An 82,265-nucleotide genomic window follows, 5' to 3' on the forward strand; every position below is an offset into this window, starting at 1 on the left:
GGCCGCCGGCGGATAGATCCCGCGTACATCGCCCGTGCCCATCAGGAACCAGTCGTTGGCCTCCAGCCCTGCGAACGTCTTCGGTGCGGCCTCGATCCGCCCGGCCTGCTCCTGGAAGACCTGCCGAACGCTTTTCGCCACGTAGTCTTCCGCGATTCCGGTGCAGGTCTTGTAGAGGCGCGACAGGGCCTCGTTGCCCCATTGCGTGCCGACGAGCCGGTCGCATTGCGAGCGAGCCTCGTTGAGGGGGAGGCTCTTGAGGCTCTCGCCGTCGAACGCCTCCCGAAGCTCCCGAGCGGCGGCCTGCTCCATCTCGATGCGACGGGGGTCGAGCGGGGCTCCGAGGAAGCGGTCATGGGCCATTCGCGTCACGCCGTTTCGGCGGAGTTCGTCCCCGCCGAGCTGCAACCCGTTCGTCTCACGGAACGACGTCAGAGTCAGGGGAAGGGCGAGGAAGCGCTCCCGCTCCTCGCGCAGCCAGAGGGCGGCCTTCCGGCGCTTCTCGATGTCGGGATAGGATTGAGACAGCAGCCGGACGACGGTCCTGCCGTCCTTGCAGGACTGGGCTTTCCGGAGGAGGTCCTCCGTGAAGGGACGGTCCCAGTATTCGACCGGCAGACCGACCGCCCATTCCAGCCGCTCGATGTCGAGATAGCCGAACGTCGCGATTCGCTCGCACACGGTATCCCCCGGCAGGGCCTCGAGCGGTTGCCCGCTCGCCGCGAGGCGGTCGGCGACGATGCGCAGGAACTCCAGGGCAGCCTGGCGGGCTGCCCCGTTGCGGTCGAGCGACCCATCGGGCGCCAGAGCGGGGCTGGTCGCCGCGCGCATCTCTTCGACGACCTGAGCGCGGGCGGCCGGCGGATCGACGGGAAGCTCCGCGAGCCGCTTGCGCTCGGCATCGTAGAAGCGCCTCCAGAAGGTCGGCGCAGCCTCGGCGTAGCGTTGACGATAGGCTTGCTGGTCGAGGTCCGGCAGCAGGTCGAAGGGGGGAAGCGTCTGCTGCTCCCCGGCGACGGACCGCGCCGTTTCGACGGAGGGACGGGCCTCGCCGAGCAGGCCGAAGAGGCGATCGATCCGTGCCTTCACGCTCTCGCTCCGAGCGAGCGTGAACGGCTCGCAATCGGCCTGCGGCTTGCCCTGGCCGGTGAGCCAGCGACCCTGGAGGCTGTCGCCGTTCTGCCCGAATCGCACCGCCACCCAAGGTCGGCCGCGTCTGTCCACCAGGATGAGACCACCCTCCGTTTCCTGAGCGAGCAATTCCAGCTTTTGGAAAGAAGACGCGTTCGTCTTGCGAAAGAAGACGTCGAAAGCCGAGCCTTCGGGTCTGAATTCCCAATCGTCCAGCGTCGACACGCCGTCGCAAACGTGGCTCCCCTTGAAGAAGCCGGCATCGAATGCTTTGGCCTCCCCCGATACCGTTGCGGACATTGCGAGGACGACGAGGGCTTTCAGGCTAAATGTCATGGATCGACCTGGGTCTCCGCAATGATCGTGCATCCATTTCCCCATATTCAGGGGTCGAACGGTGCCTTTGACAAGCAGAGTTTACGTCGAGCCTGCGGCGCACTCAACGTTTGTCCGTCTGCGACAGCGGCCGACCGGAATGAGCCGGCTCGGTACGGTCGTTCCCCACTGGACGGGTCGTGTCCCTGGACGTGGCGCGGATGCGAGGCGTTCGAACCGGCTGACGGAGCTGTCCGATCCGGATGATCTCCGGTTCGGCGGGCGGTCGTGGCGGACGGTCAGGCGGTGGAAGCGGTCGAACCGGGCGCGGAGAAGACGCCCTCGGCGACGTCGAACCGGATGGCCGAGGCCGAATGGGAATGGGATGGTTCAATGCGGGGGACGCGCCCGCCACGCGCGCATCGTCGCGGACTTATGGCTGGCGTCGTCGTCGAAGACCGCGCGTCCGGTCCGGCAAGGCGGGATGGGATCGAAGCGGTCGCCGGGAGGTCCGACGAGCTCCGCCCCGGATCGAACGGGGCGGTCCGGTACCCTACTCGGCGGGCTTGGCCGCCGGCTTCGGTGCCGGCGCGGCCGGTTTCGTGGAGGGCGCGGCAGGGGCACCGGTCCCCGTGGCGGCCGGCGTGGGCTTGGGCGCCCATTCCGGATCGGAGCGGGGACCGCCCGGGCCGTTGGTCGGTCCGGTGATCTGTCCCGGCGCCGTATCGGTGACCTTGGTCCAGGCCTGCGACATGCACATGAAGCGCAGCATGCAGCCGCGCACGGTGAGTTCGCCGGGCTTCTCGCTCCAGATCGTCACGTCGTAGAACGACCCGTCCTCGGCGTTGTAGATCTTGCCTTCGTAATGGTTCTCGGCGTTGGGCTTGATGCCCATGACGAGCTGGTGGCCGAGCGAAGGGCGGGCCTGCTTCTTCGGGTCGGGGTTCTTGAAGTCGATCCGGGGCTGGCCCTTGTCGTTCAGCGGCACCTTCAGCCAGACGACGTAGCCGCACAGGTGATCGTTCTTCGCGCCGCATTTCTCGAGACGGACGCGAGCCCGACCGTCCTCGGTGAGCCAGGTTCCGCTCGGATCGTTCGGAGCAGCCATGGCGAGGCCGGACATCGCGCTGAGCGCAAGACCGGCCACCGGCGCCAGGAGGCGCCCGGCCACGGCCGAAATGGGTCGATACGTCATCAAGAACATCCTTAACCCGCCCCGAAACGCCGCTGTCCGCGCCCATGCCGTCCGCCCGTCCGGGGCGCGTGGTCGAGCGCGCGGTGGCGGGAGCCGCCCCTCGTCTGAAGGCCCCGGCTTCGGATGCGAACGTGACCGGATCATGACCGGCTCACGGCGTCCTAACGGATTTCGCGCAAGCCGCGAGAGAATTCTTCGTGAGGGTCGGCGTGTCTCGCCGAAGAAGATGCCGCATGAAAAAGGGCCGGTGCTCACGCACCGGCCCCGATCCCGCCACCGACGAGGAAGGCTGGCTTACTCGGCCGCCGTCATGTCGGAGGTGAAGTGACCGCACCAATCCTTGGACGCCACCACCGGCCACAGGCCCGGCGACTTCGGCTCGGGCTGGCTCACCGGCGGGTTATAGCGGCAGAGACCTTCGTCGCCGGCCGACTGACCGCCATTGATCTTGTGATCGTCGAAGAAGCGGCAGCTCTCGCAGGCCGCGCTGGTGATGTGTGCCATGTGTCTCTCCCAATGATCCGGTTCAGGGGGCAGGAGGCCTACCGAGCCCCGCCATCCGCGTGGTTCTTAATTAGAATAACTCCAGACTGAGGTCAAGGGCTTCGCGCGGCTCGATCCGGCGGCTCGGCGCGTGGGACAGGACCGCGAGGCGTGTGTCGCGACCATTTAAGTTCGGGGATTTCACCCAACAACTCTGCGTGTGCTGCGACCCCGCGTGCGTAGTCGTGGCACAGCCGGGAAGAACCTGTCCCATAACGCCTCCCGATGTACGGCAGCCTCAGCTAAATTGATGCCACCACACTGCGGGACTGCACACCTAAGCCGAGAGAACGCCGAACTGCGCGAGCGTATGGCGATCCTTTCCAGCGATATGGAGGCTCTAGATAGGGTGCTAGACGCCTGCGGGTATCGGGGCGAACTAGTAGGCTCCACGCCCCGCGCGGCCCGCATCGTGTTGTTCTACCGCAACGAACTGCGGGACTACCTCTTGGCAGAGATACGGAAGGCGGACAGGCCTCTGACGGCCCGCAAGCTAGCGGTTCTCGTCTGCCAGACAGAGGGCAAGGACGGTCGGGATCGGCGGCTATTGGCGGACGTAGCCCGCCGCGTCGGCTGCGCGCTCAGACAGATGCGCGCGAGTCGCATGGTCGAGGGGGCGGACCAAGGACGGGCAGGTGTGGAGAGCCAGCGGACGATAATGGAAGAGCGCAGACGGCCTCCATTCTATGGCCTTTGAGATCTAACGGACCATCTGCCACACGACGTATGACAATTTTTCGTGTTTGAATCTGTGGGCGTGCTTTGGTATTTTTCGCTTTCGAATGAATGCCTTGAGCCTTGAAGAACTTTGGTCCAAGGACCAGACCGTGACCTGGAAGCTTCAGTCGAAGCACTCCTCGTATGAAACTTTCGACTGAGGGTTTCGTTTAAGAACCGCTTGACATACAGTCGAGCGGCGATGCACACGCACATCGCATCGGAATTAAATTGCAGCCGCTGGGTACCAGCTCGGGCGGCTTTGCTGTATCTGGGAGAGTAGAATGTCTGAGCAAGCGAGACGGCCTGAGGTGGGCAATCGTCCCGCCGTGTTCATTGAAGGGTGCCTCGATACCCGAATCAAGGCGGGCTTGCGGCCGCGATACGGGTATCCTAAGAACCACCTCCCAGATGCGGGCGATCGTCAGATGGTTGTAGTGACTGGCTTTATTGGCGGTCGCAAGACTCAATAATTTGGTCAGCCGGCCCGCGCATTTCGCAAATAATAAAACGGTCAGTGAGATGCTTATCAATGCGGGTCGGCTGCAAGCCATGCAGAGCGACGTTGGTGAATTTACGCAGTTTGTTGCGGAATATTCAGAAGAAATTTTGAGCGCGGCCTATCTGATTCCGCAGCTATCGCGTGCGCGGCTCGACGAAGTTCATGGTGCATGGACTAAGGATTTAGAGCGCGTTGAAGAGAATGAAAATCAACTTGAAGAGGGGTTGGACCATTTTAAGCGGGCTGGCCATTTGGCTTTCTGGCTTCGCCGCATGGGACCAGTCGTCGACTTCATTGATTATTCCGTCAACATAGCTGACGGAATAGAGTACAATCTTTCAGAAAAAGAGGCTGATTTTCGCGACCTTATGTTTGGTCACGCGAATGAGTACATCGCTTTTGATATCGGGCTCCAGTATTGCAAATTCTATGAACCTCAGACTTCACTTCGGGCTCAGGGCATAACCCTATCTGATGACTATACCAGGACCACTTGCCACTTTCTGAAGTACAAGCAGGTTTCTCCCCATTCTCTTTTTATGATCTACAAGTCCTTATTCTATACTGGATCTTAGATATCGACGACAACAGCATCGTTTAAGCACGATTTATGCGGCGATGCCTGTTCTCTTTCAAGCTTTTAGGCTTCGTGTCGCTGCTAATATCCCTTCCGAGCGCGGCTGACGGGCGATGCCATCGTCAGCCGGATCGTCGGAGCGAAGGCCATGCCGTTCGGAAGGCGGCGGTTGCCCACCTTCCAAGCAGCTTCGGCGACGTACTGGTGAAGGTAGCGGGCGGTGACGAAGTGGTGCTGACCCGACACCATGCCGCGCAGGCGGGCGAAGATGCTCTCGGCTTGGTTGGTGTTGATACCGTCAGCCGAATGGGCTTAGAAGTGGTTGATCCGGCCAGCGTCGGGGAACTTGGCCTCTAGCTCTAAACAGTGGGCCGCCTCGTCGGCATAGACCTTGGAGCCCTTGGTGACGTGCTGTTCGGCCAGGGCCACGCCATCCGCTTAGCGACGAACGTCAGGGTCCGGACCGTGCGCTGGCACATGACGATCACGACGCGGCGCTGTCCCTGCGCGGCGACGGCGTCAGGTCGTGGCCGGGCTGCCGCCGGAAGTGGATCTTCGAGCGCCGGCCATGTTTGGCGAGATGAGCTTCGTTGGTCTTTGAACGGTAGGCGGTATCCACCCAGGCGTTGCTCGCCGTGTTGGCCGGATCGAGAACGTTCGCCAGTTGCACCCCGTCGTGGGCGGCCGCGCTGGTGACGGTGAAGCGGCGGACGAACCCGTGCTTGCGGTCGATCAAGACGTGGGTTTTGTAGCCGGACATCGGAACGGCAATCTCGACCTTGGCCTTCGTCCCGTCTGCCTTCGCCGAACGCGCTTTGGCCCGTTTCAGGGTCCGGCGGGCATCCCTGTCTTTTTGCGCGAGCTTCTTCGGTTGGGCCACCCACGCGTCCGGGATCCGGCTTTCCTTCAGAGCCACCTTCTCCGCATCGGTGTTGCACTGGCGCGGAGCCGCGATGATCGAGGCGTCAATGATCTGGCCCGACATTGCCAGATAGCCCTTGCCCTTCAGCCAAGCGTCGAAGGCGGCAAACAACGCGTTGATCGCGCCGGCCCAGGTCAGGTGCTCGCGGAACAGCCAAACCGTCTTGGCATCAGGCACGGCGTCCTCGAAGCCAAGACGGAGGAAGTGTATGAACGACAGCCTAGCCCGGATTTGGAATTCCGTGGCGTCGTCCGACAGCGTGTAGAGCGTCTGCAGAACCAGGATTTTGAGCATCAGCACCGGGTCGTAGGGCGGGCGGCTACCCTTCGACCCATCGGATCATCGCTGCAGTACGGTCGCCAGCTTCGGCCGGAACGCCTCGAAGTCGACCAGGGCCGCGAGCTTCACCAACGGGTCGCCGTTCTCTGACATACGCCGATAGCGCTCATCCAGATCAAAGAACCTTGGCTGACCCGTCCAAGCCTCCCAAACGCCGACATCATCAGGGAATCACGACACCGCTCCGCCCGGAATGGAGGTATATCGGGGTGTCCGGTCGTCTGGGCGATCTTCTTGATCGGCATGCCCTGTCGCGACAGAGCCAGGATCACCTTGCCCGTCGCTTCCCTCCGAAGATAGCCGTCGTACTGAAGGCGCTCCGCGCAGGTCAGCCGTTCGGAATCGAACGTCGTGGCTCCCACGGCGATGCGGATGGTGGCCATCGACTTCCGCACGGCGTTGAGGAAGGCGGCGCTGGCATTCTTCATCAGATGCCAGCGATCGGCGACTTCAAGGGCATGGAGTAGAGCCCGCGCGGTCGCTTCCCCATAACCGCCGCCGCAGTCATGGGCGACGATGGTGATCTCGGGGTGAACAGCGAGCTATGTCTCGACCGTGCCACTCTCCCAATCCGGTAGCAGGACGATGACACGTCGCCATTCCGAGTCGCAGACCAGCATGCCGAGCGCTGTCCCCGACGGAAGGCCCAGTCGTCGATGCCGATCGCGCTCGGACGCTCCACCGGACGTACGGCGTGGGGCACACGGTCCTCAGCATCGTATCCCGACTGGCAGGAACCTCGAGCCGACGCGCGAAGCAGGCAGCGGGTCTGCCGCCGAGGGCAAGACCGAGTTGATGAAAATCACACGACCTTCCTTAAGGATGGTCATGTGATTTGTCTCGAAACGCCGCTTCGCCTGTCGGAACTGAAGCGAAGCTCAGCCACAATCGGCATGATCCTAACTCGCTACGTTATAACGAGTGTTAACGGCCAGACCCGCTTCTCGGATTTATCCAAACCGTAGGAGGAAGCATCCAAGCGGGAGGCACGTCCGCCTGAGGGGCATGATCTGCATATATTCGAGCTTCAGGCATGACGACCGGCGCATGCCCTATCACCGCATACGACGGGGTACGTTCAACGTCCTCTATCTGCGACGGCGCAGGTAGCGCGAGCTTCCTCGCATAGAGCTCCAGCACGTATTTTTCAGCGATTTTCTCAATCGTGAAACTGTCGTATTTTTCATTTGCATCAGCTTGAAACTCGCATGGCGGCTTTACGTGCAGCGACCAAGGGTTCGCGCTGGCCAAGATCCGCAAAACGTCCCCTGGATCTTTAGCTAGCTCACGGGCTTTGCCGACTTCGTCTCGCATCAGCTGGATACGGCTGTCGGCTAGTTCGCGCGCCAATGGGTCCATTGCTGCCAAGAGGCTTTTTGGAAACTCGGATCGCATCGCAAGCCCGACCACCCATGCATCCGACCGCACGAATTCGATGACGAGCCCAAGCGGGACAGCACCGTCTGCACGGGCTGGGTTAGGCCGGTACTCGACATATGAGAAGTGGACCGTGTCCTTTGCAGGCATGATGTTTCTCCTTACAGACCTAAAGAACTGCGTAGCTGGCCGCGTCTCGAAACGAGGTTTGCCAGAGTGCTCTCTCGGCGCTGCTCTTCCATGAATGCGTCGGGGATCCGACGCACAATTTCTTCGATCGTGGTTGACGGCAATTTTTCGATTGCGTCCACGGTCTCGCCAAGAAATGTGCCATCGACAGCGACATTCTCAGGGTATGGGCCTATGCGCTGAGAGATGGGGTTTGCTGGCGCACATCCCCAGTCGTGCGACAATGAGAATGCGTAATCGATATAAGCGCACCCAAAACCACGAGGCAGCGCGAGGGATACGATCATGTTACCCCCGTTGATTCGATCGACATTTCCGACCCAACTATCGAAGGCCACCATTGCGGAAGCGGCCTGCGTCAGCTCGGGCATCATCCTGGCAACGGAGCTAGGTGCTTGGCACGCCTGTTCCCACTTGAACGCACCATTGAATGGGATCCGAGAGACGGCCCGACGAGCAGTTCCATCGTTCCATAGCACCAGTGGTGGGACCGGGAGACCCAGGTCGGAGGCTAGGTCCGAAGCAATCTTCTCATGGGCGGCCCGGAAGGCATTCCCTGAGTCTTTAGCATATCCGTCAACGGATCCGCATTGCACAAAGAACCCTTCGGCTTCGCCGCCAGCCGCCCCAGCTTGCCCGACTTGTTGCCATGCATCCGGGGTCACGAGTGTCGCGCGCCATTCGGCGGAGCAAGCCCGCACCTCATCAGAGAACCAACGGATATCCATGGGGAAGTTATAGAGAGCAAAATTGACGAACGGCAATATGCTTCTTCGGATTAGAGGCGACCGTGTCTCTGGCCGCTCGCGTGGCCGATACCGCGCTCGAACTTTGCCGCTTGTGTATACGAAAAACCCACAATCTTGATGCTGAACCGATCAGGGTCGCGGCGAAACCGAGAGAGCAGACCATTGGGTCTCAGCGCGCGTCTTCGGTGAGGGCCGCGGTTGTGGTTCTGACGGAGTGTCAGGCGGCGATCTGATGGAGCCGAGACGGGGTCCAGTTCCACGGCAGCAGATCGTTGATGCGCCGGGCGGGATGGTCGGGTAGCCGCGCGAGCACGTCGGCGAGCCAGACCTGCGGGTCGATACCATTGAGCTTGACGGTTTCGATCAGCGTGTAGAGGGTAGCAGTGCGATGGTCGCCCGCATCAGAGCCGGCGAAGATCCAGTTTCAGGGGCCCAACGGATGGGACGGATGCCGCGCTCGGCGGCATTGTTCGACAGGCAGATCCGTCCGTCGTTGAGGAACCGGGTGAAGGCGGTCCAGCGCTTGAGCAGGTAATCGATCGCCGCGGCTGTGGGAGCCTTGGCCGAGAGCTTGGCACGGTTCTCTCGCAGCCAAGCCTCTAGGTCGGCGACGAGGGCAGCCGAGCGGGCTTGGCGGTGCGCGCAGCGTTCATCGGGGGCAAGACCGTTGGCGGCGAGCTCGATGGCGAAGATCGCATCGATCCGCGTCACCGCCTCGATGGCGATCGGAGCTTGTCTCAGATCGGCCAGCTCAAAGAACTTGCGTCTTGCATGGGCCCAGCACGCTGCCTCGCGGATAGGACCCGGCTTGCGGCCGGGCTCGTACAGCCGGCCGAACCCCGAGAAGGCGTCCGCCTGCACGATGCCGTGGAAGTCGCCTAGTGGTCTGAGTTAGAAGTTYGGTTTCAGATTGTGAGTTTGCACCTACGTGTGGGGGATGTCCGCACGGAGGTGCCCGATGGCCCGTGGTCCAAAACCTGCTCCTCTCCATCTGACTGAGGACAGATCGGAAGAGGGGTTTCAGATTGTGAGTTTGCACCTACGTGTGGGGGATGTCCGCACGGAGGTGCCCGATGGCCCGTGGTCCAAAACCTGCTCCTCTCCATCTGACTGAGGACGAGCGCACGCGCCTGGCGGGGCTCGTCCGCCGTCGCAATGTCGGCCAAGCCTTGGCTCAGCGCGCGCGGATCGTGCTGGCCTGCGCTGAGCCGGGATCGACCAACAGTGGTGTTGCCCGTGATCTCGGCGTCAGCCGGATGAGCGTCACGACGTGGCGCGCCCGTTTCCTCGCCCATCGCCTCGACGGCCTCGTCGACCTGCCCCGCTCCGGTGCGCCACGTGCCGTCACGGACACGGCCATCGAAGGGATGGTCACCCTCACGCTGGAGAGCCAGCCAGAGAACGCCACCCACTGGTCGACCCGCGCCATGGCCCGGCGGGTCGGCATGAGCCAGAGCATGGTCTCGCGGGTCTGGCGTGCCTTCGGGCTGCAGCCGCACAAGACCGACACCTTCAAGCTTTCGACCGATCCCGCCTTCGTCGACAAGGTCCGGGAYGTGGTCGGCCTCTACATGGCTCCGCCGCATCGTGCCGTGGTGCTGTGCGTCGACGAGAAGCCGCAGATCCAAGCCCTGACGGGCACGSCCCCCGTGCTGCCGATGCGGCCCGGCCAGCCGGAGCGCCGAACTCAYGATTATCGTCGCCAGGGTACGACCGACCTGTTCGCCGCCCTCGACGTCCAGGCCGGGACGGTGATCGGCCATTGCACAGGCCGGCATCGTTCGATCGAGTTCCGCGACTTCCTCGATCAGATCGAGGCGGCCGTCCCAGGCGATCTCGACGTGCACCTCGTGCTCGACAACGCGGCCACCCACAAAACCAAGCTGATCCACGACTGGCTGGTGAAGCGTCCGCGTTGGCACCTTCATTTCACGCCGACGTCCGCATCATGGCTCAATCTCGTCGAGGGTTGGTTYGCCCTTCTCACCCGTCGACGCCTGCAGCGTGGTGCCTTCCAACAGACCAGCGATCTCGAAGCTCCGATCCACGCCTACATCGACCAAACCAACGCCGATCCAAAGCCCTTCGTCTGGACCAAACCCGCTGATGCGATCCTCGCAAGCGTCGGACGCTTCTGTCAGAGAACTTCTAACTCAGACCACTAGTAACGCCGATCCAAAGCCCTTCGTCTGGACCAAACCCGCTGATGCGATCCTCGCAAGCGTCGGACGCTTCTGTCAGAGAACTTCTAACTCAGACCACTAGAGCAGCGTTCCCCGCAGGATCAGCATTGCCACCGAGAAGTAGATGACCAGTCCGGTGACATCGACGAGAGTGGCGACGAAGGGGGCCGAGGCGGTGGCGGGATCGAATTTGAGGCGCTGGAGCAGGAAGGGCAGCATTGAGCCGGTGAGCGAACCGAACGTCACGATCCCGACCAGGGCTGCCCCCACGGTGGCGGCCACCAGCATCCAGTGCTCGCCGTAATCGTAGAGCCCCGCCTTCTGCCAGATGACGATCCGCACGATGCCGATGCTGCCCAGGATGGCACCGAGCACCAGGCCGGTGGGCAATTCGCGCAAGGCGACCCGCCACCAGTCTCTCAGGCGAATCTCGTGAAGCGCCAGGGCGCGGATCAGCAGAGAGGTCGCCTGACTGCCCGAATTGCCGCCCGAACTCATGATGAGCGGGATGAACAGGGTCAGCACGATGGCCTTCTCAAGTTCGCCCTCGAAACCCTGCATGGCGGTGGCTGTCATCATTTCGCCGAGGAACAGGGCGCAGAGCCAGCCGGCGCGCTTCCGGATCATCGTGCCGAAGCCGATATCCATGTAGGGCTCCGGCAGGACTTCCATGCCGCCGAAGCGCTGCACCTCCTGTGTCTGCTTCTCCACCATGGCGTCGATCATGTCGTCGACGGTGACGATGCCGATCAGATGCCCCACCGCGTCGATGACGGGGAGCGCCAGAAGGTCATATTTCGAGATCAGCCGCGCTGCTTCCTCGCGCCTGGCCGTGGGCGACACGGTGAGCGGGCGTCGTCCGGGGGCTACCGAGAGGACGTTGTCCTCTGGATTCCCCGAGATCAGGCGGCGCAGTGGTACGGCCTTGGTGAGGGCCCGCGTGCGCGGATCGAGGACGAAGATCGCGTAGATCGTCTCCCGCGTCTCCTCCACCTGACGGATGTGGTCGAGGGTCTGCTGGATCGTCCAGTTGCCCGGCACGGCGACGAATTCCGTCGTCATCAGCGAGCCGACCGTCTCCTCGCCGTAGGCGCTCAGATGATCGATGGCGCCGCGCGTCTCCGCATCGAGCCGCGCACGAAGGTCGGAGCGTCCCGGCTCCTCGATCTCGCGGAAGATGTCGGTGATGCGGTCGGCCGACATGCCCGACAGGAAGGAGGCCACCCGGTCACGCGGCAGCATCTCGACGATGTCGGCGGCACAGTCGAGTTCGGGCTGGTCGAGGACTTCGATCGCTCGCTCATGCGGCAGACCCAGCAGGATCGCGGCGGCGGCCTCGGGCGCTTCCCTGTTCAGGGCCTCGACGATGTCGGGGGACCGCTCATCTGACAGCCGGGCGGCGAGCACGGCCGGATCGATACCGGTCGGGAAAGGAGCGATCTCGTTCATGGGCTTCACTCGAAGTGGCGGCGCGATCCAGCCGTGGGTGGACTGGTCCGCACCGCCCCCCGAGTGAAGCCCTGAGAGCTTCAGCGTCGTGGGACGGACAGGAAACCAGTAGCGCACGGCGTGGGCGATCGTACGGGACTGTCGCTGGGCATGGAGTTCGTTGGGAGGGGGCCGAGACAGGTGCGGCGTGATGAATCACGAGCCCGCACCGCCCCCGGCGGCGCGTGAGTGCGCCCTGGCCCTGCAGTGCGTCAAGAGTGAAACCCGTACTGAAGGCGCGCGCGATTGACGATTTAGAGGTTGCGTAACATGCCACTGCACGAGGCGAATCTTGGATAGCCGGAGCCCTGCACCATACCTCTGGATTGAAGCCGGCTACCTAGGGTCTGAACCGGACCAAGATATTGCTGCGGCTGCAGTTTTGTGATTCACGGTCGCGGTTTTCAGCATGGAGGCGGTGATGGCGGACCTGTTCTGGCTCTCGGATGATCAGTGGGCGGTGATCGAGCCGTTCATGCCGGTCAACCAGCCCGGCCCCGAGCGCAAGGACGACCGGAAGATCATCTCGGGCATCCTGCATGTGCTCACCTCGGGCTGCCGCTGGCGGGATTGCCCGGCGGAGTACGGTCCACGCACCACGGTCTACAATCGCTTCAACCGGTGGTCTCGGCGCGGGTTCTGGCGGGCGATGCTGGCCGCCTTAGCCAAGGCCGGGTGGTCGGGCGAAGCGGCAGCCATCGACAGCACTTACGTCAAAGCGCACAGCTCTGCCCGCGGCGGTAAAGGGGGGGCAAAGCGCAGGCCATCGGCCCGTCGCGTGGTGGCCAGACGATCAAAATCCACGCCCTCACCGATGTGCTCGGCCGTCCCGGCGTCCTCCTGCTGACATCCGGCAACGCCAGCGACGTCCGTACAGCCCCGGACGTGCTGGCCAAGGCCCCAGGCCGTATCCGCCGCCTGACCACCGACAAGGGCTACGACGCCGACTGGCTGCGCGCCGATCTGCGGGAAAAGGCATCACCCCCATCATTCCCGGTAAACGCAGCCGCAAACGCAAGATCCACCACGACAAGCGCCGCTATCGCGAGCGCTGGCACGTCGAGGCCACCTTCTGCCGCCTCAAAGACTTCCGTCGTCTCGCCACCCGCTACGACAAACTCGCCCGCAACTATGCCTCTGCCGTCGCGCTCGCCGCTGTCATCGCCTCCTGGTGCTGATCGAGTCCAGACCCTAGGCAGGCACGGTCTCCGCTGCCGCGGGTCCGGCAGTGGAGTTATGGAGGGGCGTCCATCATTTCAGGTAGGTCCGTAGGACGTCGATGAGTTCGGCCGCTCCCTTGGCCCGATTGGCATCCGGCTCGGAGTCCGGGTTCACGACATGATGGCGGATTTGGTCTTCCAATAGCTCGACGGTGAGACCGTTGATGGCTCCGCGCATCGAGGCCACCAGCATGAGAACTTCCGCGCAACCGAGCTCAGTCTCCAAAGCCCGCTCGACGGCTTCCGCCTGTCCCTTGATCCGACGCACTCGCGCGACGAGCTTCGACTTGTCTCTGATCGCGTGCGCCATGGGTGGCCTCTCAATGTACCTTGTAATATAGGGGGCTACCCTATCGTCTGTCGAGAACTGGGTCTCACGGCAAAATAGAGACGCCGACCATGAAGAATGATCCGTGCATCGGTCTCTGCCAGTTCGAGGGAAAGACCGGCTGGTGTCTAGGCTGCGGTCGAACACTTCCCGAGGTAAAGGCTTGGCGTAAAATGACGCCGTACCGTCGTACGGCCCTCGGTCGCGAGCTTTCGCGCCGGATGCAGCAGGCGACCGATGTTGCATATGCAGTCGAGCCAAATCGGAAGAGAGCCCGCGCCCCTTAGTTCAAGCTGTGACGATTGCACGGATCACCACTGTATAGTCCGGGAATGGGTGGGCCGTTATGTGCCTCCAGCATGAATGAGCGTACTAATACTACTTTGGCACAAAGGTATTTTGACCTAAGCGCGCGCAAAAAGGACGAAAGTTTCTTCTGCGCCCGCTGCAATCTCAAATGTCTCAAGTCAGTGAAGTCTGATGATTTTTACCTGAAGGATAGGCCATCAGTGCTCTTTAGACCGGACTGCCAAATTAGTGCTAACTTGTGAGAACAAATTCATGCGGTTTCGAAGTACGAAGACCTATGGTCATGACATCGGGCTGTCATGTTGTTTTCGGCAATGGCGAGCGGAGACTCATTGCCGTTTCCTTCATGGATATGCGCTTGCGGTCCACTTCGAATTCGAGGCCGACGACTTGGATGCTCGAAACTGGGTCATGGATTTTGGCAGCCTAAAGCCCGTCCGGGAGTGGCTAGAGCAAACCTTCGATCACAAGACGCTAGTGGCAGCCGACGATCCGTTGCTATTGCAAATACGCGCCATGGAGGAGCTTGGACTCCTTGCACTGGTTGTTCTTCCCCGTGTGAGTTGCGAAGCCTTCGCCGAGCATATCTTTACCTGGGTCAGCGATTGGCTGATGACTAAAGGCCTGAGCCCTCGCATCCGTCTAGCAGAGGTTCATGTCCGCGAGCACGGCGCGAATGCAGCTAAGGCTTTGGCTTGAAGGCAGGCCACTCTGGCGGAGCGGCAGCCGATCAGGGGCCGGATCAACGACGGTAGCTGGATGTGAAGCTGCCTCTGGGCGCACTGTCGGGCTCATCTGGACACCCGGCGATAAGTTTATGCAAAACCCAATCGTGGCGCATACTCGAAGCCTCAAAGGATGCCACATGCCGGTCATCGAAATTCGACGTACGCCGTGTTCGCTGGCAGCGCGGGCGGCCATCATCGGAACGATCCGTGCGTTGGAGATGGCGTTCCCGGTCATGATGGAGGAGGCGATTCTGGACCGTCTCGGAAAGGCGATGGCGGCACTGGTTAAGGTTGAGGTTGGGGCAGAACTCGAAGGGGCCGTTGTGGTGGTCTAAATTCCAGGACGCCTGCTTTACAAACGATCCGCTTGATGCGGGCGAGCAGGCTGAAGGAAGCGCTTTGGCCTTAAGCACGGTCTCCGTTTGAAATTTGATCCCGAACGGTTGAGCCTCGCATCCCCATTTCGAGCCATCGCACCAGACCTCCGACAAGCGTATGCTTAGCGCCACCCAGGAGGATCATGTGATCCAGTTTAAACTTATACACGTTCCCCAAGGCTCGCCTTTTGGCGGCACGGTTTCGCTTCACCATGATACGGCAAATCCCGGACTATTTATCCAGAATATGATTGCTCGCTGGCGGCTGCTCGATGCGTCCTTGCCGACAATTGTACGCGTTACCGGGCTGAAGTCGCCGATTGAGTGCGACGTAAGGAATCTACGAAGCCACTGCCATCTTTTTGGGGGGCCCGCTCAGAAACGATAGCCGAGACCGGCGCCGACGATTAGCATGTTCATCTCGGCCTCCACTTTCACCCCTGCGACCGCATAAGATTGCCGTGGCAAGAAGACGTACTTCACCGCCGTGTTCGCGAACCAATTGCCGGTGAGGTGGTAGTCGAGGCCGGCCTGGATCACGAAGCTGGCCTGAGACTTGAGCTTGAAGTCCGGGATACCCGCGGCCGGTTCGATAGCCAGAGGCGTATTCGCGGCGACGCCGACCCCCAGATAGGGATTGAGGCGCGCGTTCGGCAGAATATGATACTGTACGGTTCCCATCGCCGCCGCGCTCCAGATCGATCCGATCGCGATGTCGCCGAAGAGCGAGTTCCGGATGACCGGACGAGTTCGCACCGCGCCCGCTTGGGCCTCGACGGCGATGTGATCCGTCAGGAAATATGAGACGTCGAAATCTGGAAGGATGGCGGTGGGCGTATCGATCTGCCCGCCAATGAATTCGATGCGCGAGCTTCGTTGCATCGGGATTGTTCCGGCGAGCCGACCGCGCACGAGCCAGTCACCCGCCTGCAAGCCCGCCGCATCGAAAGGCGCGGACCACGCTCCTGCAGGATCGGACGGCTCCGCCGCCCATGTGGACTTCGCATCGAGCCCGACCAGTAGCAAAGCGAGGGGGATGGCAAATGAAGACACGGAAATGTTTCCAGATATCAAAGCTACACACCGATTTTGGAAATCGAACGTCTTAGAGAGGCGCGATTCAAAGAGGATCCAGCGCATTCTAGCAGTCAGATAACTAAAAGTTTGATAATAAGATGGTTCAATTATATAATACGCTGATTAATCGGCACCTTAATTGACACGGTCGTCTCCAATTAATGGTTTATTTTTAGATTATGTGACATTTCATTGCTTGCGTACATTTTTATTCCAATAGAAAATAAAATTGAGAAAATCTACTCACACACTTCTTAATGCTACCCTGAATATGGTGCGGGCGTTGCTATCGTCTAACCAAGCTCGTGGTATTGAGTGAAAAATTATGACCCTCGACCTTAATACGCTTCACTTTGCCAGCGCAGCCAGCCGGTGCGCCTACGTCGTCGTGTTCCTCGTGGTCGCCCTCAGTCAGCGTCGACAGACTTATCTCTGGCAATGGATGGGTGCCATGGGGACGTCGATGGCGGGGTCACTCATCATGATGAGCGTTCCGCCGGATGCTTTGCCGTCAATTCCGGTCACCATGGTCACCTATTGGCTGTACAGCGCCAGCCTGGTTCTCTCCTGGACGGGACTCCGCACCTTCTTCGGCCGGCCTGTGAAGGTCGGCCTCAGTGCCTGTCTCATCGCTTTCCCAGGCGTCCTCTATCCGCTGCTGCTCGGCGCCGGCCTCACCGTCCGGCTGTCGCTCGCAGCGATCTTCGCCTGCTGCCTTGTGATGGTGCTCCTCGCAACGTGCGAAACCGTCCGTGCCTCGGCCGTGGTCGAACGACTCTGGTCCCAGTACATCGTGTCGGTGGCATTCGGATCCTACGCGCTCAGCTTCTTACTCTCAATCGGGATGCTCGTCTGCACCGACCTACCGATCGCCTCGGCCGAGAGCGCTCGCATCTCTATGATCATCGATCAGGTCCTCGGGGTCTTCGTATACTTCGGATACGTCGCGATGACCGCCGAGCGCGCCAATCAGGTCCTACTGCGTCTCGCCGAGACGGATCCGCTGACGGGCCTCTCCAATCGTCGTGGTCTGCAGACGATGCTGGGCCATAGCTCCCCGCTCTCGAACGGCCATTCAGCCGGTGGTGTACTGATTCTGGATATCGACCACTTCAAGTCCATCAACGACCGTTGCGGACACGCGAGCGGCGACCTCGTCCTTTCGGCGTTCGCAGCCCGGATAAAGGCCGCGCTCCGTCCAAAGGATGTGGTCGCCCGCTGGGGTGGTGAGGAATTCATCGTAGTGCTTCCGGGCGCGGATCCGCAGGAACTCCGAGAGGTCGCCGAACGATTGCGGGCGACGATCGCGGATCAGCCGTTTTCCCTTCCGACAGAGGCCCTGGCGGTGACCGTCAGCATCGGGGCCGCCCTGACGGGCCCGACGGGCGCAAGCTTCGAGGACGCGACGCAACACGCCGATGCGGCGCTCTACGAGGCGAAGGCCAAGGGGCGAAATCGCGTCTGCCTCGGGCCGATCACGGCGTCTCCGCGCGACGCACAGGTTCAGGCGGTGGACGTGCCGCTTGGCGAGTTTCGTCTCGCGAGATTAAATTGAGGGCGTCCGCGCTTCCGTTTTTCCAGCCATCGCTGAGCATGACTCACATGGGGTAGCGGGTCGTGTCCCGAGCGGTGGTGTAGCTGGCGGGTGCTCATCGGCGATTGCCGGGTAGTGTCGGGTTGCGAGCACCAACCCCGAACCCGAGAGACCCCCGATGACCGTCGAGATGATGGCCCTGCGCGGGCTAATGGAGAAGAGCGCTGACGCCGATTTGCTGCGCGAGATGATCGGCTTTGCGGCCGAACGGCTGATGGAGTTGCAGGTGGGCGGCCTAACCGGGACGGCCCACGGCGAGAAGAGCGTCAAGCGGCTAGTCAACCCGCCTCATCGGAGCGATCCTGCTCGAACAAATGACGAATGGGCCGTCCAGCGGTCCCGCAACATGACGCTCGAAAGCATCGCCCCGATCGGCGATGATCCCCTTATCGGTCTGCTAACCCTGGGAGCTAATCAGGCTGGCCAAGTCGGTAACCGTGGCGGCTCCCTCAAGCTACACCACAATAGGAGATACGACCATGTCTCCTCATGCTGATCCTAGACGAAAGAACGTGTCGGATGACTGGCCAGCGAACATGACGGCAACGCGCAGGACCGGCCACGCGGAGGGAGGGCCGGATCCGACATCCCCGGGCATTGAACAGATCAGGGGTGGCGGAGAGACCGATCTCCTCGCCGTAAATGCCGATTTGAGGGAGCAGGTCCGGCTGTTTGAGGCCGCGCTACAGAACATGAACCAGGGTTTGTGCATGTTTGACACGGAATCCCGGCTCGTCGTGACGAACCGACGCTATCACGAGATCTTCGACATCCCGGCTGACGCAATCGCCCGCGGCATGACCCAACACGATATCTGCGCGATGCTAATTGCCCAGGGCTGCTACCCGCCCTCCGAGACACTGGAATGGATCGAGGAGGCTACCCGCGCCGCTCTTCAGTCCGACAACGGCCTGCCCATCTTGCGCGAACTCGCTGATGGACGCGTCCTATCCGTCCTCTATCGCGTGATACAGGGTGGCGGCTGGGTCTCGACCTTCGAGGACATCACGGAACAGCAGAGGAGTGCTGCGCGCATCGCCCATCTCGCCCACCACGACGTGTTGACGGACTTGGCCAACACCCGTGCAATGCGGCTGAAATATCTCGACCTCATCGAAGCCACCGATCCCGAACGGCCGCTCCTGGCCATGTGCTATATCGACCTTGATCGCTTCAAGTTCGTCAACGACACCTACGGGTACGCAACCGGAGACGAACTTCTGCAGGCGGTAGCCGTGCGCCTGCGCCGGAACACCCGCCGTGAAGATATCGTGGCGCGTCTCGGCGGGGACGAATTCGCCGTGATACATCGGATCACCGACGAGACGGATGCGCCGGCCATGGCGCAACGCCTCGTCGACGCACTGTCTCGGCCATACGAGATCTCCGGCAGTCTCATCGAAATCGGTGCCAGCGTTGGCGTCACCACGCGCCCGTTGCATGACGTCGACATCGATCCGTTGCTGCATGATGCGGACCTCGCACTGCGCCATGCCAAGGCCGAGGGCCGTGGCACCTTCAGCGTCTTCGACGTCGGCATGTCGGAGGCGGCCCGCGCCCGCCGCCTCATCGAGACCGAGCTGCAGGTGGCCCTGGCGGAGGAGCAGTTCGAGCTTCACTATCAGACCCTTGTAGACGCCGACGGAGGTCGGATTATCGGCGTCGAGGCGTTAGTTCGCTGGCGCCACCCCGAGCGTGGCCTCATCCCTCCGTTGTCCTTCATCCCCATCATGGAGGAGACAGGTCTCTTACTTCCGCTCGGAAACTGGATCCTTGAGCGTGCTTGCCGGGATGCCATGCTCTGGCCAGATCACATCATGGTTGCGGTCAACGTGTCGAGCGAGCAGATGCGCCAGCGGAGTTTTGGCGACACCGTGCTGGCGGTGCTGGCGAAGACCGGCCTCCCGGCACGCCGGCTGGAGATCGAGATCACCGAGAGTTCCTTGCTGGAGGAGAGCGAGGTTCCGCAGTCGAACCTCGCCGTGATCCACGATGCCGGCATCAGCATCGCAATGGATGATTTCGGCACCGGCTACTCGTCGTTGAGCTATCTGCGCCGGTTTCCGATCAATAAAATCAAGATCGATCGCTCCTTCATGAAGGATGCGGAGACGAGCGCTGACGCGCGTGCCATCATCCGGGCCGTCTCTGCCCTGGGAACAAGCATGGGGCTGACCACGCTGATCGAGGGTGTAGAAACCGTCCAGCAACTCGAATTCGCGCGATTGGAGGGCGTGGGCCAGCTCCAGGGCTACTTGTTCAGCCGCCCACAGCCTGAATCCGTCGTCACGAAGCTCCTCTATGACGACCGGCTACAAGCCGCATCGGAGCAATGAACCCCCGACTACAATGAGCGCGATCCGGGCACGTGAAGAGCCCATTCGAAATTCGCTGCTCTTCGAGGACGGCTGCAACCAACGGACGCCGCTTTCGCACTCCCCCGACGAGCGTCGCCTGCTTGAGCCGGATACGGTGCTCGCGATTGGTGAAACAATACCGATGCGAAGCCCGAGCTCTTCCTGGAAGCAGGCTTGTCGCGCGTCGGCCAGGCGGTCGTAGGGGGCGTGCGAGCCGACGACGGCAATGCAGTATCTACGCATCGCGCAGACGGAAGGGCCCCAACACCACGACGACAGTCGCTGGTCAATTCGCCGGGGTTATCTATGGAATCTCGGGCGGACAAGCGGAAGCCGTGGCGGGAAGCTCCTCCGCGAAATGCTGCGATCAACAATCCGAATGATGTGACAGCAAGACAGTATGCCGTCTTGCTGTCTGCAGGTTCATATGCGCCGAGATGGGCGGTCTCGGCGAGACCCGGATCGCAGGCTCAGTGCATGCGCTGGGAGTTGGGGCTCGATTGGCGCTCACGAGGGCGCCCCGGCATCGATGCCAATCGCTCACGTCGCATCACCCCCGCCGGGTATCACCGACTTAACAGTTTGCTGTCATGACAGCATGCCATCACTGATCGTGAGCATGCGATTGTGTCTGTAACCGACGGCCCTTCGACCAGAGCCCCGCCCTCGGGAAATCGCAAGGTCATGATCTACGTCCCGCCGGAGCTTCACCGGGCCATGCGGCAGGTTGCACTCGACGAAAATCGAACGGCAAGCGACGTCTACGGCGAAGCCGCCCAGACGTTTCTGACGGCGCGGGGTGTCCCGCCCATGCGCGCGCCCGCTCGAACCGCTGGAGCCAATCCCCAGAGCTCGACGATGGCCGACCTCGTGAAAGCGATCGAGCATCAAGGGCGGCGGATCGACGAGGTCCACGCATCGATTGCCGCCACCCGAACCGCCGGGAACGGCTCTGCGCCGGCAGGGACGAAAGCGGCCGGCGCCATGAAGCTCCTGCTCGGCATCCTGAAGGAGGCAGGCGCCGCCGGCCTCGGCCGCCGCGACTTGGCTGCGGCGATGTACAAGGCTGGGGTGAAGTCGGGCACCACCGAGGCCGCCCAAGCAGTCCTGCGCGGTGCCGGCGTGGTGCGTACCGAGCGCGGGCGCTGGTTCATCGACGGGGTCTGAGGAGGTGCCGGGCGGGGGCTAACCGGCCAAAAACCGTCCCGAGGGTTTCCCGAAAGTTGGATTGGACGCCCAGGGACGGGACCCGTCCGGGATTGATCGAAACGCACGAAATTCGTTCGTTCCCGAGGGGAATGAACCACCGAGATTCTAACTAGACAACCCCTAATGCGGAGGGCCGGAACCCAGGGCCCGGTGGATTCCCGAAGGTTTCCCCGTTCTGCCGCTCATCGGAGGAGCGTGACGGGACCGACGATGCCCGGCGTCGCGTAGATCTGACAGCCCGCCTCGATCCGGACGGAGCACCGGAGCCGGACGATCAACAGCGCGGCGAAGGTTATGTCGCGCTCCCCCGTCACGAGGTCGATCATCGATGTCACGTCCTCCGCGCTCGGCACCACGGGGAAGCTTGGATGGGAGTGCCACTCGCCGAGGTAGTTGAAGCGCCGGTAGTCTGCCCCCGTTCTCCGGAAGAACGCATCAAGGGCCGCACGGTGATACTCAGGGCTGCGCACGAAATGGGCCGCCGTGCCGCTGGTCTCGTCCACGGTGAACTCGACTACGCGGAAGCTATCATGCTCCAGTTGCTCGCCCATGAGGATCCCGCCGATCTCGCGCCGTCCGGCCCGGCGCAGATGGCGCCCGAGCTTGGCGCGCTGGTCAGGCGGCAGGCTGATCGTCGTCATCGGCCACCGCGGGCATCAGTTCCCGGATGAGGGTCAAGCTCTCTTCGATCGACGCGGCAGTCGTCTCGGGCGCCCATTCCGTCGCCCCCTGAAGGTCGATGGGCCATGTTTCGAAGGGCGCGGTGAACATCCAACCCGCCCGCAACGCGATGACGTAGGCCGGCGACGGAAAGATCGTGTCCGCGGCACGCGCAAGCGCATCCGTCGCGAGCCGTGCAAGGTGTGCGGCGACGACGCTGACTTCTGCATCGTCGGCCACCCAAGTCCCACACGGGCCGCCACCATACGGGTCAGCGTCGGGGTCGGCCTGCGCAGGAATGCCACGGGTCTCGAACCATGCCGCGATCTGGCTCCTGGCGGCCTGTGGTTCCGGTTCAAGGTCCGGCCTCACGCGCGCGACGAGGCCGCCAATCCCGCCGGCGAATACCTCGCCCCAGACCAACGGCCGGCGGTTCCGCAGAGCGACCGCTGCACAGAAATTAAACGCATGCGGGTCGGCCGTGGCATCGACGATCACGTCGCATCCAGCGAGCTCCGACATCACAGATTCGGTTGTGCCGGAGCTTTCCTGGCCGCCGAGGGGCACACGCCGCTTGGTCACCTCGACCTTGCCTCGGACGGCCGTCAGCCGGTCCGCGAGGGCGTCGACCTTGTGGACGCCGATTGCCGCCAGCCCGAGCTCGTTCCGAACGAGGTTGCCCGGCAGGAGGACGTCATCGTCGATCAGCACGAACCTCCCGATACCGGTCCGAGCAAGCATCACGGTGACCTTCGAACCCAGGGAGCCTGCGCCGACGATGCCCACTGTCTTGCCGATGAGGGCGTCGTATGCCTCGGGCAGTCGACGGCCCTGGTCCGTGATCGGCAGGGTCCGGTACTCGGCGCCGTTGCGCACGCCATCGTGGTCGTAAACGTGATAGGCGACCCAGTCACCCGGCGAGGCCAGGACGACGAAGACACCATCGCCTGGCGTTCGTACGCTCCTTCCATCCTCTTCGAGGCCGACCCTTCCGAGCATCGTCGCGAGTTGATCGACCGTCAGTCCGCGTTTCGCCGTATCAGGATTCAAGGACACGACGCGGGCCGGGTACTGGCTGGATCCGACGGTGCCCAGCTCCCACGCACCGACGACCGCTTCGCCGTCCATCGCCACGAGGGTCGATACGAAGGTGCGGGACCGCATCTTCTCGGACATGAGCGCCTCGACCGACGTTCCTTCCGGGATGGACGCGAGCCGCTGCTCCGCCTGTGGCATGAGGACGAACCGAAACGGTTGCCCCCGCGTCCTCTGCCCAAGCGTCGTGTGATGAGCCGACGGGACCCGTCGATTGCCCTCGCCCCGTTCCCCGGCAATCAGGCGGTGCGTGCTCTCGACTAGCATTGCGCCCGTGATGTCCGGCACCCAGTTGTCGGACCGGTATTCCAGGCACATCTGCCCGTCGGCGTACTGATGCCCAGAGAGGCGCCCGCCATCTCGGGGAACGACACGCGGCGGGGCATGGGGATGCAGCGCCGAGTAGGTCATCGTCATCGAGAACTTCTCGGCTCCATGTGAGACGTCGAAGTCGACACACAGGGCCAAGCCGTCTCCGACGTACCAACGAATACCGCTCAACCACCCCGCGCCTTCGGCGAGTTCGGCTATGGCGGCCTGCTCGAACCTGGCGCGGCCCGGATCGGTTATCCACCAGGCCATTACGGCTCACCGAACCCCTGCGGCTTCGATGGCGCCCGCTCCTTGTCCGGAAACGAGAAGCCGATGCCCGCTGGTGCCACCGAGGCCGTCTTCAGTAGCGGCGATCCGACCGGAGACTGCCGGCGTTGTCGTGCGCGCTCCGCGACCGCCTTGCCGACACCCTGACCAACTGCCTCGGCGATGACGATGCGATCACTGGCGCGCGCCGCCTGCTGGAAGTCATGGCGCGCCCGGGCGAGCCATTCGAAGAACGCATCGGCCCGCTCAGGGTGCTTTTCCCACTTGTCCGCAAAGTTCTCCAAGGGATCGGTCGGGTTCGCGATCCAATGCCGCCCACCCACAACAGCAATGTGTTCATCCATGCCGTTCAGGATAGAGACGAGGGCCCGGCCGGTCGTTTCCTCGCCGTTATAAGCATGCGCGGCGAGGGTCGTGATAATCACCGAGATCGGCTTGACCGCCGGACGATCCCGGAACGTCTCGTCGCGATGCCGTTTCAGGATCATCACAGCGGCCTGGAGAGGGGTCCGTACCTTGTAATCCGGGATTTCTTCGACGCTCGCATGAATACGCTCGGCAAGCTTGCGTTTCCGGCGTTCCAGGATCACCACCGTCCGGCTCCTGAACCAATCGCTGTACCCTTTTGGGTTGGAATGCGGCCAATGATCGGTAACGAACGGGTATGTCGGCACTTCATTATCGGTGATAGCGATCGCCGTTCCAGTCCAGCGCGCATCATGTCCGCTTTGTTCGAGGAAAAGGCGGACCGATTGGGCGTTCGGCAATGCCGGAACGATATCCATGTGGAACTGAGCACCGTCGGCGTATTCGAGGACCCAGCAGCGTCGTCCCTCGCCGACCGGTTTGATCATATTCTGAGCGTCGTGATAGGACTTGATTTCCTTCCCGAGCAGCTCCTTTAAATCTTTTTGACTGAGATGTGACTTAGAGATCTTCTTCAGTTCGCAGACGGAGTCGATGTCGTAATTCTCCGCCTCCGTCAACGGTCGGATAGTGGTTCCTAACCGGAACGAGCCCTGCACGTAGACCTGCGGTCCATACTCGCGGACTGTGGATGCATCCCTATGCAGCCATTCACCAAGAGACTTATAGCTACGCTCGGCCTGCTCATAGCGGCTTACGGGCACGCTCAACTCTTCGGCGAGGTCTTCCAGGAAGTCCTCGCTCTCACGCGTCAATGTCGCCAAGAAAACCTCCCGAATGCCTCGCCGACCCCAGGGCCCGCTTGAAGAATAAACCGTGAACATCTTATAGTCCGTCCCTGGAGGAACGCCATGGCAAAAACTAATATTCCCCATAAGACTCAGATCGAACTATGGTCGCGAAGCGCCGGGCGCTGCGAGTATCGGGGATGCAATCGTGATCTGGTAGGAGACCTGATCTCTGGGCGGGAGGACGGCACCTTCGGGTTTGTCGCCCATATCGTCGCAGACAGTCCCGAGGGGCCGCGCGGCGACCCGATTCGCTCACTTCAACTGGCGAAGGACAATAAAAACCTGATGCTGCTGTGCGCCACGCATCACAAGGGCATTGATGTCGACTACCTCGCTGACCATCCGGAGGATGTCCTTCTCGCGATGAAGGCGGAGCATGAGGATCGTATCGCCATCGTTGCCGGCATCGACGAAGACCGGGCTTCCTACGTAATCCGTTTCGCTGCCAGCATCGGCTCAAACAGCGCACTTGTCGATACGCGAGCGATTTTCATGGCGATGCCGCCTGATCGCCATCCAGCTGAGGGCAAAACCATCGATCTGGAATTGTCCGGATGCGACTACCAGGACCACGAGGAGCGATATTGGACGTTCCAGCGCGACAATCTGCGCCGCCTGTTCGCGCGCAAGGTCAAGGAGCGCATCGAGCAAGGTGAGGTTCGTCACCTCAGCGTTTTTGCGCTCGCACCGCAACCTCTGCTGATCGAGCTCGGGTGTTTGCTCGGGGACATAGTGCCGACGACAGTACACCAGCGCCATCGGGAACCTCCGACTTGGCGTTGGCAGGCCAGCCAGCCGACTATCACCTTCGAGACTACGGATCCGGGAAATCGCCCTGATGCGACGGTCGCGCTTAAGTTAGCGCTCAGCGCCACGATCAATGATGAGCGCATCCACGCCGCCCTGGGGCCCGATGTCGCGATTTGGTCGCTCACTGCAGAGAACGCTCACAACGATATCCTACGCCGCGCGGAGGATCAGTCTGCGTTCAAGGTGCAACTGAGGCAGCTCCTGAACCGCATCAAGACGGTGCATGGTGAGGAGGCGATCATCAACGTGTTCCCCGCCCTGCCGAACTCCGCAGCCGTCGAGGTCGGACGTGTGTGGATGCCCAAGGCAGATCTGCCGATGGTGATCTATGACCAGAACCGATCGGCCGGCGGCTTCATCAGGACGATCGAGATCCGGCCCTGACGCTGAACGGCGGGATGCGGCGGGTCGATCGGTCCGACCAAGCACTCCGGCAAGTCTGCTTCAAACGAAAATACCTGGGCCGTTGGTAGACGGCCCGCGAAGCGAGGTCCCCGGCAGCGGCCTTGCCACTGCCGGGTAAAGTTGTGGTCCCTGACCTATGCGATGGCTATCGCCGGCCTCCGCGGAACCGGGTCACCCCCGATGCGAGTACGGCCCCCAAGATCAGCCCGGATCCGCTCGCGCCGCCGCCGTTCGACTTGGCCAGGGTGCTCCCGCGCCGGCAGGCCACAGGGCACGACCACCTCAATGGTCGATGGGACCGCGATAGCGAAGGAGTGAGCTGCCTTCACCCCGTGCGACCACGCCAGCGCGTCAGCCGCCGCGTCCTGCCCTTCGAGGGTCCACTGGCCGTAGATCTTCACGGCCGTCTGCACCGACATGCCGAGGAGATCGGCCGCCGCCCTGACATCGACGCGGGCGATCCGCAGCCAGGTGGCCGCCGTATGCCGCAGCGTGTGACGCACCACCTCCTTGTCGAGACCGGCGTCGGCCACGACCGCCTCCCAGATCCAAACCGGAGTGGACGCGTAGGGCTCGCCGTCCAGCCTGTGCACCACCGCGGAGATGCCGGCCGCGAGATCCGACTTCCGCCAGCGCCCGAGCGTCGAGGCGACCTTGAGGGCTATCCGCGAACTCATGCGTGGTTTGCCCTTGGTCGGGTCCTGCCCGAAGCCGCGCCGGTGAATGAATCGTCCCTCCACGTCGATGCAGCCACCGTTCGCAGTGCACTCCCAGCGCAGGTCCCGGATCGCCTCGTCCCGAGTGCCGGTGTACAGCCCGATCATGAGGTACCTCCGCAACGGATTCCGGTTGGCGATGGTCTGCGGATCCCGGTAGACGTAGCGCGTCACCATCCTACCGCGTGGGCCCATGACCCGCTCACGCTTCCAGTCGCCGGTCTCGGCATCCCAGATGCGACCGCGGATGGCCCAGTACATCCGGGCCACCTCGGATCGCCGCAACCACCGCGTCCGTCCCTGCCCGGGCTCTGGCACCTTCACGTCGGGATGCCACGCGAGAGCGTGCTCCCCGGCGTAAAGCTTGACGGCCTTGCGTAGGAAATAGATGTCCTCCCTCGCGCTCGCCGGGCTGGCGTTCGGCGCGTCGGGATCGTCATCCCGATAGCGGGCGTCCCGCTGGCTAGACCTCCACTCGATGTACGCGTTGACCTCGGTCGTGGTGAGATCCTTAAGCGGCGCATTGGCGAAGAAGGCCGCGAGCGACGCTACGCGCGTTGCCAGCTTGCGATGCTTCTTCCACCGCCGAGCCTTCTCCTTGGCGGCGGTGGAGCGTAGGGACGTCTTGCGCGGGATCGGCGGCTTGCCGGGTGGCCGGTGGGCGTCGAGGAAGTAGTTGAGCGTCGCCGCGACCGGGACCATCCTCGGGGCGACGATGCCCCGCTCCCGCGCCTCCTTCTGGAGCTTGTAGAGATCCAGCGCCCTGCTCGCCTCCTTCCGCTCGGCCAGCGGCCGGCGCGTCGATTCCTCGTGCTTGCCGTCCCGAATGTACCATGTGAGCTTGGTGGGGTCCGTCTTGGAACGGCGCGTGATCAGGTGCGGCCCCTGCGAAGCTGGCCCTCGCGCGCAGTCCGGCTCCGGTATCGCCGCGGCCGAGGTCATCAACACGACACGCACGTCATCCTCGGCGCGCGCGAACGCGCTCCGTTGCATTTTCTCTCGCTTCATCGTACAAAAAGCCTACCTAAGCCGGCACGCGTGCCGGTGTTACGGAAGGCGGACGCGGGGCGATCTACCGCGAAGTTGAAGCGCCCCGTGTCCGCCGCTTACTGTCCCCCCACACCGATTGCGGTGGTCGAGACAGATCCTCTGGCAGCGCGTCTCGAACGCGCGCGCCCTCCGCCGAGCCTCTGAGCCTCGGCGATCTTCATCTGCAGTGTTGTAGTCACGGACGTCTCGTCCGGCTTACGCTGCTTAGGCTTCTCCCCGGCCTCATCGAGGCCCATCCGGCGGATCGCCATCGGAGTGGTGAAGAACTTCCCGGCCACCTTCGTGATGGTCAGGGTTCCATCGCGACCGGCTGTCCTCAGGGTGTTCGTGGTGATCGGGCCGTCCGGCCAGAACAGGGCTGCGGCCTCGGGCAGGGTCAGTAACTCATCGTCGCTCCATTCCATCGGGTTGGGCCTTGCGGCTATCCTGGCCGGAGCCCGGGGCCGCCGCTCGACCACGACGCCAGACGATCTCTTTTCGGCCAGGGTGTCAACCGCCTCAAGCGTGGCCATTTCCGCGCTTTCGCTTTTTGGATCAAGCACTTCCAAGAACGAGCCATCCAATCCTTGAAGGATAGGCTGCGCTTGGTTTGGACCCCGTGAAGAGACGTTTTCCGCGGGTGATGTCGGCCCGTTTGCGCTCTGGGGCGGGCTGCCGGAGAACTCTTCCGGCGAGCCTAATTCCTGCGTGATTGGAGGCTGGGCCTCCGCCAATTCGGAGGACGGATGGAAAGGACTGGCCGATTGATCCTTGCCTGTCTCGGACTGCGAAAAAAAAATGTCGCAGGGGCCTCCCTGGCCGACGGCTGCGCGCGAATCCTCATACAGCCCAGCTTTCTCAACAGGGCTCGCTGACCGAGTCCGCCCCTCCGATGCGGTCGTCGAAGGCGATGCGTGAGGCGTGTTCACCGGGTCCACGGGCGGGAGCCCTGGGGATGCCGCCGCAGGCGGCATTCTCTGGACGGCATCCCTTGGGATGACGGCCATGGCTGGCTTACCCCTGACTTCGAGCTTTCCATTGTCATGCCGCTGCCGTGCATCAGGTTTGGAGCCGCTGCCGGACGGCACAGTCTTCAGTTTGCCTCCTGGCACGCGCCCGCTTTTGGCTATCGGAGGCGGAAGTAGGCCGATCCGTTGCAGTGATCGTGTCAATCGGGAAAACATGAGCGTGCCTCGACCTCAGGTGGGTGGAAGCTCAAGTATCCCCGTACAATCCGGTTTGTCCAAATCTCGCATGTCATTTGCCGTGTGAGACGGCAGCACAAGCCATGGAGGTAATCCCTATACCGTGCTCATATCGTGTGTTTACGACAGCCAATGAAACGAATCGCTGCCAAATTCCTGTTCTGTACGCCGACCGACCAACGGTCCAATCTCGACTTGAGACCTGCGGCAATAGGCGGAACTGATAGGGGTAGGATTACAAGTACAGCAATGAACTATAGTTCTTACAATTTTATGCAAATATGCAAAACTACCCCGACTTGTCATCCCAACCTAAGAATGATTGGCATCCCACTGGGAATATGCGCGCGCAGTGCTTCAATTTCGCTCGATCGGGTCTAGGCCGATTCGCAGCGAAGGGCACACATCCATGTTTCGATGGTTTTTCCGGCGCTCACGGTCAACGGAGCCTGACAGGCCGGACGGCGGATCGCCCAATCCTGAAAAGCCCTCCGGCCAGCGCCCTCGACAGGCATCAGCCCCGTTCCTGCTCCCCTCCCTGGCATCGGCGACGCGGCAATACGCGCTCGACGTGGAAGAGGGCACCCTATCCCGGGTCCACCCCCGCGACCTCGCCCGCCTCTCCATGGCGATGGGGGCCGACCTCTGGGCCTGGCAGAGGGCTCGCCTCCTAACCGGTCAGCCGCCATGGCGAGCGAGCCCTGGTCACGCAGATGGAGACGAGCGCATCCGGGCGGCCGAGCAAATGCTCGACGACATCCCGACCTGGGAGCGGGCGATGATGGAGCTCGATGCCGATACGCGGCGGGCCGCGATCTATGGCAAGCCCGCGCCGCCGCCTCTGGCTGTGCCGGAACAGGTGATGCAGCGGATCGAGGCCCGGCGCGCCGCGGCGCTCGAATACGCCACCCGGAATCGACGCCGGCAGCGTTCCGACCAGGGCGACGGCAGTCTGCAACCCCAGCCGGAGGATGCCGCCCAGAACCCGCCGGCACCACCACCACAGCCGCTCTGACAGCGACGCACCACAACCATTCAAGAAACGACCCGCGATAAGATCATGAACGACATCAACTCAAAGCTGGGCCATGCTGCCGGCTCTCCCTCCTTGCTCGCCGTTCGTCTCAAGGGGCCGCGCAGACCGATAAAGCGAAAGGGCCTTTACGTCCGCTTCGTGACGCGAATGAGCGGCGAACTCAGCGAGGCGGTTGCGGCGGCGGCCCGCCGCGACGGACAAACCGCCGGTGCCTACGTGCGGCGCATGCTCCTCGATCACGTTGGCATGCACTCCCCGCAGGATGCGCGTAGCGGTCGCCCGGTCAGGAAGCCGGACGAGGATCGGGCGGCCATCGCCTCAGCCATCCGGGCGCTCGGCTCGCTCAGTGCTGCCCTCTCCGTCCGTGACGAGGCCGCCGCCCAAGACAGGCTGCATGAGGCACGGTCGCTCCTCATTCCCCTCGTGGTGCGCCGGCCCCCGGAATGATCACGGGCGCGACCCGGGGCACGGGCCATGGCGGTGCCCTGCCTCGCCACCTGCTCAAGGCGGAAAACGAGGCCACGCTCATTCCCGCCCGTGGCCTCGGCAGCTCATCCCTCGCCGAGCAGGTCGTCGAGCTTCTGGCCCAATCCGCCGGTGGCCGGACCGATAGGCCGATCTACCACGTGTTCTGCAGCCCCGACCCGGCGATTGCCGAGAACGCCGCCGCCCGGATCCGCTTCTGGCACCTCTTCGAGGCCGAGTTCGATATGGCCGGTCAGCCATATTGTGGGGTCGAGCATCGCAAGGACGGACGCCTGCACGAACATCGCATCTACGGCCTCGTTCGCCCTTCCGGCGCCGTCGTCTCCTTGTCCTGGGACTACGCCCGCCGGGAAAAGTGCAGCCGGATCGTCGAGTTCGAGTTCGGGATGGAGGCGGTCCCATCGAAGCACGCCCGGACGGTCGCGAGACGGTTGCGATTGGACGGTCGATCCGATGTCGCCGACTGGCTCCACGCTTCGGGGACCACGACGGGCAAGCGGCCGGTGGCGCACCTCACACCCCAGGAGCGGCTCATCGGCGAGCGCACCGGCATCGCCCTCGACGACGTCAGGCGGGCGACACTCGCCGCCTGGCACGAGGGAGCGGACGGACCGGCCTTCCGGGACGCGCTGCGAAGGCGCGGTCTCGATCTGCGGCAGGGTCGTGTCGGTCCCGTGGTCGTCGATGCCGGCGGCACGGCGCATCTCGTGACCCGCATCGTCGGCGCGGCCTCACGCCGCTTCGATGGCGAACGAATTTTGGCTGCGACCGTGCGGGCACGCCTGGCCGGTCTGGACCTACGAGGAGTGACCGATGGAGAACGAGATCATGCAGCGCCTCGCGGCTCAGGAGCGCCTGCTCTACGCGATCCTGGCCTCGCTGGCCGATCCGGAGACGGAGGGATCGGGATTCGACGATCTGGTGGAGACCCTGTCCGACCTGACGATGGAGGTGGCGGACGTGACGGAGGCCGTGCGGGTCCTGCGTGGGAGCGTCTGCGGTCGGCCTCCGGTGACAGTGGTGCCGTGATGCGCCGAAGGCTGAACGGACTGGACATGGCGCGTGGGCGTCACCTCGACGCTGCAGCGCGGGGGCGGCAGGCGACGGACCGCATCAGCGACGCGGCCGATGCCAAACGGAAGAGGGCCTTGGCGTTGTGGGGGCTGACCGATATCTGGGGCGTCCCGTTGGAGTAGATGCTGTCCGGTTGCTCGCATAGACCGTCGACCTGTGCGCTCAGAGCCGCGCTTGCGGTCCTGCCTCTTTCGACATCGGCAGGGGTGGCTGCGCTCCTGCGGCGATTGCCGTTTCATCTCTCTGAGCCCCGCTCCCCGAAGCGGCATCGGCGCGCGCCGTTTTGGCGATCTCGGCGACAGACGCGATAGCGCGGAGAGCCGACAACATGCCCTTACGAATCTCAGGGCTCACCGAGCTATAAATCTGGACGACCTCCGCCGCCCCGGAGATATTCAAGAAGCCCAGCACCTCGCTTGCCCCTTCGGATGTATGCTCCCCGTATAATTCCGAAACGCTCACCTCCAGCAGTTCAGCCATGGCGTGCATACGAGAGGCCGGGATGCGGTTAGCCCCATTCTCGTACTTCTGTTGCTGCTGGAATGTCACGCCGATCGCATTGCCAACAGCCGTCTGAGATAGCCCCTTGGCCTTCCGAAGCAGGGCGATCCGCGTGCCGATTGTGCGGTCCAATTCCGTCGTTCTCTTCGTGCTCATGCCGACCTCCAGACACCGCTATGGCGCTTCATGTTCGCGATGGCGCAGGCCATACACTAACTCCCACGTGTGTATGAAATTGCACACAAAGATCCGCTGACCGGTCGTAAGGAAACGAAGGAAACACGCCGCCTCAGGGCGTGCGGATTCCGGCTGATCTCTTGGAAGCAGTCGAGGCGTATCGAGCGGCGCAAGATCCCGCTCCGACGCCGCTCGGAGGCGATCCACGCACTTCTCCGCGAGGCCGTTGTATGGCGCGACCTGCTCCACAACGGCGACTAGGACCTGTCATCGCCTGAACGGGTTGGAGGGGCTCGCGTTTTTGTCTTTCTGATGCAGAAGGGACGATGCTAGGCGATGCGCAATGGTCTGAACTGGAGCCCCTGCGCCGCGCCAGCTTGCGATACTTCTTCCATCGCTTAGCCACTGCCTTGTCCGCGGCGGAGCGCAGGGACGTCTTGCACGGGACCGGCGGCTCGCCTAGCGGCCGGGCGGCATTGAGGAGATAATTGACCGTCGCCGCGACAGAGACCATTCGCGGGGCAATGATGCCCCACTCCCGCGCCTCCTTCTACAGCTTGTACAGGTCAAGCGCCCTATCGGCCTTCTTCCACTCCTTCATGGGCTGACGCGTAGATTCCTCGTGCTGGTCGTCCCGGATGGAGTAGATGCTGTCCACTCGTTCGCGCAAACGGTGGTGTCTCAGTTTTAATTTTTCTTAACTAAAGGATTTGCCTGTCGTCTCTCGGATGCAGCGCTGACGATCTTGGCGAGCGTTTCAGCGTCAATCAGTAGATAGACCTTTTCGGCCGAGCCATAGGCCATGTGACCAATCACATGAATGCCCCCGCCCATCGTTGTATAAACCTCTTCAAGCTCAACTGGGCGATCTTCACCCTCGTCGCCGATCCTGATTTTCATGCCACTTCCCGCTTCTTGTAAGGCCCGCGCTTCCCCGGCGTAGGCGCAGCGGCCTCTACCAGCGCCGCTACGTCTTCCATGCTCCAAAACCGATCCGACACGCCAGCGGCCATCGCCCGGCTCATCCGGTGCTTCTTGTGCATCTTCACGAAGTTGTACCAGACCGTGTAGAGCGCGACCATGTGAGCGTGGTTCTCGAACTTCTTCGAGAAAGCGTTTGAGAGGCGGGTGAACCGCTTCATTTGCATCCGCATCGTGAGGTTCTGACGTTCGACGTAGGACGTGGAAACGTGCGCCTCATCGGGTGAGCCGGTCACGGTGGTTCCGCGCCGGAATTCTTGACTTGCGCGATGGCCTCGCCTTCGACGTCCAGCCGCTCGTCTTCCTCGACCTCGAATGCTGCACGCCCCTGAAAGCACTTTCCGAGGACCTGCCGCTGTCATATCGGCTACGCGTACATACCGCATCTGGGCTATCGCGAGGTCTTCGGGTTGAGATCTTCGGAGCGAGCGCTGCCGAGGACCGCCGCATCGTACAACCGCGTGGGAGGCTAGGATCGAACCCATCATCGCACGCCTGGAACGCGCCATCGCCTGCGCAGCGAGCGGCCTCGTCGGTCGCCGCCACCTCGTCGAACTGGTCCATCTCGCCCTGGTGGCGCGCGAGCACGTCCTGCTCATCGGGCCGCCGGGCACGGGCAAATCCGCCCTGGTGCGGGCCTGCGCCGCCGGCACCAGGGCGCGCTGCTTCGAATACCTGATCGGCCGCTTCACCGAGCCCTCCGAACTGTTCGGGCCTCTCGACCTCGAAGCCCTGCGCGCCGGCAAGGTGCGGCCCGACATCGCCGGCATGCTGCCAGAGGCCGAGTTCGTCTTCCTGGACGAGGTCTTTCTCGGCTCGACCGCGATCCTCAACGCCCTGCTCGGCGTGCTGAACGAGCGCCGCTACCGGCGTGGCCATTTCGACACGGCGGTTCCGCTGCGCTGCTGCGTCGGTGCCAGCAACGCCCTGCCGGAAGATACGGCGCTCGCCGCCTTCGCCGACCGTTTCCTCATCACGTCATTCGTGGACCCGCTGGCCGATGCCGACCTCGAAGCTCTTCTGGCCGGGCCGGCCACGGGGCCGGATGCCGAGGCCGAGCCGCCCCTGACCCTCGCGGAGATCGACGCCCTCGCGGACGCCGCAACGCGGATCGACCTCTCCTCAGTCCGTCCGGCCTACGCGCAGGTGGTGCGCAAGCTGCGCGCGCGCGGCGTTCGCCTCAGCGACCGGCGCGTGGTCCGCGGGCAGTCGCTCATCGCCGCCGCCGCGCTCATCGCCGGCAGAGCGGAGGCCGAGGCCGCCGACCTCTGGCCGGTGATCCACCTCGTCCAGGACCGGATCGCCCAGGACGAGGCCCGCGACCTGCTGCGCGTCGAACTCGGCGCGGCGGCGAGCCGGATCCTGCCGGAGGCTGCCAAGGCGGCAGGCTACGGGCCGACCGCCCGCGCTGCGGACCTCGCTCGGGAGGGCGAGACGCTGGCCGGGGCGGCGCCCGACGACCGCGCGGCGCCTGCCTTCGAATCCTGGCTGGTGCGGGCCGAATCCTTTCTGGCGCAGGTGGACGCCGCCTTCTCGGCGGAGGCGCGCCCGCCTGCCCTCGCGGCCGCGCGGGACAGTCTCCTCGCCCGCTGCGGAACACTGTCGGGACGCGCCGCTTGACCGATCCGGGCGTCGCTGCCCTACCTCTGCGGCTCGTGCCCATGGGGAACGAGGGCCGGCCTGTAGGTCTGTGCCTGACGCGGGCGGATGCCGCCGTCCTGCTCGGCCGGATCGCGCCGCGCCTCGCCCGCTACGCCACCCTGCGCCTCGCCCTTGCGGACGGCGTGGCGGTGCTGTTCGCGCCCGAGGCTACCTCGGACGAGACGCCGCTGCCCTGGTGCGCGGCGCCCCTCGGGTGGCTGTCTGCCGCCGGGCCGCTGCTGCTGCCTTTCGGCACTCGCCTGGACGTGCCGGCACCCTGGTGCGCCGAGGTGGCACGCCGCCTGCTCGACCGGAACGGCCTCGCCGGCCCGGCGCTCGTCGTGCCCGAGGGCGACACCTTGCGCCTCGTAGACCTCGCCGGATCACGCGCGCTGCCCGACATTGACGCAGACCGCCTCGGAGATCAGGCATGAGCGCGCCGAAGAGCGTGCCCGCCGTGCCGGCCGCCCTTGCGCCCTGGGCGGTGCTGTTCGCCGGGATGCCGGAGCCGGACCTGCGGATCCTCGCATCCCTAATGGACGCCCTGCGCCCGCTCCTCGACCGAGCGGACGGCGCCGGGGCGCAGCCACAGGGCGAGATCGACGGGCTCGGCGGCCTCGGGAGCCGTGGCGGGATCGAGCGCCTCGTAGCCTCCGAATGGCTTTGGCGCGAACTCGACCCGGACGCCTTCCTGCAACGCGCCGCCGCGCGAGATCTGTTGACCCTGGAGCCGGTATACCGCCAATCGACGGAGGCAGGCGTGGTCCTGGTGGTGCTCGATGCGGGGCCGGACCTCCTCGGCGCGCCCCGTCTCGTGGCCCTCGCGGCTTTGCTCTGCCTATGCGACCTCGCCCGGCGCCGGGGCGCGCACCTGCTCTGGACCTCCACCGCCGCGCCGGAACGCGGTTGGAGCGCGGGGTTCGACCGGGCTGACATCGCGCAGCTGCTACGGGAGAGCGCGGCGGTGGCCCTCGACGCGGCGGAACTTGACTGGCTTCTCGCCGAGCCGGCAGCGACTCGTGCAGTATCGCGCCCAGGCGCGAGCCTCTGGCTCGTGGGCGGTACCGGTCTGCCGGAGGGACCGCGCCGGGCCAACCGGATCACCATCGCCGAGCGGCCCCGCCTCGACCCGGCCGGCCTCGCGGTAGCGGCCGAGGTCGCGGTGACTGGGCCTTCGGGCGGTGCGGCGCGCGCCCGCCTCGACCTGCCGCCGGAAGCCGAGGCGGTAGCACTGCTGCGTGATCCGTTCCGCCCACGCACCGCGCCCGGTAGCGCTCACTACCGATCGGCGAGCCCGAAGCGGGACGACGCCGCGCCCGCCTGGGCGCCCACTGGCTTCGCCTTCACGCCGGGTGCGCAGCATCTTCTGGTAGCGCGGCGCGATGGCATCCTCGTGTTTCCGCTCCTCGGTGAGCGCACCGCCCGGCACATCCCGATCGCGCATCACGATCGCCTCGCGGGCCTCCATGTCGGGCCGGAGCGGATCAGGGCGGTCTTCGTCACCGTTTACCTGGAGGAGGCCCGCATCCGCCAGAGGAGCTGGAACTTCGCCGGTCGCCCGTTGGGAGCCTCGGTCGACCTGAGCGTTCCCCGTGATCACCCCCTGGCGGCCACGCGCTTCCCGAGGGCCGCACTGCCGTTCCTCGGAATCCTCAAGCGCCGCGACCGCTGCTGGCTCCTGGCTCCGGACGGGGCGCCCATCCTGCTCGCTGAAGGCAGCGCAACCGATTACAAGGCGCTCCGGGGCACCACACCCTTCACGCTCACGCCCGGCGCCCTGCTGACGCGCGATCGCACGGGCGCCGTGATAGCCCGCCGCCGCGCCGACGGGCATGTGCTGGCCCGCTTCCCCGCCGAAGCCGTCCCGGCGACACGGGCCGGCGCGCTCGACGTCCTCACCGGCAGTTCCCCGCCCATGCTGGCCGCCGAGGATGAGGACGGCACGTGGCAGCTGACGAAGGCCTGTGGCGGAGAGGTCCGCTGCGTCTACCCACACGGACGCATCGTCGGCTTCGCCACGGTCGAAACAAACCGCGGGGCAGGCGAGCATCTCGCCGCTCTGCATCGCAACGAGGACGGCCTGACGTTCCGCGACCTCGACGGCGCAGCGCTCGCTGACCCGATCCCGCTGCCAGCCGATCACTTCGACGTTGTGCGGATCGCCGCCGGCCCGGGCGCCAAGTTCTTCGTTGCCGCCGCCCGCCTCGATCCAGACGGCTTCGTCGCGACCCTCGCGCTCCGATCCGTCGCGGGCATGTCCGACGACATCTGGCGTTATCTGCCGAACGTGAACGAGTTCACGGAGACGATCCCGTGCCTCGACGCCTAAAACCATCGCCACTGCCGGGCGCCCGTGAGCCGCTGGCGGATCTGGCTCTGCGCGGCTGGATACATACTGGCACGATACCGCTCGACGGCGTACTGATGGATCGCAACCGCGTCGGGCCCAATTGGAGGGATCGCGTCCGCCCCTGGCTCGACCACGCGGCCGAGGCGCGGGCGCTCGGGGATCTCGTCCTCGTCCTGTTCGCGCGGCCCCTGTCACGGGATTGCGCCGCGCTCGGTCCCTGCCTGCCGGTGGTGCGGCGCTTCGGCCTGCTGGCCACCGCCCCCTTCGCCGAGCCTGAACCTGCGCTCGCCGAGGCCCTGCGCGAACATCTCGTCCACGTGGTGGCAGGCCGCCTCACCGCCGTGCCGCTCGGCGACTTCATCGGCCTCGACGTCGCTGGCTGGTGGGCGCTCGACGGCATTCGGGTCGTCCCGGCCGAGCGCGTCCCGACCCTTCGCCCGGCGGCCCCAGCTCCCCGCCTCGCAAGCGCCCCGACCCTCACGGCCGGCGCGGAGCCCTTCGCACCAATGCGCGAGGCGCTCGCCCGACGTCCCCGGCGACGGCTCCGGCACGCGATCGGCGATCTTGTCGCGGGCGCCCGGCGCTGGGTCGGCGGAACGTTCGGGTTCCTCTGGGAGGCCTACATCGTCTTGCTCGTCCTGACCGTGGCGGGCGGCCTGGTGTTGGAGTTCATCGAGAGCATTCGGACGACGACGGAGGCGAACTGGGGCAAGATCCTGCAGCCGCTGGTCGTCGCGTTCGTCGTTGCGTTCGTCGTCGCGTGGTTGGTCTCCCACCGCGCCGGTAAGGGGTTTCCCACGGCACTGGTGGAGACGGTTCGGGGCGGCGCGCCGGCCGCCGACTCCCTGCGCGATCCGTTCTGGCGAAAGGCGGCAGCGTGGCTGGCATGGCGCTCGCCCTATGCGGGGCATGTGCGCCGGCTCTATGCGCGCCGCCTCACCGAGGTGGAGCGCCTGTTCGCCGCGGGCCGGATCGAGGAGGCCCTGCACCGGGCAGTGGGGCTCGCGCCCCCGGCAAGCCGGACGGCCACCTTCGCCGATCTCCCCCTCACCGGCCCCGGCCTGCGCGAGAGCCTTTCGCTCGATCTCAAGCCGCAGCGCCCCTCACGTCTTGGCCTCGATCCTGCCGACGAGAGGCGCCTGCGGCAGCTCTACGACGAACAGGCCACCGCGCTGCGGGAGGCGGGCGACATCGAGCACGCCGCCTTCGTACTGGACCAACTCGCCGGGAATCCGCACGCGGCAGTGCAACTCCTCGCGGAGACCGGGCAGGTCGAGACCGCAGCCCGGCTCGCGGAGGCGCGACGCCTCAGGCCGGGCATCGCCATCCCGCTCTGGTTCAGGGCGGGACAGGCCGAACGAGCACTGGCGCTGGCCGCCCGCCACGATGCTCATGAGGAGCTGTGGAAGGAACTCCCGCCCGGCGATCCGTTTCGTCCGGTGCTGGCCGAGGCCTGGGCGGAGCGTCTTGCCGGAATCGGCGCCTTCGACCATGCCGCTGCTCTCGCCTTCGGCCTTCCGGCGCTCACCGGGCGCCGCGAGGCTTGGATCAGGCAGGCGCTCGCCGCCGGGGGCCAACCCGCGCCGGAATCCTTGGCGCGGGCGCTCCGCGCCTTGCCCTGGGACGCGCAAAGCGCCGACCCGCTCTACGCGGCCTTCGTGGAGCTTCTGATCGCACCGGGCCTGTACGGCGCGTCACGGCGGGTCGCGCTGGCTGCGCATTGGCTCGATCCGGCATTCGAGGGTGGTCCCCCCCGGCCACCGAACCCCGCCTTCGCTCTCCTCTGTCGCGGCCTCACCCGCCGGCTCGCCGTGGATGATGGCGCGCTGGGGCACGATCCGGAACGCGCACGGCTCGCCGGGCGCCTCGCCGAAGCCGGGGGGCAAGTCGCGCTCCGCCAGCATCTCCGGCGACTTCAAACCCGGCCGCCGCCCCTCGGCCAACCAGCGAGTGGCCCGATTACGATTCCCGATGGTCCAGCGCTCGCCGAGATCATGGACACGGCTTTGCTGGCGGGTGGACGGCTGCTGGTGGGCTATCGCTCGGGGTTGGTCCGCCTGCTCGGCCGGGGCGGGCGTGAGCGTTGGCGCGGTCAGATCGAGGGCTTCATGGGGTTCGCGACCCTCCGCGCAGGTGCCCGGGCTTTTGTCCTGCGACAGACCCTCGACGGTCCGGCGCTGCTCCTCCTCGATTCGGATGCCGGGCGGCTCACCCCGCTCTGCCGCCTGCCGGTCACGCACTGGCAGGCCCATGCAGACGAAACCGGCTGGCTCGTCTTCGACCGGGACGGGCTGGTGCGCCTCGACACCGCCTCGCTGTTGGCATGCGGCGGGGCTGGCGGGGAGGTATCGGTGCCGGCCTCCCGGCCCGCCCACCATTGGCGTCTGCCCATAACCGAGCCCGGACGTCCCGTGACGCTCGCATCATTCCCGGACGGCTGGTACGTCGTTTATGCCCGTCACGACGGTCTCATCGAGTGGTGGAGCCTCGCCCGAAGAACGCTCGCGGTCTCCTGCCGCTTCTGGACGTCACCCCCTTGCGCGGATGGGGACGTGCTCGGGCTGACGGAAGGCGTTGCCTGGGCCTTGCAGAACGCGGATACGAAACCGGTCCTGCGCGCCTACCCGCACGTCTGGACACCGGCGACACGGGAGGCCGAGCACAGGCTGATGGATGAGATGGACCACGCCGAACCACGACCCGTGCCACGCCTCGCGACCATGGAGGGAGGCCACCTCTGGGCCGCAACCGACATCGCGGCCGGCGCGGTCTGGGCGGATGTTGTTGGGGGAAATGGGAAGAGCGGCCCGACCGTGAGGTGGCACGGTAGCCGAAGCCTGCGCACACGCTTTGCCCTAGACGGCACGGCGGCGGCGGTGTTCGACGAGCGCGGTCGCCTCGTCGTCCTCGACCCACGCACCGGACAGATAGCCCTGCGCCTGCTCTGAGCACCGGAAGCGGCACTATGCCTGTCCCGAACGAGCCACACGTGCGGGTGGAGCGAACTCGCGGGATCGAAGAAAGTCGGCCTCCTCGGTGTCGCTCGCGCAAAACCGTCTCTAGGGTCAGAACTCAATCATCCTGACCGTGCTGGGGGCCGCTTGCGACACATCGCTGATCCTCAGAACGTCCGCTTCGAGGCTGTTTAGGTGGACGCTCACGACCGGGTTGGGTGGGGAGCGGACCCTGGCCCTTCGCCCTGAAGCGGACGTTCCGCCTGCGACCGATTGCAGACTAATTGCAGGGTGGGGGTAGAATTACGCTTGATGGTTCTGGGAAGACCTTTGACGCCTGATCCGAGGCTGGGTAGTCCCAATCCAGTAGCGCGAGACCTAAGGCTGTCCAGCGCCCGAAGGTCCGGCCATCGAGAATGACCTCGATGTATCCGTATTCTGCCAGGGAACAGATTGCATGCTCTCCCGCTGATATGGCTACGCTGTCGATAGCCTGCCGTTCACGGTCTTGACTAAGATACTGCCGCACCATGCTGGCGAGTGCACCCACGGCTCGCTTTTGCCGATCATCCATTTGCATCTCGTTTGCTCAAAACCGTTCAGTCATCTTCAGAGGACGGATTACCACCCGTCTCGGCCGTAGGTCACTGCGTCACCGAGCAGCCCGCAAGCGGACGTTCCGGCCTTCTGCAAAGGGTCGGAGGCGGAGCGTCCGCCTCCGGTTAGAGAGGCAGCTCCGCTCCCAACCCTCGACGGCCCTTCCCAACGTGAAGCTGATTGGGTTTTGACCCTACAGATCGTCAGCCCAGCCCCCGATCCGGGTAGCAACGGCTTCCCATCCCTTCTCCAGCATCATGTCATGGGCCATGTCGGGGAAGAATTCCGCCGTGGTCCGATGAGCCCTCGCGACGGCCTCGACCTGTCGCCGGGTGAATATGGCGTCGTCCTCCGCACTGAGAACGAGAATGGGAGTGGTGACGCGGGACGGTTTGCAGAGGTCGAGACACATCACGTCCAGGTAGGCCAGGAAGGCCTCGTCCTGCAGGCGGACGAAATGGCGCTCGACTTCATGGTCGGGCATCCTGGCCGAGAAGAAGAGGCGGCGTGCCTTGCCGGGGGTCGAGATTACCGGCTTTAGGCTGCCGCTCAGGTTCGCCTTGAGCACGCCGATGGGGTCATTCAGTAAAAAGCGGATGGCGGTCGATGCGAAGCCATAGTGGGGCATTGGCGCAAGCAGGACCGCGCCTGCCGCCGTCCCGGTCTCAAGGTACTTCTGAACGATGAACGCACCCATCGAATGCCCGACCAGGATCGGAGGCCGTGGAAGGCTTCCGGCTACTTGGGTGACGTCATTCACGTAGTCGCGCACCCGTGTCCTGCGCAGCCGGTCATGCCCGTCGCTACCCCCATACCTTCGAAGGCTAAGGGCATGTACCTCCCGCCCCTGGGCGGCGAGGTGATCCAGGAAGCCCTCGACCCAACACCAGGCTGCGTGCCAGGCGCCATGAACCAGGAGCAACGGTGGGCGAGCACTATCAGTGCCGCGGGACAGAACCTCGATTCTCGGACCTTGGGTCTTGGAAGGCGACAGCGAGAGAGCATCAGCCATGGGAATTCGTCGTTGCACGGGCATGCCCGGTGATGCGTCAAAGTTCTTTGATCCACGCCATCAGCGTGGCGCCATGCTCGAACCGGGCCTGGGTGCGGTAGGTCGCATCGACCATGCTCGGATTGATCCCGTACTTCCTCGTGAAGGCGCGACTGAACATCTTCTCGGTCTCGAACCCGCACTCGTAGCCTATGGTCGAGATCCGGCGCTTCGGGCCTCCCTCAAGGCCGGCGAGAATGCGCATTGCCCGCGACAGACGGCGGTCGCGGATGTAGGTCGCGATGCCCCCGTCCTGCTCGAAAAGCCCATACAGGGCGGTTCGGGATATGCCGAAGCGGGCGGTGAGCTTTTCGGTCCCCAGGTCGAAGGAATAGAGGTCTGCCTCGATGAACTGGCGGATCGAAATGCCGAGGATCGTCTCCCTTTCGTAGGGACTATCCCTCGTCGGATCGGTGAACACTGCGTTGGCGAGCGCGATGGTGGCGATGGACAGGCTGTCCTGTTGATCGGCCGTCGCAGTCTCGATGCAATGGGAAAGACTGCGAAGGTGATCCGACATCAGGCGGGTGATCGGGTTTGCGTCGAACCTGAAGGACGTTCCGTGCCGCGGAGATAGATCGCCGAGCCTGCGCTCGAACGACCGCCGGGGTATCAGGAGATTGATGCTCGAAACCTCTGTGGCATCCGACACCATCGTCTGGGAGAGGTCGAACACCGTAAACCGTCCGGCCTCGACATCGATCTCGCTCCCATTGCGCCGCAGGGATGCCTTGCCGGAGAGGTAGATACGCAAAAGGAGATGGTCGATGCCCTGCTGCGAGATCTGTTGAGCAGACCGCTCGATCCTTTGCTGCGGCGCCGTGAGGAACCCAAAAAGGCAGCGTTGCAGATTGTAGTTTTTCATCTGGACGTTGGGAGAGACCTCGACATCGTCATCGATGTAAGCGTGAAAAACCGGCGAGATTGCATCGCGCCAAGCCTGCTTACGTTTCGCTGCATCTTGAATATTACCCGGCTGTTGGTCGATATTCATCTTAGATCGCCGACTTTATATCATATTTCTTGGCTTAATAGCCTCGGAGATCCACTCCGATCCCTTCTGCATGGTGCAACCTTATAATCAAGTCAACATCTCTGGTTGAGTTAAAGGCATAAATCCTGTGCGAATTTCGTCAAAATGATCTACTGGACGAAAAATACCCAATTCAGGATGAAAAGTACCAAGTAACAATTGAACAAGTCTAACTATTTATTTCTGCATAAACCATATCGAACCACCCTTAGCCTGTCGCAAATCCCAGCGGCTCATAGCATCGGGTGGGTACATTCATGTCTACCGGCATCACTTTGTCTGCGGCCACACGTCAGAACCTGCTCTCGCTCCAGGACACTGCCGCTCTCGCCGCCACGAACCAGAACCGCCTCTCGACCGGTAAGAAGGTCAACTCGGCCCTCGACAACCCGGTGAACTACTTCACCGCGCAAGGCCTGTCGGATCGCTCGACGGCGCTGTCGAGCCTCCTCGACGGCATCTCCAATGGCATCCAGACCATCCAGGCGGCCAATACCGGCGCGTCGAAGATCGCCGACCTCGTGAAGTCGCTCCAATCCACCATCTCTCAGGCACAGTCGGATGCCGCCGCCAACCGTCCGACCGTGACCGGTACAGCCCTCGCCACCGCTGCCGAGGCCAAGGCGGCCGGGACCAGCCTGCGCACCACGGCGATGGCGATGGCTCTGGGTGGAACCGCTGGCCGGCCCACCGACGCGAGCGCAGGCTCCCTCGGCATCGCGGGCGACAAACTCGCCATCACGCTCACGGACGGAGAGAACACCTTCACCAAGACCCTCGACCCGACGGCGACGGTCGGCGACCTCGTCGATGCCATCAACGGATCCGGCCTTGCGACGGCCTCCGTCGACGATGCCGGCAAGCTGACCGTGACGGGCAACTCGGACAGCCTGAAGGTCGGCCTGGGTGGCGGGACCGACGCAGCCGCCGCGCTCACTGCGGCAGAAGCAGGCACGTCGAACACCGCCATCGGACTGACGGCGGCGGCCTACACGACCGGCCTGTCGAGCGACAAAACCTCCGCGGCCCGCACGGCCCTGGCCTCGCAGTTCAACGACCTGCGCACCCAGATCGACCAGATCGCTAAGGATTCCGGTTTCAACGGCACGAACCTTCTCGGTGGCGACACCCTGAACGTCCTCTTCAACGAGAAGACCGGATCGGATCAGTCCAAGCTCAGCGTCGCCGGACGGAAACTGTCCGCCGACAGCCTTGGCGTCAGCAAGGCGGTGAACGGGACCGCTAGCGATGGCGAGTTCAACATCCAGACCGACAAGGGCCTGGCGGCGATGCAGGACACCCTCAAGACGGCCCTGACCAGCCTCAAGAGCCTGCAGTCCGGCTTCGGCTCCAACCTGTCGAACGTCCAGATCCGCCAGGATTTCACCAAGCAAGTCGGGAACATCCTCGACACCGGCTCGGCCAACCTGACCAGCGCGGACATGAACGAGGAGGCGGCGAACTCCCAGGCGCTATCGACCCGCAACTCGCTCGCGGTCTCGGCGCTCTCCCTCGCCAACGCAGCGCAGCAGAGCATCCTCCAGCTTCTCCGCTGAAGGCATCCCGGTCCCGCCTGACGGCCCGTCCCCCTCGGTAAACCCAGCCCACAGGCACCGGCGATGGCCTGTGGGCCGAACCCACCTCTTCGATGCGCGAGAACTCCCCATGAGAACCATACTGATCGCATGCCTGCTCGGCATGGGACTGACCGGTGCGGCTGCTGGCCCGGCACGCCTGGAAAAGGGTGCCGTACCGGCTGGCCCATCACATGCTGCCGTCGAGCGCTGGTTCACGGCGGGCCGGGAACTGACCTGCTTCGACCGGAATCTCGACGAAGGCCCTTGCGACATGAGCCGGGCCATCACCTTCTCGACCTTCTACGATGCTGGGGAGAACAACGCCCTGGTGTTCGTCCTGTACTCCGCCAGCGTGAGCAACGCCGTCTCTCATGCGGTCGGACAGTTCCGTCGCTCCGATGACGGATGGGTCCTCGTGCGCAATATTCGCGGCGTGTGGGGCGAAGGTCCCGATAGCCTATCCTTCGAGGGCGGACGAGCCATCTTCACGATGGCGGCGCTCATGCCCGGGGATGCCCGCTGCTGCCTCTCCGGGACGCAGCGGTACGAGGTCGACTTGGCGACGGGAGCGGTCAAGGAAGGGCCAAAGCTTCCTGGCTCAACCAAGGCACAGCCGGCATCCGCAAAAGGATTCGCCCCCCGCCCCAAGGGCTACGAGGGCGCATCGTACACCCACAATGGCAGCGAGGTCCTGGTCGACGAGCGGGCCGGCGTGATCCGCTACGACGTCCCGAAGGCGTCGATCCGCAAGGCCGTGGGTAAGGGCACGGTCCTCTTCAGGGGCGCCTTCGCTACCGATGGCCGGGTCTCCGGGACGGCCTACGTGTTCAAGGCCGGCTGCGAACCGGCCCCGTACCGGGTCATGGGTTGGTCGAAGGGCTCCACCATCGAACTGCGAGGTCTGGCTCCCCATCGCGATCCGAACTCCTGCGCCATCGTCGCTTCCTCGAAGCGGAGCGCCCACTCGACGCTGCGCTTCGAAGAGTTCTCCGATTTCTGACATTCAACCCGCAAGCAAGGAACCGGGGCAATGGCACATTGGAATATTCGCGCTCGCCTGATCGATCTCGGCGTGATGGAGATGGGGAGCGACTTCGTGACCTATAACGGCGTCAAGGTCGTCATGCCCGATGGGAAACGGGAATTCCTCGGCAAATTGACCATGCACAACGAGGTGAACTCCGTGTTCACCGAGACCCAAGGCGAGTTCGTTCAGCTTTACCTATCAGGGCGACACAACAAATACCCCGCCGTTCTCTACGGGATGAAAACACAGAATGAAAGTGTTTATTCAAAAGCGTCACCGACGATGCCTCTGAAACTCCAGATAATTCAATGGATGATTTTATCTCTTTTTGCATGTTTTTTATTGGTAGGGTTTATTCTGATTCCACTTTTGATTTTCTCTTATCGGTACGTGGCATCTTGGGATCCACCACGCCGGAAAGTGTTTGATGCCCATATCCCTGACGAAGCAGGAAGCTCTCCTGGATCACTTGCGAAAGGCCTTGCAGGAGGCCAAGCCGCCTGATTGAAGGGCGGCCTGCAGGTTTATCCGTCTGCCAACCTTCGTGCCGGCGGGTTGCCGAATCAAAGCGCCGTTTGTCGTATATCCGAGAAGACCTTTTATCTCGGCTGGCTCGGTAGTAAATCCAAGCCGGTCGTAATAAATGAAAACGATGCGCATTCACGCCATCGCTTTTGTCCTATCCATTGTCCCTGCATACGCGGCCGAGCCAGTCACCGGCCGGGCGTCGGTGATTCCGGACGGGCTGTTGCTACGACAACGCACCGATGGAAAGCTTCTTCCACACCCTCAAGGTCGAACTCGTCCACCAACAACGATGGGCGACCCGGGACGAGGCTCGACGCGACTTGTTCGCTTACATTGAGGGCTACTACAATCGACAGCGCATCCATTCGGCTCTCGGCTACATCACCCCCGAGCAGGCCGAGCGGAACGCGAGCTAACCCCCCTGTCCGTGAAATCGGGGGAGGATCACGACCTCCCGAGGTCGCGACCGGCATCGCGCTGCGCCGATTTATCGAGGACAACCTCAAACGGGTCGACGTGCCTATGCTGATGGCGCGCTTCGGCCTGTCACGGGCGCCGCTCTACCGGCGGTTCGCCGCCGAGGGTGGGATTCATGCCTACATCTGCGACCGCAGGCTCGTTGCGGCGATGCGGCGGCTCACTCACCCTGGCGAGGCCCCTCGGCCGATGGTGGCGCGACTCGCCCACGAAGCTGGCTTTGCCAACGCGCGGGTATTCAGCCGAGCGTTTCATCGGGAGTACGGGCTGTGGCCGGCCGAGGTGAAGTCATCCCACACCCCTGGTGGAGGAAGCACATCTGATCCGCCGTTGACGTGGCTGCGAGATCTGTGAAGGGAAGCCAAGAGACTGTCTCAGCGCTTGTCTCCGAGGCTGAGCACAGGGGATATCGTCCCGCCAGGCAGCTTCGGGTACGTTGCCGCGAGACTAAGTCGAATGATCTGGGGCCTTGCGTCGAGGCCGCAACTGCGCTGTCGGGTATACAGAACCGCCCCGACGGGACGATCCCGGTTCTGGCGTCGTCCGCTGGCGTAAGCCAACCACCAAGGGCGACGTTGGGCTGGCCTCCTGAGCGTACGCAGAGCCCCCTATCCAGCAGATACAGGCTTCACCAAGCAAGCCATACCAGCCTTCCGGGCTCCCTCGACCTCCATGAGATCCTCCCCGACATACAGGCACTGGCCAATAGGCACGTCGACCCGTTCGGCAGCATAGGCGTAGACACGCGGGTCAGGCTTGCTCGCACCAGCATCTCGATTCGTGATAACCCCATTTGCATCCAGCGCGATCAGGATCCCTGCGCGATCCAGCAACGCCCGGAACTCCCGTACGGCCATATCGTCCGGTATGTTGCTAAGGACGCCGACACACAATCCAAGGGTGGACCGCATCGTCTCCAGAAGCGCCAGCGACGACGCGAACGGCTCCAACCGCAACCCGAACGGCGTGGCCACCGCCCTGCCTAGGGTCTCGCCTACATCGAAGAACACCCAGCGTAGCGGTCCGCCATCGAGCATTGCAGCGTAATCCTTGTACCCTGCCATTGTCTTTATCCAACAAGACTTCCTTGAAAATTCGAAAATAGATCCCACAAATCGGATCCCCCACTACCGACGGCTCAAGTATCCCTTGATCCATTCACGCAGGGCTGCGGCGGCAGGCTCGTTTTCCTCCTCAACATCGGCCACAGATAGCGTTCGCCAGCCGCTCTCGTCTTCGACAGTGATGGTGTAGCTTCCGGCAGCCTTCCGATCGATGCCCTCCTCACGCAACGGACAAGCAAAGGCAGCCTGTATGAGTCGTTCGAGCTTCTCACGGTCTGCCCGGGGCAATGCCCCGACATCCAGGACAGCCGGGGGAGCACGCATGTTGAACTGCGCCGCCCAGCCGCCTTTGTCGGCGTAGGTGACCTTCACGCGAGTTCTTTCCGGTGTGTGCCTCCGCGACCGCCACGGCGGCCGCCGTCGCTGGCGGAGGCATCCGAATGGATCTCGGGTGAGGCGGACCCGTTCTGGCCTGCCTTTCGGATCGCGCCTACGTCCCGGGACAGTGCATCAACCTGATTGGACAAGGCAGCGATCTGGCGCACGAGAGTCGTGAGCGCGTCGCCGTCTGGCTCAGACCCTCGCTCTTCCGCTTCGGCCAAAGCACGGGCACGAGCATCGGACGGCGACATGATGCTGATGCCAACCTCGGCCCAGGCATCGGCAACCGCTTGCTGCTCCTCGCTACGGAAACCGTACAGTTGCCCGGCCTTCGCGGCTGTCGTATCGGCAAACTCTTGGAAGTCCGTAGTGGGACCCGACGCCTTGAGCGACTCGTACCAGATCAGGCCCGGCGCCTCCCAGGCATTGCCCCCGATGTTGGCGGCGGTCCGGTAGAAGGCCTTGTTCGGGATGCCGGAGTTTATGTGCACGCCGCCGAAGTCACCTTCCTCGGAATCAGGAAGGCGTGCGTACCTGCTCATATGGTCAGGTTGTGGATCCCTACCTAGATCGGGGCTGTCGTAAGCCGATCCAGGCGCCTTCATCGAGCGCAGGGCGTCGCCCCTCAGCGCCGGCGTGAAGATCTCCGTTCCAATGAGCCAATCCGCCGTCTCCACGGATTGGCCCAGCTTCCATTGCTTTACCAGGGATCCGAATACGTCCGACATTGATTCGTTCAAGGCGCCGGACTGGTTGTGGTACTCCAGTCCGGCCGTATGTTCGGTGACGCCGTGCGTGAGTTCGTGAGCGATCACATCCAAGGATTCGGTGAAATCAGTAAAGAGGACGCCGTCACCATCTCCAAAAACCATTTCCTGCCCGTCCCAGAACGCATTGTTATAGTATCGTCCCCGATGCACGTAGCCATCGAGCCGCATTCCTTTTCCATCAATGGAATTCCGCTTGTAAGACCTTTTGGTAGAAGTCGCGGGTGGAACCTAGGCCGTCGAATGCTCGATTTACGGATGCATCCTTGGAGGGAGGCCCCTGCTCGGTCCGGGCGAGCTTCGCCGAAATGAGGCGGGTGCTGCCTTGGCAGTCGAAGATGCTTCGACGACCACTCGTGGGAGCGATCGCGACCCCTATACCTGCAGCGGCACGAATTGCGCGCTGGCCGCGAAGGCGCTCTGTTCCCAGCAAAGTGTTCAAGGCAGCCTTGCGGACCTCTTCATTTCCGCTACCGAGCAATCTTCTCAGTATATGCGGAGGCATGATGCAATTCAGGCATCGACAAGTGGCGTCCATGGCGTGCTTCCTCACCTGTTTGGTCGTACCGGATCGTTGAAACGGTTGGCGAACCATGATGTGGGCAGGCCAAATTTCCCAACCGATTCAGCGGCCGGAGGGACCGTGGATCATGAAAACTCCACTGCACTTGATATCGGACCATAGATGGCCAGCCGAATCAATGTATTTATGGCACCGTACAATAAATTGTGGATCGCAGCCATATCCCGGATGGGTTTGCAGTAGATTATCGCTGCTCGAATGGGCGCGGCCCAGTTTTCATTTGGCTCGACGATCACACCCGGGCGGTATCCGAACGCTCCTAACAGCATCCGCGAGCGCACTGGGGCGGCCTGCGCGGCTGCTCTACCTGCTGGCCTACTCGCCCGATGTTCAGTCCCGCTCAGTGGCGGGTTGGTTGGATCGCAGGCAGACGACCCCGAGCATCAAAAATCGCCGATTGGATCACGTCTGAGGCGGTCGAGACGCAGCGTACCCAAGTCGAGACGCAGCGTACCCCAGTTGCACGCGATAGCCCGAAACATCCACCCGGCCGGCAAGGCCGCCAGCCCGAGACTTCAACGGTCATCGCGATCCCCGCGACCGCCGAAAGTCCCTCCCGATGTCCTCTTCCGTCACGCTTTCCGCCGCGACGCGCCAGAACCTGCTCTCTCTGCAGGACACGGCGGCCCTCGCGTCCACCAACCAGAACCGCCTCTCCACCGGCAAGAGGGCCAACACCGCCCTCGACAATCCGACGAACTACTTCACCTCCACCGGCCTCAACGACCGCTCCACGGCCCTCTCAAGCCTCCTCGACGGGATCTCGAACGGGATCCAGACGATCCAGGCCGCCTCCAAGGGCGTCGATACCGTCACCACCCTGGTCAAGCAGATGTAGTCCGTGGTCGCCCAGGCCCAGACCAACGCGGCGACCAACCTGCCCAAGATCACCTCGAACGCCGCCCTCGCCAACGCCACGGAGACCGCCGCCACCGGCAAGTCGGCGCGCGACGTCGCTTTCGGCAAGACCCTCGTCGGTACCGCCACCCCCGCCACCCCCGCCAGCGCCACGGCGGCCGGCAACGTCGGCGTGGTGGCCGCGAACGTCGATACCCTGCAGCTGAAGGCCGGCAACAAGACCTACGCCTACACGATCGGGGCGACGGATACGGTCAACGACATCGTCAACCAGATCAACAAGTCCGGCATCGCCACCGCATCCGTCGATTCGATGGGCCAGATGCAGGTCATCGGCACCGCCTCCGACGCCCTGTCGATCAACCTCGGTAAGGTCACCGCTGATGCGTTCGCCCCCGACGCGACGGAGACCGCCAAGCTCCTCGGCTCGGGCTCGACCAACGGCATCACCGGCGGCGGCACCTCGGCGGCGCGCTCGGCCCTCATCGACCAGTTCAACAACCTGCGCACCTAGATCGACGAGGCGGCCAAGGACGCCGGCTTCAACGGCACCAACCTGCTGAACGGCGACAAGATGTCGATCGCCTTCAACGAGAAGACCGGCAAGGCCCAGTCCAAGCTCGACGTGCAGGGCTCGACCGTCACCTCGGCGAACCTCGGCCTCGGCTTGATGGCCGACTCGTCCGTCGCGGCGACGGGCTCGAACTTCAGCATCCAGAACAACGCCGACCTGACCAAGGCCGCCGACGCCCTGACCAACGCCCTCTCGACCCTGCGCTCGACGAGCTCAACCCTCGGCTCGAACCTCTCCGTGGTCCAGACCCGTCAGGACTTCACCAAGCAGATCATCAACGTCCTCGACACCGGCTCGGGCAACCTCACCAACGCCGACATGAACGAGGAGGCCGCGAACTCGCAGGCGCTCTCCACCCGTCAGTCGCTCAGCATCTCGGCGCTGTCGCTCGCCAACACCGCCCAGCAGGGCATCCTCCAGCTCCTGCGCTGAGGGCGCCCGAAAGCCGGGACCCGCACCGTCCTTCCCAACCACGTGAGCCCGATCGAGCGGGCGGGTCCGGCGACCCGCCCGCCGGGCGAGACCAACCAACCCCTTCAATATGGATTCTACGATGATCAGGATTTCCACCGGCCTTCTCGTCGCGTCGCTGTGCGGCGTCCTGGGGGCATGCGCCGACGACCCCTTGGAATCCGCGATGCAACAGGCCATGACCCGCTCGATGACACAGGCATACCAGGGTCAGTTCGCGGCGGCGTCCTTCCTCATGGGAGGGTCGCGCGGTCAGGCGATCGCGATGCCCACCATCACGGACTTCCACAAGATCGGTTGCGAGCCGGCCCAGCCGGCGGCGGGCCATCTCTGCGAGTTCACCGTCAGCCTCAACGGCAGGGAGAGCAAGAACAAGGGCCACTTCTTCAAGGCACCCGACGGCACCTTGCCGATGGCCGAACGGTGATGGGCGGCCCGATGCGACGATCGTCCCGCCTCGCCGCTGTTCTCGTGATCGGGGTCTGCCTTACGGTCCCGGCGACGGCCGGCCCCGCACAAGCCGACCTGCCCGACGCCTACCGACATTGGTTCGTGTCCGACCGGTCGGTGACCTGCGTCACGCCTGACGGACGGGACCGGCGCTGCGCGACCTCGGCGGTCGAGCACGTCGAGGTCAAGCGGAACCCTGCCGATACGGCCGCCCTGGTGTTCATCACCTACCTGCCCGATCCGACCGCGATCGGAAACGCGACGCAGCTTGCTGCCGCGGCCTTCCGCAGGGGTGCCGACGGGTGGCGTCTCGTCCGGACAATCCGAAGCGCCGGTGGCGTACCGACCGGCAAGGTCGCCTTCACCGGCGAGACCGGCACCTATCTGGTGGCGGTGCCGAAGCCCGGGGATCCGCGCTGCTGCCCGAGCGGGCGCCGGCAGGTCTCGATCGACCTTCGCTGACACCTTCCGCCCTCCATACCCCGCGGCGACATGCCCACCGGATCGCGAAGTCCGCGATCCGGGACAACTGCGCCTGCCGGCAGGACATCGCCGAACCCTCATCCCACCGACATGGAAATCCCGATGACCAAAACCATTCCGACCTCGCTCGCCGGGGCGCTCTGCCTCGTCTTGGGAGCCTGCGGCGACGAGCCCTCTTCGTCGGCGCTGGAACAGGCCTTCCGTTGCGTATTCGCCCGGATGTCGCCGCCGCAGATCGCGGCCACCAACCTCCAGCTCGGCGGCAAACCCGACGGCAAGGTCGACGATCCGACGGATATCGCCAACTTCCGCATGTTCGGCTGCACACCGGCTGCGCCGAAGGACGGCTACGCCCGCGAATTCACCGTGACGCTCAACGGCATCGGTCGGCCGAAGATGAAGGCACACTTTTCGAAAAGGGCCGACGGCAAGCTCGCGATGGAGGATTGAGACCGGGACGCCCCCACGATCCCGTCATCACCCCCGCCCGGGGCCGTTTTCAACCTCCCTACGCCGTGGGATTCCGATGCTTCGTATCACCCTCGCTTCGCTCGCCGCACTGCTCGCCACGGGCGCAATGCACCCGGCAAGGGCCGAGCGGCCCATGAGCTTTCCGGAACTGACGGGCCGTGACGGACGATATGCGGCGATATGGACCGCCATGCTTTTTGATTTCTTGCCGGACAGCCGGGAGGGTCGGTTCCTCCATGCCCTGAACGGTCCGGCGACGCCGATGCAATCCATGAACCTGCTTGGCAGGCGTCTGCGGGTGGGGTTCGTCTGCGAGGTAACCGATTGCAAGGCCAACAGCGTCATCGTGGTCGTCGAGCCAGCGACCGGGCAGGTCTACGCCGTGCACCGTCGCCGCGTCGACGTTCCCCTACGCTATCGCTTCCTCGGACGCCGCGACAAGCGGATGCAGGCCGCCCTCGTGCGGCAGGCCGAACTGACGGACTTGCCGCCGGACGAGATGTGTCGGCGCTGACGGTGACGTCACGCCGCGTCGACAGATCCATATCGCAGCACCGGCGAAGCGCGCCATCCCAGCACAAGACCCGGGGAACTGCACCTGCGCCACGCGATCCCGTCGAGCCTCGCGCCGCTGGAGACGGAGAAGAGATCGGGGTTCGACGACATGGTGGAGGCCTTGGCCAAGCTGACGGTGGCGATGGGCGACGTGAGCCACGGCGTACGGGGGCTGCGTCTGAGTCCGCCGAGCCCTGATGGCCTTCGATCCGATAGCGGATCGCCCCTCGGCGCGCTCAAACAGATCTGTGCCGCCGATCGGATCGAGCCCGCCTACGAGCGCGAGCGCGCCAGGGCGCCGTGCGACCCCACCGATATCCGGGACTTGTCCCCGACATGAGGAACCGTGACCGGCCGGGTGATGCATTCCGCGGCCGGGTCCCGATGTCCCCTCTCCGGGACTTTTTCGATGACTGCTTCGGCCAACCCTGTCTGCTTCACCCGCTGTATCAGCTTTCGCGTTTTCGCCTCGTGCACGGCCGCGAGGGTCATGAACAGGCTGCGCTCGGCAGGATGCCGGGCCTGTTCCGAGCATGCCTTGAGGGTGGCGGTATACCTGAGGTGCTCCAACAGCCGTTCGAGCATCTTGCACCCGATCACGCCGTCGACGCGCAAGCTCTCCACGGCCACTCCGAACCCTACTTTAGGACGTATCTCCACGCCGTGATGCCACTGCATGCGTCTTTGGTCGCCCGGGCGGGAAAGCTGACGACCCGAGACGGGCGGAGGGCATTGCAGGCTCACCCGTCGGTTCAGGATGCTATCCGAACCGCACTGCTGATCGAGATAGCGCACCGGTAGGCCCGGGATGGTCGGCAACCAACCGTCCTTGGAAGCCCTACGCTGCCATTGGCCCTACGAGGCGACGCGCGAAGTCGAGAAGGCGTTGTCGGTCTTCCTCATCACCGATTGCGGTCCATAGGCGATGCATCTCCAAGTCCTGGTCGATGTCCCGGATGCCTGAGCCTCCGATCTCGAAGGCCAAAGCCGGACAACCCAATATACTGGCCAAACGCTCCAGCAAAAAATACGAATTGCATTGCTCAAGGGCGTCGTGTCGGGAAACCTAATGCTTATCCATACTACCTTTAAGAGTAGTTCGAAGCTGTTTTAAATTCGGCGCGACCATCCGTAAAGTGTCATGATTATCGACGATTTCTCAGGTAACGCGTCGCCGTGTCGACGCCGACCTCTTTGCCGGTCACGACGGTGATCCTCGACTTCACGGCTGACCTGTGGCGAGCGGGACGGTTCATGTCCATAAGCGCTCCCTTTCTCTCGTCGCGGTCACGCGCCACGAAGTAGGCGCTGTCACCGAACCGCGCGATCATAGATGCAGCGTCAGCCTCGATAAGCGCAATTTTCAGGACGCAGGCTTCGCGCCTCCTTCGGAACCAGGACAGCATGACCTGACCTTTCGAGACACCTTGGAGGCGGGAAGGGTGCCATTCTCTCTCCCGGTGCATGATCCAGTCGAAACGGTCTCAACCCAGGGCGGTACTTCTTGTGAACTGGAACGGGGACGATTGTCCACGGGAACTGGCACACCCGCCCAGGCGTCGGCCACGCGGTCGCTGGCTTTCAGGAATCGGCCCTTAGCGATTGGTCGAACGCATGGTCGAGCGCAAGGCGCCTTGAGCGATCCAGCGCGGCGAGCGCCCGTTCGCGACCCACGTCCCTCTGCAGCATCGCCTCGAACATCAGCGCGAACTCGATTTCCAGGTCGGTGCCGAACACCCCGGGATCGTCTGTGTTAATTGTGACGATAGGCTGGTCGTGGAGGATCTGACCATGTGAGAAGCAGGGATGATCCGAGAGGCGCTTCACGGCGCCCGTCGCAAGGTTGCTCGATGGATTCGCCTCGACCACTACGCCGGCCGCCCTGAGCCGGGATGCCAGGCGCGCCTGTGCGCCCGGGATCAAGGATGAGGCCAGCGCAAGAGTCTGCAGTTCCCGTCCCTCCGCGAAGCGTCCACGCCGGATCCCGATCTCCGCGACCATGGCGGTATCGGCGGCGATGCCGGCCTCGTCCGTCGCCTGGCCCGTTACCGGCATCCCCTCGCCGCCGTCGATCGGGCGCGGGACGCGGAAGCGTAGGTCGAGTGCCCTTTCCAACGCACCCTGCGAGGGACGATCGGGATAGATGCGCCGGGCAAGCTCGTCGATGAGCTTGTCGCCCTCGACCTGGCAGTGCCCCATCCACTCGCCGTGGATCGATGCGTCCATTCGCAGCCACACCATATCGTCGAGGACGGTGCCGAGCGGGAGAGGGGCGACACCGCGCTCGCGTTCGAACCGCGCTATGTCCCACCCCAAGGCAAGCCCGTGGCCGATGCGGTCACCCGGCCTGAGCACGTTCCTGAGAAGCCCATCGATCGCGCGCAGGCCGTCGAGGGGGTGATAAAAATCCTCCCCGGCGTGATACGTCAGGCCGAGGGTCGGAAGAGAGGTGGGCGGACGGCTCAGTCGTCTCGCTTCCAGGCGGTTCCAACACGCGAGGAGTTCGGTGTCGAACGGCTTGGCTAAGTCGGGCCGTCCCCGTAGCAGCTGCAGGTAGGGCGCAAAGACCTCCGGGGGGCACGCGCGCTCCAGATTGGCTACGTCAATGCCGACGATCTGTCCGGCAAGGTGCGGCGCGCGATGGCGGAAGAGGTGCAGGACCGCCGAAAGTCGATCGAGCCGCTGTCGAAGGCGCCCGAACTCCACGTCGAGGCGACCCCGGGAGCGGTCCGTCGTCCGAATGAAATGGACGACGAAACGCACCTCTAGTCCGCGCGCGCGCCATTCTGCCCTCCGTGCGGCAGCGACGCCTTCCCAGGCCCTGAAGAAGTTGATCCAACCGCCGAGGTTTTCCTGGGGCGCGATTCGCAGTTCCACCACCTTGAGCGACCGCGGCTCCGTGGCCAGGGAGAGCATGCGTTCGAAGCGATCCCTACGGAGCGGTCCTCCGACGCGTCCCGTCCTCTTCTCGCCGAGGGTACGTCCTCGGTCGAGGTAATCGCGGAAGCGGGTGAGTCCCGGCCCGCGCCCAGCTCTCTGTTGATGGCGGCGGAGGAAGAGACCCTTTGCAAACAGATAGCTGTCGAGCGATCGCAGGTGGCCATCGCCGCCGCGGCCCGCCCTGGCGGCTTGCCATGCCTCCAGGAGGAGGATGCGTTCATCCTTCAACCCTTCGATGGGGCGGCCTAAAATGGGGCGTGCCGGCAGGCCGGAAACCGTGCTGGATGCGAGAATTCGTCTCAGCTCGGCCACGTTGCTCAACGCCTCGCGATCTTCGCGACGGCGTCGGAGTTCACGCTCGTCGCCTTGCAAGGTCCGTAATGTAGCGTCGGAGAAATGTTGCAGCTCTCGCACCTCTACGCGACCCGTGGCAAGCCTCATCCATAGCAAGGGCAGCGGGTCGCTAGCCTCGAAATGTATATGGATGTCGGCGAGTCCCCTAGCCAGCACGCGATCGAGACCGTGGTCCCCGATACGGACGTAATAGCCCCACGACGGCAGCGACGAGACGGCCTCGGTGGCATCGGCGTCCGGGGGCAGCGTAAGGGCGAGAAGGAACGTGACGAGGCTGTCGGGATCGACTCTCGACGTCAGGCTCCGCCAGGGCGTGAGGAAGCCGCAGTCCAGTCTCGGTGCGCCGTTCTCGAAGCGCAAGGTGGCCCGGAACGGATCGAGCGCGGCACCGTACCAATCCAGGAGTCCGGGGTGTCTTATTGCGAAGGCGGACACCGCGTGTCGATGATCCTCCGCATGGCGCCCCAGGTCGCTGGCCGAAAGGTGTTCGGCGAAACGGAAGGCAGTCCGTTCCCCGGCAAGCCCGTCCGGCCAGCGGACCAGTTCCTCCTTGCGCCGCGATCTCCAGTTCAGGAGCGCCGGAGCGAGCGCGCTGGGTCCAAACGCCAAGTCCCCTCAAAGCCTCGTGCCGGGCGTCGCGAGCAGGTTCCGCTCCGCCCAGGTCTCGGACGTCCCCAAAAGATATGCAAGGCGCTTCGCCGGGGTGAGGGCCCATAAGGCATCGTCGCCGCTCTCCCCGGTCAGCGTACCGGCCGGATCGCCGCTCGACAGGTCGTTCCGCAGGCTCGCCGCGCCTTGCTCGACCTCCGTGGCAAGCTCCGACACCACTTCGTCGGGTAGGTCCGGGAAGATCCAGCCATCGGCGCGCTTGGTGGGCCGATCGTTGGTGAAGCGGGCCGCCGCCGTTTCCAGGAGTGTCGCGATGTCTTCCCACGAACGTCGCGGAGACGGTCCCCGAAGGTAATCCGCGCCGAAGTTGAAGACCACGTCGATGAGGGGCAGGAGGCTCCAGGCATGCAACAATCGATGCCGGTCGCCCTTGCCTTCCGCCCGTTCGACCGTCGCCCGCACCAGTGCGGGAAATCGCGGTTGGCTCCCGACGGGATTGGGAGACGCCATCGACGAGATCAACGCGCGCGGTGCGCGACGCGTCTTGAGCCGCGTCATATCATCCCCGAGCGCGACGATCTCGTTGGCGCAGGCCCAAGTCACGAGGGCCTCCTGCCTCAGTCTCTCATGGCGGCCCAGGGAACTGGACAGCCGTTGGAGGAAGCCGGACCCGCCCTCCGGGTCGCCGTTCGCCCCCTCGACGATCGCCTCAAGGGCCTTCCGGATCGAGGCGTTGGCTTGGCTTCCGCCCCGCGATCGGAATGTACGTACGCTTGAGGCCACGAGAATGGCCGTTAGCGCCTCGCCTGCCGTCTGCTCGAAGACGGCCTCGGCCCCCGCAAGAGTTGCCGTGATCTTGACACCGCGCAACTGGTTCCTGACACCGAAAAGCGGCTGCCTAAGAGCGAGCTTGGCATCGCCCCCTTCCGCGATGCGGTCCAACAGCCTGAGGGCCGCCTCGCGGACGGACGTCGCAGCGGTCCCATCCAATCCTGCCCCGGCCAGCCAGCCGACAAAAGGGGAAGGGTCCGGCAGAAGATCCTCTAACACCGGCTCGATATGCCGGAACTGATGCAGGTACAGGCAATTCCTGGGGGCGAGGTTCCCGCGAAGGAAGCTGGAGACGCCGAATACCCTTCCCTCGTCGGTCAGTTCGCGCACCTCCCCAGCGAGGTCGCTGGTGGGCAGCCAGCTCGCCACGATCCCGATGGGACCGGATGCCAGTCCCGCTGCCGCCATCCTCGCGTCGAGGCACAAATCGATAAAGCTCGTCTCCAACCCGGACAGGTTCTGCTCCGGGGTCGCGCTTTCGAATTCGTTGCCCTCGACCATGCGACCGAGGATATCTAGGCTACCGTCGGTGCTTTCGAACAGGTCGCTCAGCCCGTGACGATTGAAGATCGCCTGCAGCGGTGAATAGGCATCGACCTCCACCTGGCGTCGAAATGAGACGATGCCACGCAAGTCGCCGGCTACCATCCTGCGATAGGGACCATGCAGCAACCACCATGCGAGCCGATCCACTTGATCGGACGCCTCCCCGAACCTATTTCGGCAGAACGCCCCGAAACGGTCCTCGTCAGCCTTGCCACCCCCTCCCCTATCGGAGCGCTGGTCTATGAAGAAATGGTCGAGATGCCGGAGATCCTCCATCGCGAGGCGGTGGCGGTTGGGCCGAGGCAACACCTTGCCGAGCAGTTGCGCGGTGTTCTCATGCTCCTGGACGACGGTTTCTTCCTTGAGGATGTCGAGGTCGCTGTCCTGGATCATCGTCGATGGCAGCCGTACAATCTCGTGATGCACCACGCTTCGCGCGAGAAGGGTCCTGCGAAGGGTTTCCAGGTCTACCGCGACGATCGACACGACCCGGGGGTGGCTCAGATACATTCGGATCGTCCGGACCAGATCCTCCGCTATCGCCGGATTCAGATCTGAATCGTCGAACAGGAGGACTAGAACCTGGTGGCCCAGCACATCCAGGTAGCGATCCAGGAAACGGCGCCACGTGATGACCTTCGTGTAGGCCTTGCGGCTGAGGTCCGCACGCTTTTCCACGAAGTCGGAGTAGTCGAGGGCATCGTTCGGCAACGCCTCGGCCCCGATCTTGCGCGAGTACGTCCAGGCGACGCCGACCTTAGATCGCAGGTCGTCGCGAAGGGTTGCCAGGTACTGCTTTCGCTCGGGATCGTTCCGGGCTCGGAGCAATCGTTCATCAAGTTCGTGCTCCATGAGGGCGAAGATCGCCTCCATGGTGGTTTCCTGCAGCTCCATATCCTCGGTGAATACGATCGGCAGGACGAGCGCGACGCTCTCGCCTCGCGCCCCGGAGGTCCGTTCCAGAGCCAGGGCGTTGAGGTCGACGATCACTGATGCGGACGGCTCTCCCAACCCACCGCCGCTGGAGCGAACGCCCGTTCCGTCGGCGCGGTCGTCAATGACGTCGAGCCGGCCGCCCATGCCAACGGGGTGGCCGTCCAAGCGAAGGGCGCATAGGTAGGGGTAGAGCGTCAGCAGCACACTAGTCTTGCCGCTACCGCGCTTTCCATCGATCACATAGGCGTGGTGGGGCCTATGGAAGTCGGTTGGATCGGAGCCGATCGGTGCGTCCAGCCTTATTGGGCCGTCCCGACCAACGCATGGTGTTGGCCGGGATCGCGTCGCGAAACCCGCGGCGGCGATCGCATGCACCTCGCGGATGATTCCTTCCGCAGCGCGGCGTTGGTCCCCGTACAGGTTTTCTAGAGACGGAAGGCGCAATGCACCAAATGCATCACCAGCCGGAGGGAACCCGCGTCTGCTCACGAGCCACCCAGCCAAACGCACAGGATCGCCATTCTCCGGTCTCCATCCTAAGTGTAGCGGCGTCGGCGGCCCTCGCGCGCCGGACACGGCATCGGGTCGAGGCCCTCAGCCGCGGGCGGCGTTGATCACGGACCGTTCCAATATCCGGTCGCGGAACATCGTGTCCTTCCGGACGACGTCCGAAGCACCCCATCTCAGGGGGTCAGTCTCCGCATCCTTGGTAGGGGTCCCGCTTAACGTGATGACGTAACGGATACCTGGAAAGCGCTCGACTAACGTCGGCATCAGTTCCGCGAAGCCGACCTTGGACTGCCGGAAATAGTCATCGAGCACGACGACATCCGGCTTAAAGCGATGGAGGTTCTGGATGAGGTTGTCGAGCCGGGATGCCTTCCGAACGACCATGCCGCGCCTGGTCAGGACATCGGCAGCCGCGTCCCGGATCTCTCCCGCATCCTCGACCACCAGAACGCGGAGCGGTGCCTTCGGCTTCAGTCCCGGACGATGGAAAGACGGCGAGGACTGCCCATAAGGCACCGCGGCGTATCCAGAAAGGATGGAGGCAGCCTTCGACGACGTCGACCTCCGGGTCTTGCCGACACCGACCTTCCAGATCCCGGCGACAGTCCTCTTCTCCAATGCATGCTCCGAAAGGCCGGACCGGGACAGGGACCTGGTTGGAAAGCGCCGCCCACGCGATTGGGCGCGGGCCGGAAGCTCGCACGGCTGCCGGAACTTCGCAACGCGGCCCGTCCGCCTTGGGGTATCGTCCCCCACAGGCGAATGACCGGTTCTCGATATGCGTCGACCGTTCAAGGGCATGTGTTCGAAGTGTTTCATGGTCGGACACGGGACCAAGGGAAAAGAAGTTGCCGGGATCATCGTTCCTGATGCCGCCGCGCAACAGGACGCTTAATTGTCATCCGGGCAGACCAAACGATTGTCGCGATCGGTTTCGGATGGGCTTTCCCGGGCAAGGTCCCCTCAACCCGGTCGGCTTGTCTCGAATCACCCTTATCCGGCACGGCTTCCATTTGTGCACGGGCGATAGCCGGACGACGGAATCGAGTCAATGCGTGCTCGTCGATCGTCACATCCCCGCTAGCAGCAGTCACTTGCCCGCGGCGCCGTCCACGTCGGACCCACCACGTAATCATCCCCTTGAGGGCATACCACTCTAGGGGCGTCGCATTCGAAGTAGTCGAGCCTACGGTGGCGTCGTTGCGCACATCTCCCAGCGATGGCCCCAGCCCATCACATGGGTTTAGGCAATCGCCCCGTTCAGGGTGCCCGAGCGAATGGCCTCCGCGATTGAGCGTAGGCAAACCGCCTCGTTCGCCATGCCGATGGGCGGCCACCCCGGCAGATCCGTGTAAACGTCACCCTGGTGATGAAGCCCCACGACCTTGAGTTGGTCGCCATCAAGCACGGGGCTGCCGGACGATCCCATCTCGGTATGTGTCCTATAGCGCAGCACCCAGCCGGAGGCATCGAATCCCGGCGGGCGCCCGTAGCCCAGCAATGCGTTGTTGGCGAGGGAAAATCGCACGCCCTCGCAACCCAGCGGATGGCCGATGACGTAAGTGGTCCTCGGGAAGTGGTGGCCGCGGCCCCCACCCTCGGTGACCTCGGCCGCCTCCGCATCCCTGTACCTGTCGATGTCGATGTCGAGGGCCCATGCCCGCGCAGCATCCCGCAACGCCGGGTGGGCGATCCGGAGGAGCGTCACGTCGAGCGCATCGGGCGGTGAGTGCCAGACTTCAAAGACGTCCGTGGTCGGGGACCCGGGCTGGGAAGTGAACCGCACCTGCGCGTTCCCCGGAAGGATGTTCGCGTATCCCCGGCGATGGTAGCCCACGGACGCGACCGCGTGCGAACAGGTCAGGATCATGGCCTCGTCGGGCAGCCGACCCGTTCTATCGAGGTCACGTCCCCTCACCACGAAGCCCGTGGCCAGGATCGAGCCGTAGGTTCCCCTGTCGATCCGACAGACGCCCGCCCTTTTTCCGAGCAAGCCGTCCAAGAACTCTGCCGTCACCACGTCAGAGCCGTACGCTGCCTCGGCACATCGGTCACGCATCCGGAGCGCCGCGCCGAGGCTGTCGAAGCCCTCCGCGGTGACGTCGAAACCGCCGCCGGGGGTCTCCAGCAGCGCCAGCCTCACACGGTCGGCGAACTTCCTGGTCAAGGCGTCCGAACGGTCGTCCGACGATCGTAGGATGCCATTCAGCTGCCGCAGCGTGCCCCCGAGTTCGAACGCCGAGGGCTGCGCTGCGAGGAAACGTTCAAGGTAACGTGTGGCTTCCCCTTCGTCGCCCCGGACTAGGGACGCCTCGAACGCGGCGGCCGAGTCCCACCGATCCGGCACCGTCCCCTCCACCTCGACGATATCCAGGATCCCGACTGCACCCCGATCAATGTCGTCTGGGGACATTCCCCCCATCCAACACCGGAGGCTAAGGGCGTTGGTCGCCGCCCAGCGCGCGTTAGCCCGAGCCTTCGCCCGGTCAACACCAAGCCGTTCCTCGCCGCACCTGAGATAGGCTTCGATAGCGCCGGACGCCGCCAAGCGCCCCGCCTCGGACCCTCGACCGCGCTCCACTGCGAGATCCTTGAGTATCCGACCCTCCAGCCCGTGCCGGATGCCTTCCAGGTACGAGGCCCGCCGTATCTCGTCGTCAGCGCCCCCCCGAGGAGGCGTCACCGGAGGCAGGCCGCGGACCGCGAGCAGACCCAGGGCCGGTTGGCCCTGATCTATCAGTGCCTGCACCAACCAAAGGCGCACGCCGGGGTCCTCAAGGCCGGCAGTTGCCAATGCCTCGGCAACCGAACGGACGGCATCCATGCGTCGCGTGTCCGCTAATGTCATGAAGATCGCGTCGAGTGAGCCAGCGACACGCCAACAGCTGGTCTCGTCAAGCGCCGCAAGCACCTTTGTGCTGTCCCTTATCGCCTGCAGGGCCCCCGCCAGCGTATCGTCGCGATCACCGCCGCGCGCTAAGGCTTCCAAGGCCTCGTTCATCCGCTCCAGCGCCATGATCTCGCCTCCAAATGCTTCACGTGCCGCCCACGGTCAGCGTCATTCCCCATGGGCACCAAGAGGCCGGCTTGAAGGATGCGTCCCGGCCCTCGCCACCGCCTAGCGGGCGGAGGCGAGCTGTAAAGGATCCCCGTAGCTTGGGGGCGCCCCCCCCTTCCCGGCCGGAAGCCGGCGACCCGATTCTTGTTCCGCACCCCTCGGCGCCCGTTGGGGTCCGCCATCGTTCCGTGCGGCCCCCGTTCGACTTCAGGTCACGCGATCGTTTCGGCGTACACGGACCGTGTCGTGCCTTCCAGAACCTCGAAGTATTCTGCGTGGGAAGCCATGTCGGAGGTGCCCAGCGTGAGCATCGCGAAGCCGTGCGCGTAGATCCCCCGTTCCACCGAGGGCTCGGTGCCAGGAACCAGTTGCGGCGCATCGACGAGACCTTCCAGCGGCTTGCGTCCGCCCTCCTCCGCGAAGACCGGGACTGCACCATGGCCGATGCACCGGCCTCGGCCGAGTCCTGCGAAGGGCCGATATATGTCCAGCGAGTGCTCGTGTCCCCAAAACCATGCCGCTATCGGACCCGCGACCTGGAACTCCGCGAGCATGGCGAGCAAATGCGGGTTGCAGGCCGATGTCCCCGACGACCCGATGCGTGCGAACGCCGAGAAGAGCTGGTGATGCGACAGCAGGATCGTCCTGCCCCCGAATTCCCGTATCCGCCTGAGATGCCAGGCACGCTCGTCGGGTTCGACATATGTCAGGGCATCGGATACCCGAACCGGATTATAATCGTTCAGGCCCGTATCCATGGCCAGGATCTGCCAGGAGGAATCCATGCTTCGCAGGCAGAAGTAGCTCGCGGCTTGCCGAAGCGTCCCGGGGTTCAGTGCGGCGATCATCGGATAATATCCCACCCCACCGCAGTACATGTCGTGGTTGCCGGCGAGGGCGAAGACCGGGATGCGCTCACGGTTCGCCCCAAGCGCAGCCTCGATCGGTCGGATGAAGTTTTCGCGGCATTCGACCGGCGTGCCCGAGTAGTAGATATCGCCGAGATGCACGACGACGTCAGGCCGCATGTCGGCGATCGCCGTCAAGACGCGTTTGGCCGGTTCGGCTCCAGTCCCCCAATCGGCTACCAAGGCGATACGTGCCGCCGTCCGGATCGGCACGACGCTCTCCCCGGCAGCAGTCGGTCGGACGTAAGGGATCTCCCCCCGTGCACCGGCGACTCCGAAAAAGGCCACGTACTCTCTGATCGTCCGTGCCCAGTTTGGGTCGCACGGCCCGGCGGTAATCTCCCCTTCGATTCTCGCCGCTTCCGCCCCATCGCCTTCGACGAGGGCCTTCATGAGGCGATAGGCGAGGTCGGCGCAACGACGGACCGTGCGGGAGGTATCGACGAGGCTCTCAGGTGTTCCCGCCCCCCCAGCCGATCCCCCGCGGCGCTCATCCAGCACGGCGGCGGCCGCATCCTCGATCAGGCTCGTGTCCCCACGGTGTCCGGAAGGGGGGGCGCCGGTTGCCCTGGCCAGACTTTCGGGGCGCCCGCGGGCCGGGCGTGGGTCCGTGCGCCTAGCGACTTCCGCAGCGGCCGACTGGAATACAGAAGCGAAGTGGTCGTGGAAGGGACGTGGCAGATGATCCATGACTGCATTCCGCTTGATCCAGGCAGCGTGAGATAACGCCCCTCGCCTCGGCGTCCAGGGCCCCTAGCGCGAAAGCGTACGGATCGGCGCCGGCAACTCAAACACGTGGTTCTCCGGCGACCGCATCGCCGGCCAGTGCCGGATCCCATGCGCCGATCCTCGCACGAGAAAGCCGGCGCCCCTAGCGGTCATCCCCTCGCGACGCTCCGGTGCACCGTCTCCGTCACGGCGAGCGCCCCCGGTCTGCCGTTCCAAATCCGGCCATTGCGCGATCGATTCTCGAACCCTCGGCCTGAGCGGCGAAGGAATCGAACGGTCTCGACGAGGTCGCGTCGGAGACAGGTCCTGGGAAAGCTCGGCACCCACGGTGGCGACGATTTCGCCGGAGGGCAAAGCTGGGCTTCCGGGAAGGGCCGCTATTCCCGCAGGTAGCGCATGGCGGTGTCGAGGCCGACATTCTTGCCGGTCAGATATGCGATCCTTGCCTTTACCGCCGACCAGTGCCGTGCCGGCCGGTTCGCATCAATAAGGCCGCCCGACGTTCCTCGCGGTCCCTGTCCCGGGCCTCGTAGTAGGCATCATCCCCGAACCGACGCATCAGATTGACGACATCAGCCTCGACGAGGGCCGACCGGCGCTGCTTCTCGGCCCGATGCCTGCGCCACCATCCCAGCATGGGTTCCAAGCCTCAGGCTGCCTCGCCCTCCGGCAAGGTGGATGTGACCTCCGCGATCGAACGGAATGATTCTAAAAGCTTGGGGTAGCGATCTGCAAGGAAACGATGAACCTGCCGGTTGGCCAGCAGCTTCCCGAGGTACCCCTTGGCGACGGTCAGGTGGAGGTTGTCCCGGCTGAACGTATCCTGGATCGCACCCGCGGACATCTGGAGGTTTTCCAGTTCCCGATCCATCCGAGCCATCGCGGCGGGGGTCACGCCCTTCGGCTTCGCCTTGGCACCTACAACCAGCTCGCCCTGAGGCGTTCCGGCAAGGATCGCGGATGCGTAGGCGACGCTGTAGTTGTTGTGCTGGACCATGAGATCCGCGGCAGCCATCTGTCGAAGGGGTTGCATCTTTCTCAGGACGTCGAGGACCGCCATGGGGCAATGCCGATCCGACAGCTGGGCGGCAACCTCGTCGCAGATGCCATCCAGGATCTTCACGCGACGCTTCACGCTTACCACGTCCATCGACATGGCGGCCGCGATCTTCGCTTCGGGCACGCCCCGCTCCAGGGCGCGGATAATCATCGCCCGCTCCATCACCGGGGATATCCGGTTGACGTTGCGGTTGTATGTGAGTGCCTCGTCATCCGTGGAGACGAGGCACTCGACCTCGGTCTTCCCGTCGTCCATCAGGATCTCCACCCTGAGGTGACCGTCGAGCAGCAGGTAACGTCCCGGGGCCGCCGCATCCCTGGCGATCACGGGGGGCTCCACGATGCCGATCTCGCGGATGGACTGGGCGATCTGGGCGTACTTGTGGCTGGCCTCGACGGTCACCTCAGCGACTTCACCGGCATCAGCGCGGCGATCGGCACCACCACGAACTCCGGCTCGAAGCCGAGGACGAACGCCCCCCTTTCGATGTCGCTCATCCCAACCTCCCGGAGACGCGGGCATCGAGGTCCGACGGCATGCCGTCGAGACGCTCGGCCCTCAGCAGGGTCACGAAGGAACCGTCGGCCCTCAGCCTGCGCAAGGCCTCGACGATGAACATCAGGCGGGATTGAGTGAGTTCGGCTTTCTTGACGAGCATGCGTTCGCGATCCGCCTCCTGCTGGAAGGCCCGCATCAGGGCGACGGTCGAGGTCAGGCGGCGCGGCTGTTCCTTTCGGCCGAGCGGATTCTGATCCTGGTCCCGCCCCCGCTTCCGACGCGCTTCGAGGAGGCGGCGGGCCTTGGCGAGCTTTCCACCCGACAGCTTTTTCTCGGCATAGGCCTGGGCGAGAAGCGCCTGCAAACCGGCATCATCGGTCCTGGCGATCTCGGTGGCCACGCTCACGGGCAGGACACCGGTCTCCACGGCGGTGAGCAATCGCTCCTCACCGCGCTCGATGAGGCCACCGATCATATTCACCCACTGGGGCGTAAAACCGATCTTCGTGGCGATCTGTGCATCAGTGTGGCCGCGCCGCCGCAATGTTCCGACATCCTGGAGCAGGTCGGCCGGACGGTGCTGCCGCCGGGCGCAGTTCTCCACCAGGCTCATCACGAGGCAATCCTGCTCGCTCGCCTCGATCACGACGGCGGCGACCTGTGTCTGACCGAGTTCAATGCAGGCCTTGAGCCTTCCTTCCCCGCAGACGACCCCGTAGGCGTCCGATCCGTCCGGGGCGGGGATCCGCGTGACGGTGATGGGGCGCTTTAGGCCGACCCTGCCGATGTTCTGGACGATCTCGCGGAATCGCCGTATTTCGCGCGATCGCGGATTGAGCACCGTGATCCTGTCGATGGGGATCATGGCGACTTGTCTGCTGACCCGTTCCATCATGCCGCCTCCGTGAAGCTGGCCCGCGCGGCGAGCGAGAAGAAAAAGTCGAGATCGTCGAAGCGGTAGCCGTCGAGGGAGAGCCCGTTGCCATCGGCGAGACGCAGGTGCGGCTCGGTCATGTCGATGCTTGGAAGGAGCGACCCAATCCAGGCCGATGACACCGTGGGTCATCACGAACATGGGCCACTCGTTCGGTGGCGTCATGCCGAAGCGGATCGTCTACCCGGCGATCGGGGTCGAGTATCGCACCAGGGTCCGGCAAGGATAGCCATCCGCCCGAGGCTTGCGGTATCGCGGTCTCGCCCGGATTTTGAGGTCGGGACAGCCGAAGCGTCGTCACGCATCGGATCCCGTCGAGTTGTCGTATCGCCTGCCATCCGAACGCCCTGGCCGATTACAGTGGGCGGTTGCGGGATCAGGTTTCGTTGACCAATTAACGGCCAAGCCCGAACCCGCCGGGCGTCCTCGACGACTGCATGACCGGCGCACGCTTGCGTTCGACCGTCGACCGCGAGGACGGACAAGGCAGCCGGGAGGGACGCCAGTTGGTCGATTTCAAGAAACGTCTCGGCGGCAAGGGCGCCGTGTCACCACGTTTGCTAGAAGGTCCGCACGTGGTGGATAAAAGACTTGCCTATGTCAGAGGCTCAAAGCGATGCACTCGAACGTGCTGCACTTCATGCCGCCTGTCAGCGGCGCGTTCCGCCAGTATTTCACCGTTCCGATCCCGCAGATGGGACATGGTGCTTGGGAGGCGAACGGTTGATGATCTCGCTCCCGCTCGAAAGCCCTGATCAAGTCGTAAGCCGGTGCCATCGCCTTCTCGACACGATCGCCAAAACCTGGACGGGGCTCGCCGGAGCGGTTCGATAGTTCGGCCTTGAGGCCGTCCCAAAGGGCCTTCGCATCGGTCGTCATCTTTTATTCATAACGCGAGGTCGCCATTGGTCGATAGTTCGCATTCCCCACTCGCGCTGGGCGCGCTCGGAAGTGAGGTCATCGCAACCTTGATTTCGCACCCACGGGGCTCTTGGCTTCTGTCCGTGGTCGGCACGATGACCGCCACATGATCGCGTTCCGATGAGAGGCGAGCCTATATGCGACAGCGGACTTGGCCAGAGGCCAGCACACCCGTCATTCCGGCTTCACCTCCCGCCCATCCCCGTGAGGACGACCCTTCGAGACTAGGCGCGCCCAGCCTCGATCCCTGTGATCGGTGAGATGCCTACGCGGCAGCGGCTGCCGGAGCCTTGATCGCGCTGAAGCGGAAGGTCGTGCCGTCCACCCACATCCGGTGCATCACCACCGCCATCTTACGGGCCAGCGCCACCGTTGCCCGCTTGTTGCCCTGGCGCTGCGCCACCTTCGTGGCCCAGACCTTCAGCCCGGACCACTTCTTGACCCGATGCAGCATGACGTGCGCAGCCTCGAACAGTGCGGCGCGCGCCTCGGTGTCACCGGTCTTGGTAATCCTCCCGTTCCGGTCCACCTCGCCGGACTGGTGCTTGCGCGGTACCAAACCGAGGATCGCCCCGACCGAGCGCGACTTGGCGAACCGGGCCGGGTCCTTGATGGCAGCGATGAAGGTCAGACCGACCACCGCGCCGACGCCCGGCACGGTCATCAGCCTGCGGCAGACCGCGTGCTCACGCGCGATCTCCAGCACCATCCGGTTGAGCCGGTCGAGCGAGAGCAGCATCGCCGCGTGTGCCTGCAACAGCACGTCGAGGATGGCAGCCACGCGCGGCAGGTCGGCCGTCAACTCGCGCACCCGTTCCGAGAAGGTGCGGCGCTTGGCGGTGCCGAGCTTGATCCCGAACAGACAGAGCGAGCCGCGGATCTGGTTCTCCACGTCGCCGATCTTCAGCACAAGTGTCTTCCGGCTGGTGAGCAGGGTCCGTAGCTCCATCGTTCGACGTGCCTTGACGTGGACCTGCCGGAACCATCCGGTGCGCAGCATTTGGGCGAGGCCGCGTGCGTCGTTGCGGTCGGTCTTGTGCGTCATCGCGACCATCGCGGCGCGGGCGTGCCGTGCATCCATGCAGATGACGTTGGGCACGCCGAGTTCGGTCATCTCCTCGCAGAGCCACCCTGCCAGCGCACCGGTCTCCAGGCCGACGCGGGTGAACGGTAGCCCGAATGCGCCGAGCCACGTCGCCAGCGCCTCCGGTTCGCTCGCAACCTTGGCCTCGCGGAGGATATTGCCCTCTTCATCGACGACGCACACCGAGGTCTCGGCCAGCGAGACATCGAGACCGTCATAGTAGCGCATGAGCCTGCTCCCGGATGATCGGTCGTGGGCTGATCCCCGGCAGACCGGATGGCACCATCGAGCAGCTTGCCACGATCCGCGACGCCGGGAAGGCTGGCGACGGCCCGATTACCCGATCTGCGCAATCGGGGACCTAGCCGAGCTGTTCTCGGTCTCGCGGTCCACAGTCTATCGAGTGCTCGCTCGCCAGCCGATCTCATCAGGCTGACCGTTTTCCCAGACCGATGGGCTCGTACAGGTTGCGGTCCCGTTGGGCATCGGTCTTTACTGGCTGGCCTTCACGGGTCGGGCGTACACTGGGACGCGACGCGTCCGTATTGGTGGCTCCGCAGACGATGGCGCGGTCACCGCCTCCGTCATTCACCTCGTAGCAGGATCATTGGACGACCTTCCGAAAATGATCAGGGTGCCACGACGAGTATCCATACAGTGGTAGTGGCCGATAGGTCTCGACTAGGGCATAAACGGTCGGCAGGTCGTTGGGCTAGAATTTCGGGGTAATTGCTGGGTCACGCGACAGCACTTCGATGAGGAAGCTGGTAAGCAGTCCGATGAAAGATCTTGATCTTATAACCCTGTGTCAGGGTATCGTTGCCATCAAAGATAATGCGCTTGAACTGTTGGACGACGCAAAAATTCTGCGCGCCAACAGCAAGCTGTCCCGAGCTTATGCTGCTGCTTACATGGCTTGTGAAGAAAATGGCAAGATTTCCATTTTGCTTGGCGCCGCCACACAAATCATCATTGGTCGCTCTGTCGATTGGAAATCGACGGCCAAGCGGTTTAGATCTCATAACTCCAAGGCCAGCCAGTTTATGGCCTTAGCGAATTCAATTCCAATACTGGAAGTCGCTGTTAAAGAAGGCCAGAAATCTGTTAGTCTCGACGAGGTACTGCTCAAATCATTCATCGGCGTCAACGTGGGTCCCATGCTTTTCCATACACGGAACGCATCGCTTTATTGCGATTTCGTTGATGGGGTTTTCAAGCGACCGTCGGACGTGATCACAAGCGAGATTGTGGATCGGATGATCAATGCGGCGGAAATCAACATCCGCGCTGCAACTGTGCTCGCATGCGACACGGCCGAGGAAACCGCAAAGAAGCTGACAGAGCGGACATCGGCTCAACGGCACGACGCGATCATGGATTCGATGCGCGACTTTGTAGACGATTTTTATGCCGACCCGCCTACTAACGAAGATAGGGCGGCGATAGTGGAAGAAATTTACACCCGCAAGGCCTCAAAGAAATAGCCGATCACGAGCGGTAGCGCTCTTTGAGAGCGGCCACGACGTAGCGGGCCGACCCGCGGCTGCTCGACCGCCAGTCCCAAAGGACTGCCGAGAAGCAAGCGTTCCAAGCGTCGGCTAGAGGTCGGTGGCAAGGCGGACCAAGTGTGAGGTTTTGCCCACCAGGGCCTCAACCCTCAGCCTTAGAGAAGCATCGCGGACACAGCGATGTCACGGGGCTTGTCTTGAGAGCGGTTATGTCGAGGTCCGCGTTTGCCGAGACGTCGGTTCGCGTCGGCGCCGGAGCCCGCCTGGGCATCATCAAACCCAAGGGTCATCTGCGGGACGACTCCGTCGCTTGGGCCCGGCGGCACCATTGAGCCCGGCGGGACGGCAAGTTGCCATTTAGGCGGGAAGAACAAGTCGAGCCGCTGGGACGACGCTGAGAAGCGCGCCTTAATTCGCGAGCGGTTGCTCGCGAGCTCGGGCACCGCCTCACGGCAGTATTTGTCAAGCTCGCAAAACAGCCCCTGGCAATCGATCGCATGCAGCTTTCGTCCGAAAAGGCCCGTGAATCTTAACCCCAGCCGCTCGAACTCGGCGTCTTGCCGTTCCACCATCCAATGGATCGCGTCGGTAGGAGTGAAATCGCCGAGCGTATGGAAAGCTTTGCGCAACCCGCGCAGTGCCCCCGGGCCAGCCTGCGTGTAATCGTCCTCCGAAAAGCCAAGCAGATCGGAGTAGTTTAGATCCACTGCCGTCTGATAAGCCATGAACGGCCCCATAAGGGGGAAACCTTCGAGGGCGCGCACCACGCCTTCAAGAGAGTTGGAGCCCCGCACGGATTCGTGAAGGTGACCTTCTCCAAACATGTGCTTGAACAGGCCGACGTGGTTTCGGTGCTTCTCGTCGAAACCGTATGCCTTGTTGGCGCAGAGGATGAAGGCGCCGGTGTAGAGACCTCCGTTTGAAGCCTTCACCTGATCCAAGGCCTGCTCGAACCGCCCCGACATTAGGTCTTCGAGGTGGGGCGCGCGGCCGAGCGCGGAACGAACGCCCTCCCAGGTTGCTATGTTACTGAAAGTCCGGAAGGCAACGATCTGGAAAACGCGGTCGGCGTACGAGCCAGCATCGTCGGCATAGGCGACGCTGCGGATCATGTACTGCGACACGCGGTCCGCCGCCCGGAAGACGTTGCAGAATTTGTACGTGTTCAGGATCGGGTCGGAGGTCCATGGCCCCGGCTTGCCGGACACGCGTCGCTCAAAGGCTTCATGGCGTCGGGCGGCGAACGTCCAGTAAATATCGTATACCCCCGGACGTGGGACTGGGGGCGCAAGGCGGGCGTGCGTATGCATGTTGCTGGCCTTAGTTACGCTACCCTGAGGAAGACGCCGGTGTCGTGAAGGTTGAAGTATCGGCTGTCGTCGATAAGGCGGGCCGCGGCGATGCGTTCGCCCACCGTGTAGAGGAAGCGGTCACGTCCGGCCCAGTGGTCGAACACGATTGCCCCCCCAACCGCCACCCGGTCCGCGATCACGTCAAGGATCGCAGAAGCAGAAGCGTGATTGTCCGTGTCGACGAAGGCCAGGACCACCGCTTCCGCCGCCAGCCGCCCCACGGTTTCCACGACGTCGCCAGCCACGATCTCGACGTTACGGCCCTCAAGGTATCTGCGCGCTGCCGATTCGTCCAAGAAGACGCAGTCGGGGTGCCGGTAGAGGTCGAGGATGCTGCGGGAGGAAGGAAATCCGTTAAACGTGTCGAAGCCGATCACCTTCCAATCCATGCCGAATGCCTCGACGAAGCGTGACAGCAACATCGTGGTCCCGCCCCGGAACATTCCAAATTCGGCGACAACCCCCTTCAGGCCAAGTCGGGCGGCCGAGCGCATGCATTGGTAGATATGGATCTGGCAGTTCGGGTAACCGTTCGCAAGCGAGGGGACCAACGCGTCGCGAACGACCTGCGCGAATACGGCGTCGCGAAACCCAAGGTGGCCATATCCGCCCAGGAATATGCGGGTGCCGGGTTCGAGATGCGGCTCCATCGCGACGAGGAGCGCTTCCTTTCCGGCGTCTTCGGCCACCACCACCATGTCCGGGCGGTCCGACGCGAGGCGTTCGATGGGGGCGTAGCCCCCCTCGGCGGGACCAGCGTCGTAATCGCCGTCTGGGGCATACATTCCAGTCAGCCTGTTGAAGGAACCGAGCGACGAGAGGAAGCCGATGACCTTCGCCGTCGCGGCCGACCGGCCAACGAGCCCGACCCGCGCGCCCGGCCGAAGCGCCAGCGCTTCCGCCAGCTCGTCCAGCAACTTGGAGAGATCCACGGGCGTCAAGACTGTTCACCCCCTTCCCGGGAAACCGCTTCTGCGGCCACGAACGCACGTACGGCCGCCGGCTTTACGCACGCCGAATCCGCTACGATACGGCGCGCCGCATCACGTAATTGATCCGAAAGGTCTCGAATGACCGTCAAGCTCGCACCATCGGTTGCCGAGTGCCAGAGCCTCTCGAAGATTTCCACTGCATTCCGTATCGCGGGCTCAGGATCGGCATCCCCGGCCTCAAAGCCGTCGCGGTCGATCAATCCCTCGAAGTTCGCATCGTGGTCGCTAAACGGGACCGCCGCGTCGGGGGGCAGCAGGCCAGAGGGATCGTCTCGCTCCTCCAGGAGAAGCCTGTACTTCGTCGCGTAGACGTAAAGGTCGATGGCGGTATCGAGAACAGCCTCGTCGCCGGCCCGGTAGCCGTCCCGCAGGAACACCTCCAACCGGTCTATCTTCCGCGCTACATTCGGAAGCACGCTAACGAGTTCGCCACGCCGTTTCCAGGCTGCCCCGTAGAGGCGGTCCTTGCGCGCATGCAATCGTTTGATGCTTTGCTTGAAGCGCTGGTCCGTGGCGCCCTGCATGGTGGTGGCGGCGAAATAGTCGGCCAGCCCTCCAGATCTCAGGGCGGACAGCCGGTCGGGCGCATTTCGCGAGAAGTGCTCCCAAACCGCCGCGGCAACATCCGTGGTGGGCAGTGCTGAAAGTTCGGCTCGAAGCCTCTCTTCACCCCAAGAAACGGACCCACACCGGACCCTCAGCGCCTGGAGGCAAGCCCGCAGGAACGGGTCCGCCACGGCAGTCCCTTCAGGTATCGGCGCATCCGGATCGTCGGCCATCGCCGCCTCAGCCTCGAACCACGCTAAGAGGGTCGGGACGAAAGCGTCCCACGGGGTTCGGAACTCCGCGCGGGTGATGCCGAAATCATATGGAGTCAGACCGTGGAAGCTTTCCGCGATGCGCTCCGCACGGGACCAGTGCCGCTCGTAGACATGGAAGGAGGAAGCGATCCATGTCTGCCGTCCAACGGCCACGCCAAGCCAATGCGCCAGCATCTCGTGTAGCACGCTCCACTCGAATGCATTTGCCCCCGAGAAACCCCATACTGCGTCGTTGCTCCGGACAGCCACGGCGAGGTGGAGCCGTCCGTCACGGATGATCCAGCTCAGCCAATTGTTGCATGGGATATCGGTGGTCGCGGTGAGGTCTATTTCGGGGTCGAAAAGGCTCATGACGGCCCTGCGGCTTGCAGGGTCCTCGCTCAGGATGCGCTTGACGTGAGCTAACTGGTCTATGCCGGCCGGCGGACGCCACCGCCGAAGCCGGGGGCCGTATGCCCCTCGCCAGGTCTGTCCCCCATCGTCCGAGAACTCACTGGCACGGGTTAGGTAGCGGGATAGCCATTCGACATCGTCGCGCCCCGCGACGACCCAGAGCGCCTCGGCGATCTGCGCGAAGACATCGTTGCGACGCTCGGGCACAAAGAGAAACCGTTCAAGCGGCCGCTCCAGGACCGTGACCTGATGGATAAGTTCCTTCGTCCTATGTTCACCGACCGTGACCTCATCACCCGCCTCCATCACGGCGCCAATGCCCTCCACGGTCGCAAAGCTCACGTTTCGCGATCTCACCAACATTGAAGAGTCTCCGACCAGGGCCATATCTACTTAAGGTAGAAATATCCACACGCAGAGGGTTAGCAATGCCAATCGACGTGAAAGGCGACCGCGTTTTCGTCTGCCCGGTTCCGGGCCGAGAAGCGGAGGTCGGCGCGCTGCGAGATCTTATCGAAGCCCTCGGCGGGACGCTTGTCTGCGCGGATCGCATCAAGCTGGGTGATTTCGAGGCATGCCTGGCGGCTGCGGACGTCGTTGTCATCCCGCTCTGCCCTGAGAGCATTGCTGATCCCCAGGTCGCGGCGTTGGTCGATGCTGCAGCCCAGGCGGGAAAACGGGTCGTTGGCGTATGGCTGACCGGGTGCGAGGGCCTGTCTGTCCCGCCATCGCTCGACCGGGTCGGCAGCGGGGCCGTTGAGAACAATGGCGAAAAGATCCGGAAGGCCGTCTTCGGCAAGGAGCCGGTGTGGGAGGAGCCCGACGGAAGCCCTAGGCCACCCCAGCAATTGCCGCGAAAGAAGAAGTGCTGAGGTTGACATGACCGTCTGGTGCTACACCGTCGCGCAGGACCACGGCTTCGCGCCAAACCCGTTCTACGGCGTCTTGACCCTCGCCACCTGCAAGCCGCTCATTCGCAAGAACGCTCAGGTTGGTGACTGGGTGCTCGGCATGGGGGCATCGGGGTATCGCTACCGCGGGCGCGCGGTTTTCATTATGCGCGTGACGGAGATCACAAATTACGACGCCTACTGGCGCGATCCTCGTTTCGCCCCGAAAAAACCCATCGTCAACGGTAGCTTCATGCAGAGGTTCGGCGATAACATCTATCATCGCTCCTCGGCTGATGGCCCCTGGATCCAGGCGGATTCCCGGCACAGCAAGGTTGGGGGTGTTGTGAACCAGGAATTTCTGAAGAACGATACCGGTATAACTGACCGCGTCCTGCTGTCCGAAGAATTTTTATATTGGGGAGAGCAGGCACCCACATTGCCCGTTAACCTCGGAGCTTTCACAACGATCCGGCGGAATCATTGTCGGGATTTCTCTACGGCGGACGTCGCCGCTCTGTTGCGGTGGTTTAGGCGACGGAACGAAAGAGGGTGGGTCGGATATCCGTTCGAATGGAGGTCTGAGCGCCTTCGGCGATGGAGATGAAGGCCGCACGAACAGCTCACGCCATAACGTCGACCAAACTCCTTTGAGCATTGCCAAGACATAGCCGTCGTCCGTAGTTGGATAGCTCAAGAGCAAAGACGGGCGTTGCTCTTGATGATGGCCAAGCATTACAACGTATGGGGGCTACATGTTGAGGGCCATCCTTGGGGGAAAGGGGCGTCGGCTGCCGGATACGGCGCGGCCAGGGGACTCGTTCAGAAGCATCTTCCGTAGCACTGAGGATCCGCTGACGGCTGCGGTTTTCTCGCGTCTTGCGTACCTCGATCCGGTCCTCCTCTGGGCCATCCTGAGATGCGCGACGCGCGCCGAGTTGCCTGTCGGCACCCCGCCAATCCGGTTGACGGAGGCACAGTTCTGGCCCGGATGGTCACTGACCACGGTCGCCGGCGTCCGGAGCGTCGAGCCCGACATCTTCATGCGATTCGACATCGGCGATCCACCGCGACGCATCGATCTCGTCGTCGAATGCAAACGCGGGGATGGACATGACCGCTGGCAATGGGGGCGGGAATGGCGCGCCCATGCGGAGACATACCCCGACGAAGATCCCGACAGGGACGTCGTACTCCTCGCCGTTGGCAGGTGGGGCAGGGCGCCGCCCATGGAGGTCGCCTCGATCCTGGGCACACATCAAGATCCAATGCCCGAAGATTTCCGCGCGGTCGCGATGGACTGGCGCGACCTGACGGACACGCTGGCGCAGCTGGTGCTCCACGATCGAGACCGTCGCATCGTCGAGGATATTCTCGACGCGCTCGCCCTGCATGGCCACCTCCACGTTCGTCAGATGAAGAGTCTCGCACGGGAGCAGGCAGCCTTCGAGCGGTCGCAGGAGGCGTTGGCAACCCGCTCTCTTCGGGTACCGGATGAACCGCGGCAGGACCGTGGGGCTCATCCAGATCCACTCGCCGGCTGGCCTGCGCGCGTTGAGACCATGCGCTCGGGGCCGGCATCCCACGACTCCCTACGAAGGATGTGACGCATGCCCGAGGTGGATCCCGCGCTCGCCGAGGCCCTGACCGACGTACGCAAGGCGTACAGGCTCGTCTGGTCTTACCAGCGTCGCGTCTTAGACCTCGCGCAGATTGTGCTTGCCGCCTTCCCCGAGCACGAATTCTATGCGTGGCGTCCAAGGGTCGGCGATCCGCCGCCGCAACTGACCGGCGATCCGATGAAGCGCTGGGCCTGGGACTTCCTACCGCTGGCCGAGGCCTGCTTCCTGTTCCTGCCCGGGGGCGCCGACCGGAATGCCCCAAAGACCGGTGAATGGATGGTGGAGCTTCGCGTTTGCGTCGACAGTGGGCATGATGGCTACGACGAGGAAGGCGAGGTCGATCCCACACGCTTCGAGCCGGCGGAGGCCTGCACCTCATCGCTGTGGCTCTACATGTGGCTCTGCGACCAGGGGGTATCGAAGAACTGGTTCAATTGGGTCTGGCAGCGCGGCCCTCGGCCGGATGTCGACGGAACGACGGTTCCGCACCCGGAAGGTCCGTTCCGCGTCGTGCGGCGCCGAGTCGATCTCGCGACCCTGCCGGATCGGGCATCCGTCGAGGCCATGGTCGCCGACTTCCGGACGATGGCAATACAGGCCTTGGGAGTACCAGCCTAGGGTCAATGTTTCGCGGCGGTGCGCTTGGAGAGTGGCCGGACCCGATCAAATGCTGCGCGCATCAACCGCATCTGAGGCTCGAACTCTCCTAGCACTTAGTAACCGGCCAGCGGGGCATACATGGACGCGCCCCAAAAAGCTGGACGATGCAATTTCCGCACGGTTGGATCGTGCCCATAGGAAGGCAATCGCGGAGCTCCGGGCCCCCGATGCCTGCGAGGCCGAGATCATAAGCTCGGGGAGGCTGATACCACAACGCCTACCATTAAAGTGGTATCGGAGTGGTATCGATGTGCTATCAACGAAATTCCAGGAATTCTCGGCCCAGCCTAAGCGATTGGAATCACTAGAATTTTTGGAGCGGGCGATCGGGATCGAACCGACGACATTCAGCTTGGGAAGCTGACGTTCTACCACTGAACTACGCCCGCGTGCCGACAGACGGAAACGGTCTCGACAGGCGAGTTCCGGCCCTTCAGCGGGGCGGACCATATCAGAGCGGCCCGCTTTGTCCACGGTCTCGTCGCGGCGTGCCGCGCGGGTTCACGTTCCCAAGGGGCGGGCTTTCCGATAGCGTATAGGCCGGTCCGGCCCATTGATCCGGCCCATCGCGCGACCGGGTCGGCTCGCCCCTTCGGCACGGCGCCCATCCCCAGCATGCGGATTGTCAAAAAGCACCGATGGATATCTCCTCCGCGCAGGGCGGCACGCACGCCACGATGAACGACGCCTCCGGCGGGTCGCCCCGCCTCGGCCCTCGTCTCGTTCTCGCCTCGGCCTCGCCGCGCCGGCTGGCGCTGCTGCAGCAGGCGGGCCTCGAACCCGACGCCCTGCTGCCCGCCGATATCGACGAAACCCCCAACACGTCCGAAGCACCGCGCGAACTCGCCCGGCGCCTCGCCCGGACCAAGCTCGACGTGGCGGGGGACGCCGCCCGACGTCGCGACGACATGCGCGACAGCTACATCGTCTCGGCCGATACGGTGGTGGCCGTGGGCCGGCGCGTCCTGCCGAAGGCGGAACTGGCCGACGAGGCCACGGATTGCCTGCGCCTGCTCTCCGGGCGCCAGCATCGCGTCTATACGGCCGTGTGCGTGCTCTCCCCCAAGGGCAACCGCCGCGAGCGCGTGGTGGAGACGCGGGTGCGGTTCAAGCGCCTCTCCGGCCGCGACATCGAAAGCTACATCGCCTCGGACGAGTGGCGGGGCAAGGCCGGCGGGTACGCCATCCAGGGCCTTGCCGGTTCCTTCGTGGTCAAGCTCGTCGGCTCGTATAGCGCCGTGGTCGGCCTGCCGCTCTACGAGACGATCAGCCTCCTCGACGGCGAGGGCTTTCCCGTGCGGCAAGCCTGGGGGGCGATGGCATGAGCGGGACCGTTCCCCCCAAACGCAAGCCGGAGCCGTGCCCGGTCTGCGCCAAGCCCGCGCAGGCGGAGTTCCAGCCCTTCTGCTCGACCCGCTGCGCCGATATCGACCTCGGCCGCTGGCTCACCGACCGCTATGCGATCCCCACCGACGAGGACGAAACCGAGGACGAGGCCCCGCCGCACTCATCCTGAGGGGAAGCCTCGGAAGAACATCTCAAACAGGTCCTGACGCGCGAGCCTCACACCTCCGCGAGGGGTAGCCAGGCCCGCCCGTCGCGGGCGAGCAGGGCCTCCGCCCCCGCGGGTCCGTCGCTGCCCGCCGCATAGGTCTCTACCGGAGCATCCCTCCAGGCCTGGATGAGGGGATCGACGGCGGCCCAGCCCGCCTCGATGGCGTCGGCCCGCTGAAACAAGGTCGGGTCGCCGACCATGCAATCGTAGATCAGGGTCTCGTAGCCGACGCTCGGCGCCTCGGCGAAGAAATCGCCGAACCGCACGGAGGAGGTGACCGCGCCGAGGCGCATGTCCGGCCCCGGCCGCTTGGCGTTCCACTGGGTGCTCAGCCCCTGGTCCGGGTCGATGTGGAGGTGCATGACGTTCGGCGCGAGAGCGGTGCCCGCGAACAGGCCGTGACTCGGCGGCTTGAAATGCACGGCGATCTCGGTGAGGCGCCCCGTCAGGCGCTTGCCGGTGCGCAGGTAGAACGGCACGCCGGCCCAGCGCGGGTTGTCGATGGTGAGCGTCAGGGCCGCGTAGGTCTCGGTGCGGGAATCGGCCGAGACGTCGGCCTCCTCGCGGTAGCCCCGCACGGCATGCCCCTGCTCTTCGCCGGGCGCATACTGGCCGCGCACCGCCCGGTCCGGCGTCGCCGGCCGCACGGCCTCCAGAATCCGCGCCTTCTCGTTGCGGATGTCCTCCGCATCGAAACTGCCGGGCGGCTCCATCGCCACCATGGACAGGAGCTGGAACAGGTGGTTCGGCACCATGTCGCGCAGCGCACCGGTGGGCTCGTAGAAGCCGCCGCGCTGCTCCACGCCGATGGTCTCGGCGGCGGTGATCTGCACGTGGTCGATGTGGCGGGCGTTCCAGATCGGCTCCAGCATGGCGTTGGCGAAGCGCAGCGCCAGGATGCTCTGCACCGTCTCCTTGCCGAGGAAGTGGTCGATGCGGAACACCTGACTCTCGTCGGCCTGGTTCAGGATGCGGGCGTTGAGGGCGCGCGCCGAGGCGAGATCGGTGCCGAACGGCTTCTCGATCACCACGCGGCGGAAGGCGCCCTCGCCTTCCTTCAGCAGGCCGGCGGCGCCGAGATGGTCCACCACCGGGCCGAAGAAGCGGGCGGAGACGGCGAGGTAGAAGATCGCATTGCCGCCGATGTCCCGGGCGAGCCGCTGGTACGTCTCCGCCGCCTCGAAATCCCCCTTGGTGAAGGTCAGGCGCTCACGGATGAAGCCCCAATGGGCGGGATCGATGGAGTCCGGATGGAATTCGGAGGTGTGGTCCTCGGTGAAGGACTGCATAGCCTGCGAGAGGTCGTCGCGCCATTGCTCGCTCGTGCGGTCGTTATGGTCGACCCCGACGATCTTGAGCCCGTCCGCCAGCAGGCCGTCCGAGGCGAGGTTGTAGAGGGCCGGCATCAGCAGGCGCTTCGTCAGGTCGCCGGCCGCCCCGAAGATGACGAGGGTACATGCCGGCGCCGTCCTGACCTCGTCGTTGGCGCGGGGCTGCTTGCCGTCGTTCACTGTGGCATCGGGATGGATCATGGGACGGGACACTCCGGGCATCGACGGCGGCGACGCCGGTCAAACCGCCGATGCCCTGCGCCGTTCCGACCGATGGTGCAAGGCAGCGATCACTCGTCCGTGCGGACCGCCTGTCCCCGGTCGATCGGCAGGCGGTCGCCCTTGAGTTCGTCGGGTGTCGGAAGGCTGCGCACGTCCCAGCCGCCGCCCAGCGCCCGGATGAGGCTCACCGCCGTGGTGAAGCGGTTGAGCCGCACCTGCAGGGCGGTCACTTCGTTGTTCAGTTCCAACGCCTGGGCGGTGATGACGGTGGTGAAGTTCTGGGTACCCGCCCGGTACTCGTTGAGGGTGATCTCCACCGCGCGGCGGGCCGAGGCCACGGCCTCCTCCTGCGCCGCCTGCTGGCGGGCGAGGATGCGCACGCCGGCGAGCCCGTTCTCCACCTCGGCGAAGGCGGTGAGCACGGTCTGGCGGTAGGTCGCCACCGTGGCGTCGTAGGCGGCTCTCGCGATCTGCACGGCGGCGGTGCGGGCGCCGCCATCGAGCAGGGTCTCGCTGCCGGCCGCGGCCACCGACCAGACCTGGTTCGCGGCCGAGAAGACGCCGTTGCTGGTCAGCCCCGAGACGCCGCCCGAACCTGAGAGGACCAGGGTCGGGTAGAAGGCCGCCACGGCGACGCCGATCTGCTCGCTCTGGGACTGCACGCTGCGCTCGGCCTGCGCGATGTCCGGGCGCCGCTCCAGCAGGGTGGAGGGAATGCCCACCGGAACCGCGGGCGGTGCCTTCGGCAGACTTCCCTTCGGCAGGGACAATTCAGAGGGCGGCCGTCCGATCAGCGTCGCGATGGCGTGTTCGAAGGTCGCACGCTGCAGCCCCACCGCGATGGCCTGGGCCTGGGTCGACTGCACCTGCGTCTGCGCCGTGATCACGTCGGAACGGGCCGCCACGCCGGCATTGTACTGGTTCTCGGTGATGGCGAGGCTCTTCTTGTAGGCCTCCACCGTCTCGTCGAGCAGGCGCTGCAGGGAATCCTGGTAGCGCAGGCTGAAATAGTTGGTGGCGACCTCGGACTGGATCGCCAGGCGCACGGCCGCCAGATCCGCCGCGCTCGCCTGAGCATTGGCGACCTCGCTCTCGATGTTGCGCCGGATGCGGCCGAACAGGTCGAGCTCCCACGAGGCCTGGGCCTGGAGCGAGACCGAGGTGCGCTCGGTGCCGAGCGTGCGCGAGCGCGTGATCGTCGGCGCGCCGATGACCGTGGGGTAGAGCGCCGAGCGCGCCTGGGCGACGAGGCCGCGCGCCTGGTCGTAGGAGGCCAGGGAGACGCGCAGGTTCTGGTTGTCCACGTCGACGAGCCGGATCAGCCGGTCGAGGGCGGGATCGCGGAACACGCGCCACCAATCGCCGCGCTCGGCCCCGTCATTGGGCTGCGCCGCGCGCCACCCCTTCCGCGTGGCGACATGGGCCACGCTGTCCTCGCGCATCCCCCCCTGCTTGAACGCCAGCGGCGTCTCCACGGACGGGCGCGAGTAATCGGGCCCGACCATGCAGCCGGAGAGGGTTGTCGCGAGGGCAAGGAGGGGCAGGCACCAACGCCCCTTCCCTCCCCCCCTTGCGGGGGAGGGTGGCCCTCGCGTCAGCGAGGGTCGGGAGAGGGCCGCGCCGTATCCGGAGAGGTCGCCCCCTCTCCCGCCTGCTCCGCAGGCACCCTCCCCCGCAGAGGGGGGAGGGGG

70 protein-coding genes, 1 tRNA gene and 10 pseudogenes (1 of these 81 only partly in view) are annotated in these 82,265 nt (G+C 64.1%); 37 read left to right on the forward strand and 44 right to left on the reverse strand.

Features of this window, described 5'->3' with window-relative positions:
• The 3 genes from ASF08_RS20775 to ASF08_RS20785 form a co-directional block, all read right to left on the reverse strand.
• Positions 1-1,467, reverse strand: partial view of a hypothetical protein gene (locus ASF08_RS20775; protein WP_244474594.1) — the 5' portion only. The gene continues 603 nt to the left of window position 1, outside the view; 1,467 of the gene's 2,070 nt are visible here — the first part of the coding sequence; it begins with the start codon at positions 1,465-1,467; its stop codon lies off the left edge, out of view.
• A 532-nt stretch (positions 1,468-1,999) separates the two neighbouring features.
• Entirely contained in the window at positions 2,000-2,641 is a 642-nt protein-coding gene (locus ASF08_RS20780; protein WP_056149106.1) for a DUF2147 domain-containing protein, read from the reverse strand.
• 294 nt (positions 2,642-2,935) lie between these two features.
• Entirely contained in the window at positions 2,936-3,145 is a 210-nt protein-coding gene (locus tag ASF08_RS20785; RefSeq protein WP_018043143.1) for a hypothetical protein, read from the reverse strand.
• A gap of 1,278 nt (positions 3,146-4,423) precedes the next feature.
• Here ASF08_RS20785 and ASF08_RS20795 point away from each other — a divergent pair.
• Positions 4,424-4,978: a hypothetical protein gene (locus tag ASF08_RS20795; RefSeq protein ID WP_162238980.1), complete on the forward strand. Its 555-nt coding sequence runs from the start codon at positions 4,424-4,426 to the stop codon at positions 4,976-4,978.
• An 83-nt stretch (positions 4,979-5,061) separates the two neighbouring features.
• Here the strand turns inward: ASF08_RS20795 and ASF08_RS26260 are convergent, their stop codons facing one another.
• The 6 genes and pseudogenes from ASF08_RS26260 to tnpC form a co-directional block, all read right to left on the reverse strand.
• Positions 5,062-5,229 carry a hypothetical protein gene (locus tag ASF08_RS26260; protein WP_443136830.1) on the reverse strand — a complete coding sequence of 56 codons (168 nt, stop codon included), beginning with the start codon at positions 5,227-5,229 and terminating at the stop codon, positions 5,062-5,064.
• A 235-nt stretch (positions 5,230-5,464) separates the two neighbouring features.
• Positions 5,465-6,220: pseudogene (locus ASF08_RS20800) on the reverse strand (IS5 family transposase); the annotation flags it as partial.
• A gap of 230 nt (positions 6,221-6,450) precedes the next feature.
• Positions 6,451-7,039: pseudogene (locus ASF08_RS24355) on the reverse strand (transposase); the annotation flags it as partial.
• A gap of 126 nt (positions 7,040-7,165) precedes the next feature.
• On the reverse strand, positions 7,166-7,768 hold the full coding sequence (locus ASF08_RS25070; RefSeq protein ID WP_156629671.1) for a hypothetical protein: 603 nt from the start codon (positions 7,766-7,768) through the stop codon (positions 7,166-7,168).
• Positions 7,769-7,779: 11 nt separating this feature from the next.
• Positions 7,780-8,571, reverse strand: a complete 792-nt coding sequence (locus tag ASF08_RS25075) for a hypothetical protein (RefSeq protein ID WP_156629672.1) — start codon at positions 8,569-8,571, stop codon at positions 7,780-7,782.
• Positions 8,572-8,773: 202 nt separating this feature from the next.
• A pseudogene (gene tnpC, locus ASF08_RS20810) lies at positions 8,774-9,438 on the reverse strand (IS66 family transposase); the annotation flags it as partial.
• 191 nt (positions 9,439-9,629) lie between these two features.
• On the opposite strand from tnpC, the gene ASF08_RS20815 reads away from it, so the two are divergent.
• A complete protein-coding gene (locus ASF08_RS20815) occupies positions 9,630-10,721 on the forward strand; it encodes an IS630 family transposase (protein WP_056149116.1) in 1,092 nt (363 codons plus the stop codon).
• 96 nt (positions 10,722-10,817) lie between these two features.
• Here the strand turns inward: ASF08_RS20815 and mgtE are convergent, their stop codons facing one another.
• Positions 10,818-12,188, reverse strand: coding sequence for a magnesium transporter (gene mgtE / locus ASF08_RS20820; protein WP_056149118.1), 1,371 nt, complete (start codon positions 12,186-12,188; stop codon positions 10,818-10,820).
• A 460-nt stretch (positions 12,189-12,648) separates the two neighbouring features.
• Here mgtE and ASF08_RS24360 point away from each other — a divergent pair.
• Positions 12,649-13,405: pseudogene (locus ASF08_RS24360) on the forward strand (IS5 family transposase).
• Positions 13,406-13,478: 73 nt separating this feature from the next.
• On the opposite strand, the gene ASF08_RS20830 reads toward ASF08_RS24360, so the two are convergent.
• On the reverse strand, positions 13,479-13,757 hold the full coding sequence (locus tag ASF08_RS20830) for a metal/formaldehyde-sensitive transcriptional repressor (RefSeq protein WP_056149120.1): 279 nt from the start codon (positions 13,755-13,757) through the stop codon (positions 13,479-13,481).
• An 89-nt stretch (positions 13,758-13,846) separates the two neighbouring features.
• Between ASF08_RS20830 and ASF08_RS24365 the strand changes: the two genes are divergently transcribed.
• The 3 genes from ASF08_RS24365 (at position 13,847) to ASF08_RS20840 (ending at position 15,147) form a co-directional block, all read left to right on the forward strand.
• Entirely contained in the window at positions 13,847-14,062 is a 216-nt protein-coding gene (locus ASF08_RS24365; protein ID WP_082473303.1) for a DUF1289 domain-containing protein, read from the forward strand.
• A 274-nt stretch (positions 14,063-14,336) separates the two neighbouring features.
• Positions 14,337-14,783 (forward strand): 6-pyruvoyl trahydropterin synthase family protein, encoded by a 447-nt coding sequence (locus ASF08_RS20835; protein ID WP_056149123.1) that lies wholly within the window; start codon positions 14,337-14,339, stop codon positions 14,781-14,783.
• 166 nt (positions 14,784-14,949) lie between these two features.
• Complete coding sequence (locus ASF08_RS20840) at positions 14,950-15,147, forward strand: hypothetical protein (RefSeq protein ID WP_056149125.1); 198 nt, start codon at positions 14,950-14,952, stop codon at positions 15,145-15,147.
• 417 nt (positions 15,148-15,564) lie between these two features.
• On the opposite strand, the gene ASF08_RS20845 is transcribed toward ASF08_RS20840, so the two are convergent.
• Positions 15,565-16,329, reverse strand: coding sequence for an OmpW/AlkL family protein (locus ASF08_RS20845; RefSeq protein WP_082473304.1), 765 nt, complete (start codon positions 16,327-16,329; stop codon positions 15,565-15,567).
• Positions 16,330-16,591: 262 nt separating this feature from the next.
• Here ASF08_RS20845 and ASF08_RS20850 point away from each other — a divergent pair, with 262 nt between their 5' ends.
• From ASF08_RS20850 to ASF08_RS20865, 5 genes and pseudogenes are all read left to right on the forward strand, one after another.
• The gene (locus ASF08_RS20850) at positions 16,592-17,821 is read left to right on the forward strand and encodes a GGDEF domain-containing protein (RefSeq protein ID WP_082473305.1); all 1,230 of its coding nucleotides are present in this window, start codon (positions 16,592-16,594) and stop codon (positions 17,819-17,821) included.
• Between the two features lie 157 nt (positions 17,822-17,978).
• Positions 17,979-18,140, forward strand: a pseudogene (locus ASF08_RS25080) (IS256 family transposase); the annotation flags it as partial.
• 1 nt (position 18,141) lies between these two features.
• Positions 18,142-18,272 (forward strand): annotated as a pseudogene (locus ASF08_RS26265) (IS256 family transposase); the annotation flags it as partial.
• Positions 18,273-18,339: 67 nt separating this feature from the next.
• Complete coding sequence (locus ASF08_RS20860) at positions 18,340-20,196, forward strand: putative bifunctional diguanylate cyclase/phosphodiesterase (protein ID WP_244474595.1); 1,857 nt, start codon at positions 18,340-18,342, stop codon at positions 20,194-20,196.
• A gap of 705 nt (positions 20,197-20,901) precedes the next feature.
• Positions 20,902-21,384 (forward strand): hypothetical protein, encoded by a 483-nt coding sequence (locus tag ASF08_RS20865; RefSeq protein WP_056149134.1) that lies wholly within the window; start codon positions 20,902-20,904, stop codon positions 21,382-21,384.
• Positions 21,385-21,608: 224 nt separating this feature from the next.
• Here ASF08_RS20865 and ASF08_RS20870 read toward each other — a convergent pair whose 3' ends face one another.
• Genes ASF08_RS20870 through ASF08_RS20880 form a run of 3 tightly spaced genes read right to left on the reverse strand, consistent with a single transcriptional unit; the run spans position 21,609 to position 24,971 of the window.
• Entirely contained in the window at positions 21,609-22,067 is a 459-nt protein-coding gene (locus ASF08_RS20870) for a Mov34/MPN/PAD-1 family protein (protein ID WP_056149136.1), read from the reverse strand.
• Entirely contained in the window at positions 22,042-23,763 is a 1,722-nt protein-coding gene (locus tag ASF08_RS20875; RefSeq protein ID WP_056149138.1) for a ThiF family adenylyltransferase, read from the reverse strand. Before ASF08_RS20875 ends, ASF08_RS20870 begins: the two co-directional genes overlap by 26 nt.
• Entirely contained in the window at positions 23,763-24,971 is a 1,209-nt protein-coding gene (locus tag ASF08_RS20880; RefSeq protein ID WP_056149140.1) for a nucleotidyltransferase domain-containing protein, read from the reverse strand. Before ASF08_RS20880 ends, ASF08_RS20875 begins: the two co-directional genes overlap by 1 nt.
• An 87-nt stretch (positions 24,972-25,058) precedes the next feature.
• Here ASF08_RS20880 and ASF08_RS20885 point away from each other — a divergent pair, with 87 nt between their 5' ends.
• Positions 25,059-26,192, forward strand: a complete 1,134-nt coding sequence (locus tag ASF08_RS20885; RefSeq protein ID WP_156629673.1) for an SAVED domain-containing protein — start codon at positions 25,059-25,061, stop codon at positions 26,190-26,192.
• Between the two features lie 155 nt (positions 26,193-26,347).
• Here the strand turns inward: ASF08_RS20885 and ASF08_RS20890 are convergent, their stop codons facing one another.
• Complete coding sequence (locus tag ASF08_RS20890) at positions 26,348-27,922, reverse strand: tyrosine-type recombinase/integrase (protein WP_056149142.1); 1,575 nt, start codon at positions 27,920-27,922, stop codon at positions 26,348-26,350.
• Positions 27,923-28,035: 113 nt separating this feature from the next.
• Positions 28,036-28,521 carry a hypothetical protein gene (locus ASF08_RS20895; RefSeq protein WP_244474599.1) on the reverse strand — a complete coding sequence of 162 codons (486 nt, stop codon included), beginning with the start codon at positions 28,519-28,521 and terminating at the stop codon, positions 28,036-28,038.
• A gap of 1,387 nt (positions 28,522-29,908) precedes the next feature.
• Here ASF08_RS20895 and ASF08_RS20900 point away from each other — a divergent pair.
• The 4 genes and pseudogenes from ASF08_RS20900 (at position 29,909) to ASF08_RS20915 (ending at position 31,714) form a co-directional block, all read left to right on the forward strand.
• Positions 29,909-30,178 (forward strand): hypothetical protein, encoded by a 270-nt coding sequence (locus ASF08_RS20900; protein WP_056149145.1) that lies wholly within the window; start codon positions 29,909-29,911, stop codon positions 30,176-30,178.
• Positions 30,179-30,346: 168 nt separating this feature from the next.
• The gene (locus ASF08_RS20905) at positions 30,347-30,646 is read left to right on the forward strand and encodes a hypothetical protein (RefSeq protein ID WP_156629675.1); all 300 of its coding nucleotides are present in this window, start codon (positions 30,347-30,349) and stop codon (positions 30,644-30,646) included.
• Positions 30,643-31,011 (forward strand): annotated as a pseudogene (locus ASF08_RS26270) (relaxase/mobilization nuclease domain-containing protein); the annotation flags it as partial. The gene ASF08_RS20905 and the pseudogene ASF08_RS26270, both read left to right, overlap by 4 nt.
• A gap of 487 nt (positions 31,012-31,498) precedes the next feature.
• Positions 31,499-31,714: a hypothetical protein gene (locus ASF08_RS20915; RefSeq protein WP_056149150.1), complete on the forward strand. Its 216-nt coding sequence runs from the start codon at positions 31,499-31,501 to the stop codon at positions 31,712-31,714.
• Between the two features lie 207 nt (positions 31,715-31,921).
• Here ASF08_RS20915 and ASF08_RS20920 read toward each other — a convergent pair whose 3' ends face one another.
• The 3 genes and pseudogenes from ASF08_RS20920 to ASF08_RS25225 all read right to left on the reverse strand — a co-directional run.
• Positions 31,922-32,416, reverse strand: coding sequence for a helix-turn-helix domain-containing protein (locus ASF08_RS20920; protein ID WP_082473309.1), 495 nt, complete (start codon positions 32,414-32,416; stop codon positions 31,922-31,924).
• A gap of 708 nt (positions 32,417-33,124) precedes the next feature.
• Positions 33,125-33,337, reverse strand: a complete 213-nt coding sequence (locus ASF08_RS20925) for a hypothetical protein (RefSeq protein WP_056149152.1) — start codon at positions 33,335-33,337, stop codon at positions 33,125-33,127.
• Positions 33,334-33,654, reverse strand: a pseudogene (locus tag ASF08_RS25225) (IS1 family transposase); the annotation flags it as partial. The gene ASF08_RS20925 and the pseudogene ASF08_RS25225, both read right to left, overlap by 4 nt.
• A 259-nt stretch (positions 33,655-33,913) precedes the next feature.
• Here ASF08_RS25225 and ASF08_RS20935 point away from each other — a divergent pair.
• The 4 genes from ASF08_RS20935 (at position 33,914) to ASF08_RS20950 (ending at position 40,357) form a co-directional block, all read left to right on the forward strand.
• Positions 33,914-35,038, forward strand: a complete 1,125-nt coding sequence (locus ASF08_RS20935) for an AAA family ATPase (protein WP_274534508.1) — start codon at positions 33,914-33,916, stop codon at positions 35,036-35,038.
• On the forward strand, positions 35,035-35,493 hold the full coding sequence (locus ASF08_RS20940; protein ID WP_056149156.1) for a hypothetical protein: 459 nt from the start codon (positions 35,035-35,037) through the stop codon (positions 35,491-35,493). Before ASF08_RS20935 ends, ASF08_RS20940 begins: the two co-directional genes overlap by 4 nt.
• Complete coding sequence (locus ASF08_RS20945) at positions 35,490-37,388, forward strand: hypothetical protein (RefSeq protein WP_056149158.1); 1,899 nt, start codon at positions 35,490-35,492, stop codon at positions 37,386-37,388. Before ASF08_RS20940 ends, ASF08_RS20945 begins: the two co-directional genes overlap by 4 nt.
• Positions 37,389-37,483: 95 nt before the next feature.
• Positions 37,484-40,357 carry a hypothetical protein gene (locus tag ASF08_RS20950; RefSeq protein WP_056149160.1) on the forward strand — a complete coding sequence of 958 codons (2,874 nt, stop codon included), beginning with the start codon at positions 37,484-37,486 and terminating at the stop codon, positions 40,355-40,357.
• A 796-nt stretch (positions 40,358-41,153) separates the two neighbouring features.
• Here ASF08_RS20950 and ASF08_RS20955 read toward each other — a convergent pair.
• Positions 41,154-41,996, reverse strand: a complete 843-nt coding sequence (locus tag ASF08_RS20955; RefSeq protein WP_082473311.1) for an alpha/beta fold hydrolase — start codon at positions 41,994-41,996, stop codon at positions 41,154-41,156.
• A gap of 13 nt (positions 41,997-42,009) precedes the next feature.
• Entirely contained in the window at positions 42,010-43,005 is a 996-nt protein-coding gene (locus ASF08_RS20960) for a helix-turn-helix domain-containing protein (RefSeq protein WP_056149162.1), read from the reverse strand.
• A 296-nt stretch (positions 43,006-43,301) separates the two neighbouring features.
• Here ASF08_RS20960 and ASF08_RS20965 point away from each other — a divergent pair, with 296 nt between their 5' ends.
• The 5 genes and pseudogenes from ASF08_RS20965 (at position 43,302) to ASF08_RS26275 (ending at position 47,007) form a co-directional block, all read left to right on the forward strand.
• Entirely contained in the window at positions 43,302-44,600 is a 1,299-nt protein-coding gene (locus ASF08_RS20965) for a flagellin N-terminal helical domain-containing protein (protein ID WP_056149164.1), read from the forward strand.
• Positions 44,601-44,709: 109 nt separating this feature from the next.
• On the forward strand, positions 44,710-45,621 hold the full coding sequence (locus ASF08_RS20970) for a hypothetical protein (protein WP_056149166.1): 912 nt from the start codon (positions 44,710-44,712) through the stop codon (positions 45,619-45,621).
• A 30-nt stretch (positions 45,622-45,651) separates the two neighbouring features.
• Positions 45,652-46,152 carry a hypothetical protein gene (locus ASF08_RS24375; protein WP_082473312.1) on the forward strand — a complete coding sequence of 167 codons (501 nt, stop codon included), beginning with the start codon at positions 45,652-45,654 and terminating at the stop codon, positions 46,150-46,152.
• Positions 46,153-46,385: 233 nt separating this feature from the next.
• Positions 46,386-46,592: pseudogene (locus ASF08_RS24380) on the forward strand (IS3 family transposase); the annotation flags it as partial.
• Positions 46,593-46,704: 112 nt separating this feature from the next.
• On the forward strand, positions 46,705-47,007 hold the full coding sequence (locus tag ASF08_RS26275; RefSeq protein ID WP_443136831.1) for a helix-turn-helix domain-containing protein: 303 nt from the start codon (positions 46,705-46,707) through the stop codon (positions 47,005-47,007).
• 254 nt (positions 47,008-47,261) lie between these two features.
• Here the strand turns inward: ASF08_RS26275 and ASF08_RS20980 are convergent, their stop codons facing one another.
• The 3 genes from ASF08_RS20980 to ASF08_RS20990 all read right to left on the reverse strand — a co-directional run bounded on the left by ASF08_RS20980 (position 47,262) and on the right by ASF08_RS20990 (position 49,036).
• A complete protein-coding gene (locus ASF08_RS20980; RefSeq protein WP_056149170.1) occupies positions 47,262-47,717 on the reverse strand; it encodes an HAD family hydrolase in 456 nt (151 codons plus the stop codon).
• Between the two features lie 63 nt (positions 47,718-47,780).
• Positions 47,781-48,089, reverse strand: coding sequence for a protealysin inhibitor emfourin (locus ASF08_RS20985; RefSeq protein ID WP_056149172.1), 309 nt, complete (start codon positions 48,087-48,089; stop codon positions 47,781-47,783).
• Positions 48,086-49,036: a M4 family metallopeptidase gene (locus tag ASF08_RS20990; protein WP_200931885.1), complete on the reverse strand. Its 951-nt coding sequence runs from the start codon at positions 49,034-49,036 to the stop codon at positions 48,086-48,088. Before ASF08_RS20990 ends, ASF08_RS20985 begins: the two co-directional genes overlap by 4 nt.
• A gap of 971 nt (positions 49,037-50,007) precedes the next feature.
• Here ASF08_RS20990 and ASF08_RS20995 point away from each other — a divergent pair.
• From ASF08_RS20995 to ASF08_RS21015, 5 genes and pseudogenes are all read left to right on the forward strand, one after another.
• Positions 50,008-51,312 (forward strand): annotated as a pseudogene (locus ASF08_RS20995) (flagellin N-terminal helical domain-containing protein).
• Positions 51,313-51,433: 121 nt separating this feature from the next.
• A complete protein-coding gene (locus tag ASF08_RS21000) occupies positions 51,434-51,778 on the forward strand; it encodes a hypothetical protein (RefSeq protein WP_056149174.1) in 345 nt (114 codons plus the stop codon).
• 11 nt (positions 51,779-51,789) lie between these two features.
• On the forward strand, positions 51,790-52,263 hold the full coding sequence (locus ASF08_RS21005) for a hypothetical protein (protein ID WP_156629677.1): 474 nt from the start codon (positions 51,790-51,792) through the stop codon (positions 52,261-52,263).
• 123 nt (positions 52,264-52,386) lie between these two features.
• The gene (locus ASF08_RS21010) at positions 52,387-52,734 is read left to right on the forward strand and encodes a hypothetical protein (RefSeq protein ID WP_156629678.1); all 348 of its coding nucleotides are present in this window, start codon (positions 52,387-52,389) and stop codon (positions 52,732-52,734) included.
• Positions 52,735-52,810: 76 nt separating this feature from the next.
• Positions 52,811-53,269 carry an Ivy family c-type lysozyme inhibitor gene (locus tag ASF08_RS21015; RefSeq protein ID WP_082473313.1) on the forward strand — a complete coding sequence of 153 codons (459 nt, stop codon included), beginning with the start codon at positions 52,811-52,813 and terminating at the stop codon, positions 53,267-53,269.
• A gap of 314 nt (positions 53,270-53,583) precedes the next feature.
• Here the strand turns inward: ASF08_RS21015 and ASF08_RS21020 are convergent, their stop codons facing one another.
• The 12 genes from ASF08_RS21020 to ASF08_RS21075 all read right to left on the reverse strand — a co-directional run bounded on the left by ASF08_RS21020 (position 53,584) and on the right by ASF08_RS21075 (position 69,456).
• Positions 53,584-54,129: a hypothetical protein gene (locus tag ASF08_RS21020; protein ID WP_156629679.1), complete on the reverse strand. Its 546-nt coding sequence runs from the start codon at positions 54,127-54,129 to the stop codon at positions 53,584-53,586.
• 326 nt (positions 54,130-54,455) lie between these two features.
• A complete protein-coding gene (locus tag ASF08_RS21025; protein WP_056149183.1) occupies positions 54,456-54,716 on the reverse strand; it encodes a hypothetical protein in 261 nt (86 codons plus the stop codon).
• A 175-nt stretch (positions 54,717-54,891) separates the two neighbouring features.
• Positions 54,892-57,213, reverse strand: a complete 2,322-nt coding sequence (locus ASF08_RS21030) for a hypothetical protein (protein ID WP_056149184.1) — start codon at positions 57,211-57,213, stop codon at positions 54,892-54,894.
• 6 nt (positions 57,214-57,219) lie between these two features.
• The gene (locus ASF08_RS21035) at positions 57,220-59,730 is read right to left on the reverse strand and encodes a hypothetical protein (protein ID WP_056149187.1); all 2,511 of its coding nucleotides are present in this window, start codon (positions 59,728-59,730) and stop codon (positions 57,220-57,222) included.
• A gap of 390 nt (positions 59,731-60,120) precedes the next feature.
• Positions 60,121-60,654, reverse strand: a complete 534-nt coding sequence (locus ASF08_RS21040; protein ID WP_056149189.1) for a response regulator — start codon at positions 60,652-60,654, stop codon at positions 60,121-60,123.
• Between the two features lie 625 nt (positions 60,655-61,279).
• Entirely contained in the window at positions 61,280-63,052 is a 1,773-nt protein-coding gene (locus ASF08_RS21045) for a S1 family peptidase (protein ID WP_056149191.1), read from the reverse strand.
• 254 nt (positions 63,053-63,306) lie between these two features.
• On the reverse strand, positions 63,307-64,503 hold the full coding sequence (locus ASF08_RS24385) for a metallophosphoesterase family protein (protein ID WP_244474596.1): 1,197 nt from the start codon (positions 64,501-64,503) through the stop codon (positions 63,307-63,309).
• Between the two features lie 877 nt (positions 64,504-65,380).
• Positions 65,381-66,193: a plasmid partitioning protein RepB C-terminal domain-containing protein gene (locus ASF08_RS21060; RefSeq protein ID WP_244474597.1), complete on the reverse strand. Its 813-nt coding sequence runs from the start codon at positions 66,191-66,193 to the stop codon at positions 65,381-65,383.
• Positions 66,194-66,284: 91 nt separating this feature from the next.
• Positions 66,285-67,184, reverse strand: coding sequence for a plasmid partitioning protein RepB C-terminal domain-containing protein (locus ASF08_RS21065; protein ID WP_056149197.1), 900 nt, complete (start codon positions 67,182-67,184; stop codon positions 66,285-66,287).
• Positions 67,181-67,303: a hypothetical protein gene (locus ASF08_RS26060; RefSeq protein ID WP_274534507.1), complete on the reverse strand. Its 123-nt coding sequence runs from the start codon at positions 67,301-67,303 to the stop codon at positions 67,181-67,183. Before ASF08_RS26060 ends, ASF08_RS21065 begins: the two co-directional genes overlap by 4 nt.
• A gap of 520 nt (positions 67,304-67,823) precedes the next feature.
• The gene (locus ASF08_RS21070; protein WP_056149199.1) at positions 67,824-68,102 is read right to left on the reverse strand and encodes a hypothetical protein; all 279 of its coding nucleotides are present in this window, start codon (positions 68,100-68,102) and stop codon (positions 67,824-67,826) included.
• A 307-nt stretch (positions 68,103-68,409) separates the two neighbouring features.
• Positions 68,410-69,456, reverse strand: coding sequence for an IS110 family transposase (locus ASF08_RS21075; protein ID WP_056149201.1), 1,047 nt, complete (start codon positions 69,454-69,456; stop codon positions 68,410-68,412).
• Here ASF08_RS21075 and ASF08_RS26280 point away from each other — a divergent pair.
• Both ASF08_RS26280 and ASF08_RS21080 read left to right on the forward strand, forming a co-directional pair.
• Complete coding sequence (locus ASF08_RS26280; RefSeq protein WP_156629681.1) at positions 69,455-69,664, forward strand: helix-turn-helix domain-containing protein; 210 nt, start codon at positions 69,455-69,457, stop codon at positions 69,662-69,664. The genes ASF08_RS21075 and ASF08_RS26280 overlap by 2 nt on opposite strands.
• A 343-nt stretch (positions 69,665-70,007) precedes the next feature.
• The gene (locus tag ASF08_RS21080) at positions 70,008-70,712 is read left to right on the forward strand and encodes an AbiV family abortive infection protein (RefSeq protein WP_056149203.1); all 705 of its coding nucleotides are present in this window, start codon (positions 70,008-70,010) and stop codon (positions 70,710-70,712) included.
• A gap of 179 nt (positions 70,713-70,891) precedes the next feature.
• Here the strand turns inward: ASF08_RS21080 and ASF08_RS21085 are convergent, their stop codons facing one another.
• The 3 genes from ASF08_RS21085 to ASF08_RS21095 are packed head-to-tail and all read right to left on the reverse strand — an operon-like array spanning position 70,892 to position 74,636.
• The gene (locus ASF08_RS21085; protein WP_162238983.1) at positions 70,892-72,046 is read right to left on the reverse strand and encodes a nucleotide kinase domain-containing protein; all 1,155 of its coding nucleotides are present in this window, start codon (positions 72,044-72,046) and stop codon (positions 70,892-70,894) included.
• 14 nt (positions 72,047-72,060) lie between these two features.
• Positions 72,061-73,020 (reverse strand): TylF/MycF/NovP-related O-methyltransferase, encoded by a 960-nt coding sequence (locus ASF08_RS21090; RefSeq protein WP_244474601.1) that lies wholly within the window; start codon positions 73,018-73,020, stop codon positions 72,061-72,063.
• 5 nt (positions 73,021-73,025) lie between these two features.
• Positions 73,026-74,636 (reverse strand): thymidylate synthase, encoded by a 1,611-nt coding sequence (locus ASF08_RS21095; protein WP_162238984.1) that lies wholly within the window; start codon positions 74,634-74,636, stop codon positions 73,026-73,028.
• Positions 74,637-74,722: 86 nt separating this feature from the next.
• On the opposite strand from ASF08_RS21095, the gene ASF08_RS25105 reads away from it, so the two are divergent.
• Entirely contained in the window at positions 74,723-75,166 is a 444-nt protein-coding gene (locus ASF08_RS25105) for a hypothetical protein (RefSeq protein ID WP_156629682.1), read from the forward strand.
• Positions 75,167-75,173: 7 nt separating this feature from the next.
• Positions 75,174-75,791 carry a hypothetical protein gene (locus ASF08_RS21105; protein WP_056149211.1) on the forward strand — a complete coding sequence of 206 codons (618 nt, stop codon included), beginning with the start codon at positions 75,174-75,176 and terminating at the stop codon, positions 75,789-75,791.
• A 388-nt stretch (positions 75,792-76,179) separates the two neighbouring features.
• Here the strand turns inward: ASF08_RS21105 and ASF08_RS25110 are convergent, their stop codons facing one another.
• Positions 76,180-76,578, reverse strand: a complete 399-nt coding sequence (locus ASF08_RS25110) for a hypothetical protein (protein ID WP_156629683.1) — start codon at positions 76,576-76,578, stop codon at positions 76,180-76,182.
• A 216-nt stretch (positions 76,579-76,794) separates the two neighbouring features.
• Here ASF08_RS25110 and ASF08_RS21115 point away from each other — a divergent pair, with 216 nt between their 5' ends.
• On the forward strand, positions 76,795-77,424 hold the full coding sequence (locus ASF08_RS21115) for a hypothetical protein (RefSeq protein ID WP_056149215.1): 630 nt from the start codon (positions 76,795-76,797) through the stop codon (positions 77,422-77,424).
• A gap of 356 nt (positions 77,425-77,780) precedes the next feature.
• Here ASF08_RS21115 and ASF08_RS21120 read toward each other — a convergent pair.
• Positions 77,781-77,855, reverse strand: a tRNA-Gly gene (locus tag ASF08_RS21120).
• Positions 77,856-78,143: 288 nt separating this feature from the next.
• On the opposite strand from ASF08_RS21120, the gene ASF08_RS21125 reads away from it, so the two are divergent.
• Complete coding sequence (locus ASF08_RS21125; RefSeq protein WP_056149258.1) at positions 78,144-78,791, forward strand: Maf-like protein; 648 nt, start codon at positions 78,144-78,146, stop codon at positions 78,789-78,791.
• Positions 78,788-78,982: a DNA gyrase inhibitor YacG gene (yacG, locus tag ASF08_RS21130; RefSeq protein WP_056149216.1), complete on the forward strand. Its 195-nt coding sequence runs from the start codon at positions 78,788-78,790 to the stop codon at positions 78,980-78,982. Before ASF08_RS21125 ends, yacG begins: the two co-directional genes overlap by 4 nt.
• Positions 78,983-79,029: 47 nt before the next feature.
• On the opposite strand, the gene zwf is transcribed toward yacG, so the two are convergent.
• Complete coding sequence (gene zwf, locus ASF08_RS21135; protein ID WP_056149218.1) at positions 79,030-80,553, reverse strand: glucose-6-phosphate dehydrogenase; 1,524 nt, start codon at positions 80,551-80,553, stop codon at positions 79,030-79,032.
• 89 nt (positions 80,554-80,642) lie between these two features.
• Positions 80,643-82,079: an efflux transporter outer membrane subunit gene (locus ASF08_RS21140; protein WP_056149220.1), complete on the reverse strand. Its 1,437-nt coding sequence runs from the start codon at positions 82,077-82,079 to the stop codon at positions 80,643-80,645.
• Between the last annotated feature and the right edge of the window lie 186 nt (positions 82,080-82,265).

The organism is Methylobacterium sp. Leaf85 (genome assembly GCF_001422125.1).
Classification (GTDB): Bacteria; Pseudomonadota; Alphaproteobacteria; order Rhizobiales; family Beijerinckiaceae; genus Methylobacterium; species Methylobacterium bullatum.

Excerpts from the sequence above, each read along its gene's own strand:
- ASF08_RS20915 (WP_056149150.1), top strand. The coding sequence starts at position 31,499 with ATGGAGAACGAGATCATGCAGCGCCTCGCGGCTCAGGAGCGCCTGCTC.
- ASF08_RS20850 (WP_082473305.1), top strand. The coding sequence starts at position 16,592 with ATGACCCTCGACCTTAATACGCTTCACTTTGCCAGCGCAGCCAGCCGG.
- ASF08_RS20955 (WP_082473311.1), bottom strand. The coding sequence starts at position 41,996 with ATGCCCGTGCAACGACGAATTCCCATGGCTGATGCTCTCTCGCTGTCG.
- ASF08_RS20780 (WP_056149106.1), bottom strand. The coding sequence starts at position 2,641 with ATGACGTATCGACCCATTTCGGCCGTGGCCGGGCGCCTCCTGGCGCCG.
- ASF08_RS21010 (WP_156629678.1), top strand. The coding sequence starts at position 52,387 with ATGACCAAAACCATTCCGACCTCGCTCGCCGGGGCGCTCTGCCTCGTC.
- ASF08_RS21125 (WP_056149258.1), top strand. The coding sequence starts at position 78,144 with ATGAACGACGCCTCCGGCGGGTCGCCCCGCCTCGGCCCTCGTCTCGTT.
- ASF08_RS26280 (WP_156629681.1), top strand. The coding sequence starts at position 69,455 with ATGAGCCTGCTCCCGGATGATCGGTCGTGGGCTGATCCCCGGCAGACC.
- ASF08_RS20970 (WP_056149166.1), top strand. The coding sequence starts at position 44,710 with ATGAGAACCATACTGATCGCATGCCTGCTCGGCATGGGACTGACCGGT.
- ASF08_RS20865 (WP_056149134.1), top strand. The coding sequence starts at position 20,902 with ATGATCTACGTCCCGCCGGAGCTTCACCGGGCCATGCGGCAGGTTGCA.
- ASF08_RS25105 (WP_156629682.1), top strand. The coding sequence starts at position 74,723 with ATGCCAATCGACGTGAAAGGCGACCGCGTTTTCGTCTGCCCGGTTCCG.
- yacG (WP_056149216.1), top strand. The coding sequence starts at position 78,788 with ATGAGCGGGACCGTTCCCCCCAAACGCAAGCCGGAGCCGTGCCCGGTC.
- ASF08_RS21140 (WP_056149220.1), bottom strand. The coding sequence starts at position 82,079 with ATGGTCGGGCCCGATTACTCGCGCCCGTCCGTGGAGACGCCGCTGGCG.
- ASF08_RS21075 (WP_056149201.1), bottom strand. The coding sequence starts at position 69,456 with ATGCGCTACTATGACGGTCTCGATGTCTCGCTGGCCGAGACCTCGGTG.
- ASF08_RS20905 (WP_156629675.1), top strand. The coding sequence starts at position 30,347 with ATGAGCGGCGAACTCAGCGAGGCGGTTGCGGCGGCGGCCCGCCGCGAC.
- ASF08_RS26260 (WP_443136830.1), bottom strand. The coding sequence starts at position 5,229 with ATGGTGTCGGGTCAGCACCACTTCGTCACCGCCCGCTACCTTCACCAG.
- ASF08_RS20990 (WP_200931885.1), bottom strand. The coding sequence starts at position 49,036 with ATGCGGCTCGATGGCTACGTGCATCGGGGACGATACTATAACAATGCG.
- ASF08_RS20830 (WP_056149120.1), bottom strand. The coding sequence starts at position 13,757 with ATGGCGCACGCGATCAGAGACAAGTCGAAGCTCGTCGCGCGAGTGCGT.
- ASF08_RS20925 (WP_056149152.1), bottom strand. The coding sequence starts at position 33,337 with ATGAAAATCAGGATCGGCGACGAGGGTGAAGATCGCCCAGTTGAGCTT.
- ASF08_RS20875 (WP_056149138.1), bottom strand. The coding sequence starts at position 23,763 with ATGGCCTGGTGGATAACCGATCCGGGCCGCGCCAGGTTCGAGCAGGCC.
- ASF08_RS20965 (WP_056149164.1), top strand. The coding sequence starts at position 43,302 with ATGTCTACCGGCATCACTTTGTCTGCGGCCACACGTCAGAACCTGCTC.
- ASF08_RS21015 (WP_082473313.1), top strand. The coding sequence starts at position 52,811 with ATGCTTCGTATCACCCTCGCTTCGCTCGCCGCACTGCTCGCCACGGGC.
- ASF08_RS20870 (WP_056149136.1), bottom strand. The coding sequence starts at position 22,067 with ATGACGACGATCAGCCTGCCGCCTGACCAGCGCGCCAAGCTCGGGCGC.
- ASF08_RS26275 (WP_443136831.1), top strand. The coding sequence starts at position 46,705 with ATGGCGCGCTTCGGCCTGTCACGGGCGCCGCTCTACCGGCGGTTCGCC.
- ASF08_RS20950 (WP_056149160.1), top strand. The coding sequence starts at position 37,484 with ATGGATCGCAACCGCGTCGGGCCCAATTGGAGGGATCGCGTCCGCCCC.
- ASF08_RS21065 (WP_056149197.1), bottom strand. The coding sequence starts at position 67,184 with ATGATGGAACGGGTCAGCAGACAAGTCGCCATGATCCCCATCGACAGG.
- ASF08_RS20890 (WP_056149142.1), bottom strand. The coding sequence starts at position 27,922 with ATGCAACGGAGCGCGTTCGCGCGCGCCGAGGATGACGTGCGTGTCGTG.
- ASF08_RS25110 (WP_156629683.1), bottom strand. The coding sequence starts at position 76,578 with ATGCAGGGCGAGCGCGTCGAGAATATCCTCGACGATGCGACGGTCTCG.
- ASF08_RS24365 (WP_082473303.1), top strand. The coding sequence starts at position 13,847 with ATGAAGAATGATCCGTGCATCGGTCTCTGCCAGTTCGAGGGAAAGACC.
- ASF08_RS20960 (WP_056149162.1), bottom strand. The coding sequence starts at position 43,005 with ATGAATATCGACCAACAGCCGGGTAATATTCAAGATGCAGCGAAACGT.
- ASF08_RS20835 (WP_056149123.1), top strand. The coding sequence starts at position 14,337 with ATGCGGTTTCGAAGTACGAAGACCTATGGTCATGACATCGGGCTGTCA.
- ASF08_RS21080 (WP_056149203.1), top strand. The coding sequence starts at position 70,008 with ATGAAAGATCTTGATCTTATAACCCTGTGTCAGGGTATCGTTGCCATC.
- ASF08_RS20900 (WP_056149145.1), top strand. The coding sequence starts at position 29,909 with ATGCTCGACGACATCCCGACCTGGGAGCGGGCGATGATGGAGCTCGAT.
- ASF08_RS20785 (WP_018043143.1), bottom strand. The coding sequence starts at position 3,145 with ATGGCACACATCACCAGCGCGGCCTGCGAGAGCTGCCGCTTCTTCGAC.
- ASF08_RS20840 (WP_056149125.1), top strand. The coding sequence starts at position 14,950 with ATGCCGGTCATCGAAATTCGACGTACGCCGTGTTCGCTGGCAGCGCGG.
- ASF08_RS26060 (WP_274534507.1), bottom strand. The coding sequence starts at position 67,303 with ATGACCGAGCCGCACCTGCGTCTCGCCGATGGCAACGGGCTCTCCCTC.
- ASF08_RS21005 (WP_156629677.1), top strand. The coding sequence starts at position 51,790 with ATGCGACGATCGTCCCGCCTCGCCGCTGTTCTCGTGATCGGGGTCTGC.
- ASF08_RS21105 (WP_056149211.1), top strand. The coding sequence starts at position 75,174 with ATGACCGTCTGGTGCTACACCGTCGCGCAGGACCACGGCTTCGCGCCA.
- ASF08_RS20845 (WP_082473304.1), bottom strand. The coding sequence starts at position 16,329 with ATGCGCTGGATCCTCTTTGAATCGCGCCTCTCTAAGACGTTCGATTTC.
- ASF08_RS20945 (WP_056149158.1), top strand. The coding sequence starts at position 35,490 with ATGAGCGCGCCGAAGAGCGTGCCCGCCGTGCCGGCCGCCCTTGCGCCC.
- ASF08_RS20885 (WP_156629673.1), top strand. The coding sequence starts at position 25,059 with ATGGCAAAAACTAATATTCCCCATAAGACTCAGATCGAACTATGGTCG.
- ASF08_RS24375 (WP_082473312.1), top strand. The coding sequence starts at position 45,652 with ATGGCACATTGGAATATTCGCGCTCGCCTGATCGATCTCGGCGTGATG.
- ASF08_RS21000 (WP_056149174.1), top strand. The coding sequence starts at position 51,434 with ATGATCAGGATTTCCACCGGCCTTCTCGTCGCGTCGCTGTGCGGCGTC.
- ASF08_RS20795 (WP_162238980.1), top strand. The coding sequence starts at position 4,424 with ATGCTTATCAATGCGGGTCGGCTGCAAGCCATGCAGAGCGACGTTGGT.
- ASF08_RS20980 (WP_056149170.1), bottom strand. The coding sequence starts at position 47,717 with ATGGCAGGGTACAAGGATTACGCTGCAATGCTCGATGGCGGACCGCTA.
- ASF08_RS21115 (WP_056149215.1), top strand. The coding sequence starts at position 76,795 with ATGCCCGAGGTGGATCCCGCGCTCGCCGAGGCCCTGACCGACGTACGC.
- ASF08_RS21025 (WP_056149183.1), bottom strand. The coding sequence starts at position 54,716 with ATGCTGTCCTGGTTCCGAAGGAGGCGCGAAGCCTGCGTCCTGAAAATT.
- ASF08_RS21045 (WP_056149191.1), bottom strand. The coding sequence starts at position 63,052 with ATGGCGCTGGAGCGGATGAACGAGGCCTTGGAAGCCTTAGCGCGCGGC.
- ASF08_RS21070 (WP_056149199.1), bottom strand. The coding sequence starts at position 68,102 with ATGACGACCGATGCGAAGGCCCTTTGGGACGGCCTCAAGGCCGAACTA.
- ASF08_RS20860 (WP_244474595.1), top strand. The coding sequence starts at position 18,340 with ATGTCTCCTCATGCTGATCCTAGACGAAAGAACGTGTCGGATGACTGG.
- ASF08_RS21085 (WP_162238983.1), bottom strand. The coding sequence starts at position 72,046 with ATGCATACGCACGCCCGCCTTGCGCCCCCAGTCCCACGTCCGGGGGTA.
- ASF08_RS25070 (WP_156629671.1), bottom strand. The coding sequence starts at position 7,768 with ATGCCTGCAAAGGACACGGTCCACTTCTCATATGTCGAGTACCGGCCT.
- zwf (WP_056149218.1), bottom strand. The coding sequence starts at position 80,553 with ATGATCCATCCCGATGCCACAGTGAACGACGGCAAGCAGCCCCGCGCC.
- ASF08_RS20920 (WP_082473309.1), bottom strand. The coding sequence starts at position 32,416 with ATGAGCACGAAGAGAACGACGGAATTGGACCGCACAATCGGCACGCGG.
- mgtE (WP_056149118.1), bottom strand. The coding sequence starts at position 12,188 with ATGAACGAGATCGCTCCTTTCCCGACCGGTATCGATCCGGCCGTGCTC.